120 protein-coding genes and 2 pseudogenes (1 of these 122 running past the window's edge) are annotated in these 112782 nt (G+C 67.0%); 77 read left to right on the top strand and 45 right to left on the bottom strand.

All coding sequences use genetic code 11. The annotated features are described in order from the left end of the window. Positions 1 to 786, top strand: partial view of a mycofactocin biosynthesis glycosyltransferase MftF gene (gene mftF / locus N536_RS0123145; RefSeq protein ID WP_029115786.1) — the 3' portion only. It extends 627 nt beyond the left edge of the window; the window shows 786 of its 1413 coding nt (coding positions 628-1413); the start codon falls outside the window, past its left edge; it ends in the stop codon at positions 784 to 786. Positions 787 to 794: 8 nt separating this feature from the next. Next, complete coding sequence (gene mftG / locus N536_RS0123150) at positions 795 to 2222, top strand: mycofactocin system GMC family oxidoreductase MftG (RefSeq protein ID WP_029115787.1); 1428 nt, start codon at positions 795 to 797, stop codon at positions 2220 to 2222. Here the strand turns inward: mftG and N536_RS0123155 are convergent. Further along, entirely contained in the window at positions 2215 to 2883 is a 669-nt protein-coding gene (locus tag N536_RS0123155) for an aspartate/glutamate racemase family protein (RefSeq protein ID WP_029115788.1), read from the bottom strand. The genes mftG and N536_RS0123155 overlap by 8 nt on opposite strands. A gap of 120 nt (positions 2884 to 3003) precedes the next feature. Between N536_RS0123155 and N536_RS43085 the strand changes: the two are divergent. Continuing rightward, positions 3004 to 3197, top strand: a pseudogene (locus N536_RS43085) (TetR/AcrR family transcriptional regulator); the annotation flags it as partial. Here the strand turns inward: N536_RS43085 and N536_RS0123165 are convergent. Beyond that, positions 3163 to 4413: a cytochrome P450 gene (locus tag N536_RS0123165; RefSeq protein ID WP_029115789.1), complete on the bottom strand. Its 1251-nt coding sequence runs from the start codon at positions 4411 to 4413 to the stop codon at positions 3163 to 3165. The pseudogene N536_RS43085 and the gene N536_RS0123165 sit on opposite strands and share 35 nt — an antisense overlap. A 138-nt stretch (positions 4414 to 4551) precedes the next feature. Here N536_RS0123165 and N536_RS0123170 point away from each other — a divergent pair, with 138 nt between their 5' ends. Together N536_RS0123170 and N536_RS0123175 are read left to right on the top strand one after the other, a co-directional pair. Then, positions 4552 to 6120 (top strand): carboxylesterase/lipase family protein, encoded by a 1569-nt coding sequence (locus tag N536_RS0123170; RefSeq protein ID WP_369798461.1) that lies wholly within the window; start codon positions 4552 to 4554, stop codon positions 6118 to 6120. 7 nt (positions 6121 to 6127) lie between these two features. Then, positions 6128 to 6481 (top strand): nuclear transport factor 2 family protein, encoded by a 354-nt coding sequence (locus N536_RS0123175; protein WP_029115791.1) that lies wholly within the window; start codon positions 6128 to 6130, stop codon positions 6479 to 6481. A gap of 99 nt (positions 6482 to 6580) precedes the next feature. Here the strand turns inward: N536_RS0123175 and N536_RS0123180 are convergent, their stop codons facing one another. Next, on the bottom strand, positions 6581 to 6886 hold the full coding sequence (locus N536_RS0123180) for a hypothetical protein (protein WP_029115792.1): 306 nt from the start codon (positions 6884 to 6886) through the stop codon (positions 6581 to 6583). A 106-nt stretch (positions 6887 to 6992) separates the two neighbouring features. Beyond that, positions 6993 to 7466 (bottom strand): hotdog fold domain-containing protein, encoded by a 474-nt coding sequence (locus tag N536_RS0123185; protein WP_029115793.1) that lies wholly within the window; start codon positions 7464 to 7466, stop codon positions 6993 to 6995. A gap of 362 nt (positions 7467 to 7828) precedes the next feature. On the opposite strand from N536_RS0123185, the gene rpsJ reads away from it, so the two are divergent. The 15 genes from rpsJ to N536_RS0123260 all read left to right on the top strand — a co-directional run bounded on the left by rpsJ (position 7829) and on the right by N536_RS0123260 (position 19987). Next, on the top strand, positions 7829 to 8134 hold the full coding sequence (gene rpsJ, locus N536_RS0123190; RefSeq protein WP_003883485.1) for a 30S ribosomal protein S10: 306 nt from the start codon (positions 7829 to 7831) through the stop codon (positions 8132 to 8134). 13 nt (positions 8135 to 8147) lie between these two features. Then, positions 8148 to 8801: a 50S ribosomal protein L3 gene (rplC, locus tag N536_RS0123195; protein ID WP_029115794.1), complete on the top strand. Its 654-nt coding sequence runs from the start codon at positions 8148 to 8150 to the stop codon at positions 8799 to 8801. Beyond that, a complete protein-coding gene (rplD, locus tag N536_RS0123200; protein WP_029115795.1) occupies positions 8801 to 9457 on the top strand; it encodes a 50S ribosomal protein L4 in 657 nt (218 codons plus the stop codon). The genes rplC and rplD overlap by 1 nt, the downstream gene beginning before the upstream one ends. Continuing rightward, complete coding sequence (gene rplW, locus N536_RS0123205) at positions 9457 to 9759, top strand: 50S ribosomal protein L23 (protein WP_029115796.1); 303 nt, start codon at positions 9457 to 9459, stop codon at positions 9757 to 9759. The genes rplD and rplW overlap by 1 nt, the downstream gene beginning before the upstream one ends. Positions 9760 to 9789: 30 nt before the next feature. Beyond that, positions 9790 to 10626, top strand: a complete 837-nt coding sequence (rplB, locus tag N536_RS0123210; protein ID WP_029115797.1) for a 50S ribosomal protein L2 — start codon at positions 9790 to 9792, stop codon at positions 10624 to 10626. Positions 10627 to 10637: 11 nt separating this feature from the next. Then, on the top strand, positions 10638 to 10919 hold the full coding sequence (rpsS, locus tag N536_RS0123215) for a 30S ribosomal protein S19 (RefSeq protein ID WP_011558433.1): 282 nt from the start codon (positions 10638 to 10640) through the stop codon (positions 10917 to 10919). Then, entirely contained in the window at positions 10919 to 11437 is a 519-nt protein-coding gene (gene rplV, locus N536_RS0123220; RefSeq protein WP_036437336.1) for a 50S ribosomal protein L22, read from the top strand. Before rpsS ends, rplV begins: the two co-directional genes overlap by 1 nt. Further along, entirely contained in the window at positions 11437 to 12279 is an 843-nt protein-coding gene (rpsC, locus tag N536_RS0123225) for a 30S ribosomal protein S3 (protein ID WP_029115799.1), read from the top strand. Before rplV ends, rpsC begins: the two co-directional genes overlap by 1 nt. A 2-nt stretch (positions 12280 to 12281) precedes the next feature. After that, positions 12282 to 12698, top strand: a complete 417-nt coding sequence (gene rplP / locus N536_RS0123230; protein WP_029115800.1) for a 50S ribosomal protein L16 — start codon at positions 12282 to 12284, stop codon at positions 12696 to 12698. Beyond that, positions 12698 to 12931 carry a 50S ribosomal protein L29 gene (rpmC, locus tag N536_RS0123235; RefSeq protein WP_029115801.1) on the top strand — a complete coding sequence of 78 codons (234 nt, stop codon included), beginning with the start codon at positions 12698 to 12700 and terminating at the stop codon, positions 12929 to 12931. The genes rplP and rpmC overlap by 1 nt, the downstream gene beginning before the upstream one ends. Further along, entirely contained in the window at positions 12931 to 13239 is a 309-nt protein-coding gene (gene rpsQ / locus N536_RS0123240; protein ID WP_029115802.1) for a 30S ribosomal protein S17, read from the top strand. The genes rpmC and rpsQ overlap by 1 nt, the downstream gene beginning before the upstream one ends. Before the next feature lie 134 nt (positions 13240 to 13373). Then, positions 13374 to 15326: a hypothetical protein gene (locus tag N536_RS0123245; protein WP_064751582.1), complete on the top strand. Its 1953-nt coding sequence runs from the start codon at positions 13374 to 13376 to the stop codon at positions 15324 to 15326. Continuing rightward, a complete protein-coding gene (locus N536_RS0123250) occupies positions 15323 to 16846 on the top strand; it encodes a hypothetical protein (RefSeq protein WP_051574715.1) in 1524 nt (507 codons plus the stop codon). The genes N536_RS0123245 and N536_RS0123250 overlap by 4 nt, the downstream gene beginning before the upstream one ends. After that, on the top strand, positions 16843 to 18315 hold the full coding sequence (locus N536_RS0123255) for a glycosyltransferase (RefSeq protein WP_036437339.1): 1473 nt from the start codon (positions 16843 to 16845) through the stop codon (positions 18313 to 18315). The genes N536_RS0123250 and N536_RS0123255 overlap by 4 nt, the downstream gene beginning before the upstream one ends. Then, entirely contained in the window at positions 18308 to 19987 is a 1680-nt protein-coding gene (locus N536_RS0123260) for an ABC transporter (protein ID WP_029115806.1), read from the top strand. Before N536_RS0123255 ends, N536_RS0123260 begins: the two co-directional genes overlap by 8 nt. On the opposite strand, the gene N536_RS39265 is transcribed toward N536_RS0123260, so the two are convergent. Further along, a complete protein-coding gene (locus tag N536_RS39265; protein ID WP_369798462.1) occupies positions 19984 to 20718 on the bottom strand; it encodes a TetR/AcrR family transcriptional regulator in 735 nt (244 codons plus the stop codon). The two genes, N536_RS0123260 and N536_RS39265, sit on opposite strands and share 4 nt — an antisense overlap. A 54-nt stretch (positions 20719 to 20772) precedes the next feature. Here N536_RS39265 and N536_RS0123275 point away from each other — a divergent pair, with 54 nt between their 5' ends. The 14 genes from N536_RS0123275 to rplO all read left to right on the top strand — a co-directional run bounded on the left by N536_RS0123275 (position 20773) and on the right by rplO (position 29974). Next, a complete protein-coding gene (locus tag N536_RS0123275) occupies positions 20773 to 21459 on the top strand; it encodes a DUF2306 domain-containing protein (RefSeq protein WP_036437342.1) in 687 nt (228 codons plus the stop codon). A gap of 82 nt (positions 21460 to 21541) precedes the next feature. Continuing rightward, positions 21542 to 23890 carry an arylsulfatase gene (locus N536_RS0123280; RefSeq protein ID WP_155948696.1) on the top strand — a complete coding sequence of 783 codons (2349 nt, stop codon included), beginning with the start codon at positions 21542 to 21544 and terminating at the stop codon, positions 23888 to 23890. Beyond that, complete coding sequence (locus N536_RS0123285) at positions 23890 to 24591, top strand: hypothetical protein (protein WP_036437344.1); 702 nt, start codon at positions 23890 to 23892, stop codon at positions 24589 to 24591. The genes N536_RS0123280 and N536_RS0123285 overlap by 1 nt, the downstream gene beginning before the upstream one ends. A gap of 14 nt (positions 24592 to 24605) precedes the next feature. Further along, positions 24606 to 25535 carry a formylglycine-generating enzyme family protein gene (locus N536_RS0123290; protein ID WP_029115810.1) on the top strand — a complete coding sequence of 310 codons (930 nt, stop codon included), beginning with the start codon at positions 24606 to 24608 and terminating at the stop codon, positions 25533 to 25535. Between the two features lie 180 nt (positions 25536 to 25715). Further along, on the top strand, positions 25716 to 26084 hold the full coding sequence (rplN, locus tag N536_RS0123295) for a 50S ribosomal protein L14 (protein WP_029115811.1): 369 nt from the start codon (positions 25716 to 25718) through the stop codon (positions 26082 to 26084). Further along, entirely contained in the window at positions 26085 to 26402 is a 318-nt protein-coding gene (rplX, locus tag N536_RS0123300; RefSeq protein ID WP_029115812.1) for a 50S ribosomal protein L24, read from the top strand. Positions 26403 to 26404: 2 nt separating this feature from the next. Beyond that, the gene (rplE, locus tag N536_RS0123305) at positions 26405 to 26977 is read left to right on the top strand and encodes a 50S ribosomal protein L5 (protein ID WP_029115813.1); all 573 of its coding nucleotides are present in this window, start codon (positions 26405 to 26407) and stop codon (positions 26975 to 26977) included. A gap of 4 nt (positions 26978 to 26981) precedes the next feature. Then, entirely contained in the window at positions 26982 to 27167 is a 186-nt protein-coding gene (locus N536_RS0123310) for a type Z 30S ribosomal protein S14 (protein ID WP_006245130.1), read from the top strand. 100 nt (positions 27168 to 27267) lie between these two features. Further along, positions 27268 to 27666 carry a 30S ribosomal protein S8 gene (gene rpsH, locus N536_RS0123315; protein ID WP_029115814.1) on the top strand — a complete coding sequence of 133 codons (399 nt, stop codon included), beginning with the start codon at positions 27268 to 27270 and terminating at the stop codon, positions 27664 to 27666. A 10-nt stretch (positions 27667 to 27676) separates the two neighbouring features. Then, entirely contained in the window at positions 27677 to 28216 is a 540-nt protein-coding gene (gene rplF, locus N536_RS0123320; protein ID WP_029115815.1) for a 50S ribosomal protein L6, read from the top strand. Positions 28217 to 28219: 3 nt separating this feature from the next. Next, positions 28220 to 28624, top strand: coding sequence for a 50S ribosomal protein L18 (gene rplR / locus N536_RS0123325; RefSeq protein ID WP_036437348.1), 405 nt, complete (start codon positions 28220 to 28222; stop codon positions 28622 to 28624). Between the two features lie 28 nt (positions 28625 to 28652). Beyond that, positions 28653 to 29345: a 30S ribosomal protein S5 gene (gene rpsE / locus N536_RS0123330; protein WP_197040214.1), complete on the top strand. Its 693-nt coding sequence runs from the start codon at positions 28653 to 28655 to the stop codon at positions 29343 to 29345. A 3-nt stretch (positions 29346 to 29348) separates the two neighbouring features. Beyond that, positions 29349 to 29537 (top strand): 50S ribosomal protein L30, encoded by a 189-nt coding sequence (gene rpmD / locus N536_RS0123335; RefSeq protein WP_029115818.1) that lies wholly within the window; start codon positions 29349 to 29351, stop codon positions 29535 to 29537. Beyond that, on the top strand, positions 29534 to 29974 hold the full coding sequence (gene rplO / locus N536_RS0123340) for a 50S ribosomal protein L15 (protein WP_029115819.1): 441 nt from the start codon (positions 29534 to 29536) through the stop codon (positions 29972 to 29974). The genes rpmD and rplO overlap by 4 nt, the downstream gene beginning before the upstream one ends. 72 nt (positions 29975 to 30046) lie before the next feature. On the opposite strand, the gene N536_RS0123345 is transcribed toward rplO, so the two are convergent. Together N536_RS0123345 and N536_RS0123350 are read right to left on the bottom strand one after the other, a co-directional pair. After that, positions 30047 to 30388, bottom strand: a complete 342-nt coding sequence (locus N536_RS0123345) for a hypothetical protein (protein ID WP_029115820.1) — start codon at positions 30386 to 30388, stop codon at positions 30047 to 30049. Between the two features lie 61 nt (positions 30389 to 30449). Continuing rightward, positions 30450 to 31376: an LLM class flavin-dependent oxidoreductase gene (locus N536_RS0123350; protein ID WP_029115821.1), complete on the bottom strand. Its 927-nt coding sequence runs from the start codon at positions 31374 to 31376 to the stop codon at positions 30450 to 30452. Positions 31377 to 31430: 54 nt separating this feature from the next. Here N536_RS0123350 and sppA point away from each other — a divergent pair, with 54 nt between their 5' ends. Continuing rightward, positions 31431 to 33218, top strand: a complete 1788-nt coding sequence (gene sppA, locus N536_RS0123355; protein ID WP_029115822.1) for a signal peptide peptidase SppA — start codon at positions 31431 to 31433, stop codon at positions 33216 to 33218. On the opposite strand, the gene N536_RS0123360 is transcribed toward sppA, so the two are convergent. Genes N536_RS0123360 through N536_RS0123375 form a run of 4 tightly spaced genes read right to left on the bottom strand, consistent with a single transcriptional unit; the run spans position 33215 to position 36863 of the window. Then, complete coding sequence (locus N536_RS0123360; protein ID WP_029115823.1) at positions 33215 to 34114, bottom strand: SAM-dependent methyltransferase; 900 nt, start codon at positions 34112 to 34114, stop codon at positions 33215 to 33217. The genes sppA and N536_RS0123360 overlap by 4 nt on opposite strands. Before the next feature lie 12 nt (positions 34115 to 34126). Next, the gene (locus N536_RS0123365; protein ID WP_029115824.1) at positions 34127 to 35026 is read right to left on the bottom strand and encodes a class I SAM-dependent methyltransferase; all 900 of its coding nucleotides are present in this window, start codon (positions 35024 to 35026) and stop codon (positions 34127 to 34129) included. Between the two features lie 14 nt (positions 35027 to 35040). After that, positions 35041 to 35946 carry a class I SAM-dependent methyltransferase gene (locus N536_RS0123370; protein WP_029115825.1) on the bottom strand — a complete coding sequence of 302 codons (906 nt, stop codon included), beginning with the start codon at positions 35944 to 35946 and terminating at the stop codon, positions 35041 to 35043. After that, positions 35943 to 36863 carry a class I SAM-dependent methyltransferase gene (locus N536_RS0123375; RefSeq protein WP_029115826.1) on the bottom strand — a complete coding sequence of 307 codons (921 nt, stop codon included), beginning with the start codon at positions 36861 to 36863 and terminating at the stop codon, positions 35943 to 35945. The genes N536_RS0123370 and N536_RS0123375 overlap by 4 nt, the downstream gene beginning before the upstream one ends. A gap of 282 nt (positions 36864 to 37145) precedes the next feature. Between N536_RS0123375 and secY the strand changes: the two genes are divergently transcribed. The 10 genes from secY (at position 37146) to N536_RS0123425 (ending at position 46275) form a co-directional block, all read left to right on the top strand. Continuing rightward, on the top strand, positions 37146 to 38471 hold the full coding sequence (gene secY, locus N536_RS0123380) for a preprotein translocase subunit SecY (protein ID WP_029115827.1): 1326 nt from the start codon (positions 37146 to 37148) through the stop codon (positions 38469 to 38471). Then, the gene (locus tag N536_RS0123385) at positions 38468 to 39013 is read left to right on the top strand and encodes an adenylate kinase (protein ID WP_029115828.1); all 546 of its coding nucleotides are present in this window, start codon (positions 38468 to 38470) and stop codon (positions 39011 to 39013) included. Before secY ends, N536_RS0123385 begins: the two co-directional genes overlap by 4 nt. Before the next feature lie 3 nt (positions 39014 to 39016). Beyond that, complete coding sequence (gene map / locus N536_RS0123390; RefSeq protein WP_029115829.1) at positions 39017 to 39814, top strand: type I methionyl aminopeptidase; 798 nt, start codon at positions 39017 to 39019, stop codon at positions 39812 to 39814. A 145-nt stretch (positions 39815 to 39959) separates the two neighbouring features. After that, positions 39960 to 40499 (top strand): sigma-70 family RNA polymerase sigma factor, encoded by a 540-nt coding sequence (locus N536_RS0123395; protein WP_029115830.1) that lies wholly within the window; start codon positions 39960 to 39962, stop codon positions 40497 to 40499. Continuing rightward, complete coding sequence (locus N536_RS0123400; protein ID WP_029115831.1) at positions 40496 to 41236, top strand: anti-sigma factor; 741 nt, start codon at positions 40496 to 40498, stop codon at positions 41234 to 41236. The genes N536_RS0123395 and N536_RS0123400 overlap by 4 nt, the downstream gene beginning before the upstream one ends. Before the next feature lie 70 nt (positions 41237 to 41306). Then, positions 41307 to 43034, top strand: coding sequence for a thiamine pyrophosphate-binding protein (locus N536_RS0123405; protein ID WP_029115832.1), 1728 nt, complete (start codon positions 41307 to 41309; stop codon positions 43032 to 43034). After that, positions 43015 to 43680 (top strand): hypothetical protein, encoded by a 666-nt coding sequence (locus N536_RS0123410; protein ID WP_029115833.1) that lies wholly within the window; start codon positions 43015 to 43017, stop codon positions 43678 to 43680. Before N536_RS0123405 ends, N536_RS0123410 begins: the two co-directional genes overlap by 20 nt. A gap of 7 nt (positions 43681 to 43687) precedes the next feature. Next, a complete protein-coding gene (locus N536_RS0123415; protein ID WP_051574716.1) occupies positions 43688 to 44737 on the top strand; it encodes a 3-oxoacyl-ACP synthase III family protein in 1050 nt (349 codons plus the stop codon). Then, complete coding sequence (locus tag N536_RS0123420; RefSeq protein WP_029115835.1) at positions 44734 to 45765, top strand: histidinol-phosphate transaminase; 1032 nt, start codon at positions 44734 to 44736, stop codon at positions 45763 to 45765. Before N536_RS0123415 ends, N536_RS0123420 begins: the two co-directional genes overlap by 4 nt. Before the next feature lie 6 nt (positions 45766 to 45771). Then, positions 45772 to 46275: a MarR family winged helix-turn-helix transcriptional regulator gene (locus N536_RS0123425; RefSeq protein WP_029115836.1), complete on the top strand. Its 504-nt coding sequence runs from the start codon at positions 45772 to 45774 to the stop codon at positions 46273 to 46275. On the opposite strand, the gene N536_RS0123430 is transcribed toward N536_RS0123425, so the two are convergent. Both N536_RS0123430 and N536_RS0123435 read right to left on the bottom strand, forming a co-directional pair. Continuing rightward, positions 46272 to 47501, bottom strand: a complete 1230-nt coding sequence (locus tag N536_RS0123430) for a GAF domain-containing sensor histidine kinase (protein WP_029115837.1) — start codon at positions 47499 to 47501, stop codon at positions 46272 to 46274. The genes N536_RS0123425 and N536_RS0123430 overlap by 4 nt on opposite strands. Then, complete coding sequence (locus N536_RS0123435) at positions 47498 to 48166, bottom strand: response regulator transcription factor (protein WP_029115838.1); 669 nt, start codon at positions 48164 to 48166, stop codon at positions 47498 to 47500. Before N536_RS0123435 ends, N536_RS0123430 begins: the two co-directional genes overlap by 4 nt. A gap of 116 nt (positions 48167 to 48282) precedes the next feature. On the opposite strand from N536_RS0123435, the gene N536_RS39270 reads away from it, so the two are divergent. Beyond that, complete coding sequence (locus N536_RS39270) at positions 48283 to 48855, top strand: HAD family hydrolase (RefSeq protein ID WP_036437356.1); 573 nt, start codon at positions 48283 to 48285, stop codon at positions 48853 to 48855. An 8-nt stretch (positions 48856 to 48863) separates the two neighbouring features. On the opposite strand, the gene mmsB is transcribed toward N536_RS39270, so the two are convergent. The 5 genes from mmsB to N536_RS39275 form a co-directional block, all read right to left on the bottom strand. After that, entirely contained in the window at positions 48864 to 49739 is an 876-nt protein-coding gene (gene mmsB, locus N536_RS0123445) for a 3-hydroxyisobutyrate dehydrogenase (protein WP_029115839.1), read from the bottom strand. Between the two features lie 18 nt (positions 49740 to 49757). Continuing rightward, the gene (locus N536_RS0123450) at positions 49758 to 50924 is read right to left on the bottom strand and encodes an acyl-CoA dehydrogenase family protein (RefSeq protein ID WP_029115840.1); all 1167 of its coding nucleotides are present in this window, start codon (positions 50922 to 50924) and stop codon (positions 49758 to 49760) included. 4 nt (positions 50925 to 50928) lie between these two features. Beyond that, positions 50929 to 52449 (bottom strand): CoA-acylating methylmalonate-semialdehyde dehydrogenase, encoded by a 1521-nt coding sequence (locus N536_RS0123455; RefSeq protein WP_029115841.1) that lies wholly within the window; start codon positions 52447 to 52449, stop codon positions 50929 to 50931. Between the two features lie 104 nt (positions 52450 to 52553). Continuing rightward, positions 52554 to 53177 (bottom strand): DUF3159 domain-containing protein, encoded by a 624-nt coding sequence (locus N536_RS0123460; RefSeq protein ID WP_029115842.1) that lies wholly within the window; start codon positions 53175 to 53177, stop codon positions 52554 to 52556. Between the two features lie 62 nt (positions 53178 to 53239). After that, positions 53240 to 53542: a hypothetical protein gene (locus N536_RS39275; protein ID WP_036437358.1), complete on the bottom strand. Its 303-nt coding sequence runs from the start codon at positions 53540 to 53542 to the stop codon at positions 53240 to 53242. Between the two features lie 182 nt (positions 53543 to 53724). Here N536_RS39275 and N536_RS39280 point away from each other — a divergent pair, with 182 nt between their 5' ends. Beyond that, positions 53725 to 54966 (top strand): MFS transporter, encoded by a 1242-nt coding sequence (locus N536_RS39280; RefSeq protein WP_081809352.1) that lies wholly within the window; start codon positions 53725 to 53727, stop codon positions 54964 to 54966. Here N536_RS39280 and N536_RS0123475 read toward each other — a convergent pair. The 7 genes from N536_RS0123475 to N536_RS0123505 form a co-directional block, all read right to left on the bottom strand. Then, complete coding sequence (locus N536_RS0123475) at positions 54923 to 56686, bottom strand: long-chain fatty acid--CoA ligase (protein WP_029115843.1); 1764 nt, start codon at positions 56684 to 56686, stop codon at positions 54923 to 54925. The genes N536_RS39280 and N536_RS0123475 overlap by 44 nt on opposite strands. 77 nt (positions 56687 to 56763) lie before the next feature. Continuing rightward, positions 56764 to 57375, bottom strand: a complete 612-nt coding sequence (gene rfbC, locus N536_RS0123480) for a dTDP-4-dehydrorhamnose 3,5-epimerase (RefSeq protein WP_029115844.1) — start codon at positions 57373 to 57375, stop codon at positions 56764 to 56766. Beyond that, complete coding sequence (gene rfbB, locus N536_RS0123485) at positions 57372 to 58367, bottom strand: dTDP-glucose 4,6-dehydratase (RefSeq protein ID WP_029115845.1); 996 nt, start codon at positions 58365 to 58367, stop codon at positions 57372 to 57374. Before rfbB ends, rfbC begins: the two co-directional genes overlap by 4 nt. 25 nt (positions 58368 to 58392) lie before the next feature. Further along, positions 58393 to 59250 (bottom strand): LLM class F420-dependent oxidoreductase, encoded by an 858-nt coding sequence (locus N536_RS0123490; protein WP_029115846.1) that lies wholly within the window; start codon positions 59248 to 59250, stop codon positions 58393 to 58395. A 36-nt stretch (positions 59251 to 59286) separates the two neighbouring features. Further along, the gene (locus N536_RS0123495) at positions 59287 to 60132 is read right to left on the bottom strand and encodes an LLM class F420-dependent oxidoreductase (RefSeq protein WP_029115847.1); all 846 of its coding nucleotides are present in this window, start codon (positions 60130 to 60132) and stop codon (positions 59287 to 59289) included. Positions 60133 to 60161: 29 nt separating this feature from the next. Next, complete coding sequence (locus tag N536_RS0123500; protein WP_036437360.1) at positions 60162 to 61652, bottom strand: ATP-binding protein; 1491 nt, start codon at positions 61650 to 61652, stop codon at positions 60162 to 60164. 14 nt (positions 61653 to 61666) lie between these two features. Then, positions 61667 to 63331 carry an FAD-dependent oxidoreductase gene (locus N536_RS0123505; protein ID WP_029115849.1) on the bottom strand — a complete coding sequence of 555 codons (1665 nt, stop codon included), beginning with the start codon at positions 63329 to 63331 and terminating at the stop codon, positions 61667 to 61669. Between the two features lie 284 nt (positions 63332 to 63615). Here N536_RS0123505 and infA point away from each other — a divergent pair, with 284 nt between their 5' ends. From infA to truA, 8 genes are all read left to right on the top strand, one after another. Beyond that, positions 63616 to 63837, top strand: a complete 222-nt coding sequence (gene infA / locus N536_RS0123510; protein WP_003418601.1) for a translation initiation factor IF-1 — start codon at positions 63616 to 63618, stop codon at positions 63835 to 63837. An 85-nt stretch (positions 63838 to 63922) separates the two neighbouring features. Then, a complete protein-coding gene (rpmJ, locus tag N536_RS41675; RefSeq protein WP_003879483.1) occupies positions 63923 to 64036 on the top strand; it encodes a 50S ribosomal protein L36 in 114 nt (37 codons plus the stop codon). Between the two features lie 176 nt (positions 64037 to 64212). Beyond that, positions 64213 to 64587, top strand: a complete 375-nt coding sequence (gene rpsM / locus N536_RS0123515) for a 30S ribosomal protein S13 (RefSeq protein WP_029115850.1) — start codon at positions 64213 to 64215, stop codon at positions 64585 to 64587. Between the two features lie 6 nt (positions 64588 to 64593). Beyond that, complete coding sequence (rpsK, locus tag N536_RS0123520) at positions 64594 to 65010, top strand: 30S ribosomal protein S11 (protein WP_019512358.1); 417 nt, start codon at positions 64594 to 64596, stop codon at positions 65008 to 65010. 17 nt (positions 65011 to 65027) lie between these two features. Beyond that, positions 65028 to 65633, top strand: a complete 606-nt coding sequence (gene rpsD, locus N536_RS0123525) for a 30S ribosomal protein S4 (RefSeq protein WP_029115851.1) — start codon at positions 65028 to 65030, stop codon at positions 65631 to 65633. 62 nt (positions 65634 to 65695) lie between these two features. After that, positions 65696 to 66772: a DNA-directed RNA polymerase subunit alpha gene (locus N536_RS0123530; RefSeq protein ID WP_255358486.1), complete on the top strand. Its 1077-nt coding sequence runs from the start codon at positions 65696 to 65698 to the stop codon at positions 66770 to 66772. Between the two features lie 60 nt (positions 66773 to 66832). Further along, entirely contained in the window at positions 66833 to 67426 is a 594-nt protein-coding gene (rplQ, locus tag N536_RS0123535) for a 50S ribosomal protein L17 (protein WP_029115853.1), read from the top strand. A gap of 7 nt (positions 67427 to 67433) precedes the next feature. After that, a complete protein-coding gene (gene truA, locus N536_RS0123540) occupies positions 67434 to 68336 on the top strand; it encodes a tRNA pseudouridine(38-40) synthase TruA (protein ID WP_029115854.1) in 903 nt (300 codons plus the stop codon). Here truA and N536_RS0123545 read toward each other — a convergent pair whose 3' ends face one another. The 5 genes from N536_RS0123545 to N536_RS0123565 all read right to left on the bottom strand — a co-directional run bounded on the left by N536_RS0123545 (position 68337) and on the right by N536_RS0123565 (position 72165). Next, positions 68337 to 68987, bottom strand: coding sequence for a cutinase family protein (locus tag N536_RS0123545; RefSeq protein ID WP_081809353.1), 651 nt, complete (start codon positions 68985 to 68987; stop codon positions 68337 to 68339). A 132-nt stretch (positions 68988 to 69119) separates the two neighbouring features. Continuing rightward, on the bottom strand, positions 69120 to 69746 hold the full coding sequence (locus N536_RS0123550; protein ID WP_036437363.1) for a cutinase family protein: 627 nt from the start codon (positions 69744 to 69746) through the stop codon (positions 69120 to 69122). Between the two features lie 32 nt (positions 69747 to 69778). Then, a complete protein-coding gene (locus N536_RS0123555; RefSeq protein WP_029115857.1) occupies positions 69779 to 70435 on the bottom strand; it encodes a cutinase family protein in 657 nt (218 codons plus the stop codon). A gap of 24 nt (positions 70436 to 70459) precedes the next feature. Next, positions 70460 to 71104 carry a cutinase family protein gene (locus N536_RS0123560; protein ID WP_081809358.1) on the bottom strand — a complete coding sequence of 215 codons (645 nt, stop codon included), beginning with the start codon at positions 71102 to 71104 and terminating at the stop codon, positions 70460 to 70462. Between the two features lie 38 nt (positions 71105 to 71142). Continuing rightward, entirely contained in the window at positions 71143 to 72165 is a 1023-nt protein-coding gene (locus tag N536_RS0123565; RefSeq protein WP_029115859.1) for a DMT family transporter, read from the bottom strand. A 75-nt stretch (positions 72166 to 72240) separates the two neighbouring features. Here N536_RS0123565 and N536_RS0123570 point away from each other — a divergent pair, with 75 nt between their 5' ends. Further along, a complete protein-coding gene (locus N536_RS0123570; RefSeq protein ID WP_029115860.1) occupies positions 72241 to 72792 on the top strand; it encodes a CGNR zinc finger domain-containing protein in 552 nt (183 codons plus the stop codon). Positions 72793 to 72797: 5 nt separating this feature from the next. Here N536_RS0123570 and N536_RS0123575 read toward each other — a convergent pair whose 3' ends face one another. From N536_RS0123575 to N536_RS0123595, 6 genes and pseudogenes are all read right to left on the bottom strand, one after another. Then, positions 72798 to 74285: an FAD-dependent oxidoreductase gene (locus N536_RS0123575; protein ID WP_369798464.1), complete on the bottom strand. Its 1488-nt coding sequence runs from the start codon at positions 74283 to 74285 to the stop codon at positions 72798 to 72800. A gap of 222 nt (positions 74286 to 74507) precedes the next feature. Continuing rightward, positions 74508 to 74867: pseudogene (locus N536_RS43605) on the bottom strand (FAD-dependent oxidoreductase); the annotation flags it as partial. Continuing rightward, entirely contained in the window at positions 74864 to 77956 is a 3093-nt protein-coding gene (locus N536_RS0123580; RefSeq protein WP_231514610.1) for an adenylate/guanylate cyclase domain-containing protein, read from the bottom strand. The gene N536_RS0123580 and the pseudogene N536_RS43605, both read right to left, overlap by 4 nt. 110 nt (positions 77957 to 78066) lie before the next feature. Further along, on the bottom strand, positions 78067 to 78813 hold the full coding sequence (locus N536_RS42645; protein ID WP_029115863.1) for a hypothetical protein: 747 nt from the start codon (positions 78811 to 78813) through the stop codon (positions 78067 to 78069). After that, the gene (locus N536_RS0123590) at positions 78813 to 79061 is read right to left on the bottom strand and encodes a hypothetical protein (RefSeq protein ID WP_029115864.1); all 249 of its coding nucleotides are present in this window, start codon (positions 79059 to 79061) and stop codon (positions 78813 to 78815) included. Before N536_RS0123590 ends, N536_RS42645 begins: the two co-directional genes overlap by 1 nt. Positions 79062 to 79071: 10 nt before the next feature. Next, the gene (locus tag N536_RS0123595) at positions 79072 to 80226 is read right to left on the bottom strand and encodes a hypothetical protein (RefSeq protein ID WP_029115865.1); all 1155 of its coding nucleotides are present in this window, start codon (positions 80224 to 80226) and stop codon (positions 79072 to 79074) included. Between the two features lie 135 nt (positions 80227 to 80361). Between N536_RS0123595 and N536_RS0123600 the strand changes: the two genes are divergently transcribed. The 3 genes from N536_RS0123600 to eccB are packed head-to-tail and all read left to right on the top strand — an operon-like array spanning position 80362 to position 83498. Further along, entirely contained in the window at positions 80362 to 80997 is a 636-nt protein-coding gene (locus tag N536_RS0123600) for a hypothetical protein (protein ID WP_155948698.1), read from the top strand. Beyond that, positions 80994 to 82046, top strand: coding sequence for a polyprenyl synthetase family protein (locus N536_RS0123605; RefSeq protein WP_029115867.1), 1053 nt, complete (start codon positions 80994 to 80996; stop codon positions 82044 to 82046). The genes N536_RS0123600 and N536_RS0123605 overlap by 4 nt, the downstream gene beginning before the upstream one ends. A gap of 54 nt (positions 82047 to 82100) precedes the next feature. Next, positions 82101 to 83498, top strand: coding sequence for a type VII secretion protein EccB (gene eccB / locus N536_RS0123610; protein ID WP_029115868.1), 1398 nt, complete (start codon positions 82101 to 82103; stop codon positions 83496 to 83498). On the opposite strand, the gene mycP is transcribed toward eccB, so the two are convergent. Together mycP and eccD are read right to left on the bottom strand one after the other, a co-directional pair. Then, positions 83463 to 84818 (bottom strand): type VII secretion-associated serine protease mycosin, encoded by a 1356-nt coding sequence (gene mycP / locus N536_RS0123615; protein WP_029115869.1) that lies wholly within the window; start codon positions 84816 to 84818, stop codon positions 83463 to 83465. The genes eccB and mycP overlap by 36 nt on opposite strands. Continuing rightward, positions 84818 to 86131 carry a type VII secretion integral membrane protein EccD gene (eccD, locus tag N536_RS0123620; protein WP_029115870.1) on the bottom strand — a complete coding sequence of 438 codons (1314 nt, stop codon included), beginning with the start codon at positions 86129 to 86131 and terminating at the stop codon, positions 84818 to 84820. The genes mycP and eccD overlap by 1 nt, the downstream gene beginning before the upstream one ends. An 87-nt stretch (positions 86132 to 86218) precedes the next feature. Between eccD and N536_RS0123625 the strand changes: the two genes are divergently transcribed. From N536_RS0123625 to adh, 7 genes are all read left to right on the top strand, one after another. Next, positions 86219 to 89923 carry a type VII secretion protein EccC gene (locus N536_RS0123625; protein ID WP_036437367.1) on the top strand — a complete coding sequence of 1235 codons (3705 nt, stop codon included), beginning with the start codon at positions 86219 to 86221 and terminating at the stop codon, positions 89921 to 89923. Beyond that, a complete protein-coding gene (locus N536_RS0123630) occupies positions 89920 to 91047 on the top strand; it encodes a type VII secretion-associated protein (protein ID WP_155948699.1) in 1128 nt (375 codons plus the stop codon). Before N536_RS0123625 ends, N536_RS0123630 begins: the two co-directional genes overlap by 4 nt. Positions 91048 to 91131: 84 nt before the next feature. Beyond that, a complete protein-coding gene (locus tag N536_RS0123635; RefSeq protein ID WP_029115873.1) occupies positions 91132 to 91443 on the top strand; it encodes a WXG100 family type VII secretion target in 312 nt (103 codons plus the stop codon). 23 nt (positions 91444 to 91466) lie between these two features. After that, positions 91467 to 91763 (top strand): WXG100 family type VII secretion target, encoded by a 297-nt coding sequence (locus N536_RS0123640; protein ID WP_029115874.1) that lies wholly within the window; start codon positions 91467 to 91469, stop codon positions 91761 to 91763. 181 nt (positions 91764 to 91944) lie between these two features. Then, a complete protein-coding gene (locus N536_RS0123645) occupies positions 91945 to 92412 on the top strand; it encodes a hypothetical protein (protein ID WP_231514614.1) in 468 nt (155 codons plus the stop codon). Between the two features lie 80 nt (positions 92413 to 92492). Then, the gene (locus tag N536_RS0123650; protein WP_051574731.1) at positions 92493 to 93776 is read left to right on the top strand and encodes a helix-turn-helix domain-containing protein; all 1284 of its coding nucleotides are present in this window, start codon (positions 92493 to 92495) and stop codon (positions 93774 to 93776) included. A gap of 100 nt (positions 93777 to 93876) precedes the next feature. After that, positions 93877 to 95400, top strand: a complete 1524-nt coding sequence (adh, locus tag N536_RS0123655) for an aldehyde dehydrogenase (RefSeq protein ID WP_029115877.1) — start codon at positions 93877 to 93879, stop codon at positions 95398 to 95400. Between the two features lie 165 nt (positions 95401 to 95565). Here adh and N536_RS39285 read toward each other — a convergent pair whose 3' ends face one another. Then, on the bottom strand, positions 95566 to 96501 hold the full coding sequence (locus N536_RS39285; protein ID WP_051574719.1) for a hypothetical protein: 936 nt from the start codon (positions 96499 to 96501) through the stop codon (positions 95566 to 95568). Between the two features lie 216 nt (positions 96502 to 96717). Here N536_RS39285 and rplM point away from each other — a divergent pair, with 216 nt between their 5' ends. The 5 genes from rplM (at position 96718) to N536_RS0123685 (ending at position 100816) form a co-directional block, all read left to right on the top strand. Then, a complete protein-coding gene (rplM, locus tag N536_RS0123665; protein ID WP_029115878.1) occupies positions 96718 to 97161 on the top strand; it encodes a 50S ribosomal protein L13 in 444 nt (147 codons plus the stop codon). Between the two features lie 68 nt (positions 97162 to 97229). Further along, entirely contained in the window at positions 97230 to 97673 is a 444-nt protein-coding gene (gene rpsI, locus N536_RS0123670; protein WP_029115879.1) for a 30S ribosomal protein S9, read from the top strand. 83 nt (positions 97674 to 97756) lie between these two features. Then, entirely contained in the window at positions 97757 to 99088 is a 1332-nt protein-coding gene (gene glmM, locus N536_RS0123675) for a phosphoglucosamine mutase (protein ID WP_029115880.1), read from the top strand. 40 nt (positions 99089 to 99128) lie between these two features. Continuing rightward, complete coding sequence (locus N536_RS0123680) at positions 99129 to 99434, top strand: type VII secretion target (RefSeq protein WP_029115881.1); 306 nt, start codon at positions 99129 to 99131, stop codon at positions 99432 to 99434. Positions 99435 to 99454: 20 nt separating this feature from the next. Continuing rightward, on the top strand, positions 99455 to 100816 hold the full coding sequence (locus N536_RS0123685) for a hypothetical protein (protein ID WP_231514611.1): 1362 nt from the start codon (positions 99455 to 99457) through the stop codon (positions 100814 to 100816). A 1-nt stretch (position 100817) separates the two neighbouring features. Here N536_RS0123685 and N536_RS0123690 read toward each other — a convergent pair whose 3' ends face one another. Further along, positions 100818 to 101696 (bottom strand): LysR family transcriptional regulator, encoded by an 879-nt coding sequence (locus tag N536_RS0123690; RefSeq protein ID WP_029115883.1) that lies wholly within the window; start codon positions 101694 to 101696, stop codon positions 100818 to 100820. A gap of 70 nt (positions 101697 to 101766) precedes the next feature. On the opposite strand from N536_RS0123690, the gene N536_RS0123695 reads away from it, so the two are divergent. Beyond that, positions 101767 to 102483, top strand: a complete 717-nt coding sequence (locus N536_RS0123695) for an SDR family oxidoreductase (RefSeq protein WP_029115884.1) — start codon at positions 101767 to 101769, stop codon at positions 102481 to 102483. A 77-nt stretch (positions 102484 to 102560) separates the two neighbouring features. Here N536_RS0123695 and N536_RS39290 read toward each other — a convergent pair whose 3' ends face one another. The 3 genes from N536_RS39290 to N536_RS0123710 form a co-directional block, all read right to left on the bottom strand. Then, positions 102561 to 103937 carry a DEAD/DEAH box helicase gene (locus N536_RS39290; RefSeq protein WP_051574720.1) on the bottom strand — a complete coding sequence of 459 codons (1377 nt, stop codon included), beginning with the start codon at positions 103935 to 103937 and terminating at the stop codon, positions 102561 to 102563. 202 nt (positions 103938 to 104139) lie between these two features. Continuing rightward, positions 104140 to 105180: an LLM class F420-dependent oxidoreductase gene (locus tag N536_RS0123705; protein WP_029115885.1), complete on the bottom strand. Its 1041-nt coding sequence runs from the start codon at positions 105178 to 105180 to the stop codon at positions 104140 to 104142. 55 nt (positions 105181 to 105235) lie between these two features. Next, positions 105236 to 106081 carry a dienelactone hydrolase family protein gene (locus N536_RS0123710; RefSeq protein ID WP_029115886.1) on the bottom strand — a complete coding sequence of 282 codons (846 nt, stop codon included), beginning with the start codon at positions 106079 to 106081 and terminating at the stop codon, positions 105236 to 105238. A 104-nt stretch (positions 106082 to 106185) separates the two neighbouring features. On the opposite strand from N536_RS0123710, the gene glmS reads away from it, so the two are divergent. Both glmS and N536_RS0123720 read left to right on the top strand, forming a co-directional pair. Continuing rightward, positions 106186 to 108051: a glutamine--fructose-6-phosphate transaminase (isomerizing) gene (glmS, locus tag N536_RS0123715; protein ID WP_029115887.1), complete on the top strand. Its 1866-nt coding sequence runs from the start codon at positions 106186 to 106188 to the stop codon at positions 108049 to 108051. After that, positions 108051 to 108950 (top strand): alpha/beta fold hydrolase, encoded by a 900-nt coding sequence (locus tag N536_RS0123720; RefSeq protein ID WP_029115888.1) that lies wholly within the window; start codon positions 108051 to 108053, stop codon positions 108948 to 108950. The genes glmS and N536_RS0123720 overlap by 1 nt, the downstream gene beginning before the upstream one ends. Here the strand turns inward: N536_RS0123720 and N536_RS0123725 are convergent. Then, positions 108947 to 109741 carry a helix-turn-helix domain-containing protein gene (locus tag N536_RS0123725; protein ID WP_029115889.1) on the bottom strand — a complete coding sequence of 265 codons (795 nt, stop codon included), beginning with the start codon at positions 109739 to 109741 and terminating at the stop codon, positions 108947 to 108949. The genes N536_RS0123720 and N536_RS0123725 overlap by 4 nt on opposite strands. Before the next feature lie 132 nt (positions 109742 to 109873). Between N536_RS0123725 and N536_RS39295 the strand changes: the two genes are divergently transcribed. Both N536_RS39295 and N536_RS0123735 read left to right on the top strand, forming a co-directional pair. Beyond that, a complete protein-coding gene (locus N536_RS39295; protein WP_051574721.1) occupies positions 109874 to 110488 on the top strand; it encodes a nuclear transport factor 2 family protein in 615 nt (204 codons plus the stop codon). Next, positions 110485 to 111192 (top strand): SDR family oxidoreductase, encoded by a 708-nt coding sequence (locus N536_RS0123735; RefSeq protein WP_029115890.1) that lies wholly within the window; start codon positions 110485 to 110487, stop codon positions 111190 to 111192. The genes N536_RS39295 and N536_RS0123735 overlap by 4 nt, the downstream gene beginning before the upstream one ends. Positions 111193 to 111196: 4 nt before the next feature. Here N536_RS0123735 and N536_RS0123740 read toward each other — a convergent pair whose 3' ends face one another. Continuing rightward, positions 111197 to 111823: a TetR/AcrR family transcriptional regulator gene (locus N536_RS0123740; protein ID WP_231514612.1), complete on the bottom strand. Its 627-nt coding sequence runs from the start codon at positions 111821 to 111823 to the stop codon at positions 111197 to 111199. Between the two features lie 119 nt (positions 111824 to 111942). Between N536_RS0123740 and N536_RS39300 the strand changes: the two genes are divergently transcribed. Continuing rightward, positions 111943 to 112725: an NADPH-dependent F420 reductase gene (locus N536_RS39300; protein ID WP_051574722.1), complete on the top strand. Its 783-nt coding sequence runs from the start codon at positions 111943 to 111945 to the stop codon at positions 112723 to 112725. The last annotated feature ends 57 nt before the right edge of the window (positions 112726 to 112782 follow it).

Genomic DNA, 112782 nt, shown 5'->3' on the forward strand with positions numbered 1-112782 from the left:
TCGTCGCTCGACCTCGGGCACCGCGAGGCGCCGGTGGTGCCCTATGGGACGGTGTCCTACGTACCCAGTGCAGCCATCATCTGCCGCCGTACGGCGCTGGACGAAATGGGCGGGTTCGACGAGACGTTGAAGTCCGGCGAGGACGTCGACCTGTGCTGGCGGCTCATTGAGGCCGGCGCGCGGCTGCGCTACGAACCCATCGCCCTCGTCGGCCACGATCACCGCACCGAACTACGAGAGTGGTTCGCGCGCAAGACATTCTACGGGACCTCGGCAGCTCCGCTCGCGGTTCGCCACCCCGGCAAGACAGCGCCCCTGGTGATATCGGGCTGGACGCTGATGGCGTGGATACTCATGGCGATGGGTTCGGGCTTCGGCTACCTCGCGTCGACCATCGTCGCCGCGATCACGGGCCGACGGATCGCGCGGTCGCTGAGCACCGTCGAGACCGAACCGACAGAGGTTGCGGCGTTGGCCGCAAAGGGGCTGTGGTCCGCCGCGCTGCAGCTGGCGTCCGCGATCTGTCGGCACTACTGGCCCGTTGCTCTCGTCGCCGCGGTGTTCTTCCGCCGCTGGCGCCATCTGGTGCTGGTGGCGGCCGTCGTCGATGGCGTCGTCGATTGGGCCACCCGCAATGCGGACACCGATGACGAGGTGAAACGCGTCGGGCTGCTGACCTACCTCTTGCTCAAACGGCTCGACGACATCGCGTACGGCCTCGGGCTGTGGACCGGTGTCGTCAGGGAGCGCCACCTGGGTGCGCTCAAGCCGCAGATCCGGACCTGACGCACGCCTTGGCCGATGTCCTCATAGTTGGTGCCGGAAGTGCGGGCTGTGTTCTGGCCGAACGGCTTTCACGCGATCCGGACTGCCAGGTCACGGTCGTGGAGGCGGGTCCCGGCCCGTCTGACCCGAAGGTCATGGAGCAAATCAGCGACGGCCTGCGACTGCCGATCGGCGACGCCAGTTCGGTGGTGCGGCGCTATTCGACCGTCCTGACCGATTCGCCGCGCCGCGCCGCGGTGATCATGCGCGGGGCGGTGGTGGGTGGCTCCGGTGCGGTGAACGGCGGCTACTTCTGTCGCGGCCTGCCCGGTGACTTCGACGCGTGGGACCTGCCCGGTTGGGCGTGGGACGACGTGTTGCCGCACTTCGTGGCGATCGAGAATGATCTCGACTTCGACGGACCGGTGCACGGCTCCGACGGCCCGATGATCATTCGGCGCGTCGCCGAATTCGAAGAGGGCGCAGCATCTTTCGTTGAAGCGGCGCGCGCTCTCGGTTACGGCTGGGTCGCCGATCTGAACGGTTCGACGCCCGCGGACCCGCTGGCGGCCGGCGTCGGTCCCGTCCCGCTGAACATCGATGGTGGTACCCGCGTCGGGCCGGGTGGAGCGTTCCTGGGGCCTGCGCTGCATCGGCCGAATCTGCGGGTGCTCGAGCAGATGCGCGTCGCCCGCATCCGGATCGCGGGCGGCAGGGCAAGCGGTGTCGAATGCCACGGACCGGCCGGTCGGACATATCTGGCGGCAGACCGAATCGTGTTGTCGTCCGGCGCAATAGGATCGGCGCACCTGCTCATGTTGTCCGGCATCGGGCCCGCGGCGACGTTGACGTCTGCCGGTGTGCGGGTGCTGGTTGATCTGCCGGTAGGCAGCCGATGCTCCGATCATCCGGAATGGGTACTGCCGGTGAACTGGCCCGCCGCGCCGGGCCGACCGCCCCTGGAGGCCGTGCTCACCACGCCCGACGGACTGGAGATCAAGTCGTACACGACAGGCTTCGCGGCGATGACGGGTGCGCGCGGGGCCGACCCGGCGGACCGACCGCATCTCGGGGTCACCCTGATGCGGCCGCGGTCGCGCGGCAGGGTCACCCTGGCGTCGGCGGACGATACGGTGCCACCGGTGATCGAGCACCGGTACGACAGTGAGCCTGCGGACGTCACCGCGCTGGAGGCGGGCGCGGACCTCGCGCACGAGCTGGCGGGAACGGGTTACGAAGTGCGCGAATCATTCTGGTCGACGTCGCAGCATCTGTGCGGGACGGTCCCGATGGGCACGAACGAGGATGCGTCGGCGCTCGACGCGCACTGCCGGGTGCGTGGCGTGGACGGGCTGTGGGTGATCGACGGGTCGATCATGCCGTCGATCACGAGTCGGGGTCCGCACGCCACCATCGTCATGATCGGGCACCGCGCGGCCGAGTTCGTGGTCAGCTGACCCCGTTCAACCTGACCAGTGCTTCGGCGAGCAACGTCGCGGCGACCACGCCGTCGATGACCGGCACGCCCAGGCGCCGCGTCAGGGGGACGGCGAACTTCGCCATCGCGGCGCAGCCCAGCACGATGGCCTTGCTGCCATCCGACGTCAGGGCCGCCTCGCAACGGTCACCGATCGGACCGATCGTGCTCGGATCGGAGTCGATCGACAAGACGGGAATGTCGCAGGCGTACACGCCGAGGCACTGGCTTGGCGTGTGGGCCTTGGCCAATTCCCATCCGCGCGGAACGGTGGCCGACATCGACGTCACGACGGAGAAGCTGCCTGCGGCCAGTGCGGCGGCGTGCATGGCAGCCTGGGCGATTCCGAGCACCGGCACGTCCACCAGGTCGCGCACCTCGTCGAGTCCGGGGTCTCCGAAGCAGGCCACCACGTAGGCATTCGGCCGCTCGTGTTGGGGCCGCGCCAGCGCAGTGCGCACCTGATCGAGAAGCCCGGGTACGCAACGGCGTTCGTCGTCGTCGTTCTCGATGCTGGCAGGACCGACCGTGGGATTGGTGGCCTCCACGACGGTGCCCGATCCGGCAACGGCTGCCGCTGACGCCTTGATCGCGGCGGTCATCGACGCCGTGGTGTTCGGATTGATCAGCAGCAGGCGCACCCGCTCAGCGTAGGCGTCGATCAGTCGCGATGCCGACCGAGCCGGCGCAGCGCCAACGATCTCCTGGCCGCGGCCTTCATGAGCCGCATCCCGCCGCCGTCGATGCCCCCCGAGATGCGCTCGCTGCGGGAACGCATTGCGCAGCAGTACTCGGCTCCGTTCGACGTGATCTTCGCGCGTTCGGGCGGATCAGCACACTCGCGGAGTTCGACTACCGGGCGGTGGCGGTGGCTGCCGTCGACGGCTTCCTCAAGTGCTTCGCGAAGGACTCCGGCGGGACTACCGCAGCGAGTAGCGAATCGGAAGGTGTTTGAGTCCGCCCACGAACGTAGTGGCGGAAAGCTCAGGCGGACCGGCCAATTCGATGGAATCCAGCCGCGGAATCAACTCGGTGAACAGGCTGCTCATCTCCATCCGCGCCAGGGCGGCGCCAAGGCAGAAGTGGACGCCGTAACCGAACGCGACGTGCTTGTTGGGATTGCGGCTCACGTCGAATCGGAACGGCTCGTCGAAGACCTCCTCGTCGCGGTTGCCTGAAACGTAGGCCAGGTACACCGAATCGCCCTTGGCGATGTCGACGCCGCGCACCGTGGTATCGGCCGTCGCGGTGCGCATGAACTCCTTCACGGGCGTCGACCACCGGATCATCTCCTCGACGGCGGTCGGCATCAACTCCGGGTCGTCGCGTAGCCGGCGGAGCTCACCAGGATTCTCGATCAGCGCGTGCAGGCCGCCCGAGATGGCGTCCTTCGTGGTGTCGTGTCCGGCGGTGGCGACGATCACGTAGTAGGACGCGGTGTCGACGTCGGAGAGCGGTTCGCCATCGACGCGACCGTTGGCGATGGCCGACGCCAGGTCGTCCGTCGGGTGCTCACGCCGAGAGGCGGTGAGTTGGGTGAAGTAGGCGAAGAACTCGAGCAGAACCTGAAGCTGTTCCTCCGGGGTGCTGCCGCGCTTGTACTCGTCGTCGTCACCCCCGAACAACTCCTGGGTCAGGGAGTGCATCCGGCCGAAGTCCGACTCGGGCAGACCCAGCAGCGACATGATCACGTACAGCGGGAAGTTCACCGCGATTTCGGTGACGAAGTCACATTCGGGCCCCACGTCGCGCAACTTGTCGACGTAGCGCTTCGACAGCTCGTCAACGCGCACCTTCAGATCGCGCATCGCCTTGGGCCGGAACCAGTCGGCCCCGATCGTCCGCACTTTCCGGTGGTGCGGGTCGTCCATGTGAATCAACGTCCGCAACCCCATCCCCGACTCGAGTTGGGCCTTCGCGATGTCGTCGCCCTCGGCGGTGGCCAGCAGGGGACGGGGCCCGTTGATGAAGAGCTCGTTGTCGCGTTCGATGGCCATGATGTCGGCGTGCTTGGTGATCGCCCAGAACGGCCGGTAAGGCGGATTGTCCACCCACGCAACGGGATTGTTCGCACGCAGGTGGGTGAGGGCAGTGTGCAACCGCTCGTCGTCGGCGTAGGCCGTCGGGTCGGCCAGGACTTTGGCGGCATCGTCCATCGTGGGCGTGCTCATGAAGGCTCCTCAACGTACGGGCTGGAAGTTGACGGGTGTCAACTAGAGTCTAGGTGGGTGTAGTCGGCGCCACGCGCCGAATCCATCGATCCGTCGTCGCCTACCCTCGAAGTCGTGCAGCCCGTACCAACTCGGAGCGTGGTCAGGCTCGTCGCGGTGGTACTGCTGCTGATCATTGGCTGCGGTCGAGGCGACGGAGCGGTCGCCGTGGCGCCGCCGCCAAGCGACCCGGCGCTGGTGCAGACCTCGACGGGAACCGTCCGCGGCGTCGTCGCGCCCGACCATCGGCTGTTTGCCGGAATCCCTTACGCCGCGCCACCCGTCGGCCCACTGCGGTGGCAACCGCCGTTGCCCCCGGCGCCGTGGCCGGGAGTCCGGGACGCGACACGCTCTGGTCCCCGCTGCCTGCAGGACACCGGTGATCTCGAGCTCGGGCGGCAGACCGACGAGGACTGCCTGTCGCTCAACGTCTGGACTCCACCGGTCGCGCCCGACGAGCGGCGGCCGGTGATGGTCTGGATCCACGGCGGCTCCTTCACCAGTGGCAGCAGCGGGATCTACGACGCGCGCTGGCTGGCGTCCCGCGGCGACATCGTCGTCGTCACCATCAACTACCGGCTCGGTGCGCTCGGCTTCCTCGCGCATCCCGGCCTCGGCACGTCGGACGTGGGCAACTACGGGCTGGCCGACCAGCAGGCGGCGCTGCGCTGGGTGCGGGAGAACATCGGTCGGTTCGGCGGAGACCCCGGCAAGGTGACCATCGCCGGCGAGTCGGCGGGTGGGATGTCGGTGTGCGACCACCTCGCCGCCCCGGGATCGGCGGGCCTGTTCCGCGGCGCGATCATCCAGAGTGGTCCGTGCCAGGCGCAGGTCGCACTGCCCGAGGCGCAACGGGCCAGCCTCGACTACGCGCGTGAAGCCGGCTGTGGCGACCCGGCCACGGCGGCCGCCTGCTTGCGCGCGTTGCCTGCCGACAAACTGCGAAAGCCCGTGTGGTACTACCATATTGGCGATGATGCCCTGAGCGGACCGGTGACGGGGACGGATGCGCTGCCCGTCGATCCGATGACGGCGTTCGCCAGGGGCGAGGCGGCGAAGGTGCCGGTCGTGATCGGCAGCAACCGCGACGAATTCACCCTGTTCGTGGCGCTGCAGTACCTGCAGCAGGGCAAGGACTTGACGCCCGAGCAGTACCCGCACGAGTTGTCCGGCACGTTCGGTGCCAACGCTGGCGCGGTGGCGGCCCACTATCCGCTTGACCGTTATGGGGGCAGTGCGCCGTTGGCGTACTCCGCTGCCGTCACCGACGGCGTTTTCGCCTGCGTGGCCGACCGCATCGGGGATTCCCTGGCCGCCAATGCTCCCGTCTACGCCTACGAATTCAACGACCGCAGCGCGCCCGCGCCGGAGCCCATGCGCACCTTGCCCTTTCCCGTCGGCGCCAGCCATTCGCTGGAACTGCGGTACCTCTTCGACGTCGGTGGCGCGCCCCCGCTGAATCCAGCGCAGCAGGTCTTGTCCGACCAGATGATCGACTACTGGAGCCGATTCGTCGCCACCGGCGCCCCCGACGTCGAGCATCAACCGGACTGGCCGGAAGTCGCAACGGGAGAAAATCGGTTGTCACTGGCGCCGGGTGACGTCAAAGTGGTCACCGACTTCGACCAGTCGCACCAGTGCCCGTTCTGGGCCGGCCTGAAGGGATGACGTAGAGGTGCCAACGCCCGCCCCGACTGCCTTCGCCGACGCGTGGGTGCGGGCCTGGAACGCTCACGACGTCGAAGCGGTGCTCGCGCACTTCCACGACGACGTCCTCTTCAGTTCGCCGGTGGCGGCGCGGGTGCTGCCCGAAACCGGGGGAGTGGTGCGGGGCAAGGCCGCGCTGCGCCACTACTGGGTGACCGCGCTGGAGCAGCTGCCCGATCTGCACTTCGAGGTGATCGACGTCTACCGGGGCGAATCGCTGTTGGTGATCAACTACCGCAATCACCGCGACGAGCCGGTCAACGAGGTGTTGATGTTCGACGGCGATCTGGTCCGTGAGGGCCACGGCACCTATCTGGCGTAGCCCCGGCACTCGAACAGCGCCGAGACTGCTGAGAGATCGAAATTCCGTCGCGAATCGCGATCTCCCCGCAGTCTCGAGGCGTTAGGGCCGGCGATGGGCCTACTTCCTGGAAACCAAGCCCTTGAGCGTCGCATTCGCCACAGCGAGATCTGCTCGGACGGACCAAACCGGATGAGCGGACAGCATGCGCAGGGACTGAGCCAGATTGCCCTCGACGGCATGCCCCGCGACCAGGACCATCGACCCTGCGGCGAAGATTCCGGCGGCAACGCGTGGCCGGCCCGATACCAGCGCGATGGCGGTCGGGACGTTCGAATAGTTACCGATTACCGCGCACCAGCGGTTGAACGCGGTCAGGTGCTCACCCCGGTGCTCAGCTGCGAATTCGTCGTACGACGCGGCCATTCCTCGAGCGTCCCACACGCGGTGCGGCGAAACTAGCAAACGAACAAACGGTCTGCGCCGAGACTGCTGGGAGATCGAGATTCCGTCGCGGATCGCTGAAGGGTGATTAGGCGGGCGTCACCCAGGTGGTGATGTCGGCGTGGACGACCTCGCTGCCCGATCGGTCCACGACGCTCACCGGGACGACGATCTCCGTGCCGTCGGTGATCGCATCGAAGTCCGGCGGATCGAGGCGCGCGATGGCTCGCAGCGACGTGGTGGCCTTCGCGAGGTACTGCACGTTCATCGCCTTCGGGATCCAGCGGTGGCTCGTCGGCACGGTGGCCTCCATCAGCATGCCCATCGCCATCTCCGCCGCATTGCACGACGCGATGGCGTGCACGGTGTGCAGGTGGTTGTGCACGAAGAACCACTTCGGCACGTCGACCTCGGCGAAGCCCGGCTCCATGCGCCTGACGTGCGGAAGCACCGAGGCGAAGTACGGCACGCGCGCCACGGCCGCCAAGGAGAACAGGCGGCTGCCGCCGGGCCTGCCCGACAACTGCTGCCAAGCGCGATAGGTGGAGGTCTGCGCGGCCATGACGGAGTACCTTACTCTGGAGTAAGAACCGCTGGTGCGACGGTCGGCCGCCCGATGGCCAGAGATTTGGATGAGGCCCAGATCTGAGGCATACTGTTCGGGTTGCCTTGAGCCGGGTTCGCCTGGCCGGGCATCCGACCAGCGCCCTCACGGGCGCATCCGGTCCCAACCTTCGAGCGTGACGGATTTCCGCCGCGAGCGAGCGTGCGCTAGGGCGACACACCCGAGCGCGGGGGTCGGTGAACATACGACAGGTAAACAGCGGCGGCATAGCCAGCGCGCTGTCCGAGGGAACCCCCACGGGCACGCGCACGAAGACCAGGCCCGAGCACGGGTCCGTTAGTAGTGAGGTAGGAGAAGGCGTGGCGGGACAGAAGATCCGCATCAGGCTCAAGGCCTACGACCACGAGGCGATTGACGCCTCTGCGCGCAAGATCGTCGAGACGGTCACCCGGACGGGAGCAAGCGTGGTCGGACCAGTGCCGCTGCCGACCGAGAAGAACGTGTATTGCGTCATTCGGTCCCCGCACAAGTACAAGGACTCGCGGGAGCACTTCGAGATGCGCACCCACAAGCGACTCATCGACATTCTCGACCCGACGCCGAAGACCGTTGACGCCTTGATGCGCATCGATCTGCCGGCAAGCGTCGACGTCAACATCCAGTAGGAGACCCAGAGAAATGGCTAGAAAAGGCATTTTGGGCACCAAGCTGGGCATGACGCAGGTGTTCGACGAGAACAACAAAGTCGTCCCGGTGACGGTCGTCAAGGCCGGCCCCAACGTGGTGACCCGCATCCGTACCCCCGAGGTCGACGGCTACAGCGCCGTCCAGCTCGCCTACGGCGAGATCAGCCCGCGCAAGGTGAACAAGCCGGTCACCGGTCAGTTCGCCGCCGCAGGCGTCAACCCGCGCAGGCATCTGGCCGAGCTGCGGCTCGACGACGAGACCGCTGCCGCCGAGTACGAGGTGGGCCAGGAGCTCACCGCCGAGATCTTCGTCGACGGCAGCTTCGTCGACGTCACGGGGACCTCGAAGGGCAAGGGTTTCGCCGGCACCATGAAGCGTCACGGCTTCAAGGGCCAGGGCGCCGCGCACGGCGCCCAGGCGGTGCACCGTCGTCCCGGCTCGATCGGTGGCTGTGCCACCCCGGGCCGCGTCTTCAAGGGCACCCGCATGTCGGGCCGGATGGGCACCGACCGGATCACCACGCAGAACCTGGTGGTGCACAAGGTCGATGCCGAGAACGGCGTGCTGTTGATCAAGGGCGCCATCCCCGGCCGTACCGGCGGACTGGTGATGGTCCGCAGTGCCATCAAACGAGGTGAGAAGTAATGGCCGCCAAGAAAATTGACGTTCGTACCCCGGACGGCAAGACCAACGGCAGCGTCGAGCTGCCCGCTGAACTGTTCGACGTGGAGCCCAACATCGCGTTGATGCACCAGGTCGTCACCGCACAGCTGGCCGCCAAGCGTCAGGGCACCCACGCGACCAAGACGCGCGCTCAGGTCTCCGGCGGCGGCAAGAAGCCGTACCGGCAGAAGGGCACCGGCCGCGCCCGCCAGGGTTCGACCCGCGCACCGCAGTTCACCGGTGGTGGCGTGGTGCACGGCCCGCAGCCGCGCGACTACAGCCAGCGGACCCCGAAGAAGATGATCGCCGCCGCACTGCGCGGGGCGCTTTCGGATCGGGCCCGCAACGACCGGATCCACGCGGTGACCGAGATCGTCGGCGGTCAGACGCCCTCGACCAAGAGCGCCAAGTCGTTCCTCGCGTCGCTGACCGAGCACCGCAAGGTGCTGGTCGTCATCGGCCGCAGCGACGAGGTCAGCACCAAGAGCGTGCGGAATCTGCCTGGCGTGCATGTCATCTCGCCGGATCAGCTCAACACGTACGACGTGCTCGACGCCGACGACCTGGTGTTCAGTGTCGAGGCGCTCGATGCCTACATCAGCTCGAACACCAAAGCTGCTGAGGAGGTTTCGGCCTGATGGCGAACATCACTGACCCCCGCGACATCATCTTGGCTCCGGTCATCTCGGAGAAGAGCTACGCGCTGATCGAAGACAACGTGTACACGTTCGTCGTTCACCCCAGCTCGAACAAGACGCAGATCAAGATCGCCATCGAGAAGATCTTCAACGTCAAGGTCGACTCGGTGAACACTGCCAACCGGCAGGGCAAGCGCAAGCGCACCCGCACCGGCTTCGGACAGCGCAAGAGCACCAAGCGCGCCATCGTCACGCTGGCCGCCGGCAGCAAGCCGATCGACCTGTTCGGAGCACCGGCGTAGCCGGCGGAAGTACAGAGGACTTAGACAGACATGGGAATTCGCAAGTACAAGCCGACGACTCCGGGTCGCCGCGGCTCCAGCGTCTCCGACTTCGCCGAGATCACTCGGTCGACGCCGGAGAAGTCGCTGGTTCGCCCGCTGCACGGCAAGGGCGGCCGCAACGCGCATGGTCGAATCACCACCCGGCACAAGGGCGGTGGCCACAAGCGCGCCTACCGGGTGATCGACTTCCGTCGCCACGACAAGGACGGCGTCAACGCCAAGGTCGCGCAGATCGAGTACGACCCCAACCGCACCGCCAACATCGCGCTGCTGCACTTCGTCGATGGCGAGAAGCGCTACATCATCGCGCCGCAGGGCTTGGTCCAGGGCGCGGTCGTGGAGTCGGGTGCCAACGCCGACATCAAGCCGGGCAACAACCTGCCGCTGCGCAACATCCCGGCAGGCACCGTGATCCACGCCGTCGAGCTGCGGCCCGGCGGTGGCGCCAAGCTGGCCCGTTCCGCCGGTGTGAGCATTCAGCTGCTCGGCAAGGAAGGCACCTACGCCTCGCTGCGCATGCCGTCCGGTGAGATCCGTCGCGTCGACGTGCGCTGCCGCGCCACCGTCGGCGAGGTCGGCAACGCCGAACAGGCCAACATCAACTGGGGCAAGGCCGGCCGCATGCGGTGGAAGGGCAAGCGCCCCACCGTTCGTGGTGTCGTGATGAACCCGGTCGACCACCCGCATGGTGGTGGTGAGGGCAAGACCTCCGGTGGTCGCCACCCGGTCAGCCCGTGGGGCAAGCCGGAAGGCCGCACCCGCAAGCCAAACAAGCCGAGCGACAAGCTCATCGTCCGACGCCGGCGCACCGGCAAGAAGCGCTAGGGGAGTAGCCGATGCCACGCAGCCTGAAGAAGGGCCCGTTCGTCGACGACCATCTGCTCAAGAAGGTCGACGTACAGAACGACAAGAACACGAAGCAGGTCATCAAGACCTGGTCGCGTCGGTCGACCATCATCCCCGACTTCATCGGTCACACCTTCGCCGTCCACGACGGTCGCAAGCACGTGCCGGTGTTCGTCACCGAGGCGATGGTTGGACACAAGCTGGGCGAGTTTGCCCCCACGCGGACGTTCAAGGGTCACATCAAGGATGACCGGAAGAGTAAGAGGCGCTGATGTCGAAGAGCACTGACATCCTCGAATACCCGTCCGCGACAGCAGTTGCGCGCTTCACGGGGATCTCGGCGAGCAAGGCACGCCGGGTGATCGACCTGGTGCGCGGCAAGCCCGTGGCCGAGGCCCTCGACATCCTGCGGTGGGCACCGCAGGACGCGAGCGAGACCGTCGCGAAGGTCATCGCCAGTGCGGCGGCCAACGCGCAGAACAACGACGGGCTCGATCCGTCGACCCTGGTGGTCGCCACCATCCACGCGGACGAGGGCCCGACCGCCAAGCGCATCCGTCCCCGTGCCCAAGGGCGCGCGTTCCGGATTCGCAAGCGCACCAGCCACATCACCGTGATCGTCGAAAGCCGGCCACCGCGGGAAGGCGGCGCCAAGAGCGCGTCCGCCAGCGCAGCCCGCGCGCGCCGCGCCCAGGGCAGCAAGGCCGCCGCGACCAAGGCGCCGGCCAAGAAGGCCGCTGCCAAGAAGGCGACGACTGAGACCTCTGATTCGAAGGGAGGCTCGGAGTAGTGGGCCAGAAGATCAATCCCCACGGCTTCCGCCTCGGCATCACGACCGACTGGAAGTCCCGGTGGTACGCCGACAAGCAGTACTCGGATTACGTCAAGGAAGACGTCGCGATCCGCCGTCTGCTCGCAACGGGTCTCGAGCGCGCCGGCATCGCCGACGTGGAGATCGAGAGGACTCGCGACCGAGTCCGTGTCGATATCCACACCGCGCGGCCGGGCATCGTCATCGGACGCCGCGGCACCGAGGCCGACCGCATCCGGGCCGACCTGGAGAAGCTGACCAAGAAGCAGGTGCAGCTGAACATCCTCGAGGTGAAGAACCCCGAGTCGGTGGCTCAGCTGGTGGCCCAGGGTGTCGCCGAGCAGCTGTCCAACCGCGTCGCGTTCCGCCGCGCCATGCGCAAGGCGATCCAGTCGGCGATGCGCCAGCCCAACGTCAAGGGCATCCGCGTGCAGTGCTCGGGCCGCCTCGGCGGCGCCGAGATGAGCCGCTCGGAGTTCTACCGCGAGGGCCGCGTTCCGCTGCACACCTTGCGTGCCGACATCGACTACGGCCTGTACGAGGCCAAGACGACGTTCGGCCGCATCGGCGTGAAGGTCTGGATCTACAAGGGCGACATCGTCGGTGGCAAGCGTGAGCTGACCGCCGCCGCTCCCGCAGGGGCCGACCGTCCGCGTCGCGAGCGTCCGACCGGTGCCACCCGTCCGCGCCGCAGTGGCGCGTCGGGCACCACCGCGACGAGCACCGAAGCGGGTCGCGCAGCCACCGAGGAAGCGCCCGCAGCTGATACATCGGCAGCCACCACTGAGGCTCCGGCAGCCGCTGAAACCACGGAGAGCTAGTCATGTTGATTCCCCGCAAGGTCAAGCACCGCAAGCAGCATCACCCTCGTCAGCGTGGCATCGCCAGCGGCGGCACGACGGTGAGCTTCGGTGACTACGGCATCCAGGCTCTGGAGCACGCCTACATCACCAACCGGCAGATCGAGTCCGCTCGTATCGCCATCAACCGGCACATCAAGCGTGGCGGCAAGGTCTGGATCAACATCTTCCCCGACCGGCCGCTGACCAAGAAGCCCGCAGAAACCCGCATGGGTTCCGGTAAGGGCAGCCCGGAATGGTGGATTGCCAACGTAAAGCCCGGCCGCGTGCTCTTCGAGCTGAGCTACCCGGACGAGAAGATCGCCCGCGACGCCCTGACCCGTGCAATTCACAAGTTGCCGATCAAGGCCCGCATCGTTACCCGAGAGGAGCAGTTCTGATGGCAGTGGGAACGTCGCCTGGTGAACTGCGCGAACTGACCGAGGACGAGCTGACCTCCCGTCTGCGTGAGTCGAAGGAAGAGCTCTTCAACCTTCGCTTCCAGATGGCGACCGGACAGCTGGCCAACAATCGTCGGCTTCGCATTGTGCGTCAGGAAATCGCACGCGTGTACACCGTGTTGCGCGAACGTGAGTTGGGTCTGGCATCCGGACCCGTTGGTGAGGATTCGTAATGGCAGACAACAGCACTGAGGCCAAGGGCCCGAAGCACACGCCACGCACCGAGAAGCCGCGCGGTCGTCGCAAGACCCGCATCGGCTACGTGGTGAGCGACAAGATGCAGAAGACCATCGTGGTCGAGCTCGAAGAGCGCACGAAGCACCCGCTCTACGGCAAGATCATCCGCACCACCACCAAGGTGAAGGCGCACGACGAGAACGGCATCGCCGGCGTCGGCGACCGGGTGTCGCTGATGGAGACCCGGCCGCTGTCCGCGACCAAGCGGTGGCGTCTCGTCGACATCCTCGAGAAGGCCAAGTAATACAGGCTCGCCCTTTTTGCGAGCAGACGAAGAAGTCCCCCAAAGCCACGGTTTTGGGGGACTTCTTCGTATCTGCGGTCTGATCCTCACCAATTCGCCTCCGGCAGCGTCAATTGCGGCTTACGATCGCGATCGTGAGAATCGCGGACAATGGTGTCCGGCAATTAGTCGGTTTCGCCCTGGTGTTGATAGGCCTCTTGCCACTCGTCGTAATGCCCGTTGCCACAGCGGTTCCCGGCGATGGCGGGCAACTGGCGGACGCTCCGACGTTGAGCCTGACCGCGGTGGGTTCCGACGACGCGTTTGCGTTGTACGGTCTGCGGGGTATCCAAACGCTGACGATACCGGTGCCGGACGGCTTGACACCATCGTCGTTGAACATGCTCGTCGAACTTCCCGTCGGGGTCCGCGGTGGCAATCTGCTTGTGACCCAAGACGATCGGAGCATCTCGCGGACTCCGCTGCCAACGGACTTCCAGGCGCCCCTCAACGTTCCGCTGACCGGTGCCGAAGTGGTGGACCATGCCGTAACCGTGCAGTTGCGCAGCTACCTCGATCCACTTGACGGCTACTGCCTCTACGACCCGATCGTCCCGTTGCGACTCAGCAACGCATCGGTGAGTTTCGCCGGAACCGAAGTGGCGCCTCGTGTCGTCGCCGATTTCCTGCCGCCGGTCTTGAGCGCCCTGACTTTGTTCGTCCCGTCCGCACCGACTCGAGCGGAGGCCGATGCTGCGGTTCGGATGACGACCGCGGTGGTGGCCCACTACGGCAAGCAGCCGGTCCTCGTCCGCGTCGCGGCGCTGGAGGGCGACGTCATCCCGCCGACACCCGCCGGACCGTTCGAACGTCAGGTCGTGATCCGCGAAGGTCCGGACAGCGGTGTCTCGCTGCGCGGCAATGGCGGCGTTCCGGCACTGCTGATCGGGGGTCCCGCCGGGGACCTGGCCAACCAGACTCGGCTGCTCTCGAGTGACATGTCGCGGCTCGCGCTGGCATCGAAAGCCGTTGCAGGACCGTTGAAATCCGTGCCCCAGCTAACCCCCGATCAGACCACGTTGCGAGCCTTGGGCCAACCCGGTGTCAACGCGGTCGGACTGGCGCCGCAGGTGGCGCTCGGTCTGGACCAGACGCGCCTCGGCCGGTCGGCGCGCGACGTCCGTGTTCACCTTCAGGGCTCCTACACTCCGCTACCACCCGGCATCGGTGGCGAGTTGGTGGCCAGCGTCGGCGGTCAGACGATCGACCATTGGGCAACCGACGCCAGCGGCTCCATCGACCGGTGGGTAGGCGTCCCCGACGGGATGTTGGAGCGCTACACCAATCTGATCGTGGCGCTCAACATCTCCGGCAACACCGGCCGGTGTGGCGAGTTTCAGCCGTTCACGCTGACGATCGACGGTGACAGCGCAGTCACCAGCGTGGTCGCGAATCCGCCACTACCACAGGGTTTCCAGTCGCTTCCGCAGGCCTTCCTACCGCGGGTTGCTGTCGGGGTCGACGACCATTCATTCGAGGATGTCGCGCGGGCCGTGACCATCATGGCCGGGCTGCAACGGTTGGGTGCGCTACCGATCGATACCGCGGTGATGTCCGTCCAAGACGCGGTAGCGGCGAAGGATCCGGCGGTTCTCGTAGCGGCTACCGGCTGGACTGACCAACGCATCACCCTGCCAGTCGCGAATTCGGCTGCTGGCGAGCTGAAACTGACCGGCACGGACGGTGGCGAACCACAGACCGTGACACTCGATCCGGTGATCGAATATGGGTCGTTACAAACGGTTTTCGACGGTCGTCGGACGGTGCTGGTCGCCACGTCGACCGGAAAGCCGAAGCAGCTCGACGTGCTTCTGGACTGGCTCAACGCCGATTCCCGGCGATGGGCGCGTCTCTCGGGCGACGCCGCGCTGTCCGTTCCCGACCGCGATCCCTTCACCGTGAGTGCCAGCCCTCCCGTCGCCCAAGAAGACCTGGCGCTGCAGAGTGGATCGCCGTCGCTGTGGTGGATCGCTGCGGCGTTGGGCGCGGGTCTGCTCGTTGCCGCCGCGCTGCTCGTCGTGCGCCTGCGTCACCGCAGCCAACCATGACAGCAACGGCCGAGGTGCGGCCCAGCCGCCTTGCGGCCACCCTGTCGCGTTACTACGAAGTCCATCCCAGCTACCGGTTGATCGTTCGCTGGACGTTGATTGCGGTGCTCACCGCGGTCGCTTTTCGCGAAAGCTTCTACAGCATCGGGGTGACCGCGCACGTCGACGGCATCGGCGGCTACGTCTGGACGGTGCCGACCGTTGCGATCCTGGTGGCGATCGGAGTGGCCCGCCACAACCGCACGGAATTGCCGATCCACGATCGTCAGACCGACATCATCGTCGGAACGATGGGCCTCATCCTCGCATTGCTCATCGAGGCCGTCCTCCTGCCACGGTACGAGCTGTACTTCCACCTGCTCCGGCTCGATCTGCTGGCGATGTGGTTGTTCGTGCTCAGCTGCTGCATCGTGTTGTTCGGCCTGCGTCCGGTCGCGAGGTTCGCCTGGGTGTGGGCCATGATGTTCATGCTCTTCGCGCTGCCGTACTACCTCATGGTGATCTTCCTGGGCGGCGGAACGTTCGCCGCGGGCGCCGTCACATTGATGATCGCGGGCGTTGGCACCGGCATCGCGACGGGTCGGACCGTCCGGCGCGGACTGGTGGGTTCGTTGGCCTCCTGGGCCGTCGGATTCGCCGTCCTCGGGGCGATCGCCGTCTTCTTCACCGACGCGCCGATGGTCGTCTACCAAGAGGTGCCACCGGTAACGGCCATCGTCGTGGTCGGCCTCGCGATGTTTCTGGGCTCGCGTCGGGGAATGCCGAAGCGGGTGCTAGACCGCAAGGTCGAACCGCTTGCAGCGAAGCAAGTTTGGGCGGGGGTGCCGCTGGTGATCGGCGTTGCCATCGTACTTTCCCTCATCCACCTACCGACGCAGGTGACCATCGTCCCGATCGACAGGGCCAGTCCGGGTCAACTGGTCGCCGGCCAACCCGTCGCCGCGCCGCCAGGATGGGCGACCGTGAAGCGGCAGAACTATACCGACATGAAGCGGCTGTACGGCGACGGCGCCGTCCTGGTAAGGCAGTGGATGACGCCGCTCGCCGGAGATCCCCGATTCGACAAGTTCTCCCGGCCACGAACCGTCGTGGTCGACAGTCTGGTGTCTCATCGTCCATACACCTTCGGGGTCTACCCCGGCCGGGTCCTGTATGGCCTGACCGGGGCACGGTTCAGTGCGGCGAGGGAGGTCGATCTCGGGATGGGTGTCACGGGACGAATGGTCTCGGTGATCGACGACGACTTGTTGGTGACGTGGAATTCCGTCCAGTTCGCGTGGGGGGACAAAGAGATAGCCCAGCGTTTCGCCATCTTCGCCGTCGACAACCACGACCCGGGCGCACCGTTTCCCGAACCTTCCGCCGAGCTGGCGCCGGCCGTACGGACGTTGATCACCTTGCTGTTTCGGGGCAACGCCGTGCTGGAAGCGAAGGACTCGTCGTTCAAGGACGCCGACCTGCTCACCGAGTTCGGACACGCCTTCGTGGCGGCGCAATTCGAAGCCTCGAGGGCGCGATGAGCACGGGATTCGAGCGTCCGTCGCCGGACGCGGTCACCGACGCGGAACGCGAGTACTTCCTCGGACGGGCCGTCGACAGCCTGCGCGACCATGATCCGGTCAGTTCTGCTTCGACCCCGGTGCTCGGTTGGCAGCGGTGGCTGCTGTGGTCGTCGTTGATCGTGCTGGTCGGGTTCGTGGTCTGGCAGCCGATGGGAACCGCGGTAGTCCTGGTCGGCGTCTGCACATTCGGCTATGTCCTCACGATGGTGGACCGGCTGATGATCTTCCGGGTAGGACTTGCCTCCCGCGCCATCGTGGTCACCGACGAAGAGGCCAGGGCGATACCGGACGCAGAGTTGCCGCCGTACACGATTCTCGTTCCCGCGTACAACGAGCCGGAGGTGGTGGGCGATCTCATCGGGGCGATGGCCGCGCTGGACTATCCGCGCGATCGTCTTCAAGTGCTGTTGCTGCTCGAAGCCGACGACGAGGTGACCATCGCCGCTGCCAAGGGCACCGCCTCCTCCGACGCCATCACCACCGTCCTCGTTCCCCCCGGCGAACCACGCACGAAACCCAAGGCCTGCAACTACGGTTTGTACTTCGCCACGGGTGACATCGTCACCATCTACGACGCCGAGGACCGACCGGAACCGCTTCAGCTTCGTCGCGTCGTCGCTGCCTTCCGTAGCCTTCCAGACACCACCGCGTGCGTACAGGCCAAGCTGGTCTACCACAACGGGCACCAGAACATGTTGACTGCGTGGTTCACCGCCGAATACCGATTGTGGTTCGGGTACCTACTGCCTGGAATGATGCGGACCGGATCGCCGATTCCGTTGGGCGGCACGTCGAATCATCTCCGTCGGGATGTCCTTGACGAGATCGGCGCATGGGACCCGTTCAACGTCACCGAGGACGCCGATCTCGGCCTGCGCATCGCGGCAAGCGGATACCACACGGCCGTAATCGATTCCAGCACGCTCGAAGAAGCCAATAGCGACGGGATCAACTGGATCCGGCAGCGTTCGCGGTGGTACAAGGGCTACCTGCAGACCTGGCTGGTGCAGATCAGGCGACCGCGGCAACTGCTGCGAACCATCGGTCTGCGCAGCTTCATCAGGTTCAACCTCGTGCTCGCCGGCACGCCGATCATCGCGGTCCTCAACCTCGCGTTCTGGTTGCTCACCATGGTCTGGTTCCTGGGTCAGCCCGCCGTGGTCGAAGCCGTATTCCCTTGGTACATCTACTTTCCTGCGTTGGTGGCGTTGATCTTCGGCAACGCCGCGACGCTGTACATGAACCTGATCACGCTGCGCGAAGACGACCGAGCCGATCTCCTGTTCGCCGCGCTGACCGTTCCGGTGTTCTGGTTGATGATGAGCGTCGCCGCGGCCAAGGGCTGCTATCAACTGATCCGCAACCCGTCGTACTGGGAGAAGACCGTGCACGGTCTGACTGAGCCGCCCGACGACGCCGATGCGTAGCCAGTCGCGCCGCACGCTGAAGGTGGCGGCCTTCAGCGCATCGCTGCTGGTGTATCTGGCGGTCGGATACTGGCTGCAGGTGCGGCACGGCTTCATCATCGGCGACGCGCTGTCGCGCGTGTCGGCTGCCCAGGCCGTGCTGTTCAGCCGCGACCCGCACCTGGCAGCCATCGGCTTCATCTTCACCCCGCTCACCGCGATGGTGCAGATCCCGGCGATCGCCGTCAGCCCGCTCTGGCCGGACATGGCGGTGCGCGCATTCTCGGGGTCAATGATGTCGGCGGTGTTCATGGCCGGTGGCGTGGTCCAGATCCTCGGCATGGGTACCGACCGCGGCCTGCCGCGTGCCTACGTGCTGACGATCACCGCGCTCTTCGCGCTCAACCCGATGATCGTCTTCTACGGCTCCAACGGGATGAGCGAGGCGCCCTTCATCTTCTTCATGTCGTGGGCGGTTCGCAGGCTGATCATGTGGATGGCCGACGACGACGTCCATCACCTGATCACCGCCGGTGGCATTGCGATGGGGCTGGCCTACCTGACCCGATACGACGCCGTCGCGTGCATCGCCGCCGCGGGCGTGCTGGTGGGTGTGACAACGTATCGGCGGGCCAAGCCGCCGCCGCGGGTGCGGCGGGCGCTGCTGGATTCACTGATGGTCAGCGGTCCCGGCTTCACGGCGTTCATCGGCTGGGCTGCGGTCAGCTGGCTGATCACCGGCGAGGCGTTCGCACAGTTCACCTCCCAGTACGGCAACACCGCGATCCTCGAGCAGTCCGGTCAGACGGCGCCCGACTTCGGTGCCGGATTGCTCTTCGCCGTCGTCTGCATCTCGCTGTTGGCGCCGACCCTGGTGCCCATCGCGGCTTGGGGCGTCGTCCGCAGGTGGGGTCGGCCGAACTGGCAAGTGCTGTTGGTTCCCGTCGCGATTTATGGTGCGGCGCTGGCATTTCAGGCATACAGCTTCGCATCCGGGGCGACCTTCCCGTTCCTGCGCTTCTACATCGTCGCGATACCGCTCACCGCGTGCCTGGCCATCCTCGCGGTGCCGGACGGGCAACTCGTCCCGGCCACCCGCCGCGGAAACTATGCTCCGGCACCGGCGGAGCCGGCAAGGCCATCGCGTGCGGCGTGGGCCGCGTACGTGCCCGTGGCGGCGGCGTTCGCGCTGGCCGTTCCGTTGACCGCTTGGGGGATGGGTCAGCAGAAGTACGCACCGCAGGAGTACGCGCTGGGGGCGGTGCTTGCGCCGGGCGTCGATAGCGTCAGCGAGCGCAAGGCGCTCGAACGCCGCATCGCCGCGACCTTCTCGACCGAACGGGCGATCGCGCGCTACTTGGACGACCTGAATCTTCCGGAGAGCTCGGTAATCACCGATACGGTCTACGGATTCGCCATCCTCGCCGCGTCACGGCATCCCAAGGTCTTCGTGGTGCCGTCAGATCCGGACTTCACCTCCCTGCTCAACGCTCCGACGGAGAACGGAATCAGATACCTGCTGTCCGTTCCGGCGAGTGGGCGGGGCCGGTCGGACGCCCTCAACCTGCGGTATCCGACGTTGTACGACACCGGCGCCGACGTTGCGACGTTGGAGCTGGAGATTCCCAATGACGGTGACAATCAGCCGACGTGGCGGTTGTACCGGGTCAACGAGCCGGTGGTGTCGAGCTAAGTCCTGCGTTGGATTCGCGCGTCGATGCCGTCGAGCAGGAGCGTCAACCCGGAATGAAGGGCGGCCCGATGGTCGTCGGCCGCTTCGTCGGACCCCGCGTCGAATACTCCGGCGTCGAGCGCTGCGGCCAACGCGGGGAAGCGCTTGGGTTCGACCACCTTTCTGAGCAGATCGGGGAACTCGCCGAAGTCGGACGGGCCCGCTTCGATCGCCAGTGCTGCCGCGCCACGAACGAAGTGCAGCACCGCCATCACGGCCGCGAATTCGTCGTGCTCGCCCAATCCCGTGCCGGCGAGCGCGGCCAGCCCGGCGTCCAGCCATGCCACCTGCCCCGGATCCGCGGGCGGTCCGGCCGACGCCGCTTGCAGGATCCAGGGATGCTGATGGTAGACGTCCCACAGGCCGTCCGCCCAATCGCTCAGGGCAGCACGCCAATTCGGTTCTTCTCGACTCGGCGGTGGCGGCCCTGGTCCCGCGGAGAGCATGAAGGTCACCAACTCGTCCTTATTCGCGACGTGTCGGTAGAGCGACATGGTGCCGCAGCCCAGTCGCTCGGCGAGCCGGGCCATCGACAGTGCACCGAGGCCGTCGGCATCGGCCAATTCGATTGCCGCAGCGACGATGCGATCGCGGCTCAAGCCGCGGTTGCGCCGTGGCGGTTTGGGCTCCTGCCAGAGCGCGGCCAGTGCACGGGGCAGCGGCGTCTCGTCGCTCGTATCGCCGGCCATCATCTGGTCACCTTAACGTCCGTGCAAACCGGACGCGTATGCCATACGCTAATGCGTATGACATACGCAAAGCGCTCGTCGGGCCGGAAACTGCTTGCGCCCGCACTCGCCGTCGTCGTGACGGGCTTCCTCGCGTTCTCGCTGCCGCCCTACTTCACCGGCGGGACCCGTGTACCTGCGACGTTCGGACTGCACTACCCGCTGCTGGTGGCTCACGTGATGCTGGCGAGCGTGGCGATGGTATGCGCGGTGGCGCAGATCTGGCCGGGGCTGCGACATCGCCATCCTCGCCTGCATCGCCGGGCCGGTCGGGCATACGTGTGCACGGCGATCCCGGCGGCCGCGTGCGCAATGGTGATCGGCGCGGCGACCCCCTTCGGCCCCATCCTTGCCGTCGGCAACGTCGTGCTGTCGGCACTGTGGCTCTGGTTCACGATCAACGGCTACCTGGCGGTCAGACGAGGACGCATCGCCGAGCATCGCCGCCACATGATTCGCAGCGCGACGCTGGCGCTGTCGATCATCACCAATCGAATCTGGACGCCTGTGTTGTTCATCGGACTGCACCCATTGCAGGACAGCGCCTTCGGCGGCAGCGAGGAACACTTCACCTGGGTGGTCGCCGGTCTCGGAGCCTGGCTGGGATGGAGCATTCCACTACTTGCCGTGCAGTGGTGGCTCACCCGCAAACCCGATGTGGCGCCGTCGTCAATTTCGAGGTCGCCGGGCGCGTTGCGGGTGTAACCTCGCCGCGACCGTCGAGGACGGGTGATCCACCGAGCGGGACGAGGCGTGGATGGCTGGGGCGAGCGAAGCGACGGGAAGAATGACGGAATTCAACGGCAAGATCGAACTGAACATCCGTGACTCCGAGGCGGACTGGGGCCCCTACGCTGCGCCGACCGCGCCGCCCGATGCACCCAACGTGCTCTACCTGGTGTGGGACGACACCGGCATCGCGACCTGGGACTGCTTCGGCGGACTGGTCGACATGCCGAACATGTCTCGCATCGCCGATCGCGGGGTGCGCCTTTCGCAGTTCCACACCACCGCACTGTGCTCACCGACGCGCGCGTCCCTGCTCACGGGTCGCAACGCCACCACGGTGGGAATGGCCACCATCGAGGAGTTCACCGACGGCTTCCCGAACTGCAACGGCCGAATCCCCGACGACACGGCACTGCTGTCGGAGGTGCTCGCCGAACGCGGCTACAACACGTACTGCGTCGGCAAGTGGCACCTGACTCCGCTGGAAGAATCCAATCTCGCTGCCACCAAACGGCATTGGCCGCTCGCGCGCGGCTTCGAACGCTTCTACGGCTTCATGGGCGGGGAGACCGACCAGTGGTATCCGGAACTGGTCTACGACAACCATCCGGTGCCCCCGCCTGCCACACCCGAGGAGGGTTATCACCTCTCGAAGGACCTCGCGGACAAGACGATCGAGTTCATACGCGATGCCAAGGTGATCGCTCCCGACAAGCCGTGGTTCTCCTATCTGTGCCCTGGCGCGGGCCACGCGCCCCACCACGTCTTCAAGGAATGGGCCGACGAGTACGCCGGACGCTTCGACATGGGTTACGAGCGCTATCGGGAGATCGTGCTGGAGAACCAGAAGCAGCTGGGCATCGTGCCCCAGGACACCGAGTTGTCGCCGATGAATCCCTACCTCGACGTGAAGGGACCGAACGGCGAATCGTGGCCGTTGCAGGACACCGTGCGGCCATGGGGCACGCTGAACGACGAAGAGCGCAAACTCTTTTGCCGGATGGCCGAGGTGTTCGCCGGTTTCCTGAGCTACACCGACGCGCAGATCGGTCGCATCCTGGACTACCTCGAGGAATCCGGCCAGCTGGACAACACCATCATCGTCGTCATATCCGACAACGGAGCCAGCGGCGAGGGCGGGCCGAGTGGGTCGGTCAACGAGGTGAAGTTCTTCAACGGCTACATCGACACCGTCGAGGAGAGCATGCGGTTCTTCGATCGGCTGGGTGGACCGGACACCTACAACCATTACCCGATCGGGTGGGCGATGGCCTTCAACACGCCCTACAAGCTGTTCAAGCGCTACGCCTCGCACGAGGGCGGCATCGCCGATACCGCAATCATTTCCTGGCCCAACGGAATCGACGCACACGGCGAGGTTCGCGACAACTACGTCAACGTCTGCGACATCACTCCGACCGTCTACGAACTGCTCGGCATCGAGCCGCCCGAGGCCGTCAAGGGCATCACCCAGAAGCCGCTCGACGGAGTGAGTTTCAAAGCCGCCCTTGCGGATCCGGCCGCCGACACCGGCAAGGACACGCAGTTCTACACGATGCTCGGCACCCGCGGAATCTGGCACCAGGGCTGGTTCGCCAACACCGTGCACGCCGCGAGCCCCGCCGGCTGGTCCAACTTTCCCGCCGACCGCTGGGAGCTCTACCACATCTCCTCCGACCGCAGCCAGTGTCACGACCTGGCCGGCGAGCAGCCCGACAAGCTCGAGGAACTCAAGGCGCTGTGGTTCTCCGAAGCCGACAAGTACAACGGACTTCCGCTGGCGGATCTGAACTTCTTCGAGACCCTGACGCGGTGGCGGCCCTACCTCGTCGGCGATCGGAAGAACTTCACCTACTATCCGGGCACCGCGGAGGTGGGCATCGGCGCTGCGGTGGAGTTGCGCGGCCAATCGTTCTCGGTGCTGGCCGAAGTCGACGTCGAGAACGCAGACGCGGAGGGAGTGCTCTACAAACAGGGCGCAGGCCACGGCGGCCACGTGCTGTTCGTTCGGGACGGCCGGCTGCAGTACATCTACAACTTCATGGGCGAAGAGGAACAAGCCGTGTCGGCGCCGGAGGAGATTCCCTTGGGCAGCCACGTCTTCGGCGTCCGATTCGAGCGGACCGGCACCATCGAGGGCGCCCACACCCCAGTCGGAGACGTCTCGCTCTACGTCGACGGTGCGATCGTCGCGGCCAGATCGGGCGTGCGGACCCATCCCGGCAGCTTCGGCCTTGCCGGTGGCGGCGTGGCCGTCGGCCGCAACACCGGCCAGCCGGTGTCCAGTACCTACAAGGCGCCGTACGCCTTCACCGGGGGCACGATCGCTAAGGTGGTCGTAGACATCTCGGGTACGCCGTACGTCGACGTAGAGCGAGAACTTGCGCAGGCATTCTCTAAGGACTGATGAAGCTCTGGCGATCGACGACCATCGCGATCACGTGTGTGGCGGTGGCCGTGACGTCGGCGTGCGTGCGGACCAGCGAGGGCGTTCCGATGGCGGATTCGTCTGCCCCCGCGACCTCGACCTCGACGTCGCGCCCGAGCACCGCGGCGCCGACCACTGACAACGATCAGGGGCCGCCCGGAATCGTCCCCACCACCCAGGTGCCAGTGCCCGCCGGCGCCATCACCTGCCCGATGCCGAACCGGTCCGGCGTCATGATCACCGCGACCACGGCCGACCCGGGAGCGCCTCAGATCATGGTGGCCGTGCCACCGGGCTGGAAGTCCTCGACCGGCTCGGGCGCCGTCGGCGCACGGATGGAGGGGCCCGACGGCCTGTCGGCGGTCGTCACGATCGCTCCCACCGACCTCGATCCCGCCGCGGCCTTCCGCGACTACACCGACAAGCTCATGGCGCAGTCGGCGGTCAGCTCCGTCAGCATCCTGCCCGGCGAACTGTGCGAGTACAGCGGCCAGAAGCTGATGGGCGCGTGGTCGGACACACCGCAGAACTCCATCGAATTCATCGACCGCATCGTGCACGTCTGGACCAACACGACGAACTATCTGGTGTCCGTCCACGTCCAGGCGCCCACCGGCGTTCATGGTCTCGATGCGGCGGGGGAGCTGCTGACCGAGGACTTCGAGGTCAGGATCCCCTGACCTACCATCGAGCCATGCTGACCGACCTGGTCGAGCTGCCTGGCGGAGCCTTCCGCATGGGCTCGACGAGCTTCTATCCCGAAGAGGCGCCGATCCACACCGCCGCCGTCGGCGCGTTCGCGATCGAACGGCACCCGGTGACGAACGCCCAGTACGCCGAATTCGTCGCGGCGACGGGCCACGTCACGGTCGCCGAGCAGGCGCTCGACCCAGCGCTGTACCCCGGCGTGGCGGCCGAAGATCTGGCGCCCGGTGCCCTGGTGTTCCGTCCCACGCCGGGACCGGTCGATCTGCGGGACTGGCGACAGTGGTGGGACTGGGCGCCCGGCGCGTGCTGGCGCCATCCGTTCGGCGAGGGCAGTGGGATCGCCGACCGCATGGATCATCCCGTCGTGCAGCTCGCCTACACCGACGCGTCGGCGTACGCACGCTGGGCGGACCGGCGTCTGCCGACGGAGGCGGAATGGGAGTACGCCGGCCGGGGTGGGGCGAGCACGACCTACGCCTGGGGTGACGAGATGATGCCGGACGGCCGGCTGATGGCCAACACGTGGCAGGGCCGGTTCCCGTACCGCAACGACGGAGCGCTGGGCTGGGTCGGCACCTCGCCCGTCGGCACGTTCCCGCCGAACGAGTTCGGGCTGCTCGACATGATCGGCAACGTGTGGGAGTGGACCACTTCAAGATTCCAGCCGTACTCCGTCCATCACCAGCCGGAGGCGACGAAGGGGTGTTGTACGCCGTCTATCGGAGGGCAGGAGCGAAGCGACCCGGGAAATGTGGGCGCGGTGCCCGACCCGGCCGTCAACCAGACGCTCAAGGGCGGCTCGCACCTGTGCGCGCCGGAATACTGTCAGCGTTATCGGCCCGCGGCGCGATCCTCGCAGTCGCAGGACAGCGCGACGACGCACATCGGTTTCCGCTGCGTGGTGGGGGCTGATTGAACCGATCGCGGGGCGACCAGCAGCGATTTGGTGCATTCCCCGTGCTCACCTAGTATGTAGGGGTTGCCTTGGGCAGACCTCGGCTGGCTTCCGTCAGCCCTGCGTGCCCTTCGGTGACGAAGACCGAGTACGACGAGCGACTTCTTGCTGCTTGCCGTGCACACAATTCGAGGAGATCGAGTGATTCAGCAGGAATCGCGGCTGAAGGTCGCCGACAACACGGGCGCCAAGGAGATCTTGTGCATCCGCGTGCTCGGTGGCTCGGGTCGGCGCTACGCCGGCATCGGTGACGTCATCGTCGCGACCGTCAAGGACGCCATCCCCGGCGGCAACGTCAAGCGGGGCGACGTGGTCAAGGCCGTCATCGTCCGCACCGTCAAGGAGCGCAGGCGTGCCGACGGCAGCTACATCAAGTTCGACGAGAACGCCGCCGTCATCATCAAGGCCGACAATGACCCGCGTGGTACCCGCATCTTCGGGCCGGTCGGCCGCGAATTGCGCGAGAAGCGCTTCATGAAGATCGTTTCGCTTGCCCCGGAGGTGCTGTAAATGAAGGTGCACAAGGGTGACACCGTCCTGGTCATCTCTGGCAAGGACAAGGGCGCCAAGGGCAAGGTCCTGGAGGCCTACCCGACGCGCAACAAGGTGCTGGTCGAGGGCGTCAACCGGATCAAGAAGCACACCGCCATCTCGCGCAACGAGCGTGGCGCGCAGTCCGGCGGCATCGTGACGCAGGAAGCGGCGATCCACGTGAGCAACGTGCTGGTGGTCGACTCCGACGGCAACCCGACGCGAATCGGCTACCGCGTCGACGAGGAGAGCGGCAAGAAGGTCCGCGTCTCCAAGCGCAACGGCAAGGACATTTAGGCATGACCACCGCAGAAACCACCGAGAAGACACTGCCCCGCCTGAAGCAGCGCTACCGCGAAGAGATCAAGGACGCGCTCAACACGCAGTTCGGCTACGACAACGTCATGCAGATCCCCGGCGTGGTCAAGGTCATCGTGAACATGGGTGTCGGCGACGCCGCCCGCGACGCGAAGCTGATCAACGGCGCGGTCAACGACCTGGCACTGATCACCGGTCAGAAGCCCGAGGTCCGCAAGGCGCGCAAGTCCATCGCCCAGTTCAAGCTGCGCGAGGGCATGCCGATCGGCGCCCGCGTGACGCTGCGCGGCGACCGGATGTGGGAGTTCCTCGACCGACTGGTGTCGATCGCGCTTCCCCGAATCCGTGACTTCCGTGGCCTGTCGCCCAAGCAGTTCGACGGCAACGGCAACTACACCTTCGGGCTGGCCGAGCAGTCGGTGTTCCACGAGATCGACGTGGACAGCATCGACCGGCCCCGCGGCATGGACATCACCGTCGTCACCTCGGCGACGAACGACGACGAAGGTCGTGCGCTGCTGCGTGCACTGGGCTTTCCGTTCAAGGAGAACTGAGCAGATGGCAAAGAAGGCTCTGGTCAACAAGGCCAACAAGAAGCCCAAGTTCAAGGTCCGTGGTTACACCCGTTGCAACAGGTGCGGCCGCCCCCACGCCGTGTACCGCAAGTTCGGCCTGTGCCGAATCTGCTTGCGGGAGATGGCACATGCCGGCGAACTGCCCGGCGTGCAGAAGTCCAGCTGGTAACAGCCAAATCAATGAACCAACTTAGAAAAGGCACGCAGCAGGCCCTCCCAGAGCACGACATGGGCCCGGGAACCGCTGCGAGGAAGGTGAGCTGGCTGTCATGACCATGACGGACCCGATCGCAGACTTCTTGACACGTCTGCGCAACGCCAATTCGGCGTACCACGACGAGGTGACGCTGCCGCACTCGAAGATCAAGGTGAACATCGCCTCGATCCTCAAGTCGGAGGGTTACATCACGGATTTCCACACCGAGGATGCTCGGGTTGGCAAGTCGCTCGTGGTGCAACTGAAGTACGGCCCGAGCCGTGAACGCAGCATCGCGGGCCTGCGCCGGGTGAGCAAGCCCGGTCTGCGGGTGTACGCAAAATCCACCAATCTGCCGCGGGTGCTGGGTGGCCTGGGCGTGGCGATCATCTCCACGTCCTCTGGCCTGCTCACCGATCGCCAGGCAGCACGACAAGGCGTGGGCGGCGAAGTCCTCGCTTACGTGTGGTGAGGGAGTAGACATGTCGCGCATTGGTAAGCAACCGGTCCTGGTTCCAACCGGGGTCGACGTCACGATCGACGGACAGAACGTGTCCGTCAAGGGCCCGAAGGGCTCACTGGCACTCGCCGTCGCAGAGCCGATCTCGGTGACGCGCAACGACGATGGCGCCATCGTGGTGGCCCGCCCCGACGACGAGCGGAACAACCGCTCGCTGCACGGGCTGTCCCGCACGCTGGTGGCCAACCTGATCACGGGTGTCACCGAGGGTTACACCACGAAGATGGAGATCTTCGGCGTGGGTTACCGCGTGCAGCTCAAGGGCAACACCCTGGAGTTCGCGCTCGGCTACAGCCACCCGGTGATCATCGAGGCCCCGGAAGGCATCACCTTCGCGGTCGAGACGCCCACCAAGTTCTCGGTCTCCGGAATCGACAAGCAGAAGGTCGGCCAGATCTCGGCGAACATCCGCCGCCTGCGCCGCCCGGACCCGTACAAGGGCAAGGGCGTCCGCTACGAGGGTGAGCAGATCCGCCGCAAGGTCGGAAAGACAGGTAAGTAAGACATGGCTGCGAATACTGATACCGCGAAGCGGAAGCCGGTCGGACAGAACATCTCCGAGACCCGTCGGGTGGCCCGGCTGCGCCGGCACGCCCGCCTTCGCAAGAAGGTGGCGGGCACTGCGGAGACGCCACGTTTGGTGGTCAACCGTTCGTCGCGGCACATCCACGTCCAGCTGGTCGACGACCTGGAGGGCGTGACGCTCGCCGCTGCGTCGTCCATCGAGGCCGACGTCCGCGCCGTCGACGGTGACAAGAAGGCCCACAGCGTGCGCGTCGGTCAGCTGATCGCCGAGCGCGCCAAGGCCGCAGGCATCGAGGCCGTGGTGTTCGACCGGGGTGGGTACACCTACGGCGGTCGGATCGCCGCGCTGGCCGACGCCGCGCGAGAAGGCGGGCTCAAGTTCTGATGACTATTTCCAACGGAAGGACTGCATGATGGCCGAGCAGGCAACTGGTGCCGGCGGCGGTCCGGCGACGTCCGACAACCGGGGCGGTGGCGGCGGGGGCCGCGACGGTCGCGATGGCGGCCGGGGTCGTCGTGACGACCGCGGTGGCCGCGGTGGCCGCGACGGTGGCGACAAGAGCAACTACATCGAACGCGTCGTCGCGATCAATCGCGTCTCCAAGGTGGTCAAGGGTGGTCGGCGGTTCAGCTTCACCGCCCTCGTGATCGTCGGTGACGGCAACGGCATGGTCGGTGTCGGCTACGGCAAGGCCAAGGAAGTTCCCGCCGCGATCGCCAAGGGCGTCGAAGAGGCACGCAAGGGCTTCTTCCGGGTTCCGCTGATCGGTGGCACCATCGTGCACCCGGTGCAGGGTGAAGCCGCCGCGGGCGTGGTCATGCTGCGCCCGGCCAGCCCCGGTACCGGCGTCATCGCCGGTGGCGCGGCGCGTGCGGTGCTGGAATGCGCTGGCGTGCACGATATTCTGGCCAAGTCGCTGGGCAGTGACAACGCGATCAACGTGGTGCACGCCACCGTTGCCGCGCTGAAGATGATTCAGCGCCCAGAAGAGGTGGCGGCCCGTCGTGGCCTGCCCATCGAGGACGTCGCCCCGGCAGGCATGCTGCGGGCCCGGCGTGAGAGCGATGCGCTGGCCGCCGCGGCCGCGCGTGAGGGATCGGCTTAAACCATGGCTGAATTGAAGATCACCCAGGTGCGCAGCACCGTGGGTGCACGTTGGAAGCAGCGCGAGAGCCTGCGGACACTGGGCTTGCGCAAGATCCGCCAGTCCGTGATCCGCGAGGACAACGCGCAGAACCGCGGCCTGATCGCCGTGGTGCACCACCTGGTGGAAGTTGAAGGGGTCGAATCCAAGTGACCATCAAGCTGCACGACCTGCGCCCCGCGAAGGGCGCGAAGACCGCCCGTACCCGCGTTGGTCGTGGTGAGGGCTCCAAGGGTAAGACCGCAGGCCGCGGCACCAAGGGCACCAAGGCGCGCAAGAACGTCCCCGCGACGTTCGAGGGTGGCCAGATGCCCATTCACATGCGGCTGCCGAAGCTCAAGGGCTTCCGCAACCGGTTCCGCACCGAGTACCAGGTGGTCAACGTCGCCGATCTCGATCGGCTGTTCCCCAAGGGCGGCACGATCGGTGTCGAGGAACTCGTGGCCTCCGGCGCGGTTCGGAAGAACACCTTGGTGAAGGTGCTCGGCGACGGCAAGCTGACCGTGAAGGTCGACGTCACCGCACACAAGTTCAGCGGCAGCGCCCGCGAGAAGATCACTGCTGCAGGCGGTTCGGCCACTGAGCTGTAACCCCTGAGCTGTAAAACTCAAGCGACGAGCCCCCGCACGCCACGGCGTGCGGGGGCTCATCCGTTTACGCCCTTACTGGCCCCACTCGAAGCAGCCGACGCCGGGCACGCAGCCACCGCCGCCGAGCGGGCCGCCGTGCCCGCACGCCCCGTCGGCAGTGCAGCCTCCGCCGCCCATCGGGCCGCCGGAGCCGCACGTTCCGTCGGCCGTACACCCGCTGCCGCCGCCGGCGTCGCCACTGCCGCAGACGCCGTTGGCGCAGCCGTCGCCGCCGGGGCTCTGGGGAATGGTGATGCTCGATGCGCCCGTCGCCACGGCGAAGGACTCTGCCGCGGCAATCGGTGCCGCGGCGATTGCCGTCGCGGCCACGCCCGCCATGAGGAGCGGGCCGAGGAATTTCAATTTCGCGATCATGATCGGGTTTACCACCAAGATCAGACGGTTAAACCACCTAATCTTCACTGAATTCCATGGCTTAGCCCAGCTGCGGAATCACGTCCGCGGCCAGCCGTTCCATCTGCTCGCGATCCTCGGCGACCGTCTGACCGACCGGGTTGAGCAGGATCATCTGCGCACCTGCGTCGACGACCTCCTGCAGACCACGGATGACGTCCGACGTGGTACCCGACACCGGTACCGCCTCGATGCCGGGCATCTCGCCGTAGATGCGGTGCAACCCGGCGACGACGCGTTCCCTGGCGCGGGCGGCGTCGTCGTCGATGGTCAGGTACACCCGCTTGCCGATGGTGAACTGAGCCGGATCCTTCCGTTGTTCCTCGAGTTCGCGGCGGGTGGTGGCGACCGCCGATACGAAGGCCTCCGTGGTGGACGACCCCGCGCCAAGGAAGGCGTCGCCAAGGCGCACCGCGCGGGCCAGCGCCTTGGGGGCGTTGGCGCCGAACCAGATCGGCGGATGGGGGCGCTGCACCGGTTTCGGCGTGATCGGCAGGTCGTCGACGTCGCGGAACCGGCCGTGGAACGTCACCTTCTCCTCGTCCGACCACGCCGCCTTCATCAACTCGACGCCCTCGGTGAAGCTGCTGATGAACGTCTTGCGTTCCACCCCAAAGGCGGCGAACTGACGGAATCCGCCGCCGGCGGCCACACCGAGGTCGAGCCTGCCGTGGCTAAGCCGGTCGACGGCCGTTGCGGTGGCGGCCAGTTGCAGCGGATCGTGCAGCGACGTCACCAGCGCCGCGACGCCCAGCCGCAGGCGCGTCGTGCACGCGGCGGCGTAGGCCAGCAGCTCCATGGGCGCGATCAACGGCGCAGCGCCGATGGTTTGCTCCAGCGTCCAACCACCTTCGAAGCCGAGGTCCTCGGCCCGGGTCACGTAGTCCTTGAACCCCGCCGCGTCGAAGCCGTCCTCGTCGCGCTGGGGGAGTGAAATCGAGAATCGCACCGGACCACGTTACGGCGAAAACGTGGGCACCGGGCTGATCGGTAGGCTCGCGGGATGTTCAGTCTCCTGTCCGGCATCCCCGGTACCGACGAGCTTCGGGCGTTCGCCCGCAAGGTGGACACCGCGCGTCACCACGGCGTGCCCGAGGGCTGCGTGCTCGAACTCGACCTGCAGTCGATACCTCACGAGACCAGTGGCTTCGATCCGTTGGCCATCCTCGCCAGTGGCGGCCGCCCGCTGCTGCTGCGTGAAGCCGTCAGCGCGATTCACCGTGCCGCCGAGGACGACCGCGTCGCCGGCCTGATCGCGCGGGTGCAGATCCCCGCCGCCGCTGCCGGTCCAGTGCAGGAACTGCGCGAGGCGATCGCTGCGTTCAGCGCCGTCAAGCCCTCGCTGGCGTGGGCGGAGACGTATCCCGGCACGCTGTCCTACTACCTCGCCTCTGCCTTCCGCGAGGTGTGGATGCAGCCGTCGGGCACCGTCGGGCTGGTGGGCTTCGCCACCAACGCGATGTTCCTGCGCGATGCGCTCGACAAGGCAGGCGTTCAAGCACAGTTCATCGCCCGCGGCGAATACAAGTCCGCGGCCAACCTGTTCACCCAGGGCGAGTACACCGACGCCCACCGCGAAGCCGACAGCCGGTTGATCGAGAGCCTGCACGCCCAGGTGCTGGCCGCGGTCGCCGAGTCGCGCCACATCGAACCCGCCGACGTCGACGCACTCGCCGACCGGGCGCCGCTGCTGCGCGACGCCGCCGTGGAGGGTCGCCTGGTCGACCGGATCGGATTCCGCGACGAGGCCTACGCCCGCGTGGGCGAATTGGTTGGCGCTCCGAATGTTTCGCCCGAGACCGGCGACGCCGACGATCCCGATGCACCACCGCGGCTGTATCTGTCGCGCTACGCCAGGACCAGCACGTCCGTGCCGACGCCGTCGCTACCTGGGCGCAAGGCAAAACCCACCATCGCCGTCGTGACGTTGGCCGGGCCGATCGTGAGCGGCCGCGGCGGACGTCAGCTGTCGCCGCTCGGCACCTCCAGCGCAGGCGGGGACACCATTGCCGCTGCGCTGCGCGAGGCGGCCGCCGACGACTCGGTGTCCGCGGTGGTGTTGCGCGTCGACAGCCCCGGTGGATCGGTGACCGGCTCGGAAACCGTTTGGCGCGAAGTGAATCGGCTGTGCAAGGCAGGCAAGCCGGTCGTCGCGTCGATGGGCGCGGTCGCCGCGTCGGGCGGCTACTACGTATCGATGGCGGCCGACGCCATCGTGGCCAACCCCGGCACCATCACCGGATCGATCGGTGTCGTGACCGGCAAGCTGGTCGCCCGCGACCTGAAGGACCGCCTCGGCATCGGCTCGGATTCGGTGCGCACCAACGCCAATGCCGACGCATGGTCGCTCAACAAGCCGTTCACCGACGAGCAACACGCGCACGTCGAAGCCGAGGCCGACCTGTTCTACACCGACTTCGTGCAGCGCGTCGCGCAGGGCCGCGACATGACGGAGGAGGCCGTCCAAGCCGTCGCCCGCGGCCGGGTGTGGACCGGCGCGGATGCCCGTGAGCGGGGACTGGTCGACGAACTCGGCGGCCTGCGCACCGCGATCGACCGGGCCAAGGTGCTGGCCGGTTTCGACGCCGACACCGAGGTCAAGCTGGTCAGCCTGCCCGGATCGTCGTTCATGGACATGCTGCGCCCGAAGCCGTCGTCACAGCCAGCCGCGGCGTCGTTGCCGGAGGCGCTCGGCGCGCTGGTGGGCCGGTCGGTGGCCGGCGTCCTCACCCAGGCCGAGCGGTCGCTCAGTGGGGTCACCGCACTGTGGCTGGGGGACTACCGCTTCTAGGTCAGCACCGCGCTGACGTAGCTCAGGTCGGCGAGGAAACTCGACATGTCGTCGGTGGGGAACTCGAAGCCGTTGGCCTGGTGAGCCTCCCGCGCAGGCAGCGCCGATACGTACCAGCCCTTCGCCGTCAGGTAGTCGACGACGTGGCTGCGCTCGCCGTGATAGACGAGGTCGGCCATCTCGATGTCCATCCCGAACTGCTTGATGCGCTCCGACACGCGCTGGGCGCGCTCGTCGGACAATGCGGTCATGTCGGGGATGTGCTCGGTGGCGAGCCGGCTTCCTGCCGCCGACAGCTCGGTGATGTTGTCGAACAGCCTGTCCTGCGCCTCGGGCGGCAGGTAGATCAACAGGCCCTCCGCGCTCCACGCCGTCGGTTGCTTCGGATCGAAGCCACTGTCCACCAAGGCCTTCGGCCAATCCTCCCGCAGATCGATGGCAACGGTCCTTCGGGTCGCCGTCGGCGCCGCACCCATGCCCGCCAGCGTCGTCGTCTTGAATTCGATGACCTCGGGCTGGTCCACTTCGTAGACCACGGTGCGGTCCGGCCACGGCAGCCGGTAGCTGCGCGCGTCCAGGCCCGCTGCCAGAATCACCGCCTGCCGAACGCCGTTGGCGGCACCGTCGAGGAACATCTGGTCGAAGAAGCGTGTACGCACCGCCATGCCCTCGGCGGCCCGACGGACCGTGAACGCCGGATCGACGGTGGTGAAGTCGACGTCACCGTCGAGCATATTGGTGAAGAACTCCACACCGACCGCACGCACCAGTGGCTCCGCGTACGGGTCGTCGATCAGCTTCTCGCGATGGGCCAGTGCGCGCTGCGCTGCGACCATCGTGGCGGTTGCGCCGACGCTGGAGGCCAGGTCCCAGGTGTCACCTTCGGTTCTTGCCATGTTTTCTCCTTACTACTTGAAAATCGCAGTGAGATAGCCAGAGCCGCTGCCGAACGTCGCCAGTTCGTCGTCGGGCAGCTCGAAACCGTTCGCGGCGAACGCTTCTGCGGTCTTCGCGATGTCCACCTGCCAACCACGAGTCGTCAGGTAGTCGGCTGCGCTGTTGCGTTCGCCGGTGTAGAACAGCTCGGCGAGGTCGATGTCGGAGCCGATGCGCCGCGAACGGTCCGTGAGCTTGCGCGCCCAGTCCGACGGCAACTCGTCCATGTCCATGTGCTCCGTCGCCACCCTGCTTCCGGGCGCCGACAGCGCGGTGACGTTGTCGAACAGCCGATCCTGCGCGTCCGGCGGTAGGTACACGAGCAGCCCTTCGGCGCTCCACGCGGTCGGCAGGCTGGGGTCGAAGCCCGCAGCGGTCAGCGCCGAAGGCCAATCGTCCCGCAGATCGATCGCGACCGTCCGGCGCGTCGCCGTCGGTTGCGCACCGAGCCCGTCCAACGTGCGCGTCTTGAACTCGATGACGTCGGGCTGGTCGATCTCGTACACCACGGTGCCCGCAGGCCACCGCAGTCGGTAGGCCCTGGTGTCGAGTCCCGAGGCCAGGATCACGGCCTGCCGGGCACCGGAACTGGTTGCGGTAGTGAAGAAGTCGTCGAAGAAGCGGGTCCGCACCGTCATCTGCTCGTTCATCGCCCGACGATTCAGCAGCGGATCGTCGTCGGCCGTGATCTCGCCGTCGATGAGCCGGATGAACGTCTCGATGCCGACGGCGCGCACCAGCGGGTCGGCCCAGGGATCGTCGAGAAGCGCGTCCGGACCCTGGGATGCCATCGCGCGTGAGGCGGCGACTGCCGTCGCCGTCGCACCGACGCTGGACGCCAGATCCCAGGTGTCGCCTTCAGTTCGTGCCATGTGGTGGGTGTCTCCTAGTTCTTCGTGGCGATGACCGACAGCGAATTGCGCATCGGTGCAAGGGTTCCGGTGTCGGGGAAGTCGCGGCCATAGCCTGCGAAGACCTCGGGTCGGGTGCGGGACGTAACCCGCCAGTCGAGGCCGGTGAGGTAGTCGACCACCGGCCGGCGTTCGCCGGCGTAGAACAGGTCCGTCAGGTTGACGTCGAAACCGTGGCCCTTCCACGCCTCGCTGATGGCGCTGGCACGTTCCCCCATGCTTGCCCCGCCGTCGGGGTGATACTCCGTTGCCAGTCGGCTGCCCGGCGCAGACAGCGCGGTGATGTCGTCGAACAGCCGGTCCTGTGCGTCGGGAGGCAGATACACCAGCAGGCCCTCGGCGCTCCACGCCGTCGGCTGGCCGGTGTCGAAGCCTGCCGCCGTCAGCGCGGACGGCCAGTCGTCGCGCAGGTCGACGGCGACGGCGCGGCGGTCGGCGGACGGTACGGCGCCGATGTCGGCCATCGTCGCGGTCTTCGCCTCGATCACCTGCGGTTGGTCGATCTCGTAGACCACGGTGCCGTTCGGCCAGGGCAGCCGGTAGGCACGCGAATCCAGCCCGGACGCCAGAATCACCGCCTGCCGGACACCGGCTCCGGCGGCGTCCAGGAAGAAGTCGTCGAAGAACCGGGTGCGCACGGCCATCATCCCGGTCATCAGGGCTGCCGCTCCGCCGTCATCGACATCGGAGGTGGTGACCTGCCCGTCGATCAGCTTGACGAAGAAGTCGATCCCGACGGCACGCACCAGGGGTTCGGCGTACGGGTCGCGGATCAGCGGATCGGCTTCCCGGGTGGCGAGGGCGCGTGCCGCGGCCACCATCGTCGCCGTCGCACCGACGCTGGACGCGAGATCCCAGCTGTCGGCATCGGAGCGCGTCACCGGCCACCGCCGAGGGTGCCGCTGACGTAGCGGTGTTTGGCGAAGTGCGCGGCATCCTCGGGGTCGATCGTCACGCCATGCGCGTCGAACAGTTCCCGGATGCCGCGGCCGCTGATCTGCCAGCCGTGGTCGGCCAGGTACGTCGCGGCCTCCTTGCGGTCACCGAAGTAGACCAACTCGGTGAGGTCGAGATCGAAGCCGGCGTCTCGCCATCGTGCCCCGAGGTTCCGCATGCGCTCGCGGATCGAGTCCTCGTCGGCCGGATCGGGGCTGGCGGAACTCTCGGTGGCGAACCGGCTGCCAGGGGCGCTGAGCGCGGTGACGGTGTCGAGCAACCTGTCCTGCGCGTCGGCGGGCAGGTAGGGGAGCAGTCCCTCGGCGGCCCACGCGGTCGGTTTGGCCGGGTCGAACCCGGCCTGCCGGAGCGCAGCGGGCCAGTCGTCGCGCAGGTCGATCGGGACGGTGCGCCGCATGGCGGTCGGCAAGGCGCCGAGGCCTGCCAACGTGCGGGTCTTGAACTCGATGACGTCGGGCTGGTCGATCTCGAACACCACCGTGCCCGCCGGCCACGGCAGCCGATACGCGCGGGAGTCCAGGCCGGACGCCAGGATGACGGCCTGTGTGATGCCCGCCGCCGTCGCGTCGAGGAAGAACTCGTCGAAGAAGGCGGTCCGGACGGCCATGTGGTCGGCCATGTTCTTCATGCGGTTGGCCGCGTCGTCGTCGGGCTGCAGCTCTCCGGTCGCCATCCGGGTCAGCGCTTCGATGCCGACGGCGCGTACCAGCGGTTCGGCGAACGGATCGGTGATCAGCGGGTGGGGTGCCCTGGTGGCCGCCGCTCGGCCCGCGGCCACCATGGTCGCCGTCGCTCCCACGCTGGACGCCAGGTCCCAGGTGTCGTTGTCGGTTCGTGTCATTGCTACCCCCGAAATCCACATCGGCTATTAGTTAGTAGGTATAACGAGCTTGGCCGACTGTACGCTTCCAACCTGAAGACCCGATTGGACCGCGGTCACCCTGATCGGATGGGGGTTCGACCGGTGGTGGCTGTTACTCTCGTAGACTGTTTGACGCGCGACATTGCTGGTTGCAGGCATGCCTGCGAACCGGCGGGACAACCGCGCACGACTTGACCACACGCTGGTAGGACCAGCCCCATTGGCACGCCGCGACAAGTGCTCGGCTGCGCAGGAGGAAGAGTGCTTTCGGCTTTCATCTCGTCGCTGCGGACGGCCGACCTGAGGCGCAAGATCCTCTTCACCCTCGGGATCGTGATCGTGTACCGCGCCGGCGCAACGCTGCCTTCCCCAGGGGTGAACTACCCCAACGTGCAGAAGTGCATCGAGCAGGTCAGCGGTGGTGACTCGGCGCAGATCTACTCGCTGATCAACCTGTTCTCCGGCGGCGCGCTGCTGCAGCTGTCGGTGTTCGCGGTCGGCGTCATGCCCTACATCACCGCCAGCATCATCGTTCAGCTGCTCACGGTGGTGATTCCGCGCTTCGAACAGCTGCGCAAGGAAGGCCAATCCGGCCAGGCCAAGATGACGCAGTACACCCGCTACCTGGCGATAGCTCTGGCACTCCTGCAGGGCACGTCCATCGTGGCGTTGGCCGCCAACGGTGGCCTGCTGCAGGGCTGCTCGCTGGACATCATCCAGGACTCGGGCATCTTCACGCTCGTCGTCATCGTGCTGGTGCTGACGGCCGGTGCCGGCCTGGTGATGTGGATGGGCGAGCTGGTCACCGAGCGTGGCATCGGCAACGGCATGTCGCTGCTGATCTTCGCTGGCATCGCCGCCCGCATCCCCTCCGAGGGCAAGACCATCCTCGACAGCCGCGGCGGCGTCGTGTTCACCGCGGTCTGCGTCGCAGCCCTGATCATCATCATCGGCGTCGTGTTCGTCGAGCAGGGCCAACGCCGCATCCCGGTGCAGTACGCCAAGCGCATGGTCGGGCGCCGCATGTACGGCGGCACGTCGACCTATCTGCCGCTGAAGGTGAACCAGGCCGGCGTCATCCCCGTCATCTTCGCCTCGTCGCTCATCTACATCCCGCAGCTGATCACCCAGCTGATCAAGAGCGGCAGCACCAGTCAGGGGACGGGCTGGTGGGAGAAGTTCGTCGCGAACTACCTGACCAACCCCGCCAGCCCGGTCTACATCGGCGTCTACTTCGCCCTGATCATCTTCTTCACGTACTTCTACGTGTCCATCACGTTCAACCCCGACGAGCGGGCCGACGAGATGCGCAAGTTCGGTGGCTTCATCCCGGGCATCCGCCCTGGCAAGCCGACCGCCGACTACCTGCGTTACGTGTTGAGCCGCATCACGCTTCCCGGTTCGATCTATCTCGGCGTGATCGCCGTGCTCCCGAACCTGTTCCTCGAAATCGGCAACACCGGCGCGGTACAGAACCTGCCGTTCGGTGGCACCGCGGTGCTGATCATGATCGGCGTGGGTCTTGACACCGTGAAACAAATCGAGAGCCAGCTGATGCAGCGCAACTACGAAGGGTTCCTCAAGTGAGAATCGTTTTGCTGGGACCGCCGGGCGCGGGCAAGGGCACACAGGCGGAGAAGCTGGCCGAGAAGCTCGGCATTCCGCACATCTCGACGGGTGATCTCTTCCGCCACAACATCACCAATGAAACGGAACTGGGCCTCGAGGCCAAGAAGTACCTCGATGCCGGTGACCTCGTTCCCGCCACGTTGACCAACGCGCTGGTCGACGACCGCATCGATGACGCGGACGCCGCCGACGGCTTCATCCTCGACGGCTTCCCCCGCTCGGTGGAGCAGGCCGAGGCGCTGCGCGACATGCTCGCCAAGCGCAACACCAAGCTCGACGCGGTGCTGGAGTTTCGGGTTTCCGAGGACGAGCTGCTCAGTCGCCTCAAGAGCCGCGGCCGGGCCGACGACACGGACGACGTCATCCTCAACCGCATGAAGGTCTACCGCGACGAAACCGCTCCGCTGCTGGACTACTACTCCGATGAGCTCAAGACCGTCGACGCCATCGGCTCGCTGGACGAGGTGTTCGCCCGCGCCCTGCGTGCGCTCGGTAAGTAGCCGATGATCGGCCTGCCCAGTCTGCGTGGGCGCAAGGTCGTCGCCCAGCGCACGAGCGACGAGCTCGATGCCATGGCCGCCGCGGGTGCGCTCGTCGCGGCAGCACTGCGCGCCGTCCAAGCCGCCGCGGTACCGGGTGTCTCCACGAAGGACCTCGACGCCATTGCCGAAGCCGTCATCCGCGACGGCGGCGGCATTCCATCGTTCCTCGGGTACCACGGCTTCCCGGCCAGCATCTGCTCGTCGGTGAACGACCGCGTCGTGCACGGCATCCCGTCGGCCACCGAAGTGCTGGCCGCGGGTGATCTGGTGTCCATCGACTGCGGGGCGATCCTCGACGACTGGCACGGCGACTCGGCGGTGACGTTCGGCATCGGTGACCTGATCGACGCTGACGTGAACCTCTCGAAGGCCACCCGTGAGTCGATGGAGGCCGGCATCGCCGCCATGGTGCCCGGCAACCGGTTGACCGACGTTTCGCACGCCATCGAGACCGAGACCCGCGCCGCGGAGCAACGCTACGGCCGCGCCTTCGGGATAGTCGCAGGCTACGGCGGGCACGGCATCGGCCGTCAGATGCACATGGATCCCTTCCTGGCCAACGAGGGCGCACCGGGCCGCGGGCCCTACCTGGCGCCGGGCTCGGTGCTGGCCATCGAACCGATGCTCACACTCGGTACCACCAAGACGAACGTGCTCGACGACGAATGGACGGTCGTCACCGCCGACGGATCGCGCGCGGCGCACTGGGAGCACACGGTCGCCGCGACCGAGGATGGGCCCCGGATCCTCACCCTCTGACCAAAGCTCTTGGGTGTTCCGCCTGCCGTTTCGGCACCCTGCCCGCGCGGCGAGAGACACTGGTTGGCAGACGCGCGTCGCCCCATTGCTGTGGAAGTACTGAACTTCGCGTCCCTGTGCAGCGTGTATCAGACGGAGGGTGGGTATGGACGATCCGGAGGCCGCCATGATGCGGGTGCTGTACGACGAGCACGCAGGGGCGCTCTGGCGGTATGTCCTTCGCTTGACGGGTGATGCCGCCCGCGCCGAGGACGTGGTGCAGGAGACCCTGCTGCGCGCGTGGCGCCATCAGCCCGATGGTCTGCACCCGAGCGCCCACACGAACGGCACCGCCGAACGATCACCGCGGGCGTGGCTGTTCACCGTCGCGCGCAACCTCATCATCGACGAACGCCGCAGCGCGCGGTACCGCAACGAGACGCAGACGGGCGACGTGGAGTCGGTGGCGGATCATGCGGGGCCCGACGAAGTGGACAGCGCGCTCGACAAACTTTTGCTCGGCAACGCGATGAGCGAACTTTCGGAGGATCATCGAGCGGTGATCTTGCGCGCCTATTACCAGGGCTGGAGCCTGGCACAGGTGGCTGCCGACTTGCAGATCGCCGAGGGCACGGTGAAGTCGCGACTGCACTACGCAGTGCGTGCCTTGCGCCTAAATTTGCAGGAAATGGGGGTGACACGGTGACACAGTCAGGTGAATCCCGTGGCTTGGAATCGGTCGACGGCGACCGCTATGCGACATGGGACGCGGCATACGTGCTGGGTTCGCTGTCGAGCGCCGAGCGCCGCGAATACGAGGCACACCTCGAGACGTGCGATCGGTGCCGGGCGGCGGTCGCGGACCTCAGCGGCATGCCCGCACTGCTGGCGATGCTCGACGTCGAGGACGTCCGTGCGCTGCAGGGTGCGCAGCCCGAGCCTCCGCCGTTGCGGCCCGAGGTGCTGGATTCCGTACTGGACAAGGTGCGGTGGCGCAGGCGCCGGGCGCGGTGGCTGACGTCGGCCGCCGTCGGGCTGGCTGCGGCGCTGCTGGCCGTCGGATTGGTCATCGCCGTGCGGCCCGGCATCGTGGGCCTGCAGAACGGCGACGAGCAGCAGACGGCGCAGGAATTGCCGATGGACAAGCTCGTTCCGACCCCGTTCAGCGCCACCGTCGCGTTGAACAGCTTCGCCTGGGGCACCCGCATCGACATGGCCTGCACGTACGGCCAGTGGTCGGGCGGCGGTGGCGCGACGCCAAGCAACCTCGGCATGGTGGTCGTGGGCCGTGACGGAAGTCACACGCAGATCGCGACCTGGCTGGGCCTCTCGGGCGCAACCGCGCTACCGAGCGGAAACACGCCCATGCCTGCCACCGAAATCGCTGCTGTTCAACTGGTTTCGGCAGACAACGGGAAGGTTCTGCTCGAACGCAAGATATGAGTTCACGCCTGCGGTGAACCCGCGTGCCACGCCCGTCGTGTCACTAGGAGGAGCGGGAAGCAGGTGAGCAATGGCCAGCAGGTATCGGGTCGTCGACCACGTGGTCGAAAGCCTCGTCACGCAGGGAGTGAGTCACTTCTTCGGCGTCGACGGCGCCAATGTCGAGGACCTCTACGACGCGGCGCACTACTGCGACGGAATCACCGCCGTGCTGGCCAAACACGAATTCTCGGCGGCGACCATGGCCGACGGGTTCAGCCGCGCCACCGCCGACCTCGGGGTCGTCGTGGCGACCTCCGGCGGCGGATCGCTGAACTTGGTTGCGGGACTCGGGGAGTCGTTCACCAGCAGGATTCCCGTTCTCGCGCTGGTGGGCCAGGCGCCGACGGCGCTCGACGGCAGGGGCAGCTTCCAGGACACCAGCGGTGAAGGCGGTTCACTCGACGCCCACGCGCTGTTTTCCGCGGTCTCGGTGTACTGCAGGCGGGTGCTGACACCGACTGACATCGTCGCGGCGCTGCAAGAGGCTATCGCCGCCGCCCGCACCGGTGGTCCCGCGGTCCTGTTGCTGCCCAAGGACATCCAGCAGGGGCTCATCGACAAGCCGGTCGATGGGTACGTCGATCCAGCCGAGCTCGATGACCGTACCGACGATCCGCAGCCGATCCTCGACGAACTGCACCGCGCGCTTGGGCCGGTGACGATCATCGCAGGCGATCAGGTCGCCCGCGACGATGCGCGCGCCGAACTCGAGGGCCTGCGCGCCGCGCTGCGGGCATGGGTGGCGACGGTTCCCGACGCCAAGGACGTCAGTGGCTCGCCGGGCCTCGGCGCCTCGTCGTCGCTCGGCGTCACCGGTGTGATGGGGCATCCCGGCGTCGCCGATGCGGTGGCCTCCAGTGCTGTGTGCCTGCTGATCGGCACCCGGCTGCCCGTCACGGCCCGCGCCGGCCTCGACGACGCGCTCGGCCGGGTCCGCGTGGTGTCGATCGGTGCCGAAATTCCCTACCCGGCCGCCACGCACGTCCACTCCGACGACCTGCGGGTGTCATTGCCGCAGCTGACCGAAGCACTGAGCGGGCATGGCCGGCCGCCCGGACTGCGGGTGGCAGAACCGCTGCCGTACGGCGAGTTACCGCTGCCCACCCACGAGGGACCCGGCATCGGCTACCGCGACGCGATGGGCGTGCTCGACCAGGCGCTGCCCGACGGAGTGGACGTGGTGGTCGATGCGGGCAACACGGGCGCGGCAGCCATCCACTACCTACCCGTACGGCGGTCGGGGCGGTTCGTCGTGGCGCTCGGCATGGGCGGCATGGGCTACAGCTTCGGCGCCGCGATGGGCGTCTGCTTCGCGCGGTCGAAGAGGCCAGGGCCGACCCGCCGCACCGTGGTGATCGCGGGTGACGGCTCGTTCTTCATGCACGGCATGGAATTACACACCGCCATCCAGTACGGCCTGCCGCTCACGGTGGTGTTGTTCAACAACAACGCCCACGCCATGTGCGTCACCCGTGAGCAGCTGTTCTACGGCGATCGGTACAGCTACAACCGGTTCACCCCGAGCCGCCTCGGCGCCGGCCTGGCCGCGATGTTCCCCGGGCTGCCGTCCGTCGACGTCGCCGACGTCGACCAATTGCCGGGAGCCCTTCGTGAAGCGCTCACCCATGATGGGCCGTCGGTGGTGAGCGTCGAATGCTCTGCCGACGAGATGCCGCCGTTCGCACCGTTCATCGATGCCGCCCAAGACCTTTCGATCAACGAGGAGATGATGCCCGATGTCGCTGCCCGCGCTTGACGACATAACCACCCACACCGGCAATCACGAACCCATCGACGGCGTGATTCGGATCGAGACTGCGCCGCGTGAGAAGGCCACGCCGATCATCATGGAGATGATGCGGTCGGTGTATCCGCACGATCAGGTGTTCGGCCAGTACTGCACCGTCAACGACTACGTCGACTGTCCGCCCGACGAACTGTTCGACTACCTGTCGGACACGCGAAGTCTCGAGGAGTGGACCTACAGCCTGCGCGGGTTCACGCCAACCGAACAGCCCGGCCTGTGGCTGGCGTACGACCGGCTGGGGTCGGAGACCGAGATCTACACGCGGACCGTCGCCAACCGCGAAGCCAGGACCGTCGACTACCACTGCGCGTGGGATCAGGGCAAGCACCTGTGGATGGTGTACCTGATGCGGGTGGTGGACGCGCAGGTCGTGCTCGACAAGCCCGGTTCGGTGGTGCTGTGGACCAACTGCCATCACCCGTTCTACGACCACAACCCCTACCCGGACACGGCGCCACCACAACGCCCGGTGTGGGTTGGCGACTTCTGGGACATGTTCGGCGCAGGGCACGAGCTGGAGTTGAAGAACCTCAAGGCAATTGCCGAGTACCGGCACCGCAACGGCCTGCCGGTCACCCCGGCCTGGATGGGATGAGAACCGCATGACCGAGACAACCCCCCAAGTCGCTGCGCTCCCGCCCGCCGTGAGCCTGATCGACGTCTCGACCTACCTCCCCGGCAGGCCGATCAGCGCCGACTACTACGCGCAATTCGCCGATTCCGACGACCTCCGCGACAACCTGATGTTCCGGGCGCCCCGGTTCCGTCATCACGTTGCACCCGACGAGACGGCGATCGACATGGTCGAGCGTGCCGCGGCCGGACTGGTGGAACGTCACGGCCAGGACGCCATCGCGGACGTGGACGTGTTGATCACTCACAGCCAGATGCCGGACATGCCCTTCTACGGTGGCGGCGGGGGCATGGCGCATCGCCTTGGCATGAAACCGAATTGGGTGATCGATCTGCACAACGGCGGGTGCGCGGCCTTCGTGCTTGGGCTGAAGCTGGCGCGCAACCTGCTGAGCTCCGGAGAGGGCCGCACGGCGCTGATCGCCGTCGCGCAGAATTCCGCGGGGACCGCGTTCGATCAGCCGACCGTGCGGCGCAAGGCACAGGCCGCGGTGCCGGGCGACGGTGCCGCCGTAGGCCTGGTCACGTTGTCGGACGAATCGCCGATCCTCGACGTCGAATGCCGAACCTTCGGCGAGTTCGCCGGTGACATGACGCTGGCGATCGACCCGCCACGCAAATGGTGGCAGGCCGGACCCGGCGAGGCGTCCATCGGGTTCACCGACGCCAAGATCACCAAGGTGCTGGCGCGGGGCAACCGTCAGGTGCCCGAGGTGTCGTACGCGGTCTGCGACCGAATCGGCCGTAAGCCAAGGGATCTCGACCTGCTGGTCACCAATCAGCCCAACCGCGTCTTCCTGCGCAACTGGCGCGACGCGTTGGAGTTGCCCGCCGAGCGCCACGTCGACACCTTCGACGACTGCGGCAACCTGTTCGCCGCCGGCATCCCGGTCAACCTGGACCGCGCCATCGCCGACGGCCGGCTCAAGAAGGGTGACGTGGTGCTGATGGCGGCGTTCGCGCACGCCGGTGACTTCGCGGGAGCCGCAGCGGTTCAGTGGGGCGGACGCACCGAATGACCATGCACCTGGCGCTGTCCGACGCGGTCGACGCCCTACCCGAGGCCGTGAACCCACTTGCGTTGTCGCTCAACGAGAATCCATTCCCCCCGTTGCCGTCGGTGCGCTCGGCGCTGACCGCGTCCATCGACGCCGCCAACCGCTACCCGGAGTTCCTGCCGGAGCGGATGCGGTCGCTCATCGCCGCACGCGTCGGGGTGCATGCCGAGCAGGTGGTGATCGGCGCGGGCGCAACCGGTGTGGTGATGCAGGTGCTGCATGCGGTGACCAGTCCCGGCGACGCGATCGTGATGACGTCACCGACGTTCGACGGCTACCCGATCTTCGCACAGATGGCCCGGCTGAGAGCGGTGACCGTTGCGCTCGACCGGCACGGCCACCACGACCTCGACGCGATGGCCGACGCCGCCGCGGACGCGCGCGTGGTGGTGCTGTGCCGGCCGCACAACCCCACCGGCACCATCGAGTCGGCCGACGACGTCGAGCGGTTCCTGCGGCGCGTCCCGCCCGACGCCGTGGTGCTGCTCGACGAGGCGTACGTGGAGTTCCTCGCGCCCGAACACCGAATCGACGCTCCCGCATTGGTCGCACGGTTTCCCAATGTCGTGGTGGTGCGGACGTTCTCGAAGGCGTACGGGTTGGCGGGAATGCGGATCGGATACGGATTCTGTGCGGCCGAGCTGGCTCAGCGGTTGTGGGCCATGCAGCTGCCGTTCGGCATGGGCGTCACGGGGCTGGTTGCCGTCGCCGCATCCTATGATGCGGAAGCCGAACTCACCCAACGCATCCGGGTGATCTCCGCCGAGGGGCGCTATCTTCGGGCCCGGCTCGCCGCGATGGGCGTGTACAGCACCGACACGCATGCCAACTTCGTCTACCTGCCCGCGGGGGGACGTCCGTGGAACGACGTCTTCGCGGGCACGGACCTGCGGGTGCGCAGCTATGCCGATGGCGGCGTGCGCATCACCGTCGGCAACCGCCAGTCGTCGCGCGCCGTACTCGCGGCGGCGACGCCGCGTGCGGTATGAAGGAGCGTGCCCTCAGAGCCCGCCAAGCGTGACCCCATCGCGCTGGCGCGCGAGAATTGGGAGGGCTCGGGGTGGGGTGACGTCGCCGAGGGCATGGTGGCGGTGACGTCGGTGATGCGGGCGCACCAGATCCTGCTGGCCCGCGTAGAGACCGCACTTCGGCCCTACGACCTGAGCTTCTCCCGGTACGAGTTGTTGCGGCTGCTGGCGTTCAGCAGCCGCGGCGCGCTGCCGATCACCAAGGCATCCGACCGGCTGCAGGTGCACGTCACCAGCGTCACGCACGCCATCCGCCGGCTCGAGAGCGACGGGCTGGTGGAACGCATACCGCATCCGACCGACGGCCGCACGACGCTGGTCCGGCTGACCGATCTCGGCCGCTCCACGGTCGAGGACGCGACGGTGACGCTCAACAACGAGGTGTTCGCCGACGTCGGAATGTCGGAATCCGATTCGCGGGCGCTCGCCGCCGCCATTCAATCGCTGCGCCGCCACGCCGGCGACTTCTAACTACGCGCGGTCGAGGGCAGCGGGATCGTCGCCGTCACGGCCGTGCCCTCTCCCGGACGTGACCGGATGTTGAGCCTGCCGCCGACGATCTCGGCCCGTTCAGCCATGGACAGCAGGCCGTAGCCACCCATCTCGTCGCTGCCCAGCGGATGCTCGAAGGTGTCGAAACCCACACCGTTGTCGACGATTTCGAGACGCGCGATGTCGCCCGACTCTTCCGTGCCGACCGAGAACGTCAACCGCGCGTTGGTGGCGCGTGCATGCTTGACGACGTTCTGCAGGCATTCCTGCGCGATCCGGTACAGCGCGATCTCGATGTGATCGGGCACCCGGGTGTCCGCGAGTTCGACGTCGATCTCGACCTGCGGGATCGAGCGGGCCAGGCTGGCCAGCCCGCCTGCCAAGCCGAGGTCGTCGAGCACGGGAGGCCGCAGCCCACCGATCGCGGCGCGGGCCTCCTGCAGCGTCAGGTCCACCAGCTCCCTGGCCATCCCGAGCTGCTCGGCGGCCAGGCGGTCATCGCCGCCCACCGCACGGCTGGCGGCATCCAATCGGTAGGACAGCGTGACGAGCCGCTGCGAGATGCCGTCGTGGATGTCGCCGGCGAGCCGGCGCCGCTCGAGTTCCTGGGCCTCGATCACCTGCTCGACGAAGTTCTCGTGGGCGCGTTCGCGGGCCACCAGTTGCCGGTGCAACCGCGCCTGATGCATGGCGCCTGCGATCAGTCTGCCGATGACGAGCAGCAATTGGACGTCGCGGTCGGCGAACTCGCGCCGATCGACGGTGTGCACGTTGAGCACGCCGACCAGCCCGCCGGGGTCGGTCTCCATCGGCACCGACACCATCGAGGTGAAGTCGGACCCGCGCAGCGACTCGAACGGCATGTAGCGGGGATCGGATTCCTTGTCCTCGATGATCACGACGGGCTGACGGTGTCGGGCCACCCAGCCGGACACGCCCTGACCCAACGGCAGCCGGATCTTGCCGACCTCGCGGTCGAACGGCGGCGTCGCCCCCGTCAGGGTCAGGGATCGTTCGGTGTCGTCGAGCACGTGCACGAAGCAGACGTCGGTGGTGGTGGCCGCCGTGATCATCCGGGCCGCAGCGGCCGCGAGCGGCTCCACGCCGGGACCGCTGGACGCCGCCTGGATCAGTTCACGCAGCAGTGCCAGCTCGCGGTCGGCGTCGACGAGGTCGCGCACTGCATTGGGCTTGAGCGGGCTCACTGGTAGATCCCTTCACGCAGGGCCGTCGCCACGGCGCCGGTGCGGTCGCTGACGCCCAACTTGCGGTAGATCGACCGCAGATGGCTCTTCACCGTCTCGTCGCCGATCACCAACTTCGTGGCGATGCCGCGGTTGGATAGTCCGTTGACCACGTAGGACAGGATTTCGCTCTCGCGCTGCGTCAGCCCCTGCCGGGCCCCAGGCCAGAACTCGTCGCGCTGCAGGCGGGCCGCGGTGTCGACGGCACGGACCGCCATGCCGGGGTCGATCGCCGTCTCCCCGCCATGCACGAACTCGAGCTGGCGGACCAGTTCGTCACTGCTGATGCTCTTCAGCAGATAGCCCGACGCGCCCACCCGCAACGCCTGGAACAGGTACTGCTCATCGTCGTATACCGAGAGCATCACGACCTTGCGGTCGGGATCGCGGCTGCGCAGGTCGGCGCACAGATCCAGCCCGCTCGACCCCTGCATCCGCACGTCGCACAGCACGATGTCGGGGTTCAGCTCGTCGACTACCTGCGCAGCGCGTTCGGCACCGACGGCCTGGCCCACCACCGCCACCCGGTCGCTGAACGCCGCGAGCATTGCCTTGAGCCCCTCGATGACCATCTCGTGGTCGTCTACCAGGACGAGCCGGACCGGTCCCGCTTCGCTCCTGCCCATCCGCCCACCCTAGGTCTGGGTGGCGCCGATTAACCGCAAGACGCAGACGAAGATGACTACCCAAATCCCCCGAATGGGGGAGTCGGGGGAGTGTGACGTAGGACACGCTGATCACCATGCCGGTTACACGAGAGGCGAGGACGTTCTGGTGGGACGCCGGACGGCCGGCCGACGCCGCCATCGAACCCCTAAAGGCCGTCATCTTCGATCTGGACGGCGCATTGACCGAGGACTTCCTGTTCGAGGTGCCGGTACTGGATGCCGACGTCATGCCGCGCGCGGGTCTGGACGAGCTGGTGAACAGCTTGTTCTTCGCCGGTATCTCCGTCGCGGTCGTCAGTACGGGCTCGCGCAGGTGGGCCCAGCCGCTGGTTCGGCAGCTGATCGGAGAAGGCATTGCCGAGACGATCGTGACGCCCGACGATCTGCCCCACCCCGGTCGTGAACCCGATCTGCACGGGCACGCGCTGTGGGAGCTCGGTCTCGGGCCGGAGAGCGCACTGGCCGTCGTCGGAACGAAACGTGGGTTCCGCGCCGCGACCGCAGCCAAGCTCCCGACGCTAGTGCTCGCCCCCGGCGACGGCGAGGACTTCCCCGGTGCGGTCGAGGTGCGCAAGGACTACGACGGACTACTGGGCCAGGGTTGTGAGCAGTTGCACCACCGCTGGCAGTTTCGCAACGCCGGCTGACGAGCGTCCTACCCGTTGCGGATCATCTCGATGACGGCGCTGAAGTCCTTGTCGGCGTGGTCGGTGGCAAATTTCGCGTAGATCTCGGCGGCGTGGCTGCCGAGCGGTGCCGACGAACCCGACGAACTGACGGCGTCCATCGCCAGCCCCAGATCCTTGTTCATCAGGGCCGTGGCGAAGCCCGGCTGGAAGTCGTTGTTCGCCGGTGAGGTCGGAACCGGCCCGGGCACTGGACAGTTGGTGTGAACGGCCCAGCAGTTCCCGGTGGCACCGGTGATCACGTCGAACAGCGACTGCGCCGACAGCCCCAGCTTCTCGGCAAGGACGAAGGCCTCTCCGATGGCGATCTGCTGCACGGCGAGCACCATGTTGTTGCACAGCTTGGCGCTCTGTCCTGTGCCGGAGCCACCGCAGTGAATGATCTTGCCTGCCATGGGTTCCAGCACCGGCCTGGCGCGCTCCACGGCGGCGTCGTCACCGCCGACCATGAAGGCCAGTGTGCCGGCCGTCGCGCCCTTGACACCGCCGGAGACCGGCGCGTCGATCTGCGCGAAGCCATGTTCGACGGCCTGCGCGTTGATGGCCCTGGCGTCGTGGACCGAGATCGTCGAAGTGTCGATGAACAGTGCGCCGGACCTGGCGGCGGGCAGCACCTCGGCATAGCAGGCCTTGACGATGGCGCCGCTGGGCAGCGACGTGATCACGACGTCGGCGTCGGCGACGGCCTCGGCGCCGCTGTCGAATACCTTGGCGCCCTTGGACTCTGCTGCTGCCTTCAGGTCGGGAACCGGATCGAACCCGCGAACGGTGAGACCGCCCGCGACCAGGTTCGCCGCCATCGGGCCACCCATGTGGCCCAGCCCCAAGAATGCGATCGTCGTCATTGAAGAACCTTCCTGGTGTTACGCGGACGCGCGGCCACGGGCGGCTTCTGCCCGCCCCACCACCACGCGCATGATTTCGTTGGTGCCCTCGAGGATGCGGTGTACCCGGAGGTCGCGGACGATCTTCTCCAGCCCGTACTCGCGCAGGTAGCCGTAGCCGCCGTGCAGCTGCAGCGCCTGATCCGCCACGTCATAGCATGCGTCGGTGACGTAGCGCTTGGCCATGGCGCACAGTTCGACCTTGCGAGGATGGTTCTCGTCGAGTGCAGTCGCCGCGCGCCACAACATGTTCCGCGACGCCTCCAGCGTGGTGGCCATGTCGGCGAGCGCGAATCGGATGGTGGGCTCATCGAGCAGCGTCATGCCGAACGCCTGCCGGTCGGCGAGGTAGGCCACCGCCTTGTCGTAGGCTGCCTGCGCGCCGCCAAGGGAGCACGCCGCGATGTTGATGCGCCCGCCGTTGAGCCCGTTCATCGCGATGCCGAACCCGGTGCCCTCACCCTCGTGGCCGCCCAGCATCGCGTCGAGGGGCACCCGCGCGCCCTCGAAAACCACCTGCGCGGTTGGCTGCGCGTTCCAGCCCATCTTGAGCTCGTCGGCACCGAAACTGACTCCCGGCGTGTCCTTCTCGACCACGAATGCCGAGATGCCGCGCGGCCCTTCACCGCCGGTGCGGGCCATGACGACGTACACGTCGGACGCGCCCGCGCCGGAGATGAACTGCTTGACGCCATCGAGGACGTAGTGGTCACCGTCCCGAACGGCCCTGGTGCGCAGGGCACTTGCATCGGATCCCGCGCCCGGCTCGGTGAGGCAGTAACTGGCAATCAGCTCCATGGATGCCAGCCGCGGCACCAGGGCCTTGCGCTGCTCGGGCGTGCCGTAGGTGTCGACCATCCACGTGCACATGTTGTGGATCGACAGGAACGCGGCGACCGTCGGGTCGGCCGCGGCCAGCTGTTCGAAGATCCGCACACCGTCGAGGCGCCGCAGCCCACTGCCGCCGACGTCCTCGGAACAGTAGATCGCCGCCATGCCGAGTTCGGCCGCCTCACGCAACACGTCGGTGGGGAAGTGCTTGGTGGCGTCCCACTCCAATGCGTAAGGCGCGATGCGCTTCTCGGCGAACGCGGCCGCCGTCTCGGCGATCACGCGCTCGTCGTCGGCGAGCCCGAAGTAGTCCATCGGCCTATTTCATCGTCGGGATGGAGAACTCGGCGCCATCCTTGATGCCCGAGGGCCACCGTTGCGTCACGGTCTTGACCTTGGTGTAGAAGATGATCGACGACGGGCCGTGCTGGTTGAGGTCGCCGAAGCCGGACCGTTTCCAGCCACCGAAGCTGTGGTAGGCGACCGGCACCGGGATCGGCACGTTCACGCCGACCATGCCGACCTGCACACGTGACACGAAGTCGCGGGCGGTGTCGCCGTCCCGGGTGAAGATCGCCACCCCGTTGCCGTACTCGTGCTCGGACGGCAGCCGCAACGCCTCTTCGTAGTCGTGTGCGCGCACGATGCACAGCACCGGGCCGAAGATCTCGTCGGTGTAGATCGACATGTCGGGGGTGACGTGATCGAACAGCGTCGGCCCGATGAAGTAGCCGCCCTCCAGGTTCGCGTCACCGAAGGTGAGCTCGTCGCTGGCGCGCTCGCGGCCGTCGACCACGGCCTCGGCGCCGGCGGCGACGCCCTGGCCGATGTAGTCGCGGACCCGCTCCAGCGCGGCGCCCGTGACCAGAGGGCCGTAGTCGGCCTTGGGGTCGAGGCTGTGGCCGACCCGCAGGTTGTTGACGCGCTCGACCAGCCTGGCGCGCAGGCGTTCTGCCGTCTGCTCACCGACCGGCACCGCGACGCTGATGGCCATGCACCGCTCGCCGGCACTGCCGTAACCCGCGCCGATCAGAGCATCCACCGCCTGGTCGAGGTCGGCGTCCGGCATGATGATCATGTGGTTCTTGGCGCCACCGAAACACTGGGCGCGCTTGCCATTTGCCGCCGCGGTGGAATAGATGTACTGCGCGATGTCGGAGCTGCCGACGAAGCCCACCGCCTGGATGTCGGGGTGGTGCAGGATGGCGTCGACGGCCTCCTTGTCGCCCTGCACGACCTGGAAGACGCCGGGCGGCAGGCCTGCCTCGAGGAATAGCTCGGCCAGCCGTACCGGCACCGAAGGGTCGCGCTCGGAGGGCTTGAGGATGAAGGCGTTGCCGCACGCCAGCGCGGGGCCGGCCTTCCACAGCGGGATCATCGCGGGGAAGTTGAACGGCGTGATGCCCGCGACGACGCCGAGCGGCTGGCGCAGCGAGTAGACGTCGATGCCGCCGCCTGCATTCTCGGTGTGCTCGCCCTTGAGCAGGTGGGGGATGCCGATCGCGAACTCGATGACCTCGACGCCGCGCTGAATGTCGCCCCGTGCGTCGGCGACGGTCTTGCCGTGCTCGAGGGAGAGCAGCTCGGCGAGTTCGTCCATGTTCTGGTTCACCAGGTCGACGAAGCGCATCATCACCCGTGCGCGGCGCTGCGGGTTGAACGCGGCCCAGCCCTTCTGGGCCTCGACCGCCGAGGCGACGGCGGCGTCGACGTCGGCCGACGAGGCCATCGCGACCTGAGCCTGCACCTCACCGGTGCTGGGGTTGAGCACGTCGGCGGTGCGCCCGGACGTGCCTGCGGCGCGCTTGCCGTCGATGAAGTGCGGAATTTGTGTGGTCATGAGCGTGCCCCTCGAGAAACGATCTGCGGCGAATACTAGGACATCCTAGTAAGTTCTCGCGGTGCTTGGCAAGACCGCCGACGCACGGCCAGGGGAGCGGCGTCTCAGTCGTCGGCGGTCGCGGTTCTCGGGAGCGCCCGAATCGCGTAGCGGACGGCCAGCAGGATCAGCGTGGAGGTCACGACGAAGACCGGCCAGCCCATGGCCACCCGCGCAACCGCCAGCAGGCCCGCCTGGTCCGTGTCGTACAGGTAGTACTGGACGAAGAAGCGGGACCACGATGCCGCCGCCATCGCGAGCGTGACGACGTCGAAGGCCAAGCGCACCCGCGGAATTCGGCGCCACGTGTCGTCGCGACCGGTGGCCCACGCCCAGACCGCCCCGACGAGCGGGCGTCGAATCACCAGCGAAATCGTGAACACGATCGCCGTGACCAAGTACATGCCGATGCCCGGAAGGTAGAAGTCCTTGGCCTTGCCGGTGACGAGCGCGAAGACCGCGCACGCCACCACACCGCCGAATCCGAACAGCGCGGGACGCGTCGACTCGCGGCGGAGGAGCTGCCACCCCAGGATGACCGCGGCGGTGACCAGTGCCGCACTGATCGCTGGTACGAGACCCAACACCGACGACGCCACGGCGAACGTCGTTACCGGCAACGCCGTGAAGATCATGCCGCGCACACCGCCCGAGCGAGCCAGTAGTCCCTCGAGCGGTGTGTGCGTCATACGTTCCTGATTACTTGAGTTTGGGTCCGCGCGCCACGTGGCGGATGGCGCGCCACGTGCCGTCAGAAGGGCAGGTCCACTTCGCCGTTGGACGTGACACCCTCATCGTGGTTGCGGTTGACGTAACCGGGGGTGACCGGAGCCTGCGGCTCGATGCCGTAGGGCACCAGCGGGTCCGTGCCGATGCCGGCGTCGCCGACCGGCGCACCGGTCTCGGCTGCGATCGGCGTGTTGGTGTCGATGGCGGTCGACGTGGGGCCGTCGGCGAGCAGCGTGGTGGCCCCGCTGATCGGCAAGACGGCTACCAGACCGGCGAAGAGACCGGCGCCGAGCCACGGGACGGTGATGGCGAGTTTGCGGATCATGATGTGCTCCTGTCTGGGAAATCGTTCGGACCTACGAGATGATCGTGTCCGACCGAGGCGTCCATTTCGCCAGTGCTAGCGGGTGAACGGCATTGCAGGTACCCGGAAGACCCAGGTAGCCGGAAACCGCAGTGTCCGATTTCCGCCAGCATCGACGTGTCCCGCGTTCCTAACGTCGAGGCATGCAATCCGATTCACTCCGGACCACGCCCGTCGCGATCCTTCGGGCACCGGTCGTCTGGTTCATGGCGCTTGCCGCGGCGATCGGTACCGCCACCATCTATCCCCTCCAACCCGCGATCGGCGAGGTGGCGGGCGGCCTTCGGGTATCCGTCGCCGAAATTGGACTCGCCCTCGCGTTCGGGCCCGTTGGCTACATGTTGGGGCTGGCCCTGCTGGTACCGCTCGTCGACCGGTTCCCACCACGTCGCGTGCTCTCAATCCAGTTCGGCGCCTTGGCAACCGCGCTTGCGGTCACCAGCTCGGTGGGCACGACGTGGTTGCTGTGCCTCGTCACCTGTGCCGTAGGAGCAGGTTCCTCGGTCGGTGCCCAGCTGAGTTCCGTCGGCGGCCGCTTCGCCGATCCCGCCAGGCGTGCAACGGTTCTCGGCATCGTCACCTCGGGGATATCCGCGGGAATCCTTGCCGGACGGATCGTCGGCGGATGGCTCACGGACGTGATCGCTTGGCGCGGGATGCTTCTCGTCTTCGCCGTCGCATGCGCGGCCATGGCGGTTGCGGCGCGCTTCCTGCTGCCAGGTGCCGCTGGCGCCGTCACCTCCGGCTATCTCACGACGCTGCGCGCGCTGCCGGGGCTCTATGCCCGATTTCGGCCACTGAGGCTGGCAGTCGGTCGTGGCACCTCGTGGTTCTTCGCCTTCTGCGCAGTGTGGGCCGGGCTCGCGGTTGCGTTGTCACAGCCGCCGTACTCGTACTCGTCGGAACGGATCGGGCTGTATGCCGTTGCCGGGCTGTTGGGCATCGCCGCCACCCGCGTTGCCGGCGCCTGGACGGACCGCGTCGGTGCCCGCACGGTGATTCTGGTCGGACTCGGCATCGCCGTGACCGCGGCAGCCGCACTCGCCCTGTGCCTTTCGAACACTCCGGCCACCCTGGTGTGTCTCGGTCTCTTCGACGCGGGCCTGTTTGCGGCTCAGGTCGCGAATCAGAGCACCGTTCTGGCGATCGATCCGGAAGCGCCCGCCCAGTTCAACAGCGCCTACATGTTGGTGTACTTCATCGGCGGCAGCATCGGCACGGCGTTCGGCGCCGCAGCCGTTGGTTGGTTCGGCTGGCCCGCGACCGCAGCCATCTGCGCGGCGGCGATCGCGTTCGCCGCGGCGATTACCGCCGTCGCCGGGGGCGAGGAGACTGCGTCGGTCAGGCGTACAGGGAGTCGATCCGATCGGCGTACTTCTCGTTGATCGGCTTGCGCCGCAGCTTCATCGTCGGCGTCAGCTCGGTGCCGCCCGCTTCCCAGAACGTCGGCAGAATCTCGTACTTCTTGATCTGCTCGACGCGGGAGAGCTTCTCGTTGCCTGCCGCGACGCCTGCCGCGATGATCTGCGCGACGCCAGGGTCGCAGGCCAGTGTCATGCCTGAGGCATCGCACAACCCGGTCCGTTCGGCGTACGCCGCGCCGGCGTCGGGGTCGAGCGCAATGAGGGCGACGTTGTACGGCCGGTTGTCACCGATCGCGATGATGCCGCCGATGAGTGGACATGCCGCCTTGATGGAGTTCTCGATGTTGGTGGGGGACATGTTCTTTCCGGCGAGATTGATCATCAGCTCCTTCTTGCGATCGACGATCGTGACGTAGCCGTCCTCGTCCACCGTGCCGATGTCACCGGTCATGACCCAGCCGTCGACGAGTGTCTCCGCCGTTCGCACCGGGTCCTTGCGGTAGCCCTTCATCACCAGCGGACCCCGCGCCATGATCTCGCCATCCTCGGCGAGCTTGATCTCCATTCCCAGTGCAGCACGCCCTATGGTGCCGACCTTGATGCGGTCGGGCGGATTCACCGTCGCGAGCCCGGTGAGCTCCGACATCCCCCAGATTTCGCACAGGTTGATGCCGATGGCGAGGAAGAACTCGATGGTCGCCGGGGCCAGTGCGGCCGCACCCGTCCACGCGATGCGGCACTGGTCCAGCCCGATGGCGCGCCGCAGGCTGGAGAACACCAGGGCCTCACTGCGTTCCCATTGCTTCTGCTGTTCGGTGGTCAGCGACTCACCGCGTTGTCCGAGTTGCACCTTCAGCCGGCCGATCGCCAGGGCCTCCCACGTCGCGGCGAGGATGTGCTCGTTGGGCTCGGCGTTGATCTTGGCTTCGATGCCGGCCCGGATCTTCTCCCACACGCGAGGGACGGCGAACCACAGGTTCGGACGGCAGTCCAGGAGTGCGGCGAGGATGGCCTTGGGGTCGGCGACGTAGGTCACCTGCGAACCGATCGCCGACGCCAGGTAGATGCTGGTTACCCGGTCGGCGATGTGCGCCGCGGGCAGGAATGACGTCCATCTGTCGCCGAACTTCATCGGCGCGACGGCCTGGAAGCACGCGATCTCGGCCAGCACGTTCGCGTGGGTGATCTGCACGCCTTTCGGGGGTCCCGTGGTCCCGGAGGTGTAGATCAGCGTGCAGATGTCGTCGGAACTCACTGTCCGCCAAGCGGACTCGAAGTTGAAGCCCGCCCGCGGCTCGGCCAGTTCGAGGTCGGTCAATGTGAGGGTGGCACCTTCGGCCGGACCGTCCACGCACACGACGTGCCCCAGGACGACCCCGGACTTCAGAATGCGGTCGAGGAAGGCCCGTTCGGTCACGACGATGCGGTTCTCGGCGTGGGTGAAGAGATATTCGAGCTGCTCGGGGGCGCTGGTGTTGTAGACCGAGAACGGAATGGCGCCAAGATGCGTGGCGGCCATGTCGACGAGTGCGAACTCCGGACGGTTCGTCAGCATGAGCCCGAGTGTCTCGCCATGGCGCAGGCCCAGCTGGTCGAGACCGGCCGCAATGCGACGAACTCTGTCGGCGTACTCACGCCAGGTGATGGACACCGCGTCGCCGGGCGTTCGCAGCGCCACTTCGTCGGGCGCCACAATAGATGTTCGCTGAAATGCTTCACATACAGTGGTTGAACTGCTCATTGTCCCCCCTCGAGACGAGCTATGTTTGCTAGCGTAGGTCGCTCGGCGTCGTTCGGGAAGGGGTTGGCTGAATTCGGCTAGCCGTCGTCGTGCTGGCCGCGCAGCTCCTCGACGAACGCCCGCGCCTCGTCCCACGTCGGGAGCAGGCCGGCGGCCTCGACGTCGGCGAGCGTGGGCGCGGCGGCGTCGCGATCCGACATCGTCGGCTCGGCGATGGGCCACTCGATCCCGATCGCCGGATCGGTAGGGCAGATGGTGTGTTCGCGTTGCGGGTCGTAGCCAGTCGAGCAGAGGTAGGACACCGTCGAATCATCCTGCAGCGCAACGAAACCGTGTGCGAGGCCCTCCGAGAGGTACACCGTCCGGTGGTCGCGGTCGTCGAGCAGCACCGAGTCCCAGCGACCGAAGGTGGGCGAGCCGACCCGGATGTCGACGACGACGTCGAACACCGCACCGCGCAGGCAGCTCACGTACTTGGCCTGACTCGGCGGCAGCTGCGCGAAGTGCAGGCCGCGCAGCACACCCGCCGACGACACCGACGTGTTGGCCTGGTGGAGGTCGAGCCGATGCCCGGTCATGGCCGTGAATTCGCGGTCGGTGAACCATTCGAAGAAGACGCCGCGCGCATCGGTGTGCACCGTCGGCGTGATCTCCCACGCTCCTGGCACGGCGAGCTCGCGGAACGTCACTGGCCGCGGCCCTCGTAGACCGCCTCGGCCTGATCCTTCAGCGGCCGCCACCAGGATTCGTTGGCGCGGTACCAAGCGATGGTCTCCCGCAGGCCCGCCTCGAAGTCGGTGTGCGTTGGTATCCAACCCAATTCGTCGCGCAGCGCCGAGGGGTCGATTGCGTAGCGCATGTCGTGGCCGACGCGGTCGGTCACGTAGTCGAAGTCGTCGGCGTCACGGCCCATCAATCGCAACACCGAGCGCAACACCGACAGGTTGTCGCGTTCTCCGTCGGCGCCGATCAGGTAGGTCCGCCCGATGACGCCGTCGGCCAGGATCCGCCACACTGCGGCGTTGTGGTCGTCGACGTGGATCCAGTCGCGCACGTTGGCGCCGGTGCCGTACAGCTTGGGCCGTCGGCCGGTGAGCACGTTCGTGATCTGACGGGGGATGAACTTCTCCACGTGCTGGTACGGCCCGTAATTGTTGGAGCAGTTGGAGATTGTCGCGCGCACGCCGTAGGACCGAACCCAGGACCGCACCAGCATGTCGGCGGCGGCCTTGGTCGACGAGTACGGGCTCGACGGGTTGTACGGCGTCGCCTCGGTGAACCGGCGCGGATCGTCGATCTCCAGGTCGCCGTACACCTCGTCGGTCGACACGTGATGCAGCCGAATCGCGTTGTGGCGCACCGCTTCGAGAATCGTGAACGTGCCGATCACGTTGGTCCGCAAGAACGGCTCGGGATCGGCGATGGCGTTGTCGACGTGGGTTTCGGCGGCGAAGTGCACCACGGCGTCGGATTCGGCGACGAGCTTGCCGACCAGTTCGGCATCGGTGACGTCACCCCGCACCAGTCGCACCGCGTCCTGCACCGGTGCCAGCGACTCGTGGCTGCCCGCGTAGGTCATGGCGTCGAGCACGGTCACCGAGACCTCGGGGTGCTCCCGCACCGCGCCGTGCACGAAGTTGGCGCCGATGAAGCCGGCTCCACCGGTGACCAGCAAACGCATGGCGCCACCTTAGCGCCAACCGGCGTTACCCCTTGGTCGACAGTCCCAGCGGACCGGCCAGATCGGTCAACGTCGGCACCAGCGCCTCCTTGCCGCCGAGCACCTGGATGGCGACGTGGTCGGCGCCGGCGTCGAGGTGCTCGGTGAGCCGCGCGGCGATCGCTTCCGGGGTGCCGTGGGCGACCACGGAGTCGATGAGCTTGTCGCTGCCGGGCTTGGCGATGTCGGCGTCGGTGAAGCCGATCCGCTTCCAGTTGTTCAGGTAGTTGCTCAGGTTGAGGTAGAAGTCCACGGTCTTGCGGCCGATCTCGCGCGCCTGTGCCGCATCCCTGGTCAGCACCACCTTGTGCTCGGGAGCCAGGAACACCGTGTTGCCGATGAGATTGTGGGCCTGGGCGGTGTGCTCGGGCGTCGTCAGGTACGGATGTGCACCCGCGCTGCGCTTGGCGGCCAGCTCGAGCACCTTGGGTCCCAGTGCCGCGACGACGCGTCGGCTGGTGGGCACCTGGGCGGCGTCCAGCGCGTCCAGGTACTCGACCAGCACGTCGTACGGCTTGCGGTACTCGTCGGTGTGCTCCGGATGCCCGATGCCGATGCCGAGCAGGAACCGCCCGGGGTAGGCAGCCTCGACCCGGTGATAGGCCTCCGCCACCTGCTCGGCAGGCGCCGTCCAGACGTTCACGATGCCCGTGGCGACGTGCAGCGTCTCGGTCTGCTCGAGAATCGGCTCCACGTAGGCCAGGTCACCGGACGGCGACCCGCCGATCCACAGTGCGCCGTACCCCAGTCTCTCGATCTCCACCGCCTGCTCGGGCTCGGGAGCCCCGAACGTCCATACGCCGAATCGGCCGAAGTCGGGCTTGAGCGTTACTGCGTCGGTCATGCGGGTCCCTTCGAGGTTGCGGGCGGGGAGGTCGGCTCACTGCAGACCGAGCGGACCTGCCAGTTCGGTGAGCGCGGGCACCAGCTTCTCAGTACCCATCAGGACCTGGACCGGAACATGATCGGCACCCGCCGCAACATGCTCCTTGAGCCGCGCTGCGATGGCGTCGACGGTCCCGTAGGCGACGACGGCGTCGACGAATCGGTCGCTGCCGGGCCTGGCCAGGTCCTCGTCGGTGAAACCGAGTCGCTTGAAGTTGTTCAGGTAGTTGGCCAGACCGAGGTAGAGCTCGAGCGCCTTGCGTCCGACGGCGCGCGCCTGCTCGGCATCGGTGGTCAGAATCACCTTGTGCTCGGGGGCGATGAACGCGTCCGGTCCGATGAGCTCGCGCGCCTGGGCGGTGTGCTCCGGAGTGGTCAGGTAGGGGTGGGCGCCTGCGCTGCGCCGAGCCGAGAGCTTGAGCACCTGCGGACCCAACGCCGCGACGACCACGCGGTCTTTGGGCACGCCGTGCTCGTCGAGCTTGTCGAGGTATTCGGTGAGCGCGTCGTAGGGCTTCTTGTACTCGGTGTGCGCCTCGGGATGGCCCACGCCGATGCCCAACAGGAAGCGACCGGGGTAGGCGGCCTCGATGCGATGAAAGGACTCGGCGATGGGGGCCGCGTCGGCGGTCCAGATGTTGACGATGCCGGTGGCCACCTTCAGCGTGGTGGTGGCTTCGAGAAGGGTGTCGACCCAGTCGAGTTCGGCGGGCGGCGATCCGCCGCCCCAGATGGCTCCGTAGCCGAGGGACTCGATGTCCTTGAGTTGCCCGGCAGTCAGCTGCTGCCACTGCGTGTAGTGGCCGAATACGCCGAACGTGCCGAGGTCTGGTTTCGTCATGGTTGGGTCAACCCCGGGTTCGGTGCGCCCTATTCCGCTCCGACGGGAAGCTCCGTTGGGGTCAACGCCTCGGGTGCGGGTGCCACCAGCGGAAGCAGGACGATGAACTTGGTGTGCCCGGGCTCGGACTCGACCCGCAGATCGCCGTGGTGCTTCTCCACGATGATGCGACGGGCCAGGTCCAGGCCAAGACCGGTGCCCTCGCCGAACGGCTTCGTGGTGAAGAACGGGTTGAAGATGCTGCCGACGACGTCATCGGGGATGCCGGGACCGTCGTCGCAGATCTCGACGCGGATCATGTCTTCGTTTTCTCGCATCGTGCGCAAGGTGAGCGTGCCGCGGCCGTTCATCGCCTGAATCGCATTGTCGATGATGTTGGTCCAGACCTGATTGAGATCGCCTGGGTAGCAGAGCAATTCAGGCAGCGACTTGTCCATCTCCTTGATGAGTTTGACCGCGCCGTCCTTGCCGAACTTCTCGCCGAACATCATCACCGTGCTGCGCAGCAATTCGTGGACGTCGGCGCTCTGATACTCCGCGCGGTCCATCTGTGAGTACTGCTTCGCTCCGGCGAGCAGGGCCGAGATTCGCTTGCTGGCCTCCGCGATCTGGTTCATCAAAAGTTCGGTCTCGATGGTGTACCTCAGCCAGCCGAGAGCGCCCTGCAACGAGGCGGTGGCGTCGACTTCATCGACCGATGCCGACACTCTTTCCAGCCAGTCGATGTCCAGGCCGGCGTCGACGAACGTCGGTGCGTAGTCCCACGCATAGTTGATGCCGTGGTCTTCGAGCCATTCGCCGATCTTCTCCTCGCGGTCGGAGGCTTCCAGCGCGGTCAACTCGACGTTCTTGGACTTGGCGACCTGCTCGGCGACTTCGTCTTGGATGTTCACCATGACGCGTAGGGCCTCGGGAGTGAACTTGCCGTCGGCGAGCATCGCCAGTTTGTGGCGCATCCCGACCGTCTTCTCGCGGAGATCCGAAACCGCGCGAGCGGTGGCGGCGGCCGGGTTGTTCAATTGGTGCGTCAGACCGGCCGACAACTGGCCGAGCGCAAGCAGCTTCTCGCGCTGGCCGATGATGTCCCGTGCTCGCCGGCTGCCGACCATGTGTCCCTCGAGCAGATGCACCGCCATCGGGAACTCGGCCTTCATGAAGCGGGCGAACGCCTCGGCGTCCAGCACGAAGAACCGGGACGGCTTGGTCACGCGCACCGATGCCGAGTAGACGCTCTCCGCGCCCGGTATGTACGCGGACCATGCGCCGCAGTACACGCCGCGCTGCGACGTGCGCCCGGTTTCGATGTCGACGCCGCCCGACCGTTGGGACATCACCAGTTCGCCCTCGATGAGGACGTAGAAGCAGGTGGCAGGCTCGCCTTCGATGACGACGGGGCCCGGCTCGAAGGTCTGGATATGCCCGTTTTCGCAGAGAACCGCCAGCTGCTCGTCGGTCAGCGCCTCGAACAGGAACAGGGTTCGCAGTTCACTCGGCAGACATCTGTCTTTGGGCTCATCCATCACTAAGCTTCTCTCTACGACTCCGCCAGGTAGCGGTGTACCAACATCACTGCCATCGACCCTTCGCCGACGGCAGCTGCCACTCGTTTGGCGGATTCGGCACGCACGTCCCCTGCAACAAACACACCCGGCACACTTGTTTCCAAGTGGTGTGGCGGGCGGTCCAGAGTCCAGCCACACACGTCACGCAGATCCGGTCCGGACAGGATGAAGCCGTGGTCGTCGCGCGCGACCACGCCGTCGAGCCAGTCGGTGCGCGGTTCGGCGCCGATGAAGATGAACATGCGGCCGCAGTTGAACTCTTCACGCTGGCCGGTCTGCCTGTTCTCCAGGCAGACGCCCTCCAGGCGGCCGTTGCCCTTGACGGCGTGCACCACCGTGTTCGGCATTTCCTTGATCTTGTCGTTGGCCCGGATCTGTTGGATCAGGTAGTGCGACATCGAGTCCTCGAGCGTGCGGCGGCTGACGATGGTCACCGACTTGGCCGATCGGGACAGGTACATCGCGGCCTGACCGGCCGAGTTGGCCCCTCCGATGACGTACACCTCGTCGTCGTCGCAGTCCGACGCCACCGAGGTGGTCGCGCCGTAGTAGACGCCGGCCCCGGTCAACCCGGCACAGCCTTCGGCGGTGAGTTCGCGGTACTCGACGCCCATCGCGAGGATTACCGCGCGTGCCCCGATGGCCCGACCGTCCGACAGATGCACCGTCCTGGCCGCTCCGTCGATGTCGATGCCCGTCACTTCTGCGGCGGTGATGAGCTCGGCCTCGAACTTCTCGGCCTGCCGACGGGCACGCTCGGCCAGCTGCGAACCCGACAGACCGTCGGGGAAGCCCAGGTAGTTCTCGATGCGGGAACTCTGTCCGGCCTGTCCGCCGGTGGCGGTGCGTTCGATGAGCACCGTCTTGAGGCCCTCGGACGCGCCGTACACAGCCGCGGCCAGCCCGGCCGGGCCGCCGCCGATGACCACCAGCTCGTAGAAGTCGTCGGCAGGCGTGGTGGTCAGCCCGAGGGTTGCCGCCAGCTCGGCGTCGGTGGGAGCGACGAGTGTCTCGCCCTGTTCGGTGATCACCACCGGCAGCGTCATCTCGTCCAGCCCGGCGGCCTCGAGCAGCTGCTTGCCCTTTGGTTCGTCGGCGCGGAACCACGTGTAGAAGAGCCTGTTGCGGGCCAGGAACTCGCGCACCTCCGAGGATCTGGCGTTCCACGGATGGCCGATGATCTTGGTGTGCGGGATGACCCGGTCACCCGCTGAGCGCCACGCGTCGAGCAGGGCGTCGATGACCGGATAGAGCTTCTCCTCCGGCGGATCCCACGGCTTGAGGAGGTAGTGGTCGAGGTCGACGACGTTGATGGCGTCGATTGCGGCGTGGGTGTCGGCGTAGGCCGTCAGCAGCACTCGGCGAGCCAACGGGTAGAGGTCCATCGCCTCTTCGAGGAACTCGATGCCGCTCATTTGCGGCATCCGGTAGTCGGCGACGAAGACTGCGACGGTGTCGCCGCGTAGCTTGAGTTCGGCGAGCGTTTCCAGGGCGTCCGGGCCGGACTCGGCGCGGACGATGCGGTAGTGCTCGCCGTAGTGTCGACGGAGGTCACGTGCGACGGCGCGGGAGACGGCGGGATCGTCGTCGACCGTGAGAATCACGGGTTTGCGGGGCTGGGGAGCGGGTCCAGTCATCGCTTGTAAGTATGCGCTGGTTGTCCAGCGGATATCCGCCCAGTGGTCGCGCTCTGAGCGAACGCTGGAGGCGGTGTCTCAGCGATTTTGGGGAGCGCGGATCAGCGAGTAGTATTGACCAACGGTGCGGCTTCCGTGCCGGCTACTTGCGTGCCCTGTCCTGGAGATACTGGAATTTTCCTAATCCGGCTCACGTTTTAAGTCGGATCGAAGGCTGCGCCGGTACGGGCGTGGTCGATACGAAACGTCGATACGAAACGAAAAGCTAAGGATCGCCAGACAGTATGGCCAAGAAAGACGGTGCGATCGAGGTCGAGGGTCGCGTGGTCGAGCCCCTGCCCAATGCGATGTTCCGCATTGAGCTGGAGAACGGTCACAAGGTTCTCGCCCACATCAGCGGCAAGATGCGGCAGCACTACATCCGCATTCTGCCCGAGGACCGGGTCGTCGTGGAGCTCTCTCCATATGACCTGTCCCGGGGCCGCATCGTGTACCGGTACAAGTAACCCGCGTCCGAACACACACCACCTACGAGACCGGAGACGAGCGTTCGCGCGAGTCCCCGACAAGACCTAGAAGGATCGAACTGCCGTGAAGGTGAACCCGAGCGTAAAGCCGATCTGCGACAAGTGCAGGGTGATCCGCCGGCATGGGCGGGTCATGGTGATCTGCTCTGATCCGCGTCACAAGCAGCGTCAGGGCTGAGTCCTGGCCCAGCGCCAGACGCACGTCACAACTGAATGATGACCTCCCAGTACCACTGAGCAGATTGGCTGCTCATCACGCCCGGCACGGAGGCCGGGCCCCAGCGCAGTCCTAAAGGACCAGCAGGGAACGGACTGGGAACAGACCTCCGCATAGAAGAAGGAACACTCTGCCTAATGGCACGTCTAATGGGCGTTGACCTCCCGCGCGACAAGCGCATGGAGATCGCGCTGACCTACATCTACGGCATCGGCCGTACCCGCTCCCAGGAAATTCTGGCGGCGACCAGCATCGACCGCGACCTGCGCACCAAGGACCTCACCGACGACCAGGTGGCGCAGCTCCGCGAATTCATCGAGGGCAACCTCAAGGTGGAGGGTGATCTGCGCCGCGAGGTGCAGGCCGACATCCGACGCAAGATCGAGATCGGCTGCTACCAGGGTCTGCGGCATCGCCGTGGCCTTCCCGTGCGTGGCCAGCGGACGAAGACCAACGCGCGCACCCGCAAGGGCCCGAAGCGCACCATCGCCGGCAAGAAGAAGGCCAGGTAACCCCGGATGGCACAAGCGAAGAAGGGCGGCACCGCCGCCAAGAAGGGTCAGAAGACCCGCCGCAGGGAAAAGAAGAACGTCCCGCACGGCGCCGCGCACATCAAGAGCACGTTCAACAACACGATCGTCTCGATCACCGATCCGCAGGGCAACGTCATCGCCTGGGCATCCTCGGGCCACGTCGGCTTCAAGGGTTCGCGCAAGTCGACGCCGTTCGCCGCGCAGCTGGCCGCCGAGAACGCAGCCCGCAAGGCGCAGGAGCACGGTGTCAAGAAGGTCGACGTGTTCGTGAAGGGCCCGGGTTCGGGCCGCGAGACCGCCATCCGGTCACTCCAAGCCGCCGGCCTCGAGGTTGGCGCAATTTCCGATGTCACCCCGCAGCCGCACAACGGCTGCCGTCCGCCCAAGCGGCGCCGGGTCTAGAAGGGATCTAGAGACTCATGGCTCGTTACACCGGACCAGTCACCCGCAAGTCGCGCCGCCTCGGCGTCGACCTCGTTGGTGGAGATCAGTCCTTCGAGAAGCGCCCCTACCCGCCCGGCCAGCACGGCCGCGCGCGGATCAAGGAGAGCGAGTACCGCACGCAGCTGCAGGAGAAGCAGAAGGCCCGCTTCACCTACGGCGTGATGGAGAAGCAGTTCCGTCGCTACTACGAAGAGGCCAACCGCCACGCGGGCAAGACCGGCGAGAACCTGCTGCAGATCCTGGAGAGCCGGCTGGACAACGTCGTGTACCGCGCCGGGCTCGCCCGCACGCGTCGCATGGCCCGCCAGCTGGTCAGCCACGGCCACTTCACCGTCAATGGCGTCAAGGTCGACATCCCGAGCTACCGGGTGTCGCAGTACGACATCATCGACATCCGCGAGAAGTCGCTGAACACGCTGCCCTTCGAACTGGCACGGCAGACCGCGGGCGATCGCCCGATCCCGGGCTGGCTGCAAGTCGTCGGCGAGCGCCAGCGCATCCTCATCCACCAGCTGCCGGAGCGCGCACAGATCCAGGTGCCGCTCGCCGAGCAGCTGATCGTCGAGTTCTACTCGAAGTAGCAGTACCCCTGCCCCCGTACAGATTGCGGGGGCAGGGTCACCAAACCGGCATCAAATAGCGGGTGCCGAGAAGGAGATGGAAAAAAATGCTGATCTCTCAGCGACCCACACTGGCCGAGGAAAACCTCGCCGACAACCGTTCCAAGTTCGTCATCGAGCCCTTGGAGCCGGGATTCGGTTACACCCTGGCCAACTCGCTTCGGCGCACGCTGCTGTCGTCCATTCCGGGCGCGGCGGTCACCAGCATCCGCATCGACGGCGTGCTGCACGAGTTCACGACCGTCCCCGGGGTGAAGGAAGACGTCACCGACATCATCCTGAACCTCAAGGGCCTGGTCGTGTCATCCGAGGAGGACGAGCCCGTCACCATGTACCTGCGCAAGCAGGGCCCGGGTGCGGTCACCGCGGGTGACATCGTGCCGCCTGCCGGCGTCACCGTGCACAACCCCGACATGCACATCGCCACCCTGAACGACAAGGGCAAGCTCGAGGTCGAGCTGGTCGTCGAGCGTGGCCGTGGTTACGTTCCCGCCGTGCAGAACAAGGCGTCGGGCGCCGAGATCGGCCGCATCCCAGTCGATTCCATCTACTCGCCGGTCCTCAAGGTCACCTACAAGGTGGAGGCAACCCGCGTCGAGCAGCGCACCGACTTCGACAAGCTGATCCTCGACGTCGAGACCAAGAACTCGATCACCCCGCGTGATGCGCTGGCCTCGGCTGGCAAGACGCTGGTCGAATTGTTCGGTCTGGCACGGGAACTCAACGTCGAGGCCGAGGGCATCGAGATCGGGCCGTCGCCGGCGGAGGCCGATCACATCGCCAGCTTCGCGCTGCCGATCGATGACCTGGAGCTCACCGTCCGGTCGTACAACTGCCTCAAGCGCGAGGGTGTCCACACGGTCGGCGAGCTGGTCTCGCGCACGGAGTCCGATCTGCTGGACATCCGCAACTTCGGCCAGAAGTCCATCGACGAGGTGAAGATCAAGCTGCACCAGCTGGGTCTCTCGCTGAAGGACAGCCCGGCCACGTTCGACCCGTCCGAGGTTGCCGGCTATGACGTCGCCACCGGTACTTGGAACAGCGACGCCAGCTACGACCTGGACACCGACCAGGACTTCACCGAAACCGAAGAGCTCTAACAAAACCCCGTCCCGGTCCTACCTGATACGGGGACCGGCCCCACTGAGGAGATAGTCGCAATGCCCAAGCCCACGAAGGGTGCCCGTCTCGGCGGGTCGTCCTCGCACCAGAAGGCGCTCCTGGCCAACCTGGCCACGTCGCTGTTCGAGCACGGCCGCATCAAGACGACCGAGCCCAAGGCGCGGGCGTTGCGCCCCTACGCGGAGAAGCTCATCACCCACGCCAAGAAGGGCACGCTGCACAACCGGCGTGAGGTGATGAAGAAGATCCGCGACAAGGACGTGGTGCACACGCTGTTCGCCGAGATCGGGCCGTTCTTCGCCGATCGCGCCGGCGGCTACACCCGCATCATCAAGGTGGAGCCGCGCAAGGGCGACAACGCCCCGATGGCCGTCATCGAACTGGTTCGGGAGAAGACCGTCACCTCGGAGGCCGATCGCGCCCGCCGGGTTTCGGCTTCCCAGTCCGCTCCCGTTGCGGCGGCAACAGCCCCGCAGGCCGCAGTCGAGCCCGAGGCCGCTGTCGGCCCCGAGACCGATGAGGTCGTGGAGGACGCCAAGGTCGAGGACGAGGCCGTTGCCGACGCCGAGACCGCCGAAGCCGAAGACGCCGTCGAGGACGCCAAGGACGAGGCTGACGACGCCAAGTCCTGACGACACCGTGAACGTGCCCGCCATCGAGTCAGATGGCGGGCACGTGTCGTTATCCCCGGCTACCGTTCGGCTTCGACTCGACATCGCCTACGACGGAACCGGTTTCGCAGGTTGGGCCACCCAGGCCGGGCAACGGACCGTTGCCGGTGTCCTGGACGACGCGCTGTCCACGATGTTGCGCACCCCGGTCGTGCTGCGCGCAGCCGGCCGGACCGACACCGGCGTGCACGCCACGGGCCAGGTGGCGCACTGCGACGTGCCCGCCGACGCGCTCGTGCACGTGCAGCCACGCACCCCACGCCACGGGGAACCGGAGTTCCTCCCACTGGTACGTCGGCTCGCGCGGTTCTTGCCGGAGGAGATCCGGGTGTTCGACGTCGTCCGTGCGCCAACGGGTTTCGACGCCAGGTTCTCGGCGTTGCGGCGGCACTACGAGTACCGGCTGTCGACGGCCCCGTACGGGGTGGAACCGCAACGGGCCCGCTTCGTCACACCGTGGCCGCGCACGCTCGACGTCGATGCGATGGCCGTCGCATCGCGAAATCTCTTGGGGTTACGCGACTTCGCCGCCTTCTGCCGGCATCGTGAGGGTGCCACCACGATCCGCGACCTGCAGCGGCTGGACTGGACGCGCGACGGCTACCTGATCACCGCACACGTCACCGCCGACGCCTTCTGCTGGTCGATGGTCAGGTCGCTCATCGGGGCGCTGCTGGCGGTGGGGGAGGGCCGACGCGAATCTGGTTGGTGTGCCCAGCTGTTGACGGCCACCCGGCGATCGAGCGACTTCACCGCCGCGCCCGCCCGCGGGCTGACGTTGGTCGGCGTCGACTATCCAGCCGACGATCAGTTGGAGTCGCGGATCACGATCACCCGCGACCTTCGTTCGGCCGACGAGATCGGCCGGTAACTAGGCCGGTGGCGGGGGCGGTGCGAGCCGGCCCGCAACGAAGTCGGCGGCCTCGTTGACCATGCCCGCGCTGAGGTAGGCCTTGGCCAGGTGATCGGACCAGTTGTTCTCCCACGTATTGGGGTCGGCCGGGTTGCACACCGGGTCTGCGCCATGGCACATCTCGATGGTTCTCTCGCGATAGACCGGATTGAAGGCCCCGATGGGCCCGGCCCACGCGCTGCCGTTGCCGAACAGTGCGACTCCGGCGATGTGCTGCTCCATCTCACCCGGCAGCGGGTTCTTGAAACCGAAGAACGAGAAGGGCAGAGCCAGAACCACGTCGGTGACGGCGGCGCCAAGCGAGTACCCGCCGAGCACGATGCGCGTATTGGGGCAGCTCGCTGCGGTGCTCTGAATGCGCTGGCTCATGTCGTTGGCGCCGATGTCGATCTCGCTGTCGGCGGGGTAGCGCACCGCGTAGAGATTGACGTTCTTGCCCGTCTTCTTCCGAAGGTCACTGACGAAGGCGTTCCCGATTTGGCCGGGGCCTGCCGGCTCGGTCCGGCCGCGGGCGAAGATCACCTCGACGTCGGGGCACGCCGCGGCCGACGCCGACGGGGCGCCACCAGGGGTGACCGCGGGTACGAGCAACAGACTGGCCGCGGTCATTACGGAGACTGCCACGCTGATGATGAACCTGTGAATACGCCGTGAGGTCACGAAGGCGATGCTAGCCGAACTAATTGTCGCTTTCGTCGGCATTGCGTGGTGCACCCGTTACGGGGAGCACGCGGACGCGGGTCAGATCTTGCCCATGGCGAACTCGACTGCCGAATTCACGCCGCCGCCCGCAACGTACGCGAGCTGAAGATGGGACAGGGCGAAGGGGCCGCCGGAGCAGATGGGATCGCCCGGATTGCACACGTCGATGAACTTCCCTGCGAATGCGGGACCGGGCGCGAGGGGGACGTCGAGCAGCCGGCTGGCGTTGCCGAAGAGCACGACCGCGGCGATCCGGTCGTCGACACCCGGCGGCAGCGGATCGTTGAGCACCCGGTTGGTGACACCTGCGCCCAGTGAATAGCCGCCGACGATGATCCGGGTGTTCGGGCACCGGCTGGCGAAGGACTCGAGCTGGCCGGTCAGGTCGTCGACGCCGGGCGCGATGTCCTGGTGCGCGGGGTAGTTCACCGCCGACGCCGCGATGTCGCGACCGGTCCTGTCGCGCAGCCCCTGGACGAATGCGTCGCCGACCTGTCCAAGGCCCGGGGGTTCGTCGGTGCCGCGGGCGAACAGGACCTGCACGTCTGGGCATGGCGCGGCCGCGGCCACGGGGGCGGTGCCGGTGACCGCTGCGGCCACAGCCAGAGTCGACAAGGCCGGCACGAGGACGCGGCGGCAGAACCTACTGAACACGGATGCGGTCACGCTGGAGATTATCCGTTGCACCTGCGAGTTCGTTACAGCAGACCTGCGACGAAGTTGGCTGCGGCGTTGGTCGGACCGCCCGCGTAGGCCTTGTGCGCGGCAACGCTTTCACCGTCGGTCTGGCAGATCGGGTCGCCCCCGTTGCACAGATCGATGGACCGGCCACCCCACACCGGGCTCGAGGTCAAGGGCAAACCCAGCTTGGCGGAGGGGTTGCCGAAGACGGCGATGGCGGCGACGTGATCGGGCGCGTTCGGCGGCAGCGGGTTGTTGAACCCGATCGCCGGAACCGGCACCGCACTGATCACGTCGATCACCGCGGCACCCTGCGAGTAACCGCCGAGCACCAGACGGGTGTCGGGGCAGGCGCCGATCATGTACTGGATGTGGCCACTGGCGTCGTTGGCGCCGTCGGCGGCCGCCAGGAAGTCGTAGGTGGCGGGGTAGTTGACGGCGTAGGTGCCGACCGAGCGGCCACCGACCTTGCTGCGCAACGCATCGACGAACGCTCCGCCGGGCAGTCCCAGCCCTGCAGATTCGCTGGTACCGCGGGCAAAGACCACCTGGATGGCGGGGCAATCGTCGGCCGATGCGGTCGGGAGGACGGCGGACGAGACGACGGGAGCAACGACGGCGGCGCAGGCCGTCACGACGGCGAGGGCGGAGCGTCGAACAAGATCAAGAGCCACGCCGAATGATAACGCGTAAACGAGCTAAACAAGTCCCGCCACGTAGTTTGCGGCCTGTTGCGCCAGGCCCGCGGTCACGTAATCGCTATGGGCGAACGGATTGCGGCCCCGCGAACAAATGGGGTCACCGTCCTTGCACAGGTCGATGGCCCTGCCGCCGAAGACCGACGAGGTGATCGGGTTGCTGAACTTGGTCGCGGGGTTGCCGAACACCGCCACCGCCGCGATGGAGGGAAGGAGACCGCTCGGCAACGGGGGCGCCGACCCGATGTCACCGATCTTGTTGCCAAGCGGCGGAATACCGGCCAGCATGTCGACCACGGCGGCGCCCTGCGAGTAGCCGCCGAGCACGATCCGGGTGGACGGGCACTGCTGCGTCAGGGTCGCGATGTAGTTGGTGGCGTCCGCCGCGCCGTCGGCCGCGGCGAGGAAGTCATACGAGGCCGGGTAGTTCACCGCATACGTGGTGAGGCTGCGGCCACCGATCAGTCCGCTGAGGGCGCCGGAGAATGCGTCACCGACGCGTCCGAGGCCCGGCGTGTCGTCGGTACCGCGCGCGAACACGACCGCGACGTCGGAGCACGGCTCGGCCGTCGCCGGTGGGGCGATGGCCAGCATCGTGGCCGTACAGACCAGGGCCGAGGTGATCGCGGCCAGCCGGGCCGACATCTTCTTCAAGGTCACCTAGGCATCTTGGCATACCGCGATCAGCTACGACCAACCGTTTGCTCAGTGTGCGGCTCGGCGGCCGGGTCATCCGGAAGGGCGGACAGCCGGACCTGCTCGGCGCGGTCGCCAAGGCGCGCCAAGGTGAGTCCACCGAGGACGACCACCCCGCCGATGGCCTGGCTGACCGAGATCGCCTCGCCTAGGAGCGCCCATGCCGTGAGTACGGCGAACAGCACCTCGGCGAGCCCGACCAGCGAGGCAAACCGTGGCTTCAGTCTGGCGATCCCCATGATGCCGAGCGTGTACGCGATGGCGGTCGGGACGACAGCCAGGGCTAGCACCGGAACCAGCCACGACGTCGTCCACCCCGCGACGACGACGTCATGTGTAGCGAAGGTCAGCGGAAGAATTCCCGACACACCGAGCAACGCGACCGAGCCGGCCCCCACGATCAGACCGCCGGCGGCCAGGGTGATGGAGTTCAGCCCGGTGCCGTCCGTGGTGACCTTGTCGGCCATCATGAAGTAGCACGCCGCACAGATTGCCGCGGCCAGGCCCCAGCCGATTCCGACGAGGTTGACGTGGGCGCCCGACACGACGTCGAGAACCAGGACGATGCCGACGACGGCAAGGGCGACCCCGGTCAACACGAGGTTGCTGGGCCGACGACGGGTGGTCGCCCACAGCCAGCCCACGACGAGTACGGGGGCCGTGTATTCGAGCAGTAATGCGACGCCGACCGTCAGGTGCGAAATGGCGTTGAAGTAGCACAGTTGGGCGCCCGCAATGGGGATCAGCCCATAGGCCACGACGGTCTTGGCGTGCTGCAGCGCTTCGCGAACCCAGCCAGGGTTCATGATGGTGGCGAAGATCGCCATCACCAGGGCGCCACCGGCCAGCCGTGCGGTGACGGCGGCGATGGGGCTCCAGCCCGTTTCCATCAGCGACTTGGCCAGCGGCCCGGACGTCCCGAAGGTGAAGGCCGATGCGACCGCGAAGAGCAAGCCGAGCCGGAAGTGGTCGCCTGCAGCCCGCTGATCTGGCGTGGTCGTGGCCGTCACCGAGCACCTCCTGGCATGTAATGAGTAAAATCGATGTTGGTCATGACGCTAGCGCTGAAGGGAGTCATGAGTCAAATGATTTTTACTCATGACACGGAGCTCACCTTGAAGGCTTCTTGTGTCCTGATCAACACCGACCGCGTCGACGGCGAACACCTCGGCGACATGGAGGCGCTGGACGGCTACCTCGACGGATTCGGCTGGACGGGCCGCCGCGACAAGGACGCCGCCGAGTTGGACTCCGTGCACCGGCTGCGGGAGCGGCTGGGCAGGATCTGGGACGTGGCCGACGACGAGGAGCGCGCGGTCGCTGCGGTCAACGCGCTACTGAGCGACACCCGCGCCATGCCGTGGCTCACCCGACACCCGGAGCAGCCGGAATGGCACCTGCACCTCGCCTCGATCCACGATCCGCTCTGGCAGCGGATGGGCGCCGAGATGGCGATGGCATTGGCAGACCTCATCCGCGCCGGGGAGCTGCGCAGGCTCAAGATCTGTGCGGCACCGGACTGTGATGCCGTCCTGATCGATCTGTCCCGCAACCGATCCCGGATGTTCTGCGACACCGGCAACTGTGGTAACCGGCAGCACGTGGCGGCGTACCGGGAGCGGCGGGCGAGTAGCTAGGGTGTTCACGGCAGGTAGAAGCCGCGGATGCGGTGGTACCGACCGCGGCCGAGTAACGCGTTCGCCGCCTCGAGGCCGGACATCACCGCGGCCTCGATACAGCCGGCGTTGATTCCCGAATCGGTCCAGTCACCCGCCAAAAACAGGTTGTCGTAACCACTTTCATCGGGCCGCAGGCGATGTTTGTCGGAGCCTGGGACGGATTGCACATAGCGATCCGAAGGGTCGATGTTCACGCTGACGTGCTGCGTTGCCATCGCGGACCGGCCGCGCTGGCCGTTGACACCGCTGAGCAGGTGCCAGGCGAAGCCTTGCTCAGCGGTGGCGCGTGGGAAGTACAGGCCGAGGTGGCGATCGAGGTGTTGCGTCGCTTCCGTATGCACCTGCTCGTGAAGGCGACGGACGTATTCGGTGCTGTCCTCGGTCGTCGGCCAGGGGGCTCGAAGGCTGCCGCAGAAGTACGCAACGGTGCCCGGGAGATCGCCATCCGGCCAGTCCTCGGCCCATAGCGTCTGCGGCATCGATGCCCAGGTCTCGAACGGCGGGAGGTAGGCGCTGATCGTGGCCCCGGGGTGATCCCATCCCAGAGATGGCTCATCGGGTCGCAGCCAGATCTGGAACGCCTGTGTCGCGACGGTGCGTACGTGCGTGGTCATATCGCGCCATTCGGGTCGGTCAGCGATGAGTTCGGCCGCGACGATGGGGATCATCCCCAGCGAAACAGCGAGAATGACGTGGTCGTAGTCGACGCCGAGGCGCAGCACTCGAGCTTCAGCGTCACTGTGCTCGTTGAAATGCGATTCCAGGGCGTCCAATCCTGATTTTGGTTCGATCTGGTCAGCGAGCGGCGCATTCGGGAAGACGGGAAGACCACGCACTGCCGTCAACGGCTCGTAGTGGTCGAGGCCCTCGGCGAGCCTGACCTGGCGCCCCATGGTGATGGTGTCGATCGTCTGGCGGCGGGCGTCGAGGTGCAGAGCGTCGAGGCGATGGAAGAACTCGAACTCGACGCCTCGGCGGCGCAAAGCCTGATAAAGCGGAGCGATCACGATGTCACCCATGCCGGCTGTCATCTTCCAGAAGATTGCGCCCTTGTACTCGAAGAGGACGACGCCGATGAGGAAGATCATCAAACCGGCTGCCACCGCGGGCCGCTCCGGGTTGGCATCCTCGTAGCCAAACACCAGGTCGTAAAGGCCCCGTACCAAAGGGGAGTCGAGCACATCTGGATGACCGCCGTGACGCAGAATCCACTGGCCGAAGTCTTCGTCGTTGATCGCCCTGAACCCCCGCGCATGGGTGACCAGGTTGTCTGCGACGACTCCGCGGACGACGGCTGCGACAAGCGATATCAGCAGCCAAGCTCGTTTGTGGTCAAGGCGGTTCTCGTACTCGATCGCATTACGGATTGCATCGAGGGCACGTTCGAGCGCATCCGTCGGTGCGCCCTGGGCGAGGCCCGGGTCAGTTACCGCGAGGAGTGCAGCGAGCACTCCTCGCTGCACCATATCGATTGCCAATGACGCCGGTGTCCGTGGCGGCTCAGCCGACGTGGATAGGAGTAGGCCGCCCGGCGCGGCGGCGCGCAAGGAGTCGGTGAACGAGATGACGAGTTTGAGTGCCCTCTCGATGAATTCGATGGCCGTGAGCTCACGTCCCGCGGCTTCCGGTTCGCCCGGGGTCAGGTCGTTTCGGGGATGCGTGCCGAGCCAGGTCACCCAATCGCTGCCCCACCGGTCGGCCAAGCCGGGATTTTCGGCCGGAACTATCGCCTGATCCCAGGTTCGTATGGGTGAAGCTGGATCCGTTGTACCTCTGTCGAGTTCGGCGTAGCACTCGCGAATCAATCGGAAGGCGTTCTCGTAGCATCCGAGCCAGACGTGCAAACCGTGTTCCTCAATCCGGCCGTGCTCGCCACGGCTGGATGCCCCCTTGCCGCCCAGGCGCCAGCCGCGCTGGTACACCGTGATCGACTCGAAGCGATCCCGCCAGCCTGGCTCGCTAAGCCGCCAGGCCGCACTCAGCCCCGCCATGCCGCCGCCGAGGACCGCTACCTTCCCGTCGGGCCGCCTCACCCCAGCAATGTCCGTGCGCGCGTCAACTCGGGCCAGGTGCTCTGGTGGGGGAAGCGGCTCAAGGCTTCGAACAACGCGTGCCTCGCAGGCTCACCGGACAACTCGAAATCATCTGCAGCGACGCGTAACTCAAAGATCCACGCCTCCTGTCGGCGTGCTAGCTCAAGTGCCGCACGCAGGTCTGCGCGACGCAGCTCGACGTCATCGGTGGTGTGGGAGCGGAGTCGCACCAACTCGGCATCGTAGAAATGCATCCCGGTCTCGTCTGCCAAATCCAATGCGATTTGCAAACGCATACGTGCTTCGTCGGGCTCGTTCGCCGCGATCAACATTCGTGCCAGTACCGCGTCGTAGAACGTGATGAGTGCGATTACGCCTAGAGCACGAAACGTATCGATGAATCCGGTCATGGTTGCGATCTGCGCCGGTAATGTGGCTGCGTCACCACCCCTCTCGGCCAGTGAAGATATCGCGCTGACCATTTCGCGTTGTGCCGCTCCGATGAGGGCCCACGAATCGAAGCCATGTTGTTCACCAAGCTTGCCCACGTCAATGGCGACTTCATTGGCACGGCCGAGCTGGCCTGCCTCGATTCGTATCAAGACTTCGATCTGCCGCGTGTAGGCCAGGCTGAATGCGCCCTGCGGAAAGGGGAGTCGTTCGCATCGCTGTTCTGCGCTGGCTAGGTCGGCCTCCACCCCGCCCAAGTCTCCCTCGACGTAGCGGGCCAACGCGAGGTGTGTGTACAGCCCCGCCGTTGTGTCGTTCGGCATGAAGAGCATTGTGTCCAGCTCGCGCATGGCCTCTTCGCTCAACGAGTTTGCCGCCATTTCGAGTTTCGCCCGCGAGTAACCGAAGTCGCCGCGGTACCAAGCCAACATCCCCAACGCGAAGTCGTTGACAGGCAGGAACCCTGCTCGTGTGCCCGTTAGGTTCACGCGGATCGACTGGACCAACCGTTCCGCACGGTCAAGGTCCGCACGCATCGTGTAATACGGGTACAGCGACATCACCGTCGAAAAGACATCGTCGTCACGTAAGTCGCTACCGCACAGTTGAAGACAACGTTCGAAGTCAGCCGCGACATTGGGGCTCGAAACCCCTTCAGCCGCCTGTGCCAAGAAGGCGCGTCGCAGTCGAAGCGAGATTTCCTGCTGGTCGCGCTCGGCGCCTGGTGCCGCACGCTCGGCCTGGGATACCGCATAGGTCAGGTAGGTCCGGGCTTCGCCGAGTGCGCCTCGCTGCCCGGCATTCGCCGATGCTTGCCCGTAGGCCGATGCCGCCTCGGTGTACCGTTCCGCCCGCTCGTAGTGGCGGGCGATCAAGGGCCAGTCGGGGTTTCCGTCTGTGGCCGCCGACGCCAAAGCATCCGCAATGCGGCTGTGTTGCAGGAGGCGAAGACTCGGCGGAGACAGCTCCGCCGCCACCTCGCGAAGCAGCTCGTGACGGAATCTCCAGCTGTCCTGGTCGAGCGGTTCGAGCACCCGGCCGTTTGAAAGCTGCTGAATCACTTGGTCGACTTCGTCTTCACTCAAGTCGACGACCGATAACAGCAAGCTCCGCTCGATTCGACTGCCGATGATGGCTGCGGCCTCGACGACCTGTACGGCGTTCTTGCTGGAACGAAGCCGCGCGAACAAGGCCTCGTAGAGTGAATCTGGCACCCCAACCGAGTTGGACTCGTCAGTTGGATGTTCTTTGAGCTTTGTCACTACTTCTTCGATGTAGAGCGGGACGCCGTCACACCGACGGCGGACCGCCCGTTGGTCATCCGGCGTCACCTCGGGGTAGAGGGCAACGATCAGATCGTCGGTCTCATCGTCGGTCAACGGCTTCAATTCGAAGGCCTCGACCTGCGAGCTGTCGGTCAACGGCACTTGCTCGCGACTGGTCATCACGATGAGCACGTGACCGCCCAGATCGGCGCGCATGAGGGATTGCAGGACTTCGATGCTGTCCTCATCGAACCAATGCATGTCTTCGACGAGCACCAGCGCCGGCGCATCGTGCACACACGCAAGGAGGTAATCGTGCACCGCGCCAGCGATCTGCCCGTACAACTTGCGGCCTTCGGCGTGGACGGGTCGATACCCGCTCCGCGGATCGATGCCGAGCACAGGAGCCAACAAGGGAATCAGGGCGGAGGATTCGAGCGAACGTTCCTCGACCTCGCGCTCGAGATATCGAAGGCGCTCAGCGGGGTCGGACGTGCGGCCGATGCCACACTGGCGTTCCAGCAACCTGCGGATCGGACGCAAGCCGACGTCGGTGTGAAACGGCGAGCCGATCAGCTGCAGGACGATCGCATGGGATCGCTCAGCCATGTCGACGGCCGACCATGCGAGCCGACTCTTGCCGATGCCAGCGTCACCAACGAACGCCACTCCGGGCCGGTCCAACCTGCCGACCTGTGCGCGAGCCCAACATTGCTCGATGTACGCGAACTCCGGATGCCGGCCCACCAACGGGCCGAATGTCATTCGGGTGACGTCACGTTCGGCGACTACGAGGAAGTGGCGCACCGGATCGTCCACACCCTTGACGGACTTGGGGAGCCGGGCCGCCAGTTCGAAACTGTCTCGGATGAGCGGTTCAATCGAGTCCGACACCGCAACGGTTCCTGGTTCGGCCAGGCTGCACATCCGTGCCGCCATGTTCGCCGCGAGCCCGTACACGTCGTCTTGGGCGGTGTCCAAATACACGATTCCGCGGTGGATCCCAACGCGAACGTTGATCTCGAAACCGAATCGACGCCGCACGCGCGCGCTGAGGGTCGCAATTTCCCGAGTGATGTCCAACCCGACCTGCACTGAGCGCTGAACGTCGTCCTCGTGCGCTTGCGGATGACCGAAGAAGGCCAGCAGCCCGTCACCCTTGGTCGATCCGATGTGGCCCTCATAGCGATTGACGATCCGAATGACGTCGTCGCGGTAGCGCCCTACTACGGTGCGATATGTTTCGGGCTCGATTCGGGTGGACAGTGCGGTCGAATCAACGAGGTCCGCGAAAAGAATTGTCAATCGTCGGATTTCGCCGTGATCTGCAGGCGCCGCGAGCAGATCCTCGGCATCAGCATTGTTGCGGTCCACGGCCAGTACTTGGCCGGCGAGAAGGTCTGCGGTGAACCGATCGCCCTTGGCTAGGGCTGCCAGTGCACGATCGAGCAGTTCGTCGACGCCTGCTGGTTTGTCGTGTTGGCTCACAGCGCGATCGCGACGGGGAAATTCAGGACTTGAGGCGGCGTGGCGCCGGGAACGCTGATTTCCACGCTGCCGATGTATAGCCCGCTTGCGAGCCCTGCCGAATTGACGACGAGGGTGAATTCGTTCTTGCCGGCCTTCAACACGCCGCCAGTAGGCTCGAAACTGACTCGGTAGCTCGCGACGGGAGGAAGAGTCGGGGGTCCCCCCAACTTCAAGGTGACGAGCGTAAGCACGCGGTCGTTGATCGGATCCACTTGTCCTGCGGCCAAGGTGAATAACTCCTTGACCACCGGGTTTGCGTATTGAGCCGGACCGGCAGCTACCGTCTGCACGATCTCCGCTCCTCGCAGCAACGCGATGTTCGCGAGTTTGATCGCGGACTGTGTCCACTGGTTCTGTTTGAAGGCGTTCTTGTCGACCTGATCTGCGGCTTCGGAGACGACCGTCGCGGCATCCTTGATGGCTCTGCCTACGACTGTGGCGACGTGGTCGGCGAGGATGAGCACGCCCTTTGTGGGCTCCACCTCGAGCGCCGTCTGGCCGATCTCGATCCCGCCGGTGGCTGCGATCTTGGCGAGCTCGGTCATCGACTTGATGGCATCCCCGGCGGTATAGGTAATCGGCTGGTTCGGGACTTGCTTGTTGATCTTCTTGAACGCGTCGACCGCCACTTTTTGCGACTCGTCGATGATCTTGTTGGCGTCGTCCGCAAACGCCTTGGCGATGTCCTTCGGATCGTCCATTAGGGATTGCCCGGCGTTACGTTGTCTTCGGCGGTGTCGTAGACCTTCAGCCAGAATTCGTTGGCATTCGTGCCAGCGTTCTTGGTGACGATATCCACGTCCGTGTGTGACATCCCATCCATCCAGCGTTTCCCAAGGTCTCCGAGTACGTTGGCCGTACGTGCGATGAGGTCCTTGGTAAGCATCACGGTATCTTCCACGGTGTCCTGGAAATTCGGTGGCAGCGTGGCCTTCTTCGGATCGGTCATGTCGTCCTTCCTAGGCGTCGGTGTAGGTCTTCGCGTCGTACGGCGACCGGCGGAACGGTTGGAACGTCGGCGGGGGGACGGGATTCTGCATGTACCTTCGAGCGGTGCCGGCCAGCATTTCGTGAGCCTGGCTGCCCCATCCGAGTAGACAGGCCAACGCCGCAGTGGCCGTCGGGCTGAGCCCGCTGACCCTTTCCAGCTTGCTGGTGCGTACCCGAACGCCGGTGACTTGGCCGGGAATAGGGGTGATCCAGATGTAGCCGCTGTCGACCTCGACCAGCCCGGTGTCGTTGTCTCGTGTCGAATCGATGTCGTAGTTGATGTAAATCGAGCCGTCCGCTTGCTTCGCCTTCCAGAAGACCAGTGCTGTGTCCAGGAAGTACTCCTTGCACTCCGCGCTGATCCGCTCCGACACCCGAGTTGCGCCGTTCTGGTCGTGGGGATCCGTCTGTGCCGTCATGTGACAGAAGAATGTGCAGCACTCGTGCCAGTTGATCGGTTCGACGATTTTCGCGATGTCTGCGACAGTCAAGTCGTCGTCCGTGGCGTCGGTGGTGACAAAGGCGCAGTACTGACCATTCACCTTTTTGAGCGCCCCGAAGCACGACATGGATCGTTCGGCAAACTGCGCGCCGACAGCTTCGGCCGCGTACGAGAGCCACGTCTGTCGGTTATTGATATCCGGAACGACTCTCTCGAGTGCCACGGCGGCCTCGGCTTCGTTTTCCGACGTCCAGGACTTGAGGGATGGCCCGACGATGCTGAAGGCATCGGTGTCTTCTTCTGTTCCGCCGCGACCCGTTGCCGAGTAGATCTTCTTCAGGATGACCGCGGCGTACACCGCTCTCGCCAAAACGGGATCACGGTCGTTTTGCTCTTTCTCCGCGCCCCGAAGTTCGGCCAGCGCACGGTTGAGATCCGGAAACACGACACGGCTGCGTCCGCAGAGCACCGGTGGCCTGTTGAGAAATTTGGCGAGTTCGGCGTACCAGCCGTGTTGACCGAACCCCGTGGTGCCCGGAAGAAACTTCCCAACCATGTCGATGAGGTCACTCGCTGCCGCCGCATCGTCGCCGTCGGCGCCGTCCTTCAGTCGCTTCTTAGCAGCACTAACTTCCTGGTCGATTGCACCGAAAAGGGCCAGTTGAGAATGAAGTTTCGACATGCCCCCGCCTCCCGTCGCTGGCGGTCATAGCATACCGTTGTGCGCTCGAAAGGCGGGGGGAACGATGGGGAGCGATTCGTGAATGAGCGGGGCATCGGCGACGACGGCGCAATTTCCGACATCCCGTGGGCCGCGGTGTTCGACCCGGCGATCAACGTACGTGCCTTGGGCGAGATTCAGGCACGTGGTTTCAAAGCCGCGACAGAACTCGTTGATCGATTCGTACAGATGAATCAAAGCGACAACGCGAGCTGCTCGACGGCGACGTCCAGTCCTGAGGTCGAGGCCGCCGAAACGCGCGATGCCACAACGATTCCGGATGTGCAGCGGTTGCTGGAATCATGGAAGGGCGTCGTCGCCCAAGTCACGCAATCACTTCGCGGGGTAGGAGATACGTCGAGTCAGAGCGGAACCGCCACATTCGACCTGATGAACGACACCGCGAGCGGTCACATTGCGCTCGTTGCAACGGAGTCAGGCGCTGTCTCCACCGAGGTGTGGCTGCACAACAGCGGCGCGACGGATCTGGGTAAGGTGCGCCTTCGGTGCAGCGATCTGCTCGCCCACGACGGCACGGTGATTGCCGCCCAGATGGTGCGCTTCGAACCGGATGTCGTCCCGATGCCTGCACGGTGTAGTCGAGGCGTGACCATGGAAATCGACGTCGCTGAGGGCCTTCCTCCGGCCTGCTACCGCGGGACGCTGCTCGCCGACGGTCATCCAGACGTGTGGCTGTCGATCGTGCTGACGATCAAACCGCAGCTACCATGACGAGCACCGCCGACCGAGCTGACTCGATCTTCGAAGTCGAAGGCCGACTGCGCGAGGTCGGGAAAGTCGTTCGCCGCTCCATGCTCGACGCGATGCCCGACGGCGAACCAGCACAATGGCTCTATGGGCCGATGCGCGACTATCCGTCGCGACCCGGCAAGGCCTTGCGGCCGGCGCTGTGCCTGTCTGCAGGTCGCGCATTCGGTGCGGAACCGGATGATCTGCTCGGGATCGCCGTCGCTATTGAATTGCTGCACAATGCATTTCTCGTACACGATGACATCGCGGACGGTAGCGAGATGCGGCGTGGTCGACCGACACTCGCAGCGACACACGGAATGGCCGCGGCACTGAACGCCGGTGATGGACTCGCGATCGTGGCCGGACAGGTATTGCGAAGGGCGACACGTCGGCTCGACCGTGACCTCGCCGACCTCGTATGGGGCGAATTCGACACCATGGCCATGCGCACTCTCGAAGGGCAGGCGACCGAAGTCGGTTGGCAGCTCGACAATGTCGAGGATTTGGGACCCGAAGACTACCTCGAGCTGATCATGCACAAGACGTGCTGGTATACCACCATTCATCCATTGCGGGTCGGCGCGATGGTGGGTTCAGGAGGGACGGCGGAGCTTGGTCCGCTGGTGCGGTTCGGCTTTCACTTCGGAGCGGCCTTCCAGATTCGCGACGATCTGCTGAATCTAGTTGGAGACGAGCACACCTACGGCAAGGAGATCCTCGGCGATCTGTACGAAGGCAAACGGACGCTCACACTGGTGCATCTGATGGCGACTGCGAAGGGGACCGACCGCGTGTTGGTGAGCGACTACCTACGCCGCACCAGGACCGAGCGGTCGGAGGACCTCGTTCGCTCGGTGCGCCGGCTGATGGACGACTACGGCAGCATCGGGTTCACCCGCGAATACGCCGAGGGCATCCTGTTGGTTGCCGAGGAGTACTTCGAGCAGGCGTTCGCCGACGCCCAGGCGGGACCGGACCTCGACTTCCTGCGCTCGCTGGTGCCTTACGTCTGGGCGCGGTGGCGCTGAATCGGTGATCGGTAGGTCGGTCGGGCGCGGTTAGGCTCGACGTCGGGGGAAATCATGTCTGACCAACCGAGGACCCGGCTCGCCAGCTGTGGTCACCGCTTCCTGATGCGTCGCATGGAACATGCCTTGGTGCGCAGGAACATTGCGATGCACGACGATCCTCTGCGCGCGCAATCATTGTCGTTGTTGGCGGGGTCCGTCCTCGCGGTCATCGGCGTCGCCGCGTGTGCGATCCTGGCCTTCGCCAGGCCCCAGGGCACGCTCGGAACCGCCCCGATCGTGATGGCCCGAGAGTCGGGAGCGCTGTACGTCCGCGTCGACGACATCCTGCACCCGGTCCCGAACTTGGCGTCAGCCCGCCTGATCGCCCGGTCGGCCGTCACCCCCACCCTGGTGGGCGAGGCTGCCATCGCCAAAGCCAGACACGGGCCCTCGATGGGCATCCCGGGGGCGCCCGCAACGATCGGAACGCCATTGGCCGGGCCGTCGTGGATGGTCTGCGACACCGACCGCACCGTCGTGATCGTCGGCGCAGAATCCGCGGCCACCGACCGGCTCGACGGGTCGCGCAGCGTGCTCGTCACCCCGCGAGGCGAAGGCCCTGCGTCGACGTATCTGCTCTACGACGGCAGCCGAGCTGAAGTGGACCTGCGCAACCAGGCGGTGGTGCGCGCCTTGCGACTGGAAGGTGTTGCGCCGAAGCCCGTTTCGCGAGCGCTCCTCGACTCGCTGCCGGAAGTTCGGCCGATCGCCGCGCCGCCCATCGCGGGCGTCGGCACCGCCGGGCCGCCGTCGCTGGACGGAATTCCGGTCGGGGCCGTCGTGCGGGTGGTTCGCGCCGAATCGACCGACTACTACGCCGTTGTCCGCGACGGCGTCCAGCGGATCGGCGAGGTGGCCGCCGATCTGATCAGATTCACTTACCCGGGCGGTCTCGACGAGGTCCCGTCCCTCGCACCGTCGGCGATCGCGCGAACCCGCATCGTGCAGGCATTGTCGGTCGAGGACCTTCCCCAGCGTGCCCGCGAACCGGTCGGGGCAGACGGTCCGGGTGCGGTCTGCGTGCACTGGCAGTCCGATCCCGCCGACAAACCTGCGCACAGCGCGGTGCTGACCGGCGAGCTGCCCGTCGCCGGGGACCGGTTGGCAAGCCTCGCCCGGGCCGACGGCGGAGGACCCAACGTCGATGCCGTGGCCGTCCCGGCGGGCCGCTCCATCGACGTCCGGGCGGCGTCGATCGCCGGGGACGACGGCGCGACGGGGCCGCGGTATCTCGTCAGCGATCTTGGTGTGCGCTACGGCATTCACGACGACGAGGCCGCCACGCACCTCGGCCTGACGGGCCCGCCCGCTCCCGCGCCGTGGCCCGTCCTCGCAGCCTTGCCACGCGGTCCGGAGCTCAGCGCCGACGCGGCGCTAGTCGTGCGGGATGGGCCGTCCACGCCGTCGTAGGCGCGCAGCCGAGATCGACGCCAGCGCCGCGCCCGCCACGCACACCGCAGCACCGCCGAACGCGACACGCCGGGACAACGGGTCCGGGCGGCGCACCTCCGCCGTCGGGGCTGCGGGCCCTGCGGACGTCGGGACGGATGGTGGGGTGCCGGGACCGCCGGTGCTGATCGCGGCCAGGACGTCGACCACTCCGTGGCCGACTCGCGGATCCCACCCCGCCGCCGGAGCGTGGGCGGTGTCCTCGATGCGTTGCATCACCTGCCGCGCCGAGAGCTGCGGTTCGCGCGACCGTATCAACGCCGCCACGCCGGTGACGACCGGCGCGGCATAGCTAGTGCCCGAAATCCGCTCTGGCTCAGAGGAACCCGGCGGGCTGTCGATCAGACCCTCCCCATCGGGATCCAGCGAGACGACCGACTCGCCGGGCGCGGCCACGTCGACCCAAGGCCCGGCCATGCTGAACGTCGACGGGCGGCCGTCCAGATCGACCGACCCGACCGTCAGGACGTAGTCGTCGTACCAGGAGGGACTGACCACGACCTTCACCGCGCCCCAGTCCGGCAGGCCGGGGCGGGAGGGATCCGGCGGCGGGTTCTGCTCACGGCATTGACCGGACCCGCCGACGTTGCCCGCCGCGGCGACGACGACCACGTTCTTGACGTCCACTGCATACGCGAGCGCCGCGCCGAGGGCCCCGTCGCCGATCTCCTCGTCCGCCGATAGGCAGGCGACGGAGGAGACGTTGATGACCGTCGCTCCCGCGTCGGCCGCCGTGCGCACGGCCATCGCGAGTGTTTCGACGTCACCGACACCCGAGCCCGTGGAGTCGACCGACCGTCGGAACCTGTTGCTCGACTGCCGGATGGCCATGATCGTGGCATCGGGTGCGAGTCCGCCGAACTCGTCAACCGCTGCAGCACCGATGATCCCGGCGACTATGGTCCCGTGGCCGTCGCAGTCCTGCGTACCGTCCCCGGTCGACACGTAGTCCCCACCGGGCAACAGATGCGGCAGCAGCCGATGCCGGGACACGCCCGTGTCGATCACCGCCACCGTCTGGCTCGAGCCGCGCGACAGGCGCCAGATGGCCTGCAGGTCAACGTCACTCAGCTGACGTTGCTCGTCGGTGTCCTTGGCTTCGAGCGCCGACTGGCAGGGTTCGTTCTGCTCGGTGGCCTCCCGCGGTGCCGGCGACGCCGGTGGGGGCAACAGTGCGTCGTCGACCGAGGGAGGCATCACCGCGCCCGCCGGCGGTGACGTCAGCCCCGCCACCCAGACCAGGGCGACCGCCGTTGCGAGGCGCAGCACCGAACGGGGCATCAGACGGGCGTTCCGCGCACCATCGCATACACACCGCCGACGAAACAGGCCAGCGGGACGACGGCGACCAGCGCGGCGTACTCGAGTACCTCCAGCGCTCGGACAGCCCCAGCGCTGAGCCGGGGCGGACGGATCAGGCCGAAGCCGATCGCGACGACCGTCGCACTCGCCAGGCTCACCTGGTCTGGCATCCTCGCCACGACGATGCCGAAAGCCGCTAGGGCACTGACCATCCCGGCGAAGACGAGAGCCCAGCGGCGCGTGGCGTCGACGTGCGTGCGAATCCGCAGCAACAATGCGACGGCGAGCACCACCGCGAAGCCGAAACCGGCCGCGGCGGGCACCTCGTGTCGAAGGCACCCCACCGCGACGAGGACCGCGCCGAGCGCGGCACCACCGCTGCACCCCTGGATCAGGCCGGTCAACGCGGCGTGGGCGCGAATCGAGCGTTGGTCATACTCGTCGAGGTCGCGATCAGCGGCCAATCCGGACAGCACGACGGCGGCTCTGCCGGACATCGTCAGCAGGCCGAGAGCGGTGACGGTCAGCACGGCTCCGACCGCCGCGACGGGCATAGCGGTGAGCACAGGTGGCACCGCCGCGACGGCGACAAGGGTCGAGAAGCATGCCGTCGCAATCGGAGTCGGCATCGAGTCATCGGTCCACCGCAGCAAGAGCGCCGAGACGGACGTAGCGGCCACCGCTGCGAGGAAGACGTTCGCAGCACCGGGGCCCGAGGGCACCGCCAGGAAACCCGTCGCGGACGCCAACGATGTGGCGGCGACGCCCGCGGCCGGGCTCGGGACGGTGACGGCCAGGGCTGCGGCGACGCACGCTGCGAGGGCGGCGACGAGCAGATGGATACCCGAATGTCCCGCGCCGCCGATGCACAACGCCGCGGAGCCGACGACCGCCGCCCACGCGGAGACCAGCTCGAACGGGAACGGCCGCCCACCCACTGTCGGTGCCCCCGCGTCGGCGACCGTTCGGCACGGATCCCACCGGCCCACCCCGAGAACCGGCGCGTCCGATGCGGCCAGGACCAGCACATCGCCGTCGTGAACACCGTTCTCGGCCAGGGTGATCGACTCGTCGAGCGACACTCCGGACCTGCGGTCCAGCCGCCAACCCCTCGGCCACTCATCCGATGCTGGTTCGGCCAACTCGACGATGTCCGGCAACAGCGCGGTCAGCGGCGTGCCGGACGGCAGCGCCACGTCGATCATGACCTGTCGGTCGTCCCGCTCGACCTGAATGGATAGCCGACACACCGACATCCGCATCACCCCCCGATAGGTGCCCAGTACCGTCACCGTAACCGAGCTTTGGGGGAGGTCGGCGCGGCAAAATAGTTCGCGCCGCGATGGAACGGAATCGGTTCCTGCTGCGTCCATTCAGGAATGGACTTCGTGCGCGCTTCGCGCCTGCCCGCGCCGTTGGCGGACGACGGCGACATCGTCGTCGACCCTCCACCGGAGGTGCCGCGGGCGGCACCCGCCAACCCACTGAGGTGGCTGCTGCCGGTGGCAATGCTGGTTGCGGCCTCGGGAATGGCGTTGCTGTACTTCACCTCCGGCACCAACCGCAGCCCGATGTTCCTGTTCTTTCCCGTCATGATGGTGGTCTCCATGCTCGGTTCGTTGGCCTACGGGTCGCGCGGCAGCCGCCGGACCGGGGAGCTCGATCAGGATCGACGCGACTATCTGCGGTACCTCGACGCGCTCGACGATGCGGTGGTCGCGACTGCGGAGGCACAGCACCGAGCGCTGCACTGGCGGCACCCCGATCCGGCATCGTTGTGGACGCTGGTCGGCGGGAGGCGGATGTGGGAACGGCGGCCCGACGACGCTGACTTCTGCCATGTTCGCGTCGGACTCGGCACGCTCACCTTGTCCACCAGACTGACGCCACCCGAGTCGAAGCCAGTGGAAACCGTCGATCCGGTGACGACGGACGCGGTGCGCCGTCTGCTCGCGACCCGGTCGACGGTGCCGAATCTGCCCGTCGCCATCGACGTGTGCGCCCAGCCGGCGATAGCACTGGATGGCGACGTCACCGCGGCGCGCGGCCTGGCCAGAGCCATGATCTGCCAGCTGGCGGTGTGGCACGCCCCGGAGTTCGTGAAGATCGTCGCCGTCGTCGGAGAGGCCGCCGCTGCAGAGTGGGACTGGCTGAAATGGCTTCCCCACCATCAAGACCCGCGCGCGTCCGACGGTGCGGGAATGGGCAGGATGACCCATCGCAGCTTGGCCGAGATCGACGTCGCCAGCAGCAAACACGTGGTGGTCCTGGTCGACGGAGGCGATCTGCCGCCCGAGGTGCCTGCCGACGGGGTCACCGTGATCACGATCGGCGCCGCCGACGGCGCGCTGGACGTAAGGCCGCAGCACCCCGATCATCTGACACTGGACGCCGCGGTCTCGTGTGCGCGGCGGCTGGCACCGTTTCGCGTCGGCTCCTCGGCCCCCGATGGCCTGCCCATGGGCCACGACGGTTGGGCGGCGCTGAACGGCCTTGGCGACGTGGATCCCGGCCGCGCGACGACGTGGTGGCGGCCCCGCGGCCGTCGACGCCTGCGCGTGGCGATCGGGATCTCCGACGACGACCAGCCCGTCGAGCTGGACATCAAGGAGGCCGCCCAGCACGGCATGGGTCCGCACGGGTTGTGCGTTGGCGCCACCGGATCCGGCAAGTCGGAGTTCCTGCGCACGTTGGCTCTCGGACTCGTGGCCACCCATCCGCCCGAGGCGTTGAACCTGGTGCTCGTCGACTTCAAAGGAGGCGCAACGTTTCTCGGGTTCGAGCGACTTCGGCACGTGGCGGCCGTCATCACCAACCTGTCGGAGGAGGCGCATCTGGTGGCGCGGATGCGGGACGCCCTCGCCGGTGAGATGACGCGCAGGCAGCAGGCACTGCGTGTGGCCGGAAACTTCGCCAACCTCACCGACTACGAGACCGCGCGGTCGGCGGGCGCCGCGCTGGCCCCGCTACCCGTCCTGTTCATCGTGGTGGACGAGTTCTCCGAACTGCTCAGCCAGCAGCCCGACTTCGCCGACCTGTTCACCGCAATCGGCAGAGTCGGACGCTCGCTCGGAATGCACCTGCTGCTGGCCAGTCAACGACTCGACGAAGGTCGACTGCGCGGACTCGAGAACCACCTGTCGTACCGGATCTGTTTGAAGACCTTCTCCGCGGCCGAATCCCGCGCCGTCCTTGGCACGTCCGATGCCTACGACCTGCCGAACGCTCCCGGAGCGGCGTACCTCAAGACCGCCGACGGCCGACTCGTGCGGTTCCGCACGGCATACGTGTCCGGGCCGGTCACCAGTCCGTCCCGGCCGCTCGACGACCAACGAGCAGTCATGCCAACGTTGTTCACCGCGCGACCCGTTCCGCGCGCGCCGGGCCAGGTTCGATCCGTCCAAACCGCTTCCACGCAGTCGATTCTCGACGCCGTACTCGACGGTCTGGCCGGTCGGGGGACACCTGCGCACCGAGTGTGGTCGCCCCCGCTCGCCGAATCACCCGCCCTGGACACCGTCCTGGCATCGGCGGGGCCGCTTCCACCGCTGGTGCTGCCGATCGGGCTGGTGGACAACCCGTTCGCGCAGCGGCGCGACCCGCTGATCGCCGATACGAGGGGAGCCGGCGGACACGTGGCTGTCGTCGGCGGCCCTCGATCGGGCAAGTCCATCGCACTGGGCACGTTGGTGTTGGCGCTGGCGGCGACGCAACCGCCGTCACGTGTGCAGGTTTACGGCCTGGACTTCGGGGGCGGGGTGCTCGCCGCGATGCAGGTGCTTCCTCACGTCGGCGCGGTTGCCGGGCGTTTCGAGACCGCGTTGGTCCGCCGCATCGTCGGTCAGGTCCACGGCCTCGTCCAGGCCAGAGAGACCCGGTTGCGCCGCGACGGGGCAGACGCAGGCTTCGACGACGGCTACGGCGACGTGTTCCTGGTCATCGACGGTTGGGTAGCCGTCCGGCAGGACTTCGACGGGCTCGAGGAAGCCATCACGGCCCTGGCCGCCAGGGCATTGGCCGTCGGCGTGCACGTCGTGGTCTCTGCTTCCCGCTGGGTCGAGATCCGTCCCGCACTCAAGGACCAGCTGGGCACCAGAATCGAACTGCGGCTTGGCGATCCGGCGGACTCGGAGATGGACCGCCGACGAGCCCGTCTCCTCGCTGACAGACCGCCCGGCCGCGGACTCACGCGCGACGGCCTCGAGACCGTGATCGCCCTCCCTCGACTGGACGGCAGCTCATCCGACGTCGGGCTGGATGCCGCAATGCGGGCCGTCGCCGAACTCCTGCGCAACTGCGTCCCGGGCGTTGCGGCGCCACCCGTCGAGCTGCTCCCGACGAAGGTGCGCCGCGAAGCCGTGGCCGCCGCCGCTCCCGACGTTCGGCCATCCACCACCGTATTGATCGGCCTCGCCGAAGACGACCTGCGTCCCGTCGCGCTCGACTTCGGTGCGCAGTCACACCTCATCGTGCTCGGCGAAACGGAATGCGGAAAGACGACGACGCTGCGCACCCTGTGTGAGGAGATCATCCGGACCAACGACGCGGACTGCGCGCAGCTCCTCATCGCCGATCCTCGCCGGTCGCTTCTGGGCGTCGTCGAATCGGATCACCTCGCCGGTTACGCGATGTCCGCCGCCATGGCCGAGACGCACGTAGCAGCCCTCGCAAGGACATTGCAGGCGCGCATGCCGGGACCGGAGGTCAGCCAACGGCAACTACGCGACCGGTCATGGTGGTCGGGTCCCGAGATGTACGTCATCGTCGACGATTACGACCTGGTGGCCGAGTCCGCCTCCAACCCACTCGCCGGGTTGATCGATCTGCTGCCGCATGCCCGTGATCTCGGCCTGCACGTCGTGGTGGCGCGTCGGTCGGGCGGTGCCGCCAGGGCGATGTTCGATCCGTTCCTGGCCCGGTTGCGTGACCTCGGATGCATGGGACTGACGATGAGCGCCGGTCCGGACGAGGGCGTGCTGCTCGGCTCGGTACGCCCGACGGCGCAGCCGCCCGGACGCGGCACGCTGACTCGGCGTGGGCAGCCGAACCGGGTGATCCAGGTGTCGTGGACGGATCCGCCGTGACGGGTTCCGATGCCGTGCTGGTCGTCGGACCGGCCGAGATCGTCGGTGGACGTGCGGTCGGCACCGAACTCGCCACGGCGGCCTTCGAATTCATCGACGACGCGTTGGCCCTCGTCGATGAACGTGTTCTGCCGATCGACGCGGCGTGGCGCGAGGTGATGGCAGCCGCGGTACACCCGGGCGCTCGCACCGTGGTGCTCGTCTGCCCGTCGTGGTGGCAGACGCCGCGAATCGATCTGGCTCGTGACGCCGCCCGTCACGTCGCCGCGAACGTCGTCGTGCTGCGGCGGGCTGAACTCCTGCGCAGCCGCGGGCATTCGGTAATCGTCGAAATTGCAGAGGATTTCGTCATTGTCCATGCTCCGGACGGGGACCCGTCCGTCGTGCCCCGGGTGGGTGACCAGCACGCCGTCGTCGAGACCGTCGTCGCCGCCACGGCCCCCTGGGACGACGTTCTGATCGACGTGCCGGGCGGTGTCACCGCAGCGAGGCAACTCAGCGGGGACGTCGCGCACGCCCTTCGGTTACGCGGCACTGCGGTGTCACTGGCCGACGACCAACGCGTCCTGCGCGCGGCCGAGATCGCGAGAATGCCTACCCGTGTCTCCCGTCCCCGCGTCGCGGCAGTCGCCTGCACGGGTCTGGTGGTTGTGCTCGCAGGCGCTGCGGCGGCGTACGGCGCCGACGAGTCCGCAACGACCGCCACGACGTGGCTGGTGGAGGCACGCGTCGCGGTCGAAGTGCCCGCCGGGTGGACCACCGAGCGCATCGTCTCGGGTCCGGGTTCCGCCCGGGTGCAGGCGAATTCGCCGTCGGAACCCCATGAGGCGATTCTGCTCACGCAGTCGGCGGGACAGGAGTCGCTGGCCGCGGCGGCAGACGTGCTGCGACGTGCGCTCGACGAGCAACCCGCAGGGGTGTTCGTGGACTTCACCGCGACGGCCCGGCGGGCGGACAGGACCGTCATCGGTTACCGCGAGATCCGTCGGGAACGCCACGTCGAGTGGTCCGTGATGCTCGACCGTGGCGTACGGATCGCCATTGGGTGCCAACACGCCCCGGAACGCCCCGCTCCGCAGCGTGCGTGTGAGCAAGCGATTCGATCAGCCAGGACGCTGCCGTGAACGACTTGCGCGGACGAGGGAACCGAATCGCAAGCGGACGCGTCCAATCATCATGTCCCGCTTCACAGAACAGGAAGGGCCGCGATGACGAATCCATTGAATGCCGACTTCGAACTCATGACCGCCGTCGCGGGCCGCATCGACGCCCGCAACGAGGAGGTCCGCGGCATGCTGCGCTCCTTCATCGGTGAGATGACGAGCGTGCCCGCATCGGTATGGGGAGGAGTGGCGGCGGCGCGCTTTCGCGACGTCGTCGACCGGTGGAATGCGGAGTCGGTGAAACTGCACGCCGCCCTGCAGCGGATCGCCGAGACCATCACCCACAACGAGCGAACGCTGCACGAGGCCACCGAGATCCACTCGCATCAAATCGCCGCCACGGCCCAATCCCTGTAATCGTCAACCCGAATGGAGTTCCCATGGATCCGGTTCTGTCGTATGACTTCAACGCCATCGAGCACACCGTGCGCCAGCAGATCCACGCGACGTCGGCCCGGTTCAACGCTGCGCTGGACGACCTGCGGGCCCAGATTGCGCCGCTGATGGCGGTATGGACCCGGGAGGCAGCTGAGGCGTACCGCGTCGAACAGGCGCGGTGGGATCAGTCGGCGGCGGCACTGAACGAGATCCTGGTCAGCCTCGGCAATGCGGTGCGCGACGGATCTGATGACGTCGCGGACACCGACCGGCGCGCGGCCGCGGCGTGGGGCTTCTAGGCCACGCCAACCAAGACCCTGTGCGGTTCCCGCTGGGAGGAGAGCTCAGCGGGACCGCACAGTCAGACCCGGCCGAAACGCCGTGGTCTTCGTCCGTCGGCGGTACCCTCCAGCTAACTTGCAGCCTGGAGGGGGACCGGCGATGAAGATGAATATGTGCGGGAAACGAGCGGCCGTGGCAATGGGCGTAGGCGCTCTGAGCCTGTCGATGGCGGGATTTCTGGCTCCGACGGCGGCGGCCGACACCACGCTCGTCCTCTTCGAACACGACACCGAGCAGAACGTGATCGACCACGGCAAACCCGGCCCCGGCCCGGGAGACCAGTTCATCTTCGCCGGCGACGTGTTCGACCGGCCCGGCGGCGTCTTCCTCGGACGGGCCACCGGCATGTGCACCACACTGACCGGCGACCAGACGGGCGGCGAGACCAGTTGCGGCGCAACCTTTTCCCTCGCGGACGGCCAGATCGCCGTGCAGGGTCTCGCCGACAACGCCGCGCTCTTCGTCCGCGGTGATCCGACTCCGCTGTACATCACCGGCGGCACCGGCGTCTATCGCACCGCACGCGGCGACGGAACCATTCAGGTCCCCGTCGACGTGCCCGACCAGACTGACGCCAACTTCGTCCTCAACGTGGTTACCACCTAACGCGACTGGTCGAGGACTAGGGTCGACTCCAACGCGGTGCAGCCAGCGGCCATCGGCTGCGCGCGAGGAGCGTGATCACGATGGGTACGTCGAATACCTCGGGCGGGCGGGCGATTGCCCCGCCCGCATCCGCCGTGCGCGCGGTCCACGAACTGTTCGTCTCGGGTGAAGTCGACGCCAGCTATCTCGATTCGGCACTGCGCACCGTCGTCGCCGACAGTTGGCGGCGCAGTCTCGCGACGGGTGTGGATCCGGACAGGGGCGGGGTGGACGTCTCCGGCCCGGTGCTCACACTCGACCAGTTGCGGGCCGCGCATCCGCTCGGCGAGGCGCTACCCGTGATCCGCCGACTGCTGGTCGAGGACGCGTCGGATGCCGGTGTCGTGGTGGCCGTGACCGCCGCTGACGGCACCCTGCTGTGGGTGGAGGGGGATCCCACTGCCTGCCGGAAGGCCGAGGCGATGAACTTCGTGCCCGGTGCCGACTGGAGCGAGCGCAGCGCAGGCACCAATGCACCCGGCACTGCGCTGGCGCTGGACCGCGAGCTGCAGATCCGCGGCTCGGAGCACTTCACCCGCATCGTGCAGCCATGGAGTTGCACGGCCGTACCCGTGCACGACCCCGTCACCGGGGTGCTGCTGGGCGCCATCGACCTGACTGGCGGCGCCGACGTCGCATCACCCCAGACGCTGGCGTTGGTGCGGGCCACCGCCGTCGCCGTCGAGAACCACCTGGCCCTGGTACGCCTGACGCACTCCGACCGGCCTGCGACTGCCGCGGCCCGGCTGTCGGTGCTCGGCGCGAACCGCCCGCGCTGGACGGTCAGTGACGGGGCGCCGCGGACCAGCACGCTGACCGGCAGGCACGCCGACATCCTGGTGCTCCTCAGTCGCCACCCCGAAGGCCTCAGTGCCGATCACCTCGCGATGCTGCTCGACGACCACGACCTCGACGCCGTCACCATCCGCGCCGAGATGTCGAGGCTGCGCAGGGTGATCGGGACCCACTACGTCGGGTCGCGGCCATATCGCTTGCTCGCCCCGGTCGACACCGACGTGGGCGATGTGATGGACGCGTTGCAGCGCGGGGACGTGGACGCCGCGCTCGACGGCTACCCGGGTGCGTTGCTGCCGCAATCGGTGTCACCGGCGATCGCCAGGTTCCGCACCGAGCTCGGCACGAGCCTGCGCAGCGCGGTCCTGTCGACCGGACGCCTCGATCCGCTGCGCCGGTGGTTGGCCCTGCCGGAGGGCCGCGACGACCGCGACGGCTGGGAGCTGCTGCACGCTCACCCGGCGGCGGACGCCGGCGCCCGCGCCCAGGCCCGCGGTCACCTGGCCGGATTGGACGCGGAGTACTCCTGACGCGGCTCGAACTGCCGATTGCAACCGTGCTGCAACCCCCTGCCGCATAGCGTTAGTGATGACGGACACACATCCCCGTCCGAAGGCAGGAGAGAACGCCATGACTGTTTACGCACGACCAGGCGCCGAGGGATCGCTGATGTCCTTCGCGCCCCGGTATGAGAACTACATCGGTGGCGAATGGGTGCCGCCGGTCGACGGACAGTACTTCGAGAACCCGACGCCGATTACGGGCCAGACGTTCTGCGAGGTCGCCCGGTCGACGGCGGCCGACATCGACAAGGCCCTCGACGCCGCCCATGCCGCGGCACCCGCATGGGGCAAGACGTCGCCCGCCGAGCGCGCCGTGATTCTCAACAAGATCGCCGACCGCATCGAGGAGAACCTCGAGTCGATCGCACTGGCCGAGTCGTGGGACAACGGCAAGCCGATCCGCGAGACGCTGAACGCGGACATCCCGCTTGCGGTGGACCACTTCCGGTACTTCGCCGGCGCCCTGCGCGCGCAGGAGGGTTCGCTGTCCCAGATCGACGAGGACACCGTCGCGTATCACTTCCACGAGCCGTTGGGCGTTGTGGGACAGATCATTCCGTGGAACTTCCCGATCCTGATGGCCGTCTGGAAGTTGGCTCCGGCGCTGGCCGCGGGCAACGCCGTCGTGCTCAAGCCCGCCGAGCAGACGCCGGTGTCGATCCTGTACCTGTTCTCCCTCATCGGGGATCTGTTGCCCGCCGGTGTGGTGAACATCGTCAACGGGTTCGGCGTGGAGGCGGGCAAGCCGCTGGCGTCTAGCAACCGGATCGCGAAGATCGCGTTCACCGGGGAGACGACCACGGGCCGGCTGATCATGCAGTACGCGTCGCAGAACCTGATCCCGGTCACGCTGGAATTGGGCGGCAAGAGCCCGAACATCTTCTTCTCCGATGTGTTGGCCGCGGCCGACGACTTCCAGGACAAGGCGCTGGAGGGCTTCACCATGTTCGCCCTCAACCAGGGCGAGGTGTGCACGTGCCCGTCGCGGTCCCTGATCCAGGCCGACATCTACGACGAGTTCCTCGAACTCGCCGCGATCCGGACCAAGGCCGTGCGCCAGGGTGACCCGCTGGACACCGAGACCATGATCGGCGCCCAGGCGTCGAACGATCAGCTCGAGAAGATCCTGTCCTACATCGAGATCGGCAAATCCGAAGGCGCCAAGCTGCTTACGGGCGGCGAACGCGCCGAGCTCGGTGGAGACCTCAGCACCGGCTACTACGTCGCGCCGACGATCTTCACCGGCAACAACAAGATGCGGGTGTTCCAGGAGGAGATCTTCGGGCCGGTTGTGGCGGTGACGTCGTTTACCGATTACGACGACGCCATCTCGATCGCCAATGACACGCTGTACGGGCTGGGCGCGGGCGTCTGGTCGCGCGACGGCAACACCGCCTACCGCGCGGGTCGCGACATCAAGGCCGGCCGAGTGTGGACCAACTGCTATCACGCCTACCCGGCGCACGCCGCGTTCGGCGGGTACAAGCAGTCCGGCATCGGTCGCGAGAACCACAAGATGATGCTGGACCACTACCAGCAGACCAAGAATCTGTTGGTGTCCTACGGCAACAAGGCCCAGGGGTTCTTCTGATCGATCGGCGCGGCTGGGCATTGCTCGGCCGCGCCGTGCCGGAGACGGTATGCGAATTGTCCACCTGGCAGCGACATTTCACGCGATCACCACGACCGCGCCACGGAAGTCGCTGTTAGGTGGGCAATCGGCCGGGCACTCCCGGTAGGGGGCTGGTGGGCCGCGTCATGCGTCGACCGTGACCGGTGCCGTGCCCTTCCGGTTGGCCAAGGGCTCGCGAATGGCGTGCAGATAGGCCCAATGGTTGGCCAGGCGGCGGCGCTCGTTGCGGTAGTGGGTGGATAGCCAGGCCGCCTTGTAGACGTCGCCGAACCGTTCGGCCGCGGCGGCGCGGTGTCGCTCCCTGGCGTCGAGGAAGCCCAACCGCAGCGTGAAGAACGGGCCGACCAGATGCCGCAGCAGCCAGTCGTACGCGACCGCCGCATGTCTCCGGTAGTCGACGTCCGCCACCCAGTGCACCGCGCGCCGCGCCTCGTGCCGCCAGTCGAAGTGAGCATGCGCGGTGGCGACGACGGCGTTCACCGCGTCGAGCGTCGTCATGGTGCCGTCGTGGGCATCCCGGACGTCGGCCGCGCGCTCGAACACGACGTCGACGGTCAACGGCGGTGCCTTGGCCACCAGCTCCGTCCGCGGGCGGATCAACCCGTCGGGAGCGGCGAAGTACTCGAACAAATCGCGTGCCAGACGGTCGTTGCGCCCGAAGTTGAGCAGTGCCCGCTCGAACCACAGCGCCAATGTCGCGAGCGCGCCCAGTCCAATGAGCAGGACGAGAAGCGGCGCTTCGTCCCACCACAGCAGGTAGTACGCGACCAGGCACGCCACGGCTGCCGTACCGATCAGTCCGAGGTAGATGATCTCGCGGGTCCGCTGCGGGTACTGCGTCAGATAGGCGACGCGCAGGGTCTGCCGCTCGACGTCGTGGCTGATCAGCGACGCGCCGGGGACGTCGGCGGGCAGTTTCTCGGCGAGCAACAACATCCGATACAGGCGCTTCTGCACGCGTGCTGGGGACGCGAGACTGGCGTGGCTGGTGAGGATGGTGATGACGGCGGGCAGCGCGGCCACGACGGGCGCGCACAGCAGAATGGCGTCGATCAGCATCGGGGCTGAATTCTATGGGCAGGGGACCGCTCGATCGGTGATCTCGATGAGCGTTTTGACCTGCACTGACGCACCCGGGTAAGCTGCCTCGTTGGCGTGTGGCACGCCGGGACCTCGGGTCACTGTCGGTCGCCGAGAACCGTCCCCAGCCACTAGACGCCAGACCGGCACCCGGGTCACACCGGGAATCACCCGAGAAAAGGATAGGTAAGCACTGTGCCTACGTACACGCCGAAGGCCGGTGACACCACGCGTTCGTGGTATGTCATCGACGCCACGGACGTCGTGCTCGGCCGGCTCGCCGTCGAAGCAGCCAAGCTGCTCCGCGGCAAGCACAAGCCGACGTTCGCGCCCAATGTCGATGGTGGCGACTTCGTCATCGTCATCAACGCCGAGAAGATCGCCGTCAGCGGCGACAAGCTCAAGAACAAGATGGCCTACCGGCACTCGGGTTTTCCCGGCGGCCTGCGCGCCCGCTCGCTCGGTGACGAGCTGGAGAAGCACGCCGACCGTGTCGTCGAGAAGGCGATCGTCGGGATGCTGCCGCACAACAAGCTCAGCAGGCAGGTCCAGAAGAAGCTCAAGGTCTACGTGGGACCCGAGCATCCGCACACCGCGCAGCAGCCGGTTCCGTACGAAATCAAGCAGGTGGCCCAGTGACCGAACCGACTGACGTGACCGACGTGCCCGAAGTGACCGAGGCGCCTGAGGTGGCCGAGACCACTCACGTGTCCGAGACCGCGCCGGTGGAGGAGTCCGCTCCGCCCCGCGAGCCCATCGTGATCGACCGTCCCATCCAGACCGTCGGCCGCCGCAAGGAGGCCGTGGTGCGGGTGCGCCTGACGCCCGGCACCGGCAAGTTCGAGCTGGACGGCCGTTCGCTGGAGGCCTACTTCCCGAACAAGGTGCACCAGCAGCTGATCAAGGCGCCGCTGGTGACCGTGGATCGACTGGACACGGTCGACATCTTCGCCCACCTCGACGGCGGCGGTCCTTCCGGTCAGGCCGGCGCGCTGCGCCTGGCCATCGCCCGGGCGCTGATCATCGTGCAGCCCGAGGATCGCCCGGCGCTGAAGAAGGCCGGCTTCCTGACGCGTGACCCGCGTGCCATCGAGCGCAAGAAGTACGGCCTCAAGAAGGCCCGTAAGGCGCCTCAGTACAGCAAGCGCTGATCTGCATTTCGCTGTGACCGCAAGCGTGCGCGTCGTGTTTCACTCGACGCGCACGCTTTCGGCGTATTGAGGAGGGTTTGCGCATGGGTCGACTGTTCGGCACCGATGGGGTGCGCGGCGTCGCCAATCGCGATCTGACCGCCGAACTGGCGCTGGCCCTGGGTTCCGCGGCGGCTCGGCTCGGTACCTCGGGGAGGTCTCGGCGGCTGGCCGTCGTCGGCCGGGATCCGCGCGCCAGCGGCGAAATGCTGGAGGCCGCGGTCATCGCGGGATTGACCAGTGAAGGCGTCGACGCGATGCGGGTCGGCGTGTTGCCCACCCCCGCGGTCGCGCACCTCACCGGCGCCTATGACGCCGAGTTCGGCGTGATGATCTCCGCATCGCACAACCCGATGCCCGACAACGGCATCAAGATCTTCGGTCCGGGTGGACACAAGCTCGACGACGCCACCGAGGACCGCATCGAAGAGCTGGTCGGCGGCGGACCCGGTGCCCGGCCCGTCGGTTCGGGAATCGGCCGCGTGGTCGACGCCGAGGATGCCCTCGACCGCTATCTGCGCCACGTCGGCAAGGCCATCAGCACTCCTGCCGATGGGTTGACCGTCGTCGTCGACTGCGCGCACGGCGCCGCGTCGACGGCCGCACCGCAGGCCTACCGGGCCGCGGGCGCCAACGTCATCACCATCAACGCCGATCCCAACGGGTTGAACATCAACGACGGCTGCGGCTCCACACACATGGGCGAGCTGCAACAGGCCGTGCGCAGTCACGGAGCCCATCTCGGCCTCGCACACGACGGCGACGCGGACCGATGCCTGGCCGTCGACGCCGATGGCAGGGTGGTCGACGGGGACGCGATCATGGTGGTGCTCGCGCTGGCCATGCGTGATGCCGGTGAGCTCGCGTCGAACACCCTCGTGACGACCGTGATGAGCAACCTGGGGCTGCATCTGGCCATGCGCGCCGCGGGCATCGAGGTCCGCACCACCAGCGTGGGCGACCGCTACGTCCTCGAGGAACTGCGCGCCGGTGAATACTCGCTGGGCGGTGAGCAATCCGGTCACATCGTGATGCCGTCGATGGGCACCACCGGCGACGGCATCGTCACCGGGCTGCGGCTGATGTCGCGGATGGCGGAGACCCGGATGTCGTTGGCCGAACTCGCCGCGCCGATGCGCACCCTGCCGCAGGTTCTGATCAACGTCGCGGTCGCGGACAAGGCGACCGTCGCCGAGGCGCCATCCGTGCGCATCGCGGTGGCCGAGGCCGAGGCGCAGCTGGGCGACACCGGTCGAATCCTGTTGCGGCCGTCGGGAACCGAGCAGGTCGTCCGGGTCATGGTGGAGGCTGCCGACGAGGACACCGCCAGCCTTCTCGCGGCACGCGTCGCGGAGGCGGTCAGCGAACAGCGCTGACGCGGGAACCAAATGGGCCCGCGCCGCGTCCTAACTGGGCATGGGAGCAAGTGACGCCGCGCGCGTCGATGTCACGGCACTGCTCGACGTCGCCCGCGGGTACGACGCTCTGGCCGACGCCATCGAAGACGCCGTTCGGACGCACCTCGTCCGATTGTCGTTCGACGGTGCCGTCGCCGGCCGGTCGTACACCGCGCAAGGCAACGCCGTTCGGCACGCCGTGGAGAAGATCGGCGACGGGATGCGGCTGTGGTCCCGGGCGAGCGCCGAGATCGCTTCCGCGCTGCGGTCTTCCGCGGACCGATACGTCGAAGCCGATGCGCGCACCGCGCGACGGGTCAGCTAGCCGTGCCCGACGGAGGGGACGTGTCCGCGCGATTGGCCGCCGGGGCGCCTGCCGTGGAGCACACCGCTGCCTACGTGTCGGCGTGCCGTCAACTCGGCTACCAGCATCCGGATCTCACCGCACACCCCGCTCAGATACGCGATTGGTACGGCCACGACGACGGCCTCGATCTGCGGGCGTTGGATACCGACCGGACCGCGTTGTCGGCGGTGGCCACGGCTGCCGACGATGCGTTGCGGCGGCACGGCGATCTGACGGCGCAGCTGGCCGGCGCCTGGTCCGGTGGGGGCTCCGCCTCGGCAGGCGAATTCCTCCGGCGGCACGGCGAATCGGCTGACGCCGTGCGCGTCGGGCTGCATCGCGCCGTCGATGCCGTAGCCGCGTTGCGCGACGAGCTGTGGCGCGCCGTCGACACCAAGGTCGACGCCGTGCAGGACATCGACGACCGAAGCGTGGCGCAGCGTGCCGAGTGGCTGGCTGCGGCGCAGACCGTGACGACGGGCGCCGGTGACCGCGCGGCGGCCAGTGAGCTCGTCGACCAGCAGGTGAAACCGTTCGTGGACAACGACATCCGTTCGGATTGGCTGGCGGCGATGCGCCAGGCCGCCGCGTCCGCAACGGCGGCCTACGACGCGGCGATCGCCGAGCTCGACACGGCCGCCGCCAGCTTCGACGTGCCGGGGGAGATGGGGCCGAGGTGGGCTGAACCTGCGGCGACGTCCGACGCCGCCGCATCACCGCCAGCCGCCGCACCGATTTCGACGTTGTCCGCGGCGATGCCAGCCACCGCGACGATGCCGTCGGCTGCGCCCAGCTGGCAGCCCGCCGCCTTCGGGTCGCCGCCTGATGGCGCACCGAGTGCACCCGCCCCGTCCCCGGCACCGCCGGTCGACCCCTTACCCGCCACGGCATCCCAGCCACCGATGACACCGACACCACCGATGCCGTCCCTCGGTGACCTCGGTGGCGGCATGCCGTCGCTCGGAACGTCGGGCTTCGGGCAGCAGCTCGCCGACTTGATCGGTGGGCTGGTCGGCTCCTCGGAAGGTCTGACGCCCGACCAGCCGGAGATCGATCCGGCCGAGGAGATCGACGACGAACCCGACGATGAGACCGACGAGAGCGACGAAGGCGAGGAAGACACCGAACCCGCCGGCGCCGCAGAGGAATCCGACGAAGAACCGGACGACGAGGAGCCGACCGACGGGGACCCGATTCCACCGGACGAGACGGCCGTCGATCCCGAACCACCACCGGCTGAGACACCCGTGGCCCCGCCACCGCCGGAACCACCGATTCCGCCAGCCGTTCCCGAGGCCCTGCCCGAGGAGAAGACTCCGTGTGAGATCGCCGCGGACGAGCTGCCGCAGGTGGGCGAATGAATCAGATCGTTTCGTCGCGGCACGCCAAGGCCGCCGCGATGAATTCGTCGCGGGCCGGATTCGCCGCCGTCGCATCCCAGATCAGCGTGACCTGGCTCGGCCCGATGTCGTCGATCGGAATCACGCGGACGTCGGGCCGGCGGTAGAAGGCGGTAGTCGAGCGAGGGAGGATGACGAAGCCGTCCTGTGCGGCGACGCGTTCCAACTTCTCCTCCACGGTCGACGCCATCTTGCGCGTGGCGGCTCGGCGTTGCTCAGGGGTCGCGATCGCGTACCACTCCGGCACGGTGCTGGGATCCTGCAGCAGGGTGCGCGAGGCGAGGTCGGCGAGCCGCACCGATGCCTGCGACGCGAGTGGGTCGCCGCTGGGCAGTAGCGCGTCCCGCGGTTCCTCGAGAAGCGCCGCGGTACCCAGCCCGTGGTGGTCGATCGGTTCGCGGGCGTACACCAGGTCGACGTCGCCGCGCTTGACGACGTCGACCTGATCGGCCCAGCCCACCTGGATCACTCGGGCCCGACATGACGATTGGGTGGCCTCGAACTTGCGCACCGCCGCTGTTGCCAGCAATCCCGGCATGACGCCGACGGTCACCGTCACGGTCGGTGCGGCTGCCCGAACGAGCCTCTCCTGCAGAGCTTTCGACTCACGCAACATGAACCGTGCGTCGTCGAGGAGTTGTGCGCCCGCAGGGGTCAGTTCGGTGCCTCGCGAATCGCGGACGAACAGCTGAACCCCGAGTTCATCCTCGAACGACCGGATCTGGCGGGACAGCACCGGCTGTGCGATGTGGAGCCGCTGAGCGGCCCGGCCGAAGTTCAACTCCTCGGCCACCGCGACGAAGTACCTCAGCTTGCGCATGTCGAGGTCCGCCGTGCCCATACCTCCACGGTATCGCGCGGCGACCGAGAAAGTCTTGGACGGTGTGCGGCAGACGGCGGACCGTGGAGGCATGAGCCTGAAGAGCACCCGCGTCCTCGTCATCGGCGGCACCTCCGGCATCGGCCTGGGTGTCGCGACCGCCGTCGCAGAGCGTGGCGCCACTCCCATCGTGGCGTCGCGCCGGCAGTCAAGCGTGGACGGTGCGCTCGCGCATCTGCCGGAAGGCGCCCGTGGGGCCACCGTCGACCTCACCGACGAGGCATCGCTGAAGCGGTTGGTGAGCTACGTCGGAGACATCGACCATCTGGTGTTCACCGCAGGGGAGTCGCTGGAACTGACCAGCCTGGCCGACCTGACGCCAGCGCGCATCACCGGCTTCTTCCAAACCCGCTTCATCGGCGCATTGAGCGCGGTGCGGGCGTTCGCGCCGCACATCGCGAACGGCGGATCGATCACGCTCACCAGCGGCACCGCCGCCGAGCAACCCGGATTCGGCGCGCTGCCGGTGAGCCTGTGTGGCGCGATGAACGCCTTGACTACGGCGCTCGCCGTCGAGTTGGCGCCGATCCGGGTCAACGCGATCGCGCCTGGAGTGGTGCGCACCGGGCTGTGGGATGCGATGACCGATGGCGACCGCGAGACGATGTACGCCGCAGCGGCACAACGGCTTCCGCTCGGCCGGGTCGGTGAGGTCGACGACGTGGCGTTGGCCTACGTGTACTGCATGGAGCAGGCCTACGGAACGGGCGTCGTCCTCACGGTCGACGGCGGCACCGTGCTGGTCTGAGGGCCGACTTCGGCGTGTTCAGTCGCGGTGAACGCAACCGAACACGCCGAAATCGCTACGTGGCGTGGTGTATCGGTCTAACGACCGCGCGAACCGCCGGTGCTCGTCGTGTACGTCCGACCGGAACCGGAACCCGAGCCGCCGCCCTGGGGCCGCCTGCCGCGCCGCGATCCGTTGCCGGAGCGTGGGTTCGCGGCAGACCGGCCACCGCCGGAGCCGCCGGTGTGACTGCGCTGTCTCGGCGCCGACGACCGGCTCTCCGGAACGTCGAGAACCAACGGCTCACCGAAAGTACGCTCGCCCGGAGCGATCTCCTGCAGCACGGGATGCGAGGCGCCGCTGAACCGGGTGATCGTCGGCTTGACGCCGGCCTTGCGGGTCAGGGTGCGGACGTCGGACACCTGGCCGTCGATCATCAGCGTCACCACGGTGCCTTCGGCGCCGGCACGCGCCGTGCGGCCGGACCGGTGCAGGTACGCCTTGTGCTCAACGGGCGGATCGGCGTGCACGACGAGGCTGACGTCGTCGACGTGGATGCCGCGCGCGGCGATGTCGGTGGCGACCAGCACGGCGGCGGAACCGTCCGAGAACGCCGCGAGATTACGGGTACGGGCGTTCTGCGACAGATTGCCGTGCAGCTCGACCGCGGGCACGCCACGCGAGTTCAGCTTGCGCGCAAGGCCCTTGGCGCCGTGCTTGGTGCGGGCGAACATGATGGTGCGCCCGGGGGAGGCCGCCAGATCGGTGAGGACGTCGAAGCGCGACGCGTTGTCGACGTGCAGCACGTGGTGGACCATCGCGGTCACCGGTGACTGCTCGGAGTCGACGCTGTGCACCACGGGATCATGCAGGTAGCGCTTGATCAGCACGTCCACTCCGCCATCCAGCGTGGCGGAGAACAGCAGTCGCTGACCGTCCTTCGGCGTCTTGTCCATCAGTCGCTTGACCGGGGGCAGGAAGCCGAGGTCGGCCATGTGGTCGGCCTCGTCGAGCACGGTGATCTCCACCGCGGACAGGTCGGCGTGCCGGGACTGCATGTGGTCCTCGAGCCGGCCGGGGCAGGCGATGACGATGTCGACGCCCTCGCGCAGCTTGGCGATCTGCGGGCCGGGGCCGACGCCGCCGAAGATGGTGACCGACCGCAGGTTCATGGCCTTGGCCAACGGCGCAAGCGCGGCGTCGATCTGCGCGACCAATTCGCGGGTGGGGGCAAGGATCAGCGCACGGGGTCGATTGGCGCGGCGGGGGCTGTCGCTCTTCGCCAGGCGGGCGACGACCGGCAGCAGGAACGCGTAGGTCTTGCCGGAGCCGGTACGGCCACGGCCGAGCACGTCGCGGCCAGCCAGCGAATCCGGCAGCGTCGCAGCCTGAATCGGAAAGGCATTCTCGATGCCGTTGGCGGACATGGCGGCGACGACGGCCGTCGGGAGGTCGAAGTCGGCGAAGCTGGGCATGGTTGACCCAACGGACATGGGGACAGACAAGGTTGAAACTCCGAAAGTTGAAAGGTCGTCCTGCCCGGCGCGGGGGTATTCCCGCGGCGCTCGGTGTGACGATCGAACGGAGGGCGATGATGCGCCTCCGGCGAAGCGGCAAAAGGCAGAACAGACGATGCCGCTGAAGATCAGACTACCGGACGAAGGCCTTTCACCCGAATCACGAGACGAGCGTCACCAATTCCTCGACGTAGCGGTTCTGTTCGGCCGCGTCGACGGCGTAGGGATGCACCAGCAGCGTCGTGACCCCCGCCTCGGCGAATGCGGCGAGCCGTTCCTTGATGAACCCGCTGGGACCCACGAGCGAGGTATGGCGCACCAGGTCGTCGGGCACGGCCGCGATCGCCTCGGCCTTCTTGCCCGCGAGGTACAGATCCTGGATGTGGTTGGCGACGTCGCCGAAGCCGTAGCTGGTGGCCAGTGTGTGGTAGAAGTTCTTGCCCCGAGCGCCCATACCGCCGATGTACAGCGCCAGTTGGGGTTTCGCCCAGGCCAGCCGGTCCTCGAGATCGTCGCCGATGGCAAGGCCCGCCGAGACCATGACGTCCAGCGGGCCCAGCGCTGGGTCGCGCTTGGCGAAGCCGGCGCGCAGCGCGTCACCCCACACCGCGTCGGCCTTCTCGGGGTAGAAGAACACTGGCTGCCAGCCCTCGGCGATCTCGGCAGTCAGCTCGACGTTCTTGGGGCCCAGTGCGGCGATGTTGATCGGAATGCGCTCTCGCACTGGGTGGTTGATCAGGTGCAGCGACTTGCCAAGGCCCGTTCCGCGCCCTTCGGCCAAGGGCAGCTGGTAGTGCTTGCCGTCGTAGGAGACGTTCTCGCGGCGCCAGACCTGACGGCAGATCTCAACGACCTCGCGGGTACGGCCCATCGGGGCGTCGAACGGGACGCCGTGAAAGCCCTCGACCACCTGCGGGCCTGATGTCCCGATGCCGAGTCGGAATCGGCCGTCGGAGACGTAGTCGACGCCGGCCGCCGTCATGGCGAGCAGCGTCGGGGTGCGCGTGTAGATCGGCACGACGCCGGACCCGAGTTCGATAGTGGAGGTCTTGGCCGCCAGGTAGCCGAGCTGGCTGATGGCGTCGAAGGAGTAGGCCTCCGGGACGAGTGCGATGTCGACACCGCGCTTCTCGAACTCGACGACCTGCTCGGCAGCCTCGCGGAAGCCGTCGGTGTAGTTGAGGAAGATTCCGGTGCGCATCGTAGAGTTATACACCCAACCGGTTGGTTGGCTGCGGTCAGGGCTTCAAGAGGGCTCAGGGCTTCAACAGCGCGACGACTTTGTCCTCGAGCGCGGCCGGGTCATCGGAGAACGGATCGATGACGTCGGTCTTGGGTAGCCCGACCTCGGGGTCGGCGAAGTCGCGGTAGGTCTTGTCGCCGGTCAGCATGTAGAGAAGATAGCCGGTGGTCAGCGCGCGAACCCGCTTCTGCGTACCGCGGTCGGCCCCGGGAAGTCCGACGACCCTGGCCAGGCGACGGCCTTCGATCAGCCCGCCGGCCTTCACGTCGTCGACCGCGCGCAACGTCGCGGGCCTCCACACCCTCGCCAGCTCGACGGCGTTCGAACGCAGCGACATCGGATCGCCGGGGTCGGCGAGGATCAACCCGGGCACCTGCAGCGACAGCGCCGCCTCCTGGGCCGCCGGTTTCGACACCGTCGGGAAGAGTGCCACCGCCGCCTTGAGCCTGCCTGGCATGCCCGCGGCGGCGAAGACCGCCGCCGACCCGCCGAAACCATGTCCGACGACCCCCAGCTTGTTGGGATGCACGCTGATCTTGCCGGTACCCAGCCGCACGCCGGCGATGATGTCGACCGTGGTGCCCAGGTCGAAGGCCAGATTCAGCACCGATGGCGCGATGCTGGTCTCGGTGTGGGGCGCCGCCGCGACGATGCCCCAGGACGCCAGGTGCTCGAGGGTGCCGTCGTACCGGTCCGCGCCAGCCAGCCAGTCGTGGGCGAACGCCACCCCGGGCAGGTTCATCCCGGACTCGGGGGTGTACACCACGCCCGGCAGTCCGGCAAAGGCCAGGTCACCGCGCAGAACACGATGCGGCCCTCGTCGGGTCAACGCAGCGAAGAGCTTCTTCGTCTTGGCCACGCGTTGACCGTAGCTCGTGGACTGATGGCCGCGACCAGCTGTTGGGCACCACCGCCACCCCGCAGGGGGGTTTCGGGGCTGCGACTGCACTACCCTTGATGCTCGTGTGCGGAATCGTCGGCTACGTCGGACAGCGTCCTGCGCGCGGCATCGTCGTCGACGCGCTGCGCCGGATGGAGTACCGCGGGTACGACTCATCGGGCATTGCGCTGCTCGACGGCGCGGGCGGGCTGGCGGTCCGCCGCCGCGCAGGTCGCCTGGCCAACCTGGAGGCCGCGCTCGAGGGGACCGACGACGGCGTGCTCGCGGGCAGCACAGGCGTAGGGCACACCCGCTGGGCCACGCATGGCCGGCCGACGGACCGCAACGCCCACCCGCACCGCGACGCCGCAGGCAAGATCGCCGTCGTCCACAACGGGATCATCGAGAACTTCTCGGCGTTGCGCGCCGAACTGGAAGCGGCGGGCACCGAGTTCTCCAGCGACACCGACACCGAGGTGGCCGTCCACCTGGTCTCCGCGGCGTACCACCACGGCGACACCGCGGGCGACTTCCCGGCCTCGGTGCTTACCGTGCTGCGCCGCCTCGAGGGCCACTTCACCCTGGTGTTCGCCAATGCCGACGAGCCCGGCATGATCGTCGCCGCGCGCCGGTCCACCCCACTGGTGGTCGGCGTTGGCGACGGTGAGATGTTCATCGGCTCCGACGTCGCCGCGTTCATCGAGCACACCCGCGACGCCGTCGAACTCGGTCAGGACCAGGCCGTGGTGATCACCGCCGACGGCTACCGAATCACCGACTTCCACGGCAGCTCCGACGTCGACTTCCGTGAGTTCCACATCGACTGGGATCTGTCGGCCGCCGAGAAGGGCGGCTACGAGTACTTCATGCTCAAGGAGATCGCGGAGCAACCCGCCGCGGTCGCCGACACTCTGCTCGGCCACTTCGTCGACGGGCGCGTGGTGCTCGACGAGCAGCGCCTCTCCGATCAGGAGCTGCGCGAGGTCGACAAGGTCTTCGTGGTGGCATGCGGTACCGCGTATCACTCCGGTCTGCTCGCCAAGTACGCGATCGAGCACTGGACCCGACTGCCCGTCGAAGTGGAACTGGCCAGCGAATTCCGTTACCGCGATGCGGTTTTGGATCGCCACACACTGGTCGTCGCCATCTCGCAGTCCGGTGAGACCGCTGACACGTTGGAGGCCGTCCGGCACGCCAAGGAGCAGAAGGCCAAGGTGTTGGCGGTCTGCAACACCAACGGCAGCCAGATCCCGCGCGAGTGCGATGCGGTGCTGTACACCCGCGCCGGGCCCGAGATCGGCGTCGCGTCCACCAAGACGTTCCTCGCGCAGATCACGGCGAACTACCTCGTGGGTCTGGCGCTGGCGCAGGCGCGCGGCACCAAGTACCCCGACGAGGTGTCGCGCGAGTACCACGCGCTCGAAGCCATGCCGGATCTGGTCGCCCGCGTGCTGACCTGCATGGAGCCCGTCGCGGAGCTCGCGCACCGGTTCGCCAAGTCGCCCACCATCTTGTTCCTCGGACGTCACGTCGGCTACCCCGTCGCGCTCGAGGGTGCGCTCAAGCTCAAGGAATTGGCGTACATGCACGCCGAGGGTTTCGCGGCAGGCGAGCTCAAGCACGGGCCGATCGCGCTGATCGACGAGGGCCTGCCCGTCATCGTCGTGATGCCGTCGCCGAAGAACGCCGCGATGCTGCATTCCAAGCTGCTGAGCAACATCCGCGAGATTCAGGCCCGTGGCGCCGTCACCATCGTGATCGCTGAGGAAGGTGACGACACGGTGCGCCCCTACGCCGATCACCTGATCGAAATCCCCGCGGTGTCAACGCTGTTCCAGCCGCTGCTCTCGACCATCCCGCTGCAGGTGTTCGCCGCCGAGGTGGCCAGGGCCCGCGGCTACGACGTCGACAAGCCGCGCAACCTGGCCAAGTCCGTCACCGTCGAGTAGTGCCCCGGCTCGGCCACTTCCGCAGCGGGCGCGCGTTCGACCACTTCCGCGCCGTGTACGACGCAGCCCTGGCGCAGCTGCCGCCGTTCGACGAGAGCGTGGACGTGTCAACGTCTTTCGGTGCCGTTCGGGTCTACCGCTTCGGCGCTGCCGAGGAATCCCCTCCGGTGGTGCTGCTGCCGGGCCGCAACGCATCGACGCCGATGTGGCGCGCGAACCTGCCGTCGCTGATCGGGCAGCGCACCGTCTACTGCCTGGACCTGCTGGGTGAAGCCGGGATGAGCGTGCAGACGCGCCCGCTGACCGGCCCCGAGGATCAAGCGGCGTGGGTCGACGAAACGCTGGCCGGCCTCGGGTTGGATCGTGCCCACTTGATGGGGGTGTCGATCGGCGGATGGACCGCGACGAACTGTGCCGTGCACCGGCCGGACCGGGTCGCGTCGCTGACGTTGCTCGACCCGGCGATGACCTTCGCGCGAATTCCGGTCCGCGCCGTGGTGGTGTCCGCAGCGCTGTTCCTGCCCGTTCCAGAAGTGTTGCGGCGCAGCGTGTTCAGCTGGATCTCCGGTGGCGCGCCGGTGGACGAGAGCGTGCCGGAGGCGGAGTCGCTGTCCGCGGCGAGCGCGGACTTCGTGCTGCGCGCACCGATGCCCAAGGTGTTCACCGACGACCAGTTGCGCTCGGTCCGGATGCCCGTGCTCGCCTTGCTGGCCGGCCGCAGCGTCATGCACGACGCCGCCCGCGCCGCCGCAAGGGCGCGAAACCTGTTGCCGTACGGGCAGCTCGAACTATGGCCAGACGCGTCGCACGCCATCAACGGCGAATACCCGGGTGAGATCGCCGAAGTGGCTGCTGCCTTCTGGCGCGGTGTGGACGGAGCCGGTTCCGAACCGATTTAGGCCAGCCGGGCGAGTTTGTCGGCCGTATCGCTGCCGGGTATGGCGTGGTAGATCTGCAGGTGCTGACCGTCGGAGTCGGGGATGACGAATCGGTTGCGGCGCAGATGCAGCTCACCGACCACGGGATGGCGCATGTGGCTGGTACCCGCTGGGCGGTGCCCCACATCGGCTCGGGTCCAGAGCATGTCGAAACGGGGGCTGCTGGCCCGAAGTTCGTCGACGATGACGTCCAGGCGAGGATCGTTGGCTTCGCCACCCGCGATTTGGCGCAAACCGCTCACCACACCGTGGGTGGCATCGTCCCAATCGGCGTGCAGGTCACGCTCGGACGGATCGAGGAAGAGTTGCCGCAGAAGGTTTTTGCCGGGCGTGAAGTTGGGCGAGAGCGCGCGGGCCAAACCATTCGACGCGAGGCAGTCCAGGCATCGTCCGGCGACGAAGGCCGGCACGGAAAGCTGATCCACCAGGCTGACGATCTCGTCGCCGACGCGCTCGACGCCGGTGTAGGTGGGTCGGTCATCGCGCGCGAGTTCGTGAAGATGTGCTGTCGCCGCGGCATCCAGACGAAGTGCTCGCGCGAGCGCGTCGAGGATCTGTGCCGACGGATGGGCGTTGCGGCCTTGCTCGATGCGCAGGTAGTAGTCGGCGCTGATACCCGCGAGGGCAGCCAACTCTTCGCGACGTAGCCCGTCGACGCGCCGGCGTGGGCCGGGGACGAGCCCGGCATCTTCTGGACGGATCCGGCCGCGCCGCAGTTTGAGGTACTCGCCGAGTGCGTTCCCGCTGGCCACGACCACAGCGTAGCCAAGGGTGGGTTTGCCAGTACCCAGGATCAGCCGGACGTACCGAAGATCCTGCTTGCCGTCCAAGACTCAATGGTGAGCGCGCCGAAATCGGCGCAACGGACGACGGAGGGCAGTGCGATGACTGATCCGGCGATTGCCGATCTCGTGCAGGTGATCGCGCACGAGCGTGAGGGGCGTGACCGAGGCTGGTGGGATCAGATGGCTGGCTGCTACCACGCCGATTCGCAGGTGCGATCGATGTGGTTCACCGGTAGCGGGCGTGACTTCGCCGCAGCCTCCCGCGGGATGGCTGCGCGCGGAGACCATTCCAGGCATCGCCTATCGGTCCCCAGCGTCCACCTGCACGGTGCGCGCGCCGTCGTCACCATGCCCATGGCCATCGAGTTCCGCATCGAGTTGCACGGCGTCTGCGCGGACCTCGTCAGCTATGCCCGCGGCATCTATCGGCTCGAGCGGAGAAACGACCAGTACAGGATCTGCGATCTGTCGACCATCTACGAGCGCGACACGCTGACGCCCGTGGTGCCCGGCGACGCGATTCCCATCGACCGGCAACGCCTGGAGGCGATGCCCGCAAGTTATCGAATGCTGGCCTACTACTTCAGCGTTCGAGGATACGACGTCAACCCGGACATGCCCGGTGACGATCGACCGGCGTCGGCCGACGCGCTGCTTGCCGAGGCCTTCGACTGGCTCAACCACAACACATCGGAAAAGGAGAACAAGAAATGACCACGACACTGATCACCGGAGCGAACAAGGGACTCGGCTTCGAGACCGCCCGCCAATTGATCGCCGCCGGCCACACCGTCTACCTCGGGTGCCGCGACCCGCAGCGTGGGCAAGCGGCGGCTCAGCAGCTGGGTGCTCGACTCGTTCAGCTCGACGTGACCGATGCCGAATCAGTCGCCGCCGCAGCGCAACTCATCGACGAAATGGGCGGCCTCGACGTCCTGGTCAACAATGCCGGCATCGAAGGCCGCGGCGATGGCAACGCCATCATCGACGCCGGGTCAGTCACCGCCGATATGATGGGAGAGGTCTTCGACACCAACGTCTTCGGCGTCGTCCGCGTGACGCACGCCTTCCTGCCGCTGCTGCAACGATCGCCTGCGCCCGTGGTGGTCAACGTCAGTAGCAGCCTCGGATCGTTGAGTATGGCCCAAGCGCCGGAGAGTCCCACCTACTTCTATCCCGGCGTTGCCTACCCTGCGTCGAAGTCAGCGGTCAACATGATCACGGTCCAATTCGCCAAGCAATTCCCGCAGATGCGGATCAACGCCGTCGAACCGGGCTACACCGATACCGACCTCAACGGGCATACCGGCACGCAAACCGTCGAAGAGGGTGCCCGCATCATCGTCGCGATGGCTCAGACTGCGCCCGACGGGCCGACGGGCGGCTACTTCTCCGCCCATGGCCCGGTGCCATGGTGACGCGTTAGAAGGTGCACTTGCCTGACGGCACCAGCTGGATCGGGACTGCCGGCGGCAGGGGGCTCGCCCCGACGGGCGACAGGGCATCCATCACGAGCACGACGTAGCGCCGCCAGCCGTCGCCCTGTGGGTCCATGCTCGGCAGGACTCCGGCGAGCATTCCCATCATCGTGTGGATGTCCTGGGGGACGAGATCGGGCCGGAAGACGCCGGCCTCTTGTCCGCGCTGCACGAGCAGGGTCAGCGAGTCGAGGATGGGCGCCGTGACTTCGGCCGTGAGAGTGCCCGCGTTGTTCGCCGCGGCCAAGGTGTGCTGCTCGCGCGCCACCATGGCCATGGTGGCCTCCATCAGGGCGGCAAGCCCGCGCTTGGGATCGTCGTCGGCGAGCGCCTTCTCGATGGCGGGGGAGAGCTGCTCGGCGATGCTCTGCTCGAGCGCCGCCCGGACCAGTTCCTCCTTGTTCGGAAAGCGGCGGTAAAGGGTGGCGATGCCGACGCCCGCCCTACGGGCAATGTCATCGAGCGTGGCGTCGGGCCCGTTCTTGGCGTAGACCTCCCGCGCCGCCCGCGCGATCCTCTCCGAGTTGCGCGCAGCGTCGGCACGAAGCGGGCGCGAGACATCGGTGACCACGGCCACAGACTAGCAACCGATAGTTGACTATCGCTACGGGGTAGGGTTCGCTTGGGCTAGATAACCGATAGTCGAGTATCGGTTATTGCCTGAACCCACTGACGAGGAGACGCGACGCCATGACAGAGACACTCGGCCTCATCGGCAGCGGAATGATCGGCAGCGCCCTGGCCCGCCTCGCCGTCGACTCCGGCCTCGACGTCGTCGTGAGCAACTCACGCGGCCCCGACACGCTCAGTGATCTCGTCGCCGAACTCGGAATGCAGGCACGCGCCGGCACGCCGGCCGAAGCAGCGGAGGCCGGCGACGTCGTCGTTGCGACCATCCCGCTCAACGCCTACCAGCGACTGTCGGCCGACGAGCTGGCAGGCAAGGTCGTGATCGACACGATGAACTACTACCCGCAGCGCGACGACCGCATCGCCGAGCTCGACGCCGGCGAAGCCACCAGCAGCGAGCTGGTGCAGCGCCACCTCTCCCGCTCCCGAGTGGTCAAGGCGTTCAACAACATCGACTTCCGTCGCCTGTTCACCCTCGCCCTGCCGTGGGGCACCCCCGACCGCAGTGGCCTGCCCATCGCCGGTAACGACGCCGTGGCCAAGGCCGAGGTAGCCCAGCTTCTGGACGTGCTCGGCTACGACGCCGTCGACATCGGCACGCTCGCCGACAGCTGGCGCAGCGAACCCGGCACGCCGGTCTACTGCCTGCCGTACTTTCCCGCGTCCCGGCCCGAGGGCGCCAGCCCGCACGAGGCGTTCCGCTGGTTCTTCGAGACGCCGGGGGTCGCCGTGTCCGCCGACCGCGTCGGGGAGCTGGCCGCCAGCGCTGTTCGCGGCCCGGCCGGCGGACTGCTCCCGGAGGACATGGCCGTAGGCGCCGGCTTCAACCTGGCGCGCTCGTAGCCCTCTGGCGGATCGGGTTGGATCCCGCGAGTTTCGTTGCGTTGGGAAGGGGCATGC

Source organism: Mycobacterium sp. URHB0044 (genome assembly GCF_000620625.1).
In the GTDB taxonomy this organism is placed as follows: Bacteria; Actinomycetota; Actinomycetes; order Mycobacteriales; family Mycobacteriaceae; genus Mycobacterium.

Excerpts from the sequence above, each read along its gene's own strand:
- glmM (WP_029115880.1), top strand. The coding sequence starts at position 97,757 with ATGGGTCGACTGTTCGGCACCGATGGGGTGCGCGGCGTCGCCAATCGC.
- N536_RS0123260 (WP_029115806.1), top strand. The coding sequence starts at position 18,308 with ATGCGTAGCCAGTCGCGCCGCACGCTGAAGGTGGCGGCCTTCAGCGCA.
- rplV (WP_036437336.1), top strand. The coding sequence starts at position 10,919 with ATGTCGAAGAGCACTGACATCCTCGAATACCCGTCCGCGACAGCAGTT.
- N536_RS0123285 (WP_036437344.1), top strand. The coding sequence starts at position 23,890 with ATGAAGCTCTGGCGATCGACGACCATCGCGATCACGTGTGTGGCGGTG.
- N536_RS0123545 (WP_081809353.1), bottom strand. The coding sequence starts at position 68,987 with ATGACCGCGGCCAGTCTGTTGCTCGTACCCGCGGTCACCCCTGGTGGC.
- N536_RS39265 (WP_369798462.1), bottom strand. The coding sequence starts at position 20,718 with ATGATGGCCGGCGATACGAGCGACGAGACGCCGCTGCCCCGTGCACTG.
- N536_RS0123395 (WP_029115830.1), top strand. The coding sequence starts at position 39,960 with ATGGACGATCCGGAGGCCGCCATGATGCGGGTGCTGTACGACGAGCAC.
- N536_RS0123375 (WP_029115826.1), bottom strand. The coding sequence starts at position 36,863 with ATGACACGAACCGACAACGACACCTGGGACCTGGCGTCCAGCGTGGGA.
- N536_RS0123605 (WP_029115867.1), top strand. The coding sequence starts at position 80,994 with ATGACGAGCACCGCCGACCGAGCTGACTCGATCTTCGAAGTCGAAGGC.
- N536_RS0123595 (WP_029115865.1), bottom strand. The coding sequence starts at position 80,226 with ATGTCGAAACTTCATTCTCAACTGGCCCTTTTCGGTGCAATCGACCAG.
- N536_RS0123570 (WP_029115860.1), top strand. The coding sequence starts at position 72,241 with ATGATTTTTACTCATGACACGGAGCTCACCTTGAAGGCTTCTTGTGTC.
- N536_RS0123495 (WP_029115847.1), bottom strand. The coding sequence starts at position 60,132 with ATGACGAAACCAGACCTCGGCACGTTCGGCGTATTCGGCCACTACACG.
- N536_RS0123180 (WP_029115792.1), bottom strand. The coding sequence starts at position 6,886 with ATGGCCGCGTCGTACGACGAATTCGCAGCTGAGCACCGGGGTGAGCAC.
- N536_RS0123460 (WP_029115842.1), bottom strand. The coding sequence starts at position 53,177 with ATGACGCACACACCGCTCGAGGGACTACTGGCTCGCTCGGGCGGTGTG.
- N536_RS0123345 (WP_029115820.1), bottom strand. The coding sequence starts at position 30,388 with ATGATCGCGAAATTGAAATTCCTCGGCCCGCTCCTCATGGCGGGCGTG.
- rplE (WP_029115813.1), top strand. The coding sequence starts at position 26,405 with ATGACCACCGCAGAAACCACCGAGAAGACACTGCCCCGCCTGAAGCAG.
- rpsD (WP_029115851.1), top strand. The coding sequence starts at position 65,028 with ATGGCTCGTTACACCGGACCAGTCACCCGCAAGTCGCGCCGCCTCGGC.
- N536_RS0123625 (WP_036437367.1), top strand. The coding sequence starts at position 86,219 with ATGGACTTCGTGCGCGCTTCGCGCCTGCCCGCGCCGTTGGCGGACGAC.
- N536_RS0123255 (WP_036437339.1), top strand. The coding sequence starts at position 16,843 with ATGAGCACGGGATTCGAGCGTCCGTCGCCGGACGCGGTCACCGACGCG.
- rplQ (WP_029115853.1), top strand. The coding sequence starts at position 66,833 with ATGCCCAAGCCCACGAAGGGTGCCCGTCTCGGCGGGTCGTCCTCGCAC.
- rpmD (WP_029115818.1), top strand. The coding sequence starts at position 29,349 with ATGGCTGAATTGAAGATCACCCAGGTGCGCAGCACCGTGGGTGCACGT.
- rpsH (WP_029115814.1), top strand. The coding sequence starts at position 27,268 with ATGACCATGACGGACCCGATCGCAGACTTCTTGACACGTCTGCGCAAC.
- N536_RS0123455 (WP_029115841.1), bottom strand. The coding sequence starts at position 52,449 with ATGACCACACAAATTCCGCACTTCATCGACGGCAAGCGCGCCGCAGGC.
- N536_RS0123635 (WP_029115873.1), top strand. The coding sequence starts at position 91,132 with ATGACGAATCCATTGAATGCCGACTTCGAACTCATGACCGCCGTCGCG.
- N536_RS0123505 (WP_029115849.1), bottom strand. The coding sequence starts at position 63,331 with ATGACTGGACCCGCTCCCCAGCCCCGCAAACCCGTGATTCTCACGGTC.
- rplB (WP_029115797.1), top strand. The coding sequence starts at position 9,790 with ATGGGAATTCGCAAGTACAAGCCGACGACTCCGGGTCGCCGCGGCTCC.
- rpsK (WP_019512358.1), top strand. The coding sequence starts at position 64,594 with ATGGCACAAGCGAAGAAGGGCGGCACCGCCGCCAAGAAGGGTCAGAAG.
- N536_RS0123475 (WP_029115843.1), bottom strand. The coding sequence starts at position 56,686 with ATGAGCAGTTCAACCACTGTATGTGAAGCATTTCAGCGAACATCTATT.
- N536_RS0123705 (WP_029115885.1), bottom strand. The coding sequence starts at position 105,180 with ATGCGCACCGGAATCTTCCTCAACTACACCGACGGCTTCCGCGAGGCT.
- N536_RS0123275 (WP_036437342.1), top strand. The coding sequence starts at position 20,773 with ATGACATACGCAAAGCGCTCGTCGGGCCGGAAACTGCTTGCGCCCGCA.
- N536_RS0123280 (WP_155948696.1), top strand. The coding sequence starts at position 21,542 with ATGACGGAATTCAACGGCAAGATCGAACTGAACATCCGTGACTCCGAG.
- rpsM (WP_029115850.1), top strand. The coding sequence starts at position 64,213 with ATGGCACGTCTAATGGGCGTTGACCTCCCGCGCGACAAGCGCATGGAG.
- N536_RS42645 (WP_029115863.1), bottom strand. The coding sequence starts at position 78,813 with ATGGACGATCCGAAGGACATCGCCAAGGCGTTTGCGGACGACGCCAAC.
- infA (WP_003418601.1), top strand. The coding sequence starts at position 63,616 with ATGGCCAAGAAAGACGGTGCGATCGAGGTCGAGGGTCGCGTGGTCGAG.
- N536_RS0123590 (WP_029115864.1), bottom strand. The coding sequence starts at position 79,061 with ATGACCGATCCGAAGAAGGCCACGCTGCCACCGAATTTCCAGGACACC.
- N536_RS0123645 (WP_231514614.1), top strand. The coding sequence starts at position 91,945 with ATGGGCGTAGGCGCTCTGAGCCTGTCGATGGCGGGATTTCTGGCTCCG.
- N536_RS0123500 (WP_036437360.1), bottom strand. The coding sequence starts at position 61,652 with ATGGATGAGCCCAAAGACAGATGTCTGCCGAGTGAACTGCGAACCCTG.
- mycP (WP_029115869.1), bottom strand. The coding sequence starts at position 84,818 with ATGCCCCGTTCGGTGCTGCGCCTCGCAACGGCGGTCGCCCTGGTCTGG.
- N536_RS0123185 (WP_029115793.1), bottom strand. The coding sequence starts at position 7,466 with ATGGCCGCGCAGACCTCCACCTATCGCGCTTGGCAGCAGTTGTCGGGC.
- N536_RS0123410 (WP_029115833.1), top strand. The coding sequence starts at position 43,015 with ATGTCGCTGCCCGCGCTTGACGACATAACCACCCACACCGGCAATCAC.
- N536_RS0123680 (WP_029115881.1), top strand. The coding sequence starts at position 99,129 with ATGGGAGCAAGTGACGCCGCGCGCGTCGATGTCACGGCACTGCTCGAC.
- rplF (WP_029115815.1), top strand. The coding sequence starts at position 27,677 with ATGTCGCGCATTGGTAAGCAACCGGTCCTGGTTCCAACCGGGGTCGAC.
- N536_RS39285 (WP_051574719.1), bottom strand. The coding sequence starts at position 96,501 with ATGCTGATCGACGCCATTCTGCTGTGCGCGCCCGTCGTGGCCGCGCTG.
- N536_RS0123695 (WP_029115884.1), top strand. The coding sequence starts at position 101,767 with ATGAGCCTGAAGAGCACCCGCGTCCTCGTCATCGGCGGCACCTCCGGC.
- N536_RS0123310 (WP_006245130.1), top strand. The coding sequence starts at position 26,982 with ATGGCAAAGAAGGCTCTGGTCAACAAGGCCAACAAGAAGCCCAAGTTC.
- N536_RS39275 (WP_036437358.1), bottom strand. The coding sequence starts at position 53,542 with ATGATCCGCAAACTCGCCATCACCGTCCCGTGGCTCGGCGCCGGTCTC.
- N536_RS39280 (WP_081809352.1), top strand. The coding sequence starts at position 53,725 with ATGCAATCCGATTCACTCCGGACCACGCCCGTCGCGATCCTTCGGGCA.
- N536_RS0123640 (WP_029115874.1), top strand. The coding sequence starts at position 91,467 with ATGGATCCGGTTCTGTCGTATGACTTCAACGCCATCGAGCACACCGTG.
- rfbB (WP_029115845.1), bottom strand. The coding sequence starts at position 58,367 with ATGCGTTTGCTGGTCACCGGTGGAGCCGGCTTCATCGGCGCCAACTTC.
- N536_RS0123165 (WP_029115789.1), bottom strand. The coding sequence starts at position 4,413 with ATGAGCACGCCCACGATGGACGATGCCGCCAAAGTCCTGGCCGACCCG.
- rpmC (WP_029115801.1), top strand. The coding sequence starts at position 12,698 with ATGGCAGTGGGAACGTCGCCTGGTGAACTGCGCGAACTGACCGAGGAC.
- N536_RS0123560 (WP_081809358.1), bottom strand. The coding sequence starts at position 71,104 with ATGTCGGCCCGGCTGGCCGCGATCACCTCGGCCCTGGTCTGTACGGCC.
- rplC (WP_029115794.1), top strand. The coding sequence starts at position 8,148 with ATGGCTAGAAAAGGCATTTTGGGCACCAAGCTGGGCATGACGCAGGTG.
- map (WP_029115829.1), top strand. The coding sequence starts at position 39,017 with ATGATCGGCCTGCCCAGTCTGCGTGGGCGCAAGGTCGTCGCCCAGCGC.
- mmsB (WP_029115839.1), bottom strand. The coding sequence starts at position 49,739 with ATGACGACGATCGCATTCTTGGGGCTGGGCCACATGGGTGGCCCGATG.
- N536_RS39290 (WP_051574720.1), bottom strand. The coding sequence starts at position 103,937 with ATGCCCAGCTTCGCCGACTTCGACCTCCCGACGGCCGTCGTCGCCGCC.
- N536_RS0123450 (WP_029115840.1), bottom strand. The coding sequence starts at position 50,924 with ATGGACTACTTCGGGCTCGCCGACGACGAGCGCGTGATCGCCGAGACG.
- rpsS (WP_011558433.1), top strand. The coding sequence starts at position 10,638 with ATGCCACGCAGCCTGAAGAAGGGCCCGTTCGTCGACGACCATCTGCTC.
- N536_RS39270 (WP_036437356.1), top strand. The coding sequence starts at position 48,283 with ATGCCGGTTACACGAGAGGCGAGGACGTTCTGGTGGGACGCCGGACGG.
- rpsE (WP_197040214.1), top strand. The coding sequence starts at position 28,653 with ATGGCCGAGCAGGCAACTGGTGCCGGCGGCGGTCCGGCGACGTCCGAC.
- sppA (WP_029115822.1), top strand. The coding sequence starts at position 31,431 with ATGTTCAGTCTCCTGTCCGGCATCCCCGGTACCGACGAGCTTCGGGCG.
- N536_RS0123405 (WP_029115832.1), top strand. The coding sequence starts at position 41,307 with ATGGCCAGCAGGTATCGGGTCGTCGACCACGTGGTCGAAAGCCTCGTC.
- N536_RS0123420 (WP_029115835.1), top strand. The coding sequence starts at position 44,734 with ATGACCATGCACCTGGCGCTGTCCGACGCGGTCGACGCCCTACCCGAG.
- N536_RS0123360 (WP_029115823.1), bottom strand. The coding sequence starts at position 34,114 with ATGGCAAGAACCGAAGGTGACACCTGGGACCTGGCCTCCAGCGTCGGC.
- eccB (WP_029115868.1), top strand. The coding sequence starts at position 82,101 with ATGTCTGACCAACCGAGGACCCGGCTCGCCAGCTGTGGTCACCGCTTC.
- adh (WP_029115877.1), top strand. The coding sequence starts at position 93,877 with ATGACTGTTTACGCACGACCAGGCGCCGAGGGATCGCTGATGTCCTTC.
- rplR (WP_036437348.1), top strand. The coding sequence starts at position 28,220 with ATGGCTGCGAATACTGATACCGCGAAGCGGAAGCCGGTCGGACAGAAC.
- N536_RS0123435 (WP_029115838.1), bottom strand. The coding sequence starts at position 48,166 with ATGGGCAGGAGCGAAGCGGGACCGGTCCGGCTCGTCCTGGTAGACGAC.
- N536_RS0123250 (WP_051574715.1), top strand. The coding sequence starts at position 15,323 with ATGACAGCAACGGCCGAGGTGCGGCCCAGCCGCCTTGCGGCCACCCTG.
- N536_RS39300 (WP_051574722.1), top strand. The coding sequence starts at position 111,943 with ATGACAGAGACACTCGGCCTCATCGGCAGCGGAATGATCGGCAGCGCC.
- N536_RS0123690 (WP_029115883.1), bottom strand. The coding sequence starts at position 101,696 with ATGGGCACGGCGGACCTCGACATGCGCAAGCTGAGGTACTTCGTCGCG.
- N536_RS0123650 (WP_051574731.1), top strand. The coding sequence starts at position 92,493 with ATGGGTACGTCGAATACCTCGGGCGGGCGGGCGATTGCCCCGCCCGCA.
- rplW (WP_029115796.1), top strand. The coding sequence starts at position 9,457 with ATGGCGAACATCACTGACCCCCGCGACATCATCTTGGCTCCGGTCATC.
- rplD (WP_029115795.1), top strand. The coding sequence starts at position 8,801 with ATGGCCGCCAAGAAAATTGACGTTCGTACCCCGGACGGCAAGACCAAC.
- N536_RS39295 (WP_051574721.1), top strand. The coding sequence starts at position 109,874 with ATGACTGATCCGGCGATTGCCGATCTCGTGCAGGTGATCGCGCACGAG.
- N536_RS0123365 (WP_029115824.1), bottom strand. The coding sequence starts at position 35,026 with ATGGCACGAACTGAAGGCGACACCTGGGATCTGGCGTCCAGCGTCGGT.
- rpsQ (WP_029115802.1), top strand. The coding sequence starts at position 12,931 with ATGGCAGACAACAGCACTGAGGCCAAGGGCCCGAAGCACACGCCACGC.
- N536_RS0123290 (WP_029115810.1), top strand. The coding sequence starts at position 24,606 with ATGCTGACCGACCTGGTCGAGCTGCCTGGCGGAGCCTTCCGCATGGGC.
- rplP (WP_029115800.1), top strand. The coding sequence starts at position 12,282 with ATGTTGATTCCCCGCAAGGTCAAGCACCGCAAGCAGCATCACCCTCGT.
- rplX (WP_029115812.1), top strand. The coding sequence starts at position 26,085 with ATGAAGGTGCACAAGGGTGACACCGTCCTGGTCATCTCTGGCAAGGAC.
- N536_RS0123735 (WP_029115890.1), top strand. The coding sequence starts at position 110,485 with ATGACCACGACACTGATCACCGGAGCGAACAAGGGACTCGGCTTCGAG.
- N536_RS0123415 (WP_051574716.1), top strand. The coding sequence starts at position 43,688 with ATGACCGAGACAACCCCCCAAGTCGCTGCGCTCCCGCCCGCCGTGAGC.
- N536_RS0123490 (WP_029115846.1), bottom strand. The coding sequence starts at position 59,250 with ATGACCGACGCAGTAACGCTCAAGCCCGACTTCGGCCGATTCGGCGTA.